The sequence below is a fragment of the Rossellomorea sp. NPDC077527 genome (assembly GCF_044542955.1).
GTDB lineage: Bacteria > Bacillota > Bacilli > Bacillales > Bacillaceae_B > Rossellomorea > Rossellomorea aquimaris_E.
The window spans coordinates 56,261-171,603 of sequence record NZ_JBITVL010000007.1; the positions used below are offsets into that span (position 1 = coordinate 56,261).

Annotated in this window: 109 protein-coding genes and 2 riboswitches (1 of these 111 cut by a window edge); of the genes, 34 read left to right on the top strand and 75 right to left on the bottom strand. The window is 43.1% G+C overall.

Features of this window, described 5'->3' with window-relative positions; translation table 11 throughout:
* Positions 1-40: 40 nt before the first annotated feature.
* Positions 41-147, bottom strand: a riboswitch (SAM riboswitch).
* Between the two features lie 105 nt (positions 148-252).
* From ACIGG7_RS20350 to ACIGG7_RS20400, 11 genes are all read right to left on the bottom strand, one after another.
* Complete coding sequence (locus ACIGG7_RS20350; RefSeq protein WP_224944628.1) at positions 253-603, bottom strand: SCP2 sterol-binding domain-containing protein; 351 nt, start codon at positions 601-603, stop codon at positions 253-255.
* Positions 604-879: 276 nt separating this feature from the next.
* The gene (locus ACIGG7_RS20355; protein ID WP_224945062.1) at positions 880-1,188 is read right to left on the bottom strand and encodes a thioredoxin family protein; all 309 of its coding nucleotides are present in this window, start codon (positions 1,186-1,188) and stop codon (positions 880-882) included.
* Between the two features lie 5 nt (positions 1,189-1,193).
* A complete protein-coding gene (locus ACIGG7_RS20360; protein ID WP_224945063.1) occupies positions 1,194-1,550 on the bottom strand; it encodes a toprim domain-containing protein in 357 nt (118 codons plus the stop codon).
* 182 nt (positions 1,551-1,732) lie between these two features.
* Positions 1,733-1,969 carry a YusG family protein gene (locus tag ACIGG7_RS20365; RefSeq protein ID WP_224944630.1) on the bottom strand — a complete coding sequence of 79 codons (237 nt, stop codon included), beginning with the start codon at positions 1,967-1,969 and terminating at the stop codon, positions 1,733-1,735.
* A gap of 93 nt (positions 1,970-2,062) precedes the next feature.
* A complete protein-coding gene (gene gcvH, locus ACIGG7_RS20370; RefSeq protein WP_201714209.1) occupies positions 2,063-2,446 on the bottom strand; it encodes a glycine cleavage system protein GcvH in 384 nt (127 codons plus the stop codon).
* Positions 2,447-2,575: 129 nt separating this feature from the next.
* Complete coding sequence (locus tag ACIGG7_RS20375; protein ID WP_397550927.1) at positions 2,576-2,932, bottom strand: arsenate reductase family protein; 357 nt, start codon at positions 2,930-2,932, stop codon at positions 2,576-2,578.
* A 111-nt stretch (positions 2,933-3,043) separates the two neighbouring features.
* The gene (locus ACIGG7_RS20380) at positions 3,044-3,346 is read right to left on the bottom strand and encodes an ArsR/SmtB family transcription factor (RefSeq protein ID WP_224944632.1); all 303 of its coding nucleotides are present in this window, start codon (positions 3,344-3,346) and stop codon (positions 3,044-3,046) included.
* A gap of 32 nt (positions 3,347-3,378) precedes the next feature.
* Entirely contained in the window at positions 3,379-4,158 is a 780-nt protein-coding gene (locus ACIGG7_RS20385; protein WP_397550852.1) for an SDR family NAD(P)-dependent oxidoreductase, read from the bottom strand.
* 120 nt (positions 4,159-4,278) lie between these two features.
* The gene (locus ACIGG7_RS20390; protein ID WP_224944636.1) at positions 4,279-6,063 is read right to left on the bottom strand and encodes an acyl-CoA dehydrogenase family protein; all 1,785 of its coding nucleotides are present in this window, start codon (positions 6,061-6,063) and stop codon (positions 4,279-4,281) included.
* A 74-nt stretch (positions 6,064-6,137) separates the two neighbouring features.
* Positions 6,138-7,316, bottom strand: a complete 1,179-nt coding sequence (locus ACIGG7_RS20395; protein WP_397550853.1) for an acetyl-CoA C-acetyltransferase — start codon at positions 7,314-7,316, stop codon at positions 6,138-6,140.
* 37 nt (positions 7,317-7,353) lie between these two features.
* Positions 7,354-9,738, bottom strand: a complete 2,385-nt coding sequence (locus ACIGG7_RS20400; protein WP_397550854.1) for a 3-hydroxyacyl-CoA dehydrogenase/enoyl-CoA hydratase family protein — start codon at positions 9,736-9,738, stop codon at positions 7,354-7,356.
* Between the two features lie 418 nt (positions 9,739-10,156).
* On the opposite strand from ACIGG7_RS20400, the gene ACIGG7_RS20405 reads away from it, so the two are divergent.
* From ACIGG7_RS20405 to ACIGG7_RS20415, 3 genes are all read left to right on the top strand, one after another.
* A complete protein-coding gene (locus ACIGG7_RS20405) occupies positions 10,157-10,294 on the top strand; it encodes a YuzL family protein (RefSeq protein ID WP_079532050.1) in 138 nt (45 codons plus the stop codon).
* Between the two features lie 464 nt (positions 10,295-10,758).
* Positions 10,759-11,385: a YczE/YyaS/YitT family protein gene (locus tag ACIGG7_RS20410; protein WP_224944648.1), complete on the top strand. Its 627-nt coding sequence runs from the start codon at positions 10,759-10,761 to the stop codon at positions 11,383-11,385.
* A 117-nt stretch (positions 11,386-11,502) separates the two neighbouring features.
* Positions 11,503-12,450 (top strand): bile acid:sodium symporter family protein, encoded by a 948-nt coding sequence (locus ACIGG7_RS20415; RefSeq protein WP_397550855.1) that lies wholly within the window; start codon positions 11,503-11,505, stop codon positions 12,448-12,450.
* A gap of 29 nt (positions 12,451-12,479) precedes the next feature.
* Here the strand turns inward: ACIGG7_RS20415 and ACIGG7_RS20420 are convergent, their stop codons facing one another.
* The 3 genes from ACIGG7_RS20420 to ACIGG7_RS20430 all read right to left on the bottom strand — a co-directional run bounded on the left by ACIGG7_RS20420 (position 12,480) and on the right by ACIGG7_RS20430 (position 15,520).
* Positions 12,480-13,943, bottom strand: a complete 1,464-nt coding sequence (locus ACIGG7_RS20420; protein WP_397550928.1) for a potassium/proton antiporter — start codon at positions 13,941-13,943, stop codon at positions 12,480-12,482.
* 83 nt (positions 13,944-14,026) lie between these two features.
* On the bottom strand, positions 14,027-14,536 hold the full coding sequence (locus ACIGG7_RS20425) for a GNAT family N-acetyltransferase (RefSeq protein ID WP_397550856.1): 510 nt from the start codon (positions 14,534-14,536) through the stop codon (positions 14,027-14,029).
* A 66-nt stretch (positions 14,537-14,602) separates the two neighbouring features.
* On the bottom strand, positions 14,603-15,520 hold the full coding sequence (locus tag ACIGG7_RS20430; protein WP_224944652.1) for a proline dehydrogenase family protein: 918 nt from the start codon (positions 15,518-15,520) through the stop codon (positions 14,603-14,605).
* A 315-nt stretch (positions 15,521-15,835) separates the two neighbouring features.
* Here ACIGG7_RS20430 and ACIGG7_RS20435 point away from each other — a divergent pair, with 315 nt between their 5' ends.
* Both ACIGG7_RS20435 and ACIGG7_RS20440 read left to right on the top strand, forming a co-directional pair.
* A complete protein-coding gene (locus ACIGG7_RS20435; protein WP_397550857.1) occupies positions 15,836-16,093 on the top strand; it encodes a hypothetical protein in 258 nt (85 codons plus the stop codon).
* A gap of 79 nt (positions 16,094-16,172) precedes the next feature.
* Positions 16,173-16,457 carry a spore coat protein gene (locus tag ACIGG7_RS20440; RefSeq protein ID WP_224945066.1) on the top strand — a complete coding sequence of 95 codons (285 nt, stop codon included), beginning with the start codon at positions 16,173-16,175 and terminating at the stop codon, positions 16,455-16,457.
* Between the two features lie 344 nt (positions 16,458-16,801).
* Here the strand turns inward: ACIGG7_RS20440 and ACIGG7_RS20445 are convergent, their stop codons facing one another.
* The 5 genes from ACIGG7_RS20445 to ACIGG7_RS20465 are packed head-to-tail and all read right to left on the bottom strand — an operon-like array spanning position 16,802 to position 20,717.
* Entirely contained in the window at positions 16,802-17,056 is a 255-nt protein-coding gene (locus tag ACIGG7_RS20445) for a DUF2573 family protein (protein ID WP_397550858.1), read from the bottom strand.
* Between the two features lie 29 nt (positions 17,057-17,085).
* Positions 17,086-17,808 (bottom strand): IucA/IucC family C-terminal-domain containing protein, encoded by a 723-nt coding sequence (locus ACIGG7_RS20450; protein WP_397550859.1) that lies wholly within the window; start codon positions 17,806-17,808, stop codon positions 17,086-17,088.
* A 29-nt stretch (positions 17,809-17,837) separates the two neighbouring features.
* Positions 17,838-18,656 carry an ABC transporter ATP-binding protein gene (locus tag ACIGG7_RS20455; RefSeq protein WP_224944656.1) on the bottom strand — a complete coding sequence of 273 codons (819 nt, stop codon included), beginning with the start codon at positions 18,654-18,656 and terminating at the stop codon, positions 17,838-17,840.
* A gap of 15 nt (positions 18,657-18,671) precedes the next feature.
* A complete protein-coding gene (locus ACIGG7_RS20460; protein WP_397550860.1) occupies positions 18,672-19,727 on the bottom strand; it encodes a FecCD family ABC transporter permease in 1,056 nt (351 codons plus the stop codon).
* A 3-nt stretch (positions 19,728-19,730) separates the two neighbouring features.
* On the bottom strand, positions 19,731-20,717 hold the full coding sequence (locus ACIGG7_RS20465) for a FecCD family ABC transporter permease (RefSeq protein ID WP_224944660.1): 987 nt from the start codon (positions 20,715-20,717) through the stop codon (positions 19,731-19,733).
* A 209-nt stretch (positions 20,718-20,926) separates the two neighbouring features.
* On the opposite strand from ACIGG7_RS20465, the gene ACIGG7_RS20470 reads away from it, so the two are divergent.
* The 4 genes from ACIGG7_RS20470 (at position 20,927) to ACIGG7_RS20485 (ending at position 25,777) form a co-directional block, all read left to right on the top strand.
* Positions 20,927-21,883 (top strand): ABC transporter substrate-binding protein, encoded by a 957-nt coding sequence (locus ACIGG7_RS20470; protein WP_224944663.1) that lies wholly within the window; start codon positions 20,927-20,929, stop codon positions 21,881-21,883.
* 178 nt (positions 21,884-22,061) lie between these two features.
* Positions 22,062-23,567 carry a spore germination protein gene (locus ACIGG7_RS20475; protein WP_224944666.1) on the top strand — a complete coding sequence of 502 codons (1,506 nt, stop codon included), beginning with the start codon at positions 22,062-22,064 and terminating at the stop codon, positions 23,565-23,567.
* An 18-nt stretch (positions 23,568-23,585) separates the two neighbouring features.
* Positions 23,586-24,674 (top strand): GerAB/ArcD/ProY family transporter, encoded by a 1,089-nt coding sequence (locus tag ACIGG7_RS20480; RefSeq protein WP_397550861.1) that lies wholly within the window; start codon positions 23,586-23,588, stop codon positions 24,672-24,674.
* The gene (locus ACIGG7_RS20485) at positions 24,671-25,777 is read left to right on the top strand and encodes a Ger(x)C family spore germination protein (protein ID WP_397550862.1); all 1,107 of its coding nucleotides are present in this window, start codon (positions 24,671-24,673) and stop codon (positions 25,775-25,777) included. Before ACIGG7_RS20480 ends, ACIGG7_RS20485 begins: the two co-directional genes overlap by 4 nt.
* Before the next feature lie 45 nt (positions 25,778-25,822).
* Here ACIGG7_RS20485 and ACIGG7_RS20490 read toward each other — a convergent pair whose 3' ends face one another.
* Positions 25,823-26,863 (bottom strand): oxidoreductase, encoded by a 1,041-nt coding sequence (locus ACIGG7_RS20490; protein WP_397550929.1) that lies wholly within the window; start codon positions 26,861-26,863, stop codon positions 25,823-25,825.
* A gap of 124 nt (positions 26,864-26,987) precedes the next feature.
* Between ACIGG7_RS20490 and ACIGG7_RS20495 the strand changes: the two genes are divergently transcribed.
* A complete protein-coding gene (locus ACIGG7_RS20495) occupies positions 26,988-27,302 on the top strand; it encodes a thioredoxin family protein (protein ID WP_224944672.1) in 315 nt (104 codons plus the stop codon).
* 50 nt (positions 27,303-27,352) lie between these two features.
* On the opposite strand, the gene ACIGG7_RS20500 is transcribed toward ACIGG7_RS20495, so the two are convergent.
* Positions 27,353-28,735 carry an esterase/lipase family protein gene (locus tag ACIGG7_RS20500; RefSeq protein WP_397550863.1) on the bottom strand — a complete coding sequence of 461 codons (1,383 nt, stop codon included), beginning with the start codon at positions 28,733-28,735 and terminating at the stop codon, positions 27,353-27,355.
* 178 nt (positions 28,736-28,913) lie between these two features.
* Between ACIGG7_RS20500 and ACIGG7_RS20505 the strand changes: the two genes are divergently transcribed.
* Positions 28,914-29,054 carry a hypothetical protein gene (locus ACIGG7_RS20505; RefSeq protein ID WP_224944680.1) on the top strand — a complete coding sequence of 47 codons (141 nt, stop codon included), beginning with the start codon at positions 28,914-28,916 and terminating at the stop codon, positions 29,052-29,054.
* A 54-nt stretch (positions 29,055-29,108) separates the two neighbouring features.
* On the opposite strand, the gene ACIGG7_RS20510 is transcribed toward ACIGG7_RS20505, so the two are convergent.
* Positions 29,109-29,255: a hypothetical protein gene (locus ACIGG7_RS20510; RefSeq protein ID WP_397550864.1), complete on the bottom strand. Its 147-nt coding sequence runs from the start codon at positions 29,253-29,255 to the stop codon at positions 29,109-29,111.
* Positions 29,256-29,365: 110 nt separating this feature from the next.
* Here ACIGG7_RS20510 and ACIGG7_RS20515 point away from each other — a divergent pair, with 110 nt between their 5' ends.
* Positions 29,366-29,545, top strand: coding sequence for an H-type small acid-soluble spore protein (locus tag ACIGG7_RS20515; RefSeq protein WP_224944683.1), 180 nt, complete (start codon positions 29,366-29,368; stop codon positions 29,543-29,545).
* 55 nt (positions 29,546-29,600) lie between these two features.
* Here ACIGG7_RS20515 and ACIGG7_RS20520 read toward each other — a convergent pair whose 3' ends face one another.
* The 4 genes from ACIGG7_RS20520 to ACIGG7_RS20535 form a co-directional block, all read right to left on the bottom strand.
* Positions 29,601-30,980 (bottom strand): alkaline phosphatase, encoded by a 1,380-nt coding sequence (locus tag ACIGG7_RS20520; protein ID WP_224944684.1) that lies wholly within the window; start codon positions 30,978-30,980, stop codon positions 29,601-29,603.
* Positions 30,981-31,121: 141 nt separating this feature from the next.
* The gene (locus tag ACIGG7_RS20525) at positions 31,122-31,979 is read right to left on the bottom strand and encodes a dimethylarginine dimethylaminohydrolase family protein (RefSeq protein ID WP_224944686.1); all 858 of its coding nucleotides are present in this window, start codon (positions 31,977-31,979) and stop codon (positions 31,122-31,124) included.
* A 186-nt stretch (positions 31,980-32,165) separates the two neighbouring features.
* A complete protein-coding gene (locus tag ACIGG7_RS20530; RefSeq protein ID WP_397550865.1) occupies positions 32,166-33,746 on the bottom strand; it encodes a long-chain-fatty-acid--CoA ligase in 1,581 nt (526 codons plus the stop codon).
* A 171-nt stretch (positions 33,747-33,917) separates the two neighbouring features.
* Positions 33,918-35,339 (bottom strand): DEAD/DEAH box helicase, encoded by a 1,422-nt coding sequence (locus tag ACIGG7_RS20535; RefSeq protein ID WP_397550930.1) that lies wholly within the window; start codon positions 35,337-35,339, stop codon positions 33,918-33,920.
* Positions 35,340-35,431: 92 nt separating this feature from the next.
* On the opposite strand from ACIGG7_RS20535, the gene ACIGG7_RS20540 reads away from it, so the two are divergent.
* Positions 35,432-35,887, top strand: a complete 456-nt coding sequence (locus ACIGG7_RS20540; RefSeq protein ID WP_397550866.1) for a hypothetical protein — start codon at positions 35,432-35,434, stop codon at positions 35,885-35,887.
* Positions 35,888-36,061: 174 nt separating this feature from the next.
* Here ACIGG7_RS20540 and ACIGG7_RS20545 read toward each other — a convergent pair whose 3' ends face one another.
* On the bottom strand, positions 36,062-37,225 hold the full coding sequence (locus ACIGG7_RS20545; RefSeq protein ID WP_397550867.1) for an iron-containing alcohol dehydrogenase: 1,164 nt from the start codon (positions 37,223-37,225) through the stop codon (positions 36,062-36,064).
* Positions 37,226-37,325: 100 nt separating this feature from the next.
* Complete coding sequence (locus ACIGG7_RS20550; protein WP_397550868.1) at positions 37,326-38,201, bottom strand: LysR family transcriptional regulator; 876 nt, start codon at positions 38,199-38,201, stop codon at positions 37,326-37,328.
* Between the two features lie 110 nt (positions 38,202-38,311).
* Between ACIGG7_RS20550 and ACIGG7_RS20555 the strand changes: the two genes are divergently transcribed.
* From ACIGG7_RS20555 to ACIGG7_RS20565, 3 genes are all read left to right on the top strand, one after another.
* The gene (locus tag ACIGG7_RS20555) at positions 38,312-39,580 is read left to right on the top strand and encodes an APC family permease (protein ID WP_397550869.1); all 1,269 of its coding nucleotides are present in this window, start codon (positions 38,312-38,314) and stop codon (positions 39,578-39,580) included.
* Positions 39,581-39,594: 14 nt separating this feature from the next.
* Positions 39,595-40,134: a flavodoxin family protein gene (locus ACIGG7_RS20560; protein WP_397550870.1), complete on the top strand. Its 540-nt coding sequence runs from the start codon at positions 39,595-39,597 to the stop codon at positions 40,132-40,134.
* An 84-nt stretch (positions 40,135-40,218) separates the two neighbouring features.
* On the top strand, positions 40,219-40,503 hold the full coding sequence (locus tag ACIGG7_RS20565; protein ID WP_397550871.1) for a hypothetical protein: 285 nt from the start codon (positions 40,219-40,221) through the stop codon (positions 40,501-40,503).
* Positions 40,504-40,650: 147 nt separating this feature from the next.
* Here the strand turns inward: ACIGG7_RS20565 and ACIGG7_RS20570 are convergent, their stop codons facing one another.
* Positions 40,651-41,079: a MarR family winged helix-turn-helix transcriptional regulator gene (locus ACIGG7_RS20570; protein ID WP_224944698.1), complete on the bottom strand. Its 429-nt coding sequence runs from the start codon at positions 41,077-41,079 to the stop codon at positions 40,651-40,653.
* 174 nt (positions 41,080-41,253) lie between these two features.
* Between ACIGG7_RS20570 and ACIGG7_RS20575 the strand changes: the two genes are divergently transcribed.
* Positions 41,254-41,676 (top strand): organic hydroperoxide resistance protein, encoded by a 423-nt coding sequence (locus ACIGG7_RS20575; RefSeq protein ID WP_224944699.1) that lies wholly within the window; start codon positions 41,254-41,256, stop codon positions 41,674-41,676.
* Between the two features lie 132 nt (positions 41,677-41,808).
* Positions 41,809-42,219: a VOC family protein gene (locus ACIGG7_RS20580; protein WP_224945068.1), complete on the top strand. Its 411-nt coding sequence runs from the start codon at positions 41,809-41,811 to the stop codon at positions 42,217-42,219.
* A 63-nt stretch (positions 42,220-42,282) separates the two neighbouring features.
* On the opposite strand, the gene ACIGG7_RS20585 is transcribed toward ACIGG7_RS20580, so the two are convergent.
* The 5 genes from ACIGG7_RS20585 to ACIGG7_RS20605 are packed head-to-tail and all read right to left on the bottom strand — an operon-like array spanning position 42,283 to position 46,339.
* The gene (locus tag ACIGG7_RS20585) at positions 42,283-42,927 is read right to left on the bottom strand and encodes a Crp/Fnr family transcriptional regulator (protein WP_397550872.1); all 645 of its coding nucleotides are present in this window, start codon (positions 42,925-42,927) and stop codon (positions 42,283-42,285) included.
* On the bottom strand, positions 42,924-44,066 hold the full coding sequence (msrB, locus tag ACIGG7_RS20590) for a peptide-methionine (R)-S-oxide reductase MsrB (RefSeq protein WP_397550873.1): 1,143 nt from the start codon (positions 44,064-44,066) through the stop codon (positions 42,924-42,926). The genes ACIGG7_RS20585 and msrB overlap by 4 nt, the downstream gene beginning before the upstream one ends.
* A 15-nt stretch (positions 44,067-44,081) precedes the next feature.
* Positions 44,082-45,116 (bottom strand): sensor histidine kinase, encoded by a 1,035-nt coding sequence (locus ACIGG7_RS20595; RefSeq protein WP_397550874.1) that lies wholly within the window; start codon positions 45,114-45,116, stop codon positions 44,082-44,084.
* Complete coding sequence (locus ACIGG7_RS20600) at positions 45,106-45,810, bottom strand: response regulator transcription factor (protein WP_397550875.1); 705 nt, start codon at positions 45,808-45,810, stop codon at positions 45,106-45,108. Before ACIGG7_RS20600 ends, ACIGG7_RS20595 begins: the two co-directional genes overlap by 11 nt.
* A gap of 13 nt (positions 45,811-45,823) precedes the next feature.
* The gene (locus ACIGG7_RS20605) at positions 45,824-46,339 is read right to left on the bottom strand and encodes a DM13 domain-containing protein (protein ID WP_224944706.1); all 516 of its coding nucleotides are present in this window, start codon (positions 46,337-46,339) and stop codon (positions 45,824-45,826) included.
* A gap of 165 nt (positions 46,340-46,504) precedes the next feature.
* Between ACIGG7_RS20605 and ACIGG7_RS20610 the strand changes: the two genes are divergently transcribed.
* The 3 genes from ACIGG7_RS20610 (at position 46,505) to ACIGG7_RS20620 (ending at position 48,669) form a co-directional block, all read left to right on the top strand.
* Entirely contained in the window at positions 46,505-47,587 is a 1,083-nt protein-coding gene (locus ACIGG7_RS20610; protein ID WP_397550876.1) for an MBL fold metallo-hydrolase, read from the top strand.
* 59 nt (positions 47,588-47,646) lie between these two features.
* A complete protein-coding gene (locus ACIGG7_RS20615) occupies positions 47,647-48,189 on the top strand; it encodes a DUF6944 family repetitive protein (protein ID WP_397550877.1) in 543 nt (180 codons plus the stop codon).
* Between the two features lie 201 nt (positions 48,190-48,390).
* Positions 48,391-48,669 (top strand): hypothetical protein, encoded by a 279-nt coding sequence (locus ACIGG7_RS20620; RefSeq protein WP_397550878.1) that lies wholly within the window; start codon positions 48,391-48,393, stop codon positions 48,667-48,669.
* Between the two features lie 78 nt (positions 48,670-48,747).
* Here the strand turns inward: ACIGG7_RS20620 and ACIGG7_RS20625 are convergent, their stop codons facing one another.
* A complete protein-coding gene (locus ACIGG7_RS20625; RefSeq protein WP_397550879.1) occupies positions 48,748-49,596 on the bottom strand; it encodes a VOC family protein in 849 nt (282 codons plus the stop codon).
* A 171-nt stretch (positions 49,597-49,767) separates the two neighbouring features.
* Between ACIGG7_RS20625 and ACIGG7_RS20630 the strand changes: the two genes are divergently transcribed.
* Positions 49,768-50,082 carry a winged helix-turn-helix transcriptional regulator gene (locus ACIGG7_RS20630; protein ID WP_397550880.1) on the top strand — a complete coding sequence of 105 codons (315 nt, stop codon included), beginning with the start codon at positions 49,768-49,770 and terminating at the stop codon, positions 50,080-50,082.
* A 14-nt stretch (positions 50,083-50,096) separates the two neighbouring features.
* Here the strand turns inward: ACIGG7_RS20630 and ACIGG7_RS20635 are convergent, their stop codons facing one another.
* Entirely contained in the window at positions 50,097-51,083 is a 987-nt protein-coding gene (locus ACIGG7_RS20635) for a nuclease-related domain-containing protein (RefSeq protein WP_397550881.1), read from the bottom strand.
* Positions 51,084-51,395: 312 nt separating this feature from the next.
* Here ACIGG7_RS20635 and ACIGG7_RS20640 point away from each other — a divergent pair, with 312 nt between their 5' ends.
* On the top strand, positions 51,396-52,610 hold the full coding sequence (locus ACIGG7_RS20640) for an MFS transporter (protein ID WP_397550882.1): 1,215 nt from the start codon (positions 51,396-51,398) through the stop codon (positions 52,608-52,610).
* A gap of 87 nt (positions 52,611-52,697) precedes the next feature.
* Here the strand turns inward: ACIGG7_RS20640 and ACIGG7_RS20645 are convergent, their stop codons facing one another.
* Together ACIGG7_RS20645 and ACIGG7_RS20650 are read right to left on the bottom strand one after the other, a co-directional pair.
* Positions 52,698-52,853 (bottom strand): DUF1540 domain-containing protein, encoded by a 156-nt coding sequence (locus ACIGG7_RS20645; RefSeq protein WP_224944718.1) that lies wholly within the window; start codon positions 52,851-52,853, stop codon positions 52,698-52,700.
* A gap of 107 nt (positions 52,854-52,960) precedes the next feature.
* A complete protein-coding gene (locus ACIGG7_RS20650) occupies positions 52,961-54,160 on the bottom strand; it encodes an MFS transporter (protein WP_397550883.1) in 1,200 nt (399 codons plus the stop codon).
* Between the two features lie 178 nt (positions 54,161-54,338).
* Here ACIGG7_RS20650 and ACIGG7_RS20655 point away from each other — a divergent pair, with 178 nt between their 5' ends.
* Both ACIGG7_RS20655 and ACIGG7_RS20660 read left to right on the top strand, forming a co-directional pair.
* Complete coding sequence (locus tag ACIGG7_RS20655; RefSeq protein ID WP_224945074.1) at positions 54,339-54,767, top strand: MarR family winged helix-turn-helix transcriptional regulator; 429 nt, start codon at positions 54,339-54,341, stop codon at positions 54,765-54,767.
* A 10-nt stretch (positions 54,768-54,777) separates the two neighbouring features.
* Positions 54,778-55,533: a sugar phosphate isomerase/epimerase family protein gene (locus ACIGG7_RS20660; protein ID WP_397550884.1), complete on the top strand. Its 756-nt coding sequence runs from the start codon at positions 54,778-54,780 to the stop codon at positions 55,531-55,533.
* 45 nt (positions 55,534-55,578) lie between these two features.
* Here the strand turns inward: ACIGG7_RS20660 and ACIGG7_RS20665 are convergent, their stop codons facing one another.
* Complete coding sequence (locus ACIGG7_RS20665; protein ID WP_397550885.1) at positions 55,579-56,559, bottom strand: zinc-binding dehydrogenase; 981 nt, start codon at positions 56,557-56,559, stop codon at positions 55,579-55,581.
* A 253-nt stretch (positions 56,560-56,812) separates the two neighbouring features.
* Here ACIGG7_RS20665 and ACIGG7_RS20670 point away from each other — a divergent pair, with 253 nt between their 5' ends.
* A complete protein-coding gene (locus ACIGG7_RS20670) occupies positions 56,813-57,190 on the top strand; it encodes a winged helix-turn-helix transcriptional regulator (protein ID WP_397550886.1) in 378 nt (125 codons plus the stop codon).
* Positions 57,191-57,232: 42 nt separating this feature from the next.
* Here the strand turns inward: ACIGG7_RS20670 and ACIGG7_RS20675 are convergent, their stop codons facing one another.
* Positions 57,233-58,123 carry a TIGR01777 family oxidoreductase gene (locus ACIGG7_RS20675; protein ID WP_397550887.1) on the bottom strand — a complete coding sequence of 297 codons (891 nt, stop codon included), beginning with the start codon at positions 58,121-58,123 and terminating at the stop codon, positions 57,233-57,235.
* Between the two features lie 349 nt (positions 58,124-58,472).
* Here ACIGG7_RS20675 and ACIGG7_RS20680 point away from each other — a divergent pair, with 349 nt between their 5' ends.
* Together ACIGG7_RS20680 and ACIGG7_RS20685 are read left to right on the top strand one after the other, a co-directional pair.
* On the top strand, positions 58,473-60,116 hold the full coding sequence (locus ACIGG7_RS20680; RefSeq protein WP_397550888.1) for a M4 family metallopeptidase: 1,644 nt from the start codon (positions 58,473-58,475) through the stop codon (positions 60,114-60,116).
* A 165-nt stretch (positions 60,117-60,281) separates the two neighbouring features.
* Positions 60,282-61,370, top strand: a complete 1,089-nt coding sequence (locus tag ACIGG7_RS20685; protein WP_397550889.1) for a GGDEF domain-containing protein — start codon at positions 60,282-60,284, stop codon at positions 61,368-61,370.
* Positions 61,371-61,496: 126 nt separating this feature from the next.
* On the opposite strand, the gene ACIGG7_RS20690 is transcribed toward ACIGG7_RS20685, so the two are convergent.
* The 8 genes from ACIGG7_RS20690 to ACIGG7_RS20725 form a co-directional block, all read right to left on the bottom strand.
* Positions 61,497-62,723, bottom strand: a complete 1,227-nt coding sequence (locus ACIGG7_RS20690) for an aspartate kinase (protein WP_397550890.1) — start codon at positions 62,721-62,723, stop codon at positions 61,497-61,499.
* 48 nt (positions 62,724-62,771) lie between these two features.
* Positions 62,772-64,592, bottom strand: coding sequence for an IucA/IucC family protein (locus ACIGG7_RS20695; protein ID WP_397550891.1), 1,821 nt, complete (start codon positions 64,590-64,592; stop codon positions 62,772-62,774).
* A 41-nt stretch (positions 64,593-64,633) separates the two neighbouring features.
* Entirely contained in the window at positions 64,634-65,983 is a 1,350-nt protein-coding gene (locus ACIGG7_RS20700) for a lysine N(6)-hydroxylase/L-ornithine N(5)-oxygenase family protein (RefSeq protein ID WP_397550892.1), read from the bottom strand.
* Positions 65,955-66,542, bottom strand: coding sequence for a GNAT family N-acetyltransferase (locus ACIGG7_RS20705; protein WP_397550893.1), 588 nt, complete (start codon positions 66,540-66,542; stop codon positions 65,955-65,957). The genes ACIGG7_RS20700 and ACIGG7_RS20705 overlap by 29 nt, the downstream gene beginning before the upstream one ends.
* Entirely contained in the window at positions 66,532-68,325 is a 1,794-nt protein-coding gene (locus tag ACIGG7_RS20710; RefSeq protein ID WP_397550894.1) for an IucA/IucC family protein, read from the bottom strand. Before ACIGG7_RS20710 ends, ACIGG7_RS20705 begins: the two co-directional genes overlap by 11 nt.
* On the bottom strand, positions 68,312-69,847 hold the full coding sequence (locus tag ACIGG7_RS20715; RefSeq protein WP_397550895.1) for a pyridoxal phosphate-dependent decarboxylase family protein: 1,536 nt from the start codon (positions 69,845-69,847) through the stop codon (positions 68,312-68,314). Before ACIGG7_RS20715 ends, ACIGG7_RS20710 begins: the two co-directional genes overlap by 14 nt.
* A gap of 4 nt (positions 69,848-69,851) precedes the next feature.
* Positions 69,852-71,201, bottom strand: coding sequence for an aspartate aminotransferase family protein (locus tag ACIGG7_RS20720; RefSeq protein WP_397550931.1), 1,350 nt, complete (start codon positions 71,199-71,201; stop codon positions 69,852-69,854).
* A 353-nt stretch (positions 71,202-71,554) separates the two neighbouring features.
* Positions 71,555-72,499 (bottom strand): arginine deiminase family protein, encoded by a 945-nt coding sequence (locus tag ACIGG7_RS20725; protein ID WP_397550896.1) that lies wholly within the window; start codon positions 72,497-72,499, stop codon positions 71,555-71,557.
* 127 nt (positions 72,500-72,626) lie between these two features.
* Here ACIGG7_RS20725 and ACIGG7_RS20730 point away from each other — a divergent pair, with 127 nt between their 5' ends.
* A complete protein-coding gene (locus tag ACIGG7_RS20730) occupies positions 72,627-73,931 on the top strand; it encodes an amino acid permease (RefSeq protein WP_397550897.1) in 1,305 nt (434 codons plus the stop codon).
* 9 nt (positions 73,932-73,940) lie between these two features.
* On the opposite strand, the gene ACIGG7_RS20735 is transcribed toward ACIGG7_RS20730, so the two are convergent.
* Complete coding sequence (locus ACIGG7_RS20735) at positions 73,941-74,687, bottom strand: YqcI/YcgG family protein (protein WP_397550898.1); 747 nt, start codon at positions 74,685-74,687, stop codon at positions 73,941-73,943.
* A gap of 62 nt (positions 74,688-74,749) precedes the next feature.
* On the bottom strand, positions 74,750-75,379 hold the full coding sequence (locus ACIGG7_RS20740) for a LysE family transporter (RefSeq protein WP_224944742.1): 630 nt from the start codon (positions 75,377-75,379) through the stop codon (positions 74,750-74,752).
* Between the two features lie 135 nt (positions 75,380-75,514).
* Here ACIGG7_RS20740 and ACIGG7_RS20745 point away from each other — a divergent pair, with 135 nt between their 5' ends.
* Both ACIGG7_RS20745 and ACIGG7_RS20750 read left to right on the top strand, forming a co-directional pair.
* Positions 75,515-76,150: a spore coat protein gene (locus ACIGG7_RS20745; protein WP_397550899.1), complete on the top strand. Its 636-nt coding sequence runs from the start codon at positions 75,515-75,517 to the stop codon at positions 76,148-76,150.
* A gap of 110 nt (positions 76,151-76,260) precedes the next feature.
* Positions 76,261-76,755, top strand: coding sequence for a L,D-transpeptidase family protein (locus ACIGG7_RS20750; RefSeq protein WP_224944744.1), 495 nt, complete (start codon positions 76,261-76,263; stop codon positions 76,753-76,755).
* Positions 76,756-76,794: 39 nt separating this feature from the next.
* Here the strand turns inward: ACIGG7_RS20750 and ACIGG7_RS20755 are convergent, their stop codons facing one another.
* Complete coding sequence (locus ACIGG7_RS20755) at positions 76,795-77,991, bottom strand: aspartate kinase (RefSeq protein WP_397550900.1); 1,197 nt, start codon at positions 77,989-77,991, stop codon at positions 76,795-76,797.
* A 44-nt stretch (positions 77,992-78,035) separates the two neighbouring features.
* Entirely contained in the window at positions 78,036-79,283 is a 1,248-nt protein-coding gene (locus tag ACIGG7_RS20760) for a homoserine dehydrogenase (protein ID WP_397550901.1), read from the bottom strand.
* Positions 79,284-79,421: 138 nt separating this feature from the next.
* A riboswitch (SAM riboswitch) is annotated at positions 79,422-79,532 on the bottom strand.
* Positions 79,533-79,789: 257 nt separating this feature from the next.
* On the opposite strand from ACIGG7_RS20760, the gene ACIGG7_RS20765 reads away from it, so the two are divergent.
* The gene (locus ACIGG7_RS20765) at positions 79,790-81,175 is read left to right on the top strand and encodes a DUF2254 domain-containing protein (protein WP_397550902.1); all 1,386 of its coding nucleotides are present in this window, start codon (positions 79,790-79,792) and stop codon (positions 81,173-81,175) included.
* Between the two features lie 45 nt (positions 81,176-81,220).
* Here ACIGG7_RS20765 and ACIGG7_RS20770 read toward each other — a convergent pair whose 3' ends face one another.
* The 10 genes from ACIGG7_RS20770 to ACIGG7_RS20815 form a co-directional block, all read right to left on the bottom strand.
* Positions 81,221-81,481, bottom strand: a complete 261-nt coding sequence (locus tag ACIGG7_RS20770) for a hypothetical protein (RefSeq protein ID WP_224944756.1) — start codon at positions 81,479-81,481, stop codon at positions 81,221-81,223.
* 32 nt (positions 81,482-81,513) lie between these two features.
* The gene (locus ACIGG7_RS20775; RefSeq protein ID WP_224944758.1) at positions 81,514-82,728 is read right to left on the bottom strand and encodes a helix-turn-helix domain-containing protein; all 1,215 of its coding nucleotides are present in this window, start codon (positions 82,726-82,728) and stop codon (positions 81,514-81,516) included.
* 394 nt (positions 82,729-83,122) lie between these two features.
* Positions 83,123-83,623, bottom strand: a complete 501-nt coding sequence (locus ACIGG7_RS20780; RefSeq protein ID WP_397550903.1) for a protease inhibitor I9 family protein — start codon at positions 83,621-83,623, stop codon at positions 83,123-83,125.
* 118 nt (positions 83,624-83,741) lie between these two features.
* Positions 83,742-84,449 (bottom strand): spore cortex-lytic enzyme, encoded by a 708-nt coding sequence (gene sleB, locus ACIGG7_RS20785; protein ID WP_397550904.1) that lies wholly within the window; start codon positions 84,447-84,449, stop codon positions 83,742-83,744.
* A 319-nt stretch (positions 84,450-84,768) separates the two neighbouring features.
* A complete protein-coding gene (locus ACIGG7_RS20790) occupies positions 84,769-88,866 on the bottom strand; it encodes a S8 family serine peptidase (RefSeq protein WP_397550905.1) in 4,098 nt (1,365 codons plus the stop codon).
* A gap of 285 nt (positions 88,867-89,151) precedes the next feature.
* On the bottom strand, positions 89,152-92,577 hold the full coding sequence (locus ACIGG7_RS20795) for a S8 family serine peptidase (RefSeq protein WP_397550906.1): 3,426 nt from the start codon (positions 92,575-92,577) through the stop codon (positions 89,152-89,154).
* A gap of 487 nt (positions 92,578-93,064) precedes the next feature.
* The gene (locus tag ACIGG7_RS20800) at positions 93,065-97,237 is read right to left on the bottom strand and encodes a S8 family serine peptidase (RefSeq protein WP_397550907.1); all 4,173 of its coding nucleotides are present in this window, start codon (positions 97,235-97,237) and stop codon (positions 93,065-93,067) included.
* A 341-nt stretch (positions 97,238-97,578) separates the two neighbouring features.
* Positions 97,579-98,838, bottom strand: coding sequence for a helix-turn-helix domain-containing protein (locus tag ACIGG7_RS20805; protein WP_397550908.1), 1,260 nt, complete (start codon positions 98,836-98,838; stop codon positions 97,579-97,581).
* Between the two features lie 426 nt (positions 98,839-99,264).
* A complete protein-coding gene (gene aspA, locus ACIGG7_RS20810) occupies positions 99,265-100,695 on the bottom strand; it encodes an aspartate ammonia-lyase (RefSeq protein WP_397550909.1) in 1,431 nt (476 codons plus the stop codon).
* Positions 100,696-100,849: 154 nt separating this feature from the next.
* Positions 100,850-101,635: a LysM peptidoglycan-binding domain-containing protein gene (locus ACIGG7_RS20815; RefSeq protein ID WP_397550910.1), complete on the bottom strand. Its 786-nt coding sequence runs from the start codon at positions 101,633-101,635 to the stop codon at positions 100,850-100,852.
* 249 nt (positions 101,636-101,884) lie between these two features.
* Between ACIGG7_RS20815 and ACIGG7_RS20820 the strand changes: the two genes are divergently transcribed.
* Positions 101,885-102,253 carry a cytochrome-c oxidase gene (locus ACIGG7_RS20820; protein WP_224944770.1) on the top strand — a complete coding sequence of 123 codons (369 nt, stop codon included), beginning with the start codon at positions 101,885-101,887 and terminating at the stop codon, positions 102,251-102,253.
* Positions 102,254-102,396: 143 nt separating this feature from the next.
* Positions 102,397-102,816: a VOC family protein gene (locus ACIGG7_RS20825; RefSeq protein ID WP_224944771.1), complete on the top strand. Its 420-nt coding sequence runs from the start codon at positions 102,397-102,399 to the stop codon at positions 102,814-102,816.
* A gap of 80 nt (positions 102,817-102,896) precedes the next feature.
* Here ACIGG7_RS20825 and ACIGG7_RS20830 read toward each other — a convergent pair whose 3' ends face one another.
* The 13 genes from ACIGG7_RS20830 to ACIGG7_RS20890 all read right to left on the bottom strand — a co-directional run.
* Entirely contained in the window at positions 102,897-103,910 is a 1,014-nt protein-coding gene (locus tag ACIGG7_RS20830; protein ID WP_397550911.1) for an alpha/beta hydrolase, read from the bottom strand.
* A complete protein-coding gene (locus tag ACIGG7_RS20835; protein ID WP_397550912.1) occupies positions 103,868-104,497 on the bottom strand; it encodes a GNAT family N-acetyltransferase in 630 nt (209 codons plus the stop codon). Before ACIGG7_RS20835 ends, ACIGG7_RS20830 begins: the two co-directional genes overlap by 43 nt.
* A gap of 222 nt (positions 104,498-104,719) precedes the next feature.
* A complete protein-coding gene (gene qoxD / locus ACIGG7_RS20840; protein ID WP_224944773.1) occupies positions 104,720-105,016 on the bottom strand; it encodes a cytochrome aa3 quinol oxidase subunit IV in 297 nt (98 codons plus the stop codon).
* Positions 105,016-105,627, bottom strand: a complete 612-nt coding sequence (gene qoxC / locus ACIGG7_RS20845; RefSeq protein ID WP_224944774.1) for a cytochrome aa3 quinol oxidase subunit III — start codon at positions 105,625-105,627, stop codon at positions 105,016-105,018. The genes qoxD and qoxC overlap by 1 nt, the downstream gene beginning before the upstream one ends.
* A gap of 2 nt (positions 105,628-105,629) precedes the next feature.
* Positions 105,630-107,591 carry a cytochrome aa3 quinol oxidase subunit I gene (gene qoxB, locus ACIGG7_RS20850; RefSeq protein ID WP_397550913.1) on the bottom strand — a complete coding sequence of 654 codons (1,962 nt, stop codon included), beginning with the start codon at positions 107,589-107,591 and terminating at the stop codon, positions 105,630-105,632.
* A gap of 16 nt (positions 107,592-107,607) precedes the next feature.
* Positions 107,608-108,624, bottom strand: coding sequence for a cytochrome aa3 quinol oxidase subunit II (gene qoxA / locus ACIGG7_RS20855; RefSeq protein WP_397550914.1), 1,017 nt, complete (start codon positions 108,622-108,624; stop codon positions 107,608-107,610).
* A gap of 367 nt (positions 108,625-108,991) precedes the next feature.
* Complete coding sequence (locus ACIGG7_RS20860) at positions 108,992-110,518, bottom strand: multicopper oxidase family protein (RefSeq protein ID WP_397550915.1); 1,527 nt, start codon at positions 110,516-110,518, stop codon at positions 108,992-108,994.
* A gap of 69 nt (positions 110,519-110,587) precedes the next feature.
* Positions 110,588-110,827, bottom strand: coding sequence for an SHOCT domain-containing protein (locus ACIGG7_RS20865; protein ID WP_397550916.1), 240 nt, complete (start codon positions 110,825-110,827; stop codon positions 110,588-110,590).
* 254 nt (positions 110,828-111,081) lie between these two features.
* On the bottom strand, positions 111,082-111,363 hold the full coding sequence (locus ACIGG7_RS20870) for a glutaredoxin family protein (protein WP_397550917.1): 282 nt from the start codon (positions 111,361-111,363) through the stop codon (positions 111,082-111,084).
* Between the two features lie 28 nt (positions 111,364-111,391).
* Positions 111,392-113,848, bottom strand: a complete 2,457-nt coding sequence (locus ACIGG7_RS20875) for a heavy metal translocating P-type ATPase (protein WP_397550918.1) — start codon at positions 113,846-113,848, stop codon at positions 111,392-111,394.
* Positions 113,849-113,862: 14 nt separating this feature from the next.
* On the bottom strand, positions 113,863-114,078 hold the full coding sequence (locus ACIGG7_RS20880; protein ID WP_397550919.1) for a heavy-metal-associated domain-containing protein: 216 nt from the start codon (positions 114,076-114,078) through the stop codon (positions 113,863-113,865).
* A 21-nt stretch (positions 114,079-114,099) separates the two neighbouring features.
* Positions 114,100-114,561, bottom strand: coding sequence for a CopY/TcrY family copper transport repressor (locus ACIGG7_RS20885; RefSeq protein ID WP_397550920.1), 462 nt, complete (start codon positions 114,559-114,561; stop codon positions 114,100-114,102).
* A 228-nt stretch (positions 114,562-114,789) separates the two neighbouring features.
* A protein-coding gene (locus tag ACIGG7_RS20890) for a YdhK family protein (RefSeq protein ID WP_397550921.1) crosses the window boundary here: on the bottom strand, positions 114,790-115,343 show its 3' portion. Its footprint extends 1 nt past the window's final position; the window shows 554 of its 555 coding nt (coding positions 2-555); its start codon straddles the right edge of the window (only 2 of its three bases are visible, at positions 115,342-115,343); it ends in the stop codon at positions 114,790-114,792.

Consider the following 115,343-nt stretch of genomic DNA (forward strand, 5'->3'; position numbering starts at 1 on the left):
GATAAGCAGAAAGGCATAATCATATATAGGACTATCCTTTCTCTCATCTTTCAAAGCATATGCTTTGAGTGAATTGGCACCATTTCAATTTTCATTGACGGTTGCCGGGCTTCATAGGGCACGTCCCTCCACCTCTCTTAATAAGAGTAAAGTATCGAATTATTTAATTTATCAAATGGTTAAAGACTCTGAAAATTTGCTACAAGAGAGATTCTATCATCGGATATAGAAAGGTGTCAATTCTTTTTTTTATTATACTCGAACCGGTTCTTTCCCTCTTGACCTTGTAAGCCATAGGACGGACTCTGTAAATAATAATGGCCGGTATCCACCTCTGACTTCCAAAACGCCTTTTTCAATCATTTGGGATAATCGTTCTTCGCCTGAAAGGAGAGAGACCATATCCGCCTCTTCACCTTTGATGATAAAATGTGAATCTGTCAATCCATGATCTAATACATCACAATCACTGTTTGAAATGGAAATTCCGTAGGTGCGCTCTCCACATTGAAACTGAAGAATAAATGGGCTGTCCGGGAACAAGAGACGTAAGTGATACCTGGAGTGACACTGATCTACTAATTTCTCTAAATATATTCGCATGAATACCCTCCCAGTAAAACTTCTATATACTTACAATTCCACTTCAGTAAGAGATTCCCTTTTAAGCATTCTCGACATGTTTTGGAAGGATTCATCTAATTTGTCGAACAGTAAGAATTTGGATGATGACAGGTCAAAAAATGAGGGGATTCGAACCATTTCCCGAGAAATATGTCTGCGATTGTAGAAAGAAAATCGCATTATACTTGTATTTTATTAAATAAAATGCCCTAAAAAACAAAAAGACCTCTTCAAATAAAAGGTCTCTAATCCCCTCTAAGCGTTCTTAACGAGGGTTTCATATAAAAACGGAACGGATTGAAAGGCATAGATCCTTTCCTGTTCCACACCATCCTTTAAGAGGAGCAGGCAGGGTACACTCTCAATGGATTGCTTCTCTGCAAATTCGGGTAAATAGTTTAAATTGGCTTTCACAAAATGATAGGATTGAGGAAGTTTCTCTACGACATCCATCATTCTTCCAGCCACTTGGCATGTACCACACATTGGTGTATAAAGGTAAACGGCTTCTAACGTATGTTCATCGATTGCTTGGTTTAATGCTTCGGTACTGCTTACCTCCATCAAAACTAGATCATCCTTTTTCCTAGATATTCTTTATGCACATCAATGTTTGCTCCGATCAAAACAGAGGCAAGATGATATTCAGGCGCTGCAGCCACTTCTTTATACATCCGGTCAATGTATAGGTGTTCGGCTTCTGGAAATTCACGCTTGAATTGTTTACGTAATTTTTCCCCAGCATCATCAGCATCAACCAGGATATATACATCCCTTTCAAACAACTCGTCGATCAGTTCGTCCATCTTTGTGATGCTGATCGTTCCATTTGTGCAGATAATTTCAATCGGTTCTTTAATAATGTCTTTTACTTTTCGTTTATCGGTTGTCCCTTCAACGATGATTACTTTTTCGTCAAGTTCCATCATGATCATCACCTTATCTTTCAGAAATAAGATTAGGATAGTATATTCAGATAACAAGATATGATGTCCACTTTCTACTTATATTTTCTCATGTTTATAAAAAATAGTGCAAGAGGTTTGCCTGCAGTATTCGATTATGGAAACAGTGCCAGATCCTTAAACGGATCTGGCACTTTATACATTTAACACCATCCACCTTCATCACAATCCGTGTACCTTGCTTCATGCCCTTCTGTGGATGTGTAGCTTTGATAAATTTTATTTTCCCTTGCTTCAAAGTTCGGTTCCATAGTGATCCCATCAAGAGGCAAGGCCATTTTGCCGATTCGCTGATTATCCAGGAATAATTCAACCTCACCATTATTCAGCCTGCCGGTGACTCTGTTTGTTACATCTAATTTCCTTGGTTCAAGCACCATGAGTATTCATCCTTTCTTTATACGCGTACTCCTATGGTGCCCAAAAAGAAAAACAAAACACCTTGAGAAATCCTCAAGGTGCCCTGGCAGTTATTATCCTTCATTGATCATTTCATCATACTGTTCAGCCGTCATTAGCTTGTCTACTTCTCCAGCATCTGAAGGTTCAACAACGACCATCCATGCCTTTTCATAAGGTGATTCGTTTACGAACTCAGGGCTGTCCGACAGCTCTTCATTCACTTCTACCACCTTACCTGATACAGGGGCATATAGCTCAGAAACGGTCTTAACCGATTCAACACTGCCGAATGGCTCGTTTGCTTTGATTTCATCGCCAACCTCAGGTAACTCGACGAATACGATATCGCCCAGTTCAGATTGTGCAAATGATGTGATTCCTACGCGTACATTTTCCCCTTCAACCTTGACCCACTCGTGTTCTTCTGAATAACGAAGTTCTTTCGGTGTACTCATTCTCTATCCCTCCAAATGCTAGTTATACAACCTAATATTGACACACTTTTCATTGAAAAAGCAAGAAAACCAAGTATGAATCATGAAACTTTTTCATTATCTATTATTTGGTAGGTACCGGACCCCGATTTACTTCCAGGTATCTTCGAAAGTTTCTTCTTTAAAGCCTACAGTCACCTTTTTTCCATCCGTTGTGATCGGACGCTTGATCAGCATACCGTCTGAGGAAAGAATTTCTAGCAATTCATCATCAGAGGCTGAATTCACTTTATCTTTCAAGCCCAATTCACGATACTTTTTTCCACTTGTGTTAAAGAATTTTTTGAGAGGGAATCCGCTCTTTTGGAAGAGGCTCTTAAGTTCTTCCTTAGACGGCGGGTTCTCTACAATATGTATTTCATTCATGGCGATTCCTTGATCTTCGAGCCATTTTTTCGCTTTGCGGCATGTACCGCATTTCGGATAAGAATAAAAAGTCAACGACATCATTCCACCACCTTTCCATTTAATCTGAGACGGGGAATATCCCCGTCCAAGTTACGCGAATCTATTTCTTACATTCGACAATATCCGTTCGTATCCTTCTTTTCGGAAACTTTACCCGCATTGTGTTTCTACGGTTTCGACCAATTCTTTGAGGAGCACGGTTGCATTGTCCAATTCAAGAGAATAGAATCGCTGCGTTCCTTTTTGTTCTAATGATACTAATTGCTGGTCCCGCAAGATTTTCAAATGATGAGACACTGCAGGACGGGATAAGGTCAGATTTTCAGTTATCTGATTGACCGTAAGAGGTTCTTGTTCGGCAAGAAGTAATATTATGTCCTGACGATAAGGATCACTCAGTGCTTGAAATAATGGTATACAAGCACGAAATGTATCAATTGCTTTTTGACCCATAGTCTTCTCCCTTCAAACTCATTCACTATCAATTATACCCGTTCTTGTACCTTTCGAACAATATTAGTGACCATTTTACGCGGTAAGAATCGGATGGACTTGGTAAGCATTCGATTTTTCACCCCTGTGACGATCACCGTTTTATTATTGGTCATCATTTGCTTATACCCTTCCTCCACCACATCTTCCACGTTCATTACGCCTGATTGAAAGAGCTTGGAAGACTGAAGTTCTGAAGCATCACTGAATCCCGTCTCAGTGGCACCAGGACATAAAGCCGCCACCCTCACCCCGTGTGGTGCCCACTCGTTGGCGAGTGCTTCTGATAGGGACAGGACATAGGCTTTCGTTGCATAATAAACTGCCATCAGCGGTCCCGGCTGGAACGCAGCAGTCGATGCAACATTTAGGATTCTTCCCTCTTTCCGGTTCACCATTTCTTTTCCAAAATACTTACATAGCTCTGTTAAAGCTGTTATATTCACTTGAATCATATCCAGTTCTTTCGATAGCTCCGTTTCTTCGAATTCTCCAAACAAACCGAATCCGGCATTATTGATGAGGATATCCACTTGAATCCCCTTCTCCTTAATGGACTCATACAATTCTTTTGAAGCTTCAGGCTTTGAAAGGTCCGCCGTAAACACATACGTCTTCACAGCATATTTCGTCTCGATTTCTTCTGATAATGTCCGGAGTTTCCCTTCACTTCGTGCTACCAAAATCACATCATGACCTGATTGTGCAAACTTATGACTGAAGTTCAGACCGATGCCGCTGGAAGCACCTGTTATTAAAACGGTTTTATTCATCTATGCTAACCACCTTATCTTGATATGTTTAAATGTTTAAACATATAATAATTTAATGCAGCGCCGTTGTCAAATAAAAAAAGGACGGACCTCCGTTTCGAAGGTCCGTCCCTGACTTACTTACAGTGCATATTTTTCTGCGTCGATCAGTTTGACTGATGCTTCACGCTTCACTGCGATCACGTTGATCGGTGTGTGGCGGGTGAATTTACGAAGTGCTGAAAGCATCATGCGTAATGTGTCACCTGTTTCCGTTGCGACAAGTGTTTCTTTGGCATGTTGTTCGATTTCATTGAATGCTTCTTGACAGAAGATTTGAGTGTAAAGAAGCTTTTGCTTCGCTTTCTCCACTCCACCTTTTTCAATGGCTTTTTCGGTTCTCAGGACTACGGATTCCATTGCGTATGCGTTAGAAACGATATCTGCAATGTTCACCAGGATTTCCTGCTCTTTATCAAGGGCTTTACCAAACTTCTGAGCTGCCAATCCAGCCAGCATCAAGCCGATTTTTTTCGCGTTTTTCACAAGGTATTTTTCTTGTGCAAGTGGCTCATCGCCTACTTCTTCAGGCATTAACATCATCAATTCTTCTTGAAGTGCCTGTGCTTTTTGAAGTAATGGAAGCTCACCCTTCATCGCTTTACGAAGGTATGTGCCCGGTACCAGAAGTCGGTTGATTTCATTCGTTCCTTCAAAGATACGGTTGATGCGTGAGTCACGGTACATTCTTTCAATTTCATACTCTTGCATGAAGCCGTATCCACCGTGAAGTTGAACGCCTTCGTCCACTACATAATCCAGTACTTCCGTAGCAAAGAATTTATTTAATGAACACTCGATTGCGTATTCCGCAATGGATTTTGCCACTTCAGTGCCGTTTTTCACTTCTTCATCCGTAAGCTTGCTCATACGATCCTCAAACAATCCAACTGTACGGTAAACGGAGCTTTCCGCTGCGTATAATTTAGACGCCATCGTTGCAAGCTTTTCTTTCGTTAAGTTGAAGCTTGAAATTGGTGTTTTGAACTGCTGACGCTGATTGGTGTATTGAGCCGTCACTTCTAAAGCACGCTTACTTGCTCCAACAGCCCCTACCCCTAATTTGTAGCGTCCGATGTTTAAGATGTTGAAGGCAATGATATGACCTTTACCGGCGTCACCAAGAAGGTTTTCAACCGGGATTTCCGCATCCTCAAGGATTAGTGTACGAGTCGATGAACTCTTGATTCCCATTTTCTTTTCTTCAGGGCCTGTTGACACACCAGGATACTCTTTTTCAACGATGAAGGCTGAGAAATGCTCTCCATCAATCTTCGCATAAACCACGAATACATCGGCAAATGCAGAGTTTGTGATCCACTGTTTTTCCCCATTTAAAATGTAGTGGGTACCTTCTGCGTTCAGTTTAGCTGTCGTCTTTGCACCAAGGGCATCAGACCCTGAGCCTGGCTCTGTCAATGCGTAAGCCGCTAATTTTTCACCGGTCGCCAATGCAGGAAGATACTTCTGCTTCTGTTCTTCGTTACCGAATAAAACGATTGGAAGAGAGCCGATACCAACATGTGCACCGTGAGAGATCGAGAATCCGCCCGCACGTGACATTTTTTCAGCAATCAAAGCCGAGCTTACTTTATCAAGTCCCAATCCGCCATACTCTTCAGGTACATCCGCTCCAAGAAGACCAAGATCTCCAGCTTCTTTTAAAAGGCGTACAGAATGATCGAACTCATGATTTTCCAAGTTGTCAATAACAGGCACAACTTCATTCAGAACATAATCTTCCGTCGTTTTCGCGATCATCTTCTGCTCATCGGAATAATCTTCCGGAGTGAACACTTGCTCAAAGCTTACATCTTCAATTAAAAAACTTCCGCCTTTGATTAGCTTTTCTGTTTGATTCGCCATTTCGAATCCCCCTAAAATTGTTTATTTTGAAGGAGTTGGGAAGGCCTCGTAATGAGAGGTCCGTCCCTCCTCTATTAACCTATTAATTCAAATACGCCGGCTGCTCCCATTCCGCCTCCGATGCACATGGTGACGATACCGAATTGCTGGTTTCTGCGTTTCATTTCATGTACAAGTGAAAGGGTAAGCTTCGCGCCGGTACAGCCCAGAGGATGACCGAGAGCGATGGCCCCACCGTTTACGTTTACTTTTTCTTCGTCTAATCCCAACTGACGGATGACCTGGATGGATTGAGAAGCAAAGGCTTCGTTCAGTTCAAACAACCCGATATCCGATAGTTCAAGTCCAGCCATCTTCAGTGCCCGTGGAATTGCTTCAACCGGGCCGATCCCCATGATTTCCGGTGGTACTCCTGCAACTGCGAAACTTCTAAATTTCGCCATTGGCTGAAGTCCTAATGAACCTGCCTTTTCGCGATCCATCACCATGACCGCTGCCGCACCGTCACTTGTTTGGGATGAGTTACCCGCTGTTACAGAACCCTTTACGTTAAACGCAGGACGTAACTTCGCCAGAACCTCTGAGCTGGTTTTTGCTCGGACACCTTCATCTTTTGAAAATTGGAAAGCTTTCTCTACCAGCTTATTATCTCCGTTCACTGAACGATGGAGGACATCGACCGGTACGATTTCATCATCGAATTTCCCTTCAGCGATGGCTTTGGCTGCTTTTTGATGACTTCTCACTGCAAAGGCATCCTGATCTTCACGGGAAACACCGAACTTCGTTGCCACCTGCTCAGCTGTGTGCCCCATGCTCATATAATATTGAGGAGCATTTTCAGCAAGCTTCGCGTTCGGACGGACCACATGTCCCATCATAGGAACAAGGCTCATGGATTCTGCTCCACCTGCGATGGCCGTATCTGAGTGACCGAGCATGATTTTCTCTGCGGCATAAGCAATGGATTGTAATCCAGATGAACAGTACCGATTGATGGTGATCGCCGGAACAGAATCAGGCAGACCTGCAAGGCCACCTATATTCCGAGCCATATTCAACCCCTGTTCTGCTTCCGGCATCGCACACCCGATGATCAAATCATCGATGTTGCCTTCATAATTCCCTGCCCGCTTGAGGGTTTCTTTTACTACAAGTGCTCCAAGATCATCTGGTCTTACCTGAGCCAGTGAACCTTTTCGAGATTTTCCGACTGGTGTTCTTGCACCAGCAACAATGACTGCTTCGCGCATGATATTCCCCCGCTTTCTCATATGATATAAACGCTAATTAGTTGCGTAATGGTTTTCCTTTTACAAGCATGTGCTGCATACGTTGCTGAGATTTCGGCTGAGCCACAAGGCTAAGGAACGCTTCTCTTTCAAGATCCAAGAGGTATTGTTCGTCTACTTCCGTGCCGTATGGTACTTTACCACCTGCGATTACGAATGCTAGCTTCTTCGCGATCATCAGATCATGTTCTGAAATGAAGCCTGATTGGAACATGGACTGAGCTCCCAATAGCAGAGTCGCATACCCTGTTTCACCTACAACTGGAACTTTTCTACGGATCGGTGCTGAGTAGCCGGCTTCGTACAGGCTTAAAGCAGCTTGCTTTGCATCAAATAACAGATGATCATTGTTTACGCTAACTCCATCTGCTTTATTTAGGAAGTTATTGTCCCTTGCTTCATCACCAGACGTTGATACCTTTGCCATGGCAATCGTTTCAAATACTTTATTGGCTACCTTCTGAAGATCGAATTCCACTCCATTCGGCAGATTGGCTAAGTGCTTCATATAAAGCTCTTTGTTTCCGCCTCCACCAGGGATCAATCCTACTCCGACTTCGACTAAGCCCATGTACGTTTCCATGGACGCCTGGATGTGGGCAGCCGGTAAGCAGACTTCGCTTCCTCCGCCTAATGTCATCCCGAATGGTGCCGCAACAACCGGTTTAGATGAATATTTAATCTTCATCATCGCCTGCTGGAAGTGGCGTACGACCATATCGATTTCAAAGACGTTATCATCTTGTGCTTCCATGAGGATCATTGCAAGATTCGCTCCAACACAGAAGTTCTTGCCTTGATTTCCGATGACGAGTCCTTTATAGTTCTTCTCCACTTCATCAACGGCAAAATTGATCATTTGCGTGATATCCATTCCAATCGCGTTATTAGGAGAATGGAATTCAAGAAGGGCGATTCCGTCCCCGATGTCGATCAGGCTTGCTCCTGAGTTCTTTTTAATCAGCTTTCCGGCGTTCTTCAGTGCCTTTAAGTCAAGTGCCTTCGGATTCCGTTCTACAAGCTGATAGTCTCCATTGTGATAGAAGTAACGCTCACCATTTTCTTCTTTATAGAAAGTGGCGTGACCTTCTGAAAGCATCGTTTCCACCCACTGCGGTACTGTGAGACCTTCTTCCTTCATGCGGGTAACCGATTTTTCAACACCTATCGCATCCCACGTTTCGAATGGTCCCATTTCCCAACCGAAGCCCCACTTCATGGCCTGATCGATACCTACGATGTCATCAGCGATCTCACCATGGAGCTGTGCTGAATAGAGTAAGACCGGAGACACGATATTCCAAAGGAGGCTACCCGCCTGGTCTTTTGCGTAGACAAGTGATTTCAATTTATTTTTTAAGCCTTTTTCGTTTTTCGCCATTTCAAGTGAAGCGGTTTTCAGCTTTTGACGTGGCTGATAATCCATCGTTTCAGGATTGAGTTCCAGGATTTCTTTTCCTTTTTTCAAGAAGAATCCCTGTCCGCTCTTACTTCCAAGCCAGCCATTTTCAAGCATTTTCTGCATGAAGGCCGGTACTTCGAATACCTTCTGCTCTTCGCCTTCCACTTGGTCGTACACATTTTTGGCAACATGAGCGAAAGTATCCAGTCCGACAACATCAAGCGTACGGAATGTGGCACTTTTCGGTCTTCCGATCACCGGTCCTGTAATGGAATCGACTTCCCCGACAGAGTATCCGCCTTTCAACATTTCCTGCACCGTGACCAATAATCCATATGTTCCGATTCGGTTGGCAATGAAGTTTGGCGTATCCTTCGCCATGACAACACCTTTACCGAGTACATCTTCACCGAATGTTTTCATAAAGCTTACGACTTCCGGATCCGTCTTCTTTGTCGGAATCACTTCAAGAAGTTTCAAGTATCTTGGCGGGTTGAAGAAATGTGTTCCTAAGAAATTCTTCTGGAAGTCATCGCTTCTTCCTTCTGACATGGCCTCGATTGAAATCCCTGATGTATTCGAACTGATGATGCTTCCCGGTTTACGGTAACGCTCCACTTGCTCGAACACTTTCTTCTTAATGTCCAGGTTCTCTACGACTACCTCGATCACCCAGTCACAATCACCGATATGCTGAAGATCATCTTCGAAGTTCCCTGCCGTAATAAGAGAAGCATTCTGTTTCGATGTAAGTGGCGCCGGTTTTTGTTTAAAGAGCTTTTTTAAAGCGTTTTCACTAAATTGATTACGAAACGCCTTGCTCTCTTCTGTCAGTCCTTTTGCTTTATGTTCGTCGGTCAATTCTCTAGGTACGATATCTAATAACATTGTCGGGATGCCTATATTTGCAAGATGAGCGGCTATTCCTGAACCCATGACTCCTGATCCTAACACTGCGGCTTTCTGAATTCTACGAACCAATGGTATTTCCCCCTTATACACACTTTGAATGAATACTCATTCATTTTTCACTTAAAAAAAAGACTCGAATGAGTTCCTGTTACATCTAATATATCGGATATTCTAAAATATCGCAATATTTAAACGTTAAATTTACAAAAAATTCACTATAGTTCACCACACCATTGTGGGCATTCGTCTAATCCAGCCTATTCAAACACCCACACCCCCGTGACGAAGACAAGAAAAAACCATTGTCTCCTATAATATATGAGGATATTAGAGGGACGGACCTTAGGTAGAAGACCATTTCCATTACTAAAAAGCCTATTATAGAGGGATTTTCAAACGATTTACCCATCAATTACGATAAGATTTGGAGGTCCGTCCCTCATATTTCATTGGAGATCCGGGAATGTTAGGGATGGAGGTGTTTGTGATGGCGAAGCAGAAGAAGAATCCTTCTAAGGCTGGGGTTAGTGCAGCGAGTGTGAAGGGGGACGCCGGTCCTACGGTTGAGATGGACGGCGGCGGCAAACGAAACAGTCAAAACAATCAATTTAAGAAGCAACCATAGGATAGTTTGGAAACGGCACCTGATGAGGTATGATCGGGTGCTGTTTGTTATTTGTTATAGGGGTATGGGGCTGGCGGAGTTTATGAACCGATATTTTGTTTTATCGACCTTTATCGGAATTTATCGACTCTCATTTGGATTTATCAACCGTTCTTTCATTTTATCAACCTTATTTTCAATATATCGACCGTTCCACAAATCCCGCAATCAACCATCATCCGCTTTCTCAATATCACCTCCCTACTTCTTTATACCTTTAGCTGCAGTCACACGAACTGCCCCGATTCATTACCTCCTCCCCATACAAAAATTAACTTTGCCTTCCCGATCGTTTTGAAGTAAACTATTATTATCAATTTGAAGACGTCAGACCTCCTACTTTAAAACACAACTAACAATTAAAGTGGCTCGTCTGTTTTTTTAGTATTTGAATGATAACGTTTACAGATAAGGAGATTATGTGGATGAAGCAAAGATTACTATACTTTACAATTGGGCTTTTCATTTTAACGATGGGGGTTGCCCTTATTATAAAGTCCGGCCTTGGTGCCTCAGCATGGGATGCCCTGGCGGTCGGTGAATCGAATATGTTTGGAATCACAGTGGGGACTGCCGTCTTTATTAACGGGATTGTTTTGATTGGCCTGAACGCCCTTATTATGAAGAAAAAGCCTGATGTATTAGCAGCTGGATCAATTCTTCTCATTGGAATGTTAATCGATTTTTGGTTACTGGTTGTCTTTAACAACTACGCCCCAGAAATGTTGATCAATCAAATGTTTGCACTTGTTTCGGGGATTTTAACTATGGGGCTTGGAATTGCTATTTATCTGCAGGCGAAGTTTCCTGCAAGTCCGATGGATACACTGATGGTGGCGATCCATACACGATTCGGGTTAAACCTTCGTAATTCCCGGATCATCAGTGAAGGGTTTGCCCTTTCTCTTGCATTCCTATTTAAAGGGGATATCGGGATCGGTACAATTATTGTGACGCTCACATTGGGATTCGTCGTTCAATACACATTCCCTATATTCGAACAACTCTTTCAAAAAAAATCAATCGGGAAAGCAGCCGTTTCTGCTGACTGATCTAAAAAAGCAATCTACCTTAAAGGAAGATTGCTTTTTTTAATTTATTTAAAAGAATGACTCACACATACGTGATATGATAAACGATATTGATTTCAAATGTAGGAGCGTTTTACAATGCTGCAATCACTTAATTCACAACTTGAAAAGCTGATGCCCTTTATCACTCCATCAGCGGTACTGATTGGTGTGCTGTTTGCCGGCCACTTGTCCCCCTTCACCTTCCTAGTGCCTTGGGTGTTTGCCTTTATGACGTTCTCGGGCAGTCTCAGTTCCAATTTCCGTTCCCTGCAAAAAGCATTTATATATCCTCTGCCGCTGTTATCGGCACTTTTCATCCTCCACCTCATCATGCCTCTTTGGGCATTTGGAGTGGGGCATCTTGTCTTCCACGGGGACGGCCTGACCATTACAGGACTGATTCTTGCGATGGTCATTCCAACCGGGATCACAAGCTTTGTGTGGGTAAGTATTTATAAAGGAAATATCGGTTTGGCATTATCGATCATACTAATCGATACGATCCTGTCGCCTTTCATTGTACCTGCCAGTCTCACTTTATTTGTTGGCCAGAAAGTCGAGATGAATATCGGGGACATTATGATCGGCCTATTGTTTATGGTGGTCATTCCTTCTCTTATCGGGATGCTATGTAATCAGATTACCAAAGGAAAGATCAAGGATACCCTTGGCGTAAAGCTTGCACCTTTTGCTAAAATCGCCATCGGTGTGGTTGTGGCCATCAATAGCTCCGCTGTCGCACCCTATTTAAGAAACATCGACAGCAAGCTGCTCCTGATTGCTTGCGCCGTCCTTTTCATCGCCCTATCCGGATTCGCTCTATCCTGGCTCCTTTCCTCCCTCCTCCATCAAGAGAGAGAAACGAAAGCGAGCCTTCTGTTTACCGGAGGAATGAGAAATATCAGCGCAGGAGCGGTCATTGCAGTACATTACTTTCCTGCCCCCGTTGCCGTGCCCGTGGTGATCGGGATGTTGTTTCAGCAAGTACTTGCTTCATTATTCGGTTTCTTATTTCACCATAAAGAAATGAAAGATCAAGGATAAAAAAATGGACCAAATCATTGGTCCATTTTTTATGTGATACTCACTTTCCGTCTTGCATTAAGCATCTCATTGATGCGTTTTCTCTGACTTTTATCAGCGAGTACATACAGGGTATCTCCTGCCTTGATCACGGTATCCCCCATGGGTGTGATCAGCTCATTGCTGCGAATCACTCCGGAGATCAACGTTTTTTCAGGAAGATTTATCTCCTTGATCGCCTTGTTCGTAATATAGGCGTCCTCGTTAATCAGCACTTCAAGCATCTCATTGTTTGTCTTTCCTATCGATACGAGTTCAATGCTGTGGGCGATCTGAGGCTTTTCTTCACCAGCTAGCTTTAGGTAATTTGCCAGTGGAGAAATCGTCGTCCCTTGGATGAGAGCGGATAAGAGAACGACGAAGAACACGACGTTAAAGAGTACTTCATTGTTTTCAATCCCCGCCACCATGGGGTACGTGGCCAATACGATCGGGACCGCCCCTTTTAATCCGGCCCACGAGATGAAGAATTTTTCCTTTATGGTGAAACTCTTTGCCAGTGCCAGGCTTAAATAGACTCCAAGTGGTCTGGCTACAACAATCAATAAAATGGCAAGTGCGATTCCCTGCCATGCAATCCCTGGAAGGTGTTGCGGAAAGACCAGTAACCCCAGAAGGATGAACATGACGATTTGCATCATCCATGCAAATCCCTCATTGAAACGGACAATTGAGTGACGGTAGGTCAATTCCTTATTCCCCACCACGATTGCCATGATATACACAGCCAACAGTCCGCTCGCCTCCAGTATGCTCGTGAATGCATACGTAAAGATGGCCAAGGAAATGGATAAAACCGGGTACAATCCTGATGAATCGAGATTGATTCGGTTGATGATCCAGACGGAAGCCACTCCAAGCACGAGACCAAGCACCAATCCCATTCCCATCTGCCAAAAGAAGCTTAGGATTAAGCTGGCAGGATTCAACATGGGAAATTGAATCAGCTGTAAAAATGCTACTGTCAAAAAAATCGCCATGGGGTCATTGCTTCCGGACTCCGCTTCCAGTGTGGATGAGATTTTCGGCTTGATGTTCTTATTTCCCAACACCGAGAACACCGCGGCAGCGTCGGTTGAGCCGACGATGGCCCCGAACAACATTCCTTCAAGCCAGCTCACACCGAGGATGTATTTGGCCGCCACTCCGATGGAAACGGTTGTCACGACTACTCCGATGGTTGCCAGTGAAAGGGCTGGTTTATATACGCTTTGCACATTGTCCCATTTTGTTTGAAGACCGCCTTCGAACAGGATGATGATGAGTGCAAGAGTTCCGATGAATTGAGTGATGGGGGCATTGTCGAAGAAAAAGTATGTATTCAGGACCATTCCCACAACGATAAACAAAATCAGCGAGGGAACGCCTAAGCGTGTGGAGAATTTAGCGGTGATGACACCGACCAATAGTAAAAGGCCAAGCAGCAGGGTCAAGTTATCGATTGTGATTTCCATCATATCTCCTCTTATTTTCATGAAGATTTTTCCCTATTATTATATAACATTGTGAATTACGTAACAATTATTATGCGTCCCTGCTATCGTCCCGTTTTTACTAAATGCTTCCCCATGATGATATATTCGTGGGGTACGTTTGGATAGAAGCCCTCCCGAATGATTTTAAAGCCACTTTTATGATAAAAGGCGATAGCTGTATGATTATCTTTTCGCGTCGTCAGAAGGACCTTTTCCTCTGTTCGATTTTGCAATAATCGTTCAACCAGATGCTTCGCGATTCCCCTGCTCCTATGTTTCGGATCGACACCAAGCTCAACCAGTTCCATGCAATGATTCATCCATTCTGGTTCAGTTCGTAAATGACGGGCGAGTAAATCGTGATAGTACTGACCTTTCAGGGAAGAGTACCCATAAATATATCCTGCCACTTGTTCATTGATAATAGCCAGATATCCTTCAAAAAGGGGGTACGTCGAATGACGTTTGAACTGAACTTCCATCCCTAAGCCATCTACCTCGAACAGATCGCAATACAACCGGATCATTTTCTTAAAGTATTTCCCTTCCACTCTAAAAGGAACAATTCTCATTTTCCAGCCTCCCGAAAAATAAATAAGACCCTATGAACATCCATAGAGTCTACTTTTTACTTACTATTATTTCTTCATGACCCCTTTTAGAACAAAAGCGACGTTGGCTGGTCTTTCCGCCAGTCTTCTCATGAAGTAACCATACCAGTCAGTACCGTAAGGAACATAGACGCGCATCTTGTAGCCTTCTTTGACCAACTCATGCTGACGCTCCACACGGATACCAAAAAGCATTTGGAACTCGAATTGATCACGTGGAATCTTATATTCTTCCACGAGTCTCTTCGTATATTCGATCATCTCATCATCATGAGTGGCGATGGCAGTATAGTTGCCATTCAACAAATGAGTCTTGATGATTTTTTTGAAATTATCGTCTACATCCTTCTTTTCGGGAAACGCAACTTCAGGTGACTCTTTATAAGCCCCTTTCACAAGACGCAGATTGGGGGAATACGCATTCAAATCATCGATATCCTTTTCTGTTCTATATAAATAGGCTTGAATGACCGTGCCGATATTATCATACTCTGACTTCAGACGCGTGAAAATATCAATGGTCTTTCCACAACGGGAGTAGTCTTCCATATCAATGGTAACGAATACGTTCTGTTTGGTTGCTTCTTCAAGGATCATTCTCATGTTCTTCATGACAACCTCTTCAGAAATATCCAGCCCCATCGATGTCATCTTAAGGGATAGTTGAGATTTAAGGTTCTCTCTTCCGATTGCACGAATAGCCTCTACGCATTCAAGGGCCATTTCGTTTGCTTCACGCTCATTGTCCACAAACTCTCCCAAATAGTCGATCGTTACAACAAGATTCTGACTATTCAGCTCGCGAATAACCTCAACTGCCTGCAGGATGGAAGACCCTGCAACGAACCGACCGGCACCAAAACGCAGGCCATATTTCTTAGCAAGTTTCGTCATAGGCTTATTTTTTGAAAGGAATAAAAAGAAATTACGCATTGCTTGCTCCATGTTGCTTACCCCCTGAAAAACATATATAGCATACTATGAAACCGTTTTCTTAATTGATAAAAAAGAAAAAGCTCATACTATTTATTTACCAACATTTTATCACCTTTTAAACGTTTTGAATATACTTTCAATACTTTCTTAGTAGAATATTATCGAAATTTGTCAATCCGTGAATAAGACTGGTGAATCGTAGGAAAAATAAACTTTGCTCTATGATAATACCGCTTTCTCAGCCTGCCGTATACAGGGTATTATTACCTATTCATCAGGCACAAAGAAGGAGGTATTGAAAACATGGAAAAGGAGGAAGAGAACATGCAACAACAACCTCAACAAGGGAGCCAGCAGCAAGCGTATACACAGCCCCCACACATGCTTACGACGAAGGATTCACTGTATTTAAATGACATGCTTGCCTGGAATCTGACCGCCATGAAGAAGTGTCATTTTGCAGCAGCCCATTGTCAGGATGCCAGCATCAAGGCTGAGCTGGATAAGTGCGGCCAGATGCATCAGCGTCACTATCAGCAACTGCTTGCCCATTTAAACACCACCAATCAAAACATGATGTAGAAAGGAGTCCTCTTACGTGAATCAACCAAATCAGCAAAAAATTCAGAATCCACAATCTCAAGTGCCGGAAACTCCACAAATGAATGACCGGGACTTTATTACGGATATTCTGTCACATGAAAAATATATGACAGCTTCCTATTGTACGGCTTTGAATGAAGCGAGTCATCAAGCCTTATATCAGGATCTCCTGACCATCTTTAATGAAACCCAAAATGCACAGCGTGAATTATACAATGAAATGTTCCGTAAGGGCTGGTACAAGCTTGAAGCTGCCGACAGTCAAAAAATCCAGCAATCCTATCAGCAGCACCAGCAGTATTCCAGTCAATTCCCTTATGGGTATGGTGGACAGGTTCAATAATTGTGGAGGCAGACTTTGGTCTGCCTTTTTTTGATGGGATTAGAGTGTGTGGTGAGTATGAGCTTGCAGCTTCCATGAGGTTTTTGGCGTTTTGAAAATAAAAGTTGAGATTTGAAAATAAATGGGTTACTTTTGAAAATAAAAACTGAGATTTGAAAATAAATACAGCTAAATTGAAAATAAAAGCCCTGATGCCGATGCTTTCCACTTTGAAATTCATCATATATTAGTAATACGTTCCTAAACTCACTGAAAAGCTCTCTCCTCCTCCCCATATGAATCAAAATCCAATAAAAAAAGCACCCTCTATTCATTAAAAGGGTACTTTTCAAACCAACAAACCATTACTCTTCATTCTTCCTCCTGCTCATTTCCGCTCGATGAGCCTCATTCAGCTCTTTGATCTCACCGACGATCCGTTTCATTTCATCTTTGCCTTCAGGATAGAGTGAATTCCAATGCTTCACGAGGGCAGGCATGTTTTTGGCGATGAATGAGTAAAGAGCGTATTGTGTCACCATGTCTTTCTTTTCGGGATCGGTCTCACCAACTAAGAGCTCTGTGTACTTTTCAATCAATGCATCGAATTGTTCCTTCATTAGGATAACCTCCTTGTGAATACAAAAAATCAAGACTTTTTCACTAGACAGGTTTGCGGACATGTTTTACAACGGTACTGTTCCCCGTTCTCCAATTTATAGGAGAAGCAACATGTTTTCCGGACACGAACCTTCTCCGTTACACCCTCTACATTTACTTTCCTACTATAATAAATAGCCAGTGGATTGGTTTGGTACCTGCCGAACCATCCGCTGTTTTCATCTAAAAGAAGACGCTGAAATTGGTCGTCTCGCCAATTCCTCATTCCTTCATTTAGGAGGAAGTCGTCATTCTCGTATATCCAGAATACATATACGACGATGTTCTCCCATAGAATCAAGTTTGAAAGCTTCGTCGCTTTTTTTAATGACTGTATCACTTGATCAAGGTGGTCCCCGAAGATGGATCGAATGAACTCATCCTTTTCCTCAAGAGATGTGAACTCGATCACCGACGCATCCTTCAAGTGAAATTGAGGCATCCATAGCCCATTTTTATCGCCATCGACCATGATCAGGTTTTCAGGTGTAAGATTCAATTTCTTATTCCAATACGTCATGGCCAGTAATGCCATGGCCGATACAAAAGCATAGCGTTTCATAAATAAGGACGCTGCCACTTTAAGATCTTCGGTGCCAATCAAGGAGCGACGCCGAGACAGATACTCCCCCATCTCATCACTGTCAAGAAAACAATTTGCTTCCACTCCCTCTGTGGCAGGGGGAGACATATGAACCCGGTATTTCCTCAAGACATCCCTTTGCTCCTCGGTCAGGGAGTTCATCCTGTTTCAACTGCGTCCTTCAGGATGCAACGCCCTTTCCCGAATGGGATACATAATGGCGTGCCGAATAATGGATCCCTTGATACCTGGCAGTCCATATCGAATACATTCTTCACGAGTTCACAGCTGATTACCTCTTCAGGCTTCCCTTGGGCATAAATCTGCTTATCCCGGATTGCCACGATATTATGGGCATATCGGCAGGCGAGATTCAGGTCATGAAGAACCATGACGATGGTACGCTGTTCCTTCTCATTCAACTCGAACAGGAGGTCTAGGATCTCGATCTGATGGGTCATATCAAGATATGTCGTAGGTTCATCCAATAGAATAATGTCTGTATCCTGGGCAAGCGTCAGGGCAATCCACGCACGCTGACGCTGACCGCCGGAAAGTTCATCCACTTTCCGATGCTGCAGTTCCTCCATCTTCGTCGCTTTCAGTGCATTCTGCACAATCTCTTCATCCTTCTGTGACCACTGCTTCAACCAGGTTTGGTGAGGATAGCGGCCCTGCTTGACAAGCTGAAGGACGGTCAGTCCTTCAGGAGCTGTCGGGGATTGAGGGAGAATGGCCATTTTACGAGCGACTTCTTTCGTTGATAAACGAGAAATTGCCTCCCCATCCAATAAAACCGATCCTTGTTTCGGTTTGAGCAATCGGGCGATGGAACGGAGAAGGGTCGATTTACCACAGCCGTTTCCACCGATAAAGACCGAAATCTCCCCTTGTGGAATGCTAATATTCAGTTCGTCAATAATCGTCCGTTCCCCGTAAGATAGAGTCAAATCCTTCGTTTGTAATGCGTCACTCATCTATGGCCAACTCCTTTAAGAATTTCTTGTTTTAAATAACAGATAGATAAAATACGGTGCCCCGATCGCTGCCGTAAAGACACCGGCCGGGACTTCCAGTGGCAGGAACAAAGTTCTCCCGATCAGGTCCGCAACCATGACGAGAATCCCGCCGATCAAGGCTGCGGTCGGAAGCAATGCCCCGAATGAAGACCCGACCATCCGTCGTGCCATATGAGGAGCCATCAGTCCTACAAACCCGATCCCCCCTGCAAAGGCAACCGCTCCACCAACGAGAGCCGTTGACATGAGGAGGAGGAAGAAGCGCTGAAGCTGGACATTCCCTCCGACACTTGTTGCAATTTCTTCGCCTAGTTCCTGTATATTCAACTGACGGGTGATAAAGAAGCTTAACAGGATAAAGACCAAGCTCCACGGAAGTAAGATCCATACATCCTGCCAATCTGAGCCGTTCACGGTACCGGTGATCCAGATATTTGCCTGACTCGCCCGGTAAATCGGTCCGAGGATCATAAGCAATGTAGTCAAGGCTTGGGTTAAAGCTGATATCCCGATCCCGATCAACACGAGCCTGACGGGAGATCCCCCCCTTCTCCAAGCTAAAAAGTATACGAGAAAGGCAATGACTGTCGCACCGATAAAGGCAGCGACAGGCAGCCATTTCACACTGACCATCAATGTATTGTCGTCGTTACTGAAGAGGGTCAGAAAGGCGACGACTGCAGCTCCTGCCCCCCCGGTGATCCCTATGATATCAGGTGAAGCAAGAGGGTTTCGGATCATTCCCTGAAGAATCCCCCCTGCAACCGCCAGTGCCATTCCTGCAAGGAGTGCAATGATGATCCGTGGAAGACGGAATGACGTCACCACGAGATGTTCCAAGCTTGTCCCGCCTCCAAAGAAGACACTTACCACCTTCCATGGAGCGATTTTCATATCCCCTATCCCTGTACTTATAATAAGAACAACCAATGTAATCAAGCCGAGGATGATCACTTTCTTAAGGGCAGATAGATCTACGAGCATGGATACCCGGTCTTTAAGCCAACGTTTACCTATAAATCGATTCATCTGCTAAAACCCCTTCCTTGCCACATACACGAAGAACGGTGCGCCGATGATGGCAGTCATGACACCAACGGGCACCTCCTGGGGCATGATGACGTAACGGGCTCCAACGTCAGCGGCCAATAGCAACACCGCACCAAGAAGTCCCGAGAAGGGGATGAGCCAACGATGATCCACCCCGATGATTTTCCTGGCTAGATGGGGAATGACAATCCCAATAAACCCGATGGGACCGGCAACGGCGACAGAACCGCCTGCCAGCAGGACGACGACCGCCAATGCAAGGAATTTAATCAAGGTCGTTTTCAGGCCGAGCCCTTTTGCCACATCTTCCCCCATGGCCAAGATGTTCATCTTGCCTGCAATCAGCAGAGCAAGAATCCAGCCTGCGACGATATAAGGAAAGACTCCATTCAATATTTCCAGACTTCTACCCTGAACAGACCCTGCCAGCCAGAATAATACCTGCTCAAGCGCTGCCTCATTCAGTACCAGCAATCCTTGTGTAAAGGAAGAAAACATCGCCGTTATGGCCGCTCCTGCCAGCGTCAACTTCATTGGTGTCAGGCCTTTATCTCCCGCGGAACTAACGATGAAAACCCCGACAGCTGCAATAGCTGCTCCAAGAAAGGCGAGCCACGTAAAGGACTGAAGATTGGTTACTCCAAAGAGTGTGACCGCCACGACCACCATAAAGGCCCCTCCGGCATTGATGCCGAATATCCCTGGAGAAGCGAGGGGATTCTTTGTTAGTGTTTGCATCAGGACTCCTGAAATCGCAAGGGATGCCCCCACTGTCGCGGCAATCAAGGCCCTTGGTAACCGAATTGTCTGGAGAACGATATGCTCAGTCGATCCCGTTGGATGGGTAAAAGCCTCTACAGCTGTTTTCCATGACGTATCGGTGTATCCGTATACAATACTGATGCCGATACACAGGATTAGGAAAAGGAATGTACCTATAAATAGTAAGAGTTGTTTTTGAATTTTCATTATGTGCTAACCTTTCTATTCCTAGTGACTACATAAGGAATATCACGCTCAGTTCTTCTCTTACCATTTTAAAGAAGATTGATAGTAGCGTCAATGATTTTGAAAATCATTATCAATTAGGTATTGACAATGAAAACCTTCTCAACTACTATAATGAGTGTAAATGATAATCATTATCATTGATAAAATCATATCAGGAGGATTTACATATGAAAATAAGAAGTTTACTATCTTTCCTGCTCATCTCTACCCTTCTATTTCTTGCGGCTTGCGGGAATAAAGAAGAAACAGAGCCAGCAGAAAATGATAAAAAAGAAGAATCATATACAGTTGAACATGCAATGGGTACGACAGAAATCAAAGGTACACCTAAGAAAGTCGTCATCCTTACAAATGAAGGTACAGAAGCCCTTCTCTCAATGGGCGTCACACCGGTCGGTGCCGTTCAATCTTGGACAGGTGATCCTTGGTACGATCATATCGCCGACGACATGAAAGATGTTGAGGTAGTCGGAACAGAGAGCGAACTAAACATGGAAGCTATCGCGAAGCTTCAGCCCGACCTGATCATCGGGAACAAAATGCGTCAGGAAGAACAATACAATCAGCTGAAGGAGATCGCTCCTACGGTAATGGCTGAAACTCTTCGTGGAGACTGGAAAGAAAACTTCGAATTGTATGCGAAAGCATTAAATAAAGAAGAAAAAGGGAAAGAAGTACTCGGTGAATATGATCAGCGTATCGAAGACATTAAAGGAAAGCTTGGAGATAAACTGAATCAACAAGTTTCCATGGTCCGTTTCCTGGCAGGCGATGTTCGTATTTACCATAAAGATTCGTTCTCAGGTGTCATTCTGGATCAATTAGGATTTGCCCGTCCTGAAGGTCAAGATGTAGACGACTTCGCTGAAAAGGGTGTAACGAAAGAGCGCATCCCTGCAATGGATGGAGATGTCTTATTCTACTTCACCTATGAAACAGGCGATGGTGAAGCGAATAAACTGGCGGACGAGTGGATCAACGACCCTCTATTCCAAAACCTTGAAGTAGCGAAACAAGACCGCGTCATTGAGGTGGACGATGCCATCTGGAATACAGCAGGCGGTGTCATCGCAGCGAATCAAATGCTGGATGATATTGAGAAGTATTTCTTAGATCAGGAATAAACATAGGAAAGCTGGAAAGGGATTACCCTTCCAGCTTTTTTTCTTTTACAGCCTCGGCACACGACTCCACATTCGCATCCATCTCCAATTATTTTCCTCATCCTCCTCCTTTTTTCATATTTCTCCTTTTTTCGGAAACACTACAGGATAGACCATACATCGGACATGAGGGATTAGTATGTTTCCATTCTTTAAAAACAAGAAGAACAACGATCAGAGTAAGAAGAAACAATCATATGAGAGTCTGAGAAAGGAAGCGAAAAAATCCGCTGACTACAAACAGGCCTTTTACCAAAACCCCCACACCGGGGTCAAGTTCAGCCTGCACTTTGTCACGACGCTGATAGATGGAAAAATCCTGCAGGAGGACGTTCTCCCCTCATTACTATCCAAGGAATTTCATTCCCTGGATGATTTAAAAACGTTGGTTCCAGTATTGGATATTCAACTTTCTACAGATGAAACACTAATCGAACAGAAGCTCTATAACGGTTATACTCTCTTAACAATGGATGCTTCAAATCGAAAATTCGCTTTCATCGCAACGAAAAATGAAATGGGGCGGAAAGTTTCCCAACCGGAAGTAGAGTTCAGCGTCGTCGGACCTAAAGAGGCTTTCGTCGAATCACTCAGCGATAACTTAAACTTGCTTAGAAAAAGGCTCCCCATCAAGGAAATGCTGGTGGAGGAGTTCAACCTAGGAAAGCTTACCCACACCCGTGTCGTACTGCTTTATATAGATGGATTGGCAGATGAAGCCAACGTCAATACAGTGCGGCAGCGGTTAAGGGATGTGGACTTCGATCAAATCATGGACAGTTCCTTTATTGAACAGTTGATTGCCGATAATAGCAAATCCCCCTTCCCTCAGCTATTGGACTCTGAACGACCTGACCGGGTCGCTTCTGTATTAGTGGAAGGGAAAATTGCCATCTTAGTGGACGGTTCTCCCCATGCGTTGATAGGGCCAACCACTCTCGTAGAATTTTTCAACGCATACGAGGATTATTTCTTGAATTTCTTCATTTCCTCATTCCTGCGTCTCGTTCGTGTATTTGCCGTGGCCTTTTCCATTTTGATTACACCGATCTATGTGGCGGCACTGACGTATCATTATGAACTTATTCCAAAGGACTTAATGGCTACCCTCATTACATCGAGGCAGGAAATTCCCCTTCCTCCGATCCTTGAGGCGTTGTTTCTTGAATTGACGATCGAACTGCTGCGGGAAGCAGGGGCGCGACTGCCGACCAAGGTCGGCCAGACGATCGGTATCGTTGGGGGTATCGTAATCGGGACGGCATCCGTTGAAGCGGGGATCACGAGTAATGTACTGCTCATATTGGTGGCACTTGCTGCCCTGGCTTCCTTCACTACACCCGTTTATCGCATGAGTAATACCATTCGTCTACTGCGTTTTCCCTTCCTCTTATTCGCACAACTTTGGGGATTGTTGGGGATCGTTTTCTGTTTCTGCCTTCTTATGGGACATCTCTTACAGTTATCGTCTTTAGGCAGACCTTTTTTAGAGCCTCTATACCCGCCCAGGGTAAAGGACCTTAAAGATGCACTCATTCGACTTCCTTTCAGTAAACAAAGAGGGCGTCCGGAATATTTACGGACAAAGAAGCCATTTAGATTCCGCCAGGCAGAAGGGAAGAAAAAGCTTGATATTGATGAATAATGGTAGGAGGTGATCAAAGTGAAGCCGGTTCCAGATCGAAGAAAAATATCGCCGTTCCTTGTCTTCTTTCTCGTTCATTCCATCCAAGTAGGGGTGGGAGTTCTCGGATTCCAGCGTATCATTTCAGTAAATGCAGGGTATGATGGATGGATTTCTGTCATTCTGGCAGGGATATCCACTCACATTATTATGATCATGATGTACCTTATTTTAAATAAGGTGGATGGAGATCTTGTGTCTGCTCATACTCTTGTCTTTGGAAAATGGATCGGGAATGTATTCAATTTCTTTTTTGTCGTATATTTCAGTTTGCTCGTGATCACCATTTTGAGGACGTATATCGAGGTGTTGCAGGTGTGGATGTACCCAAGATTAAGTACGTTTTTCTTCTCCTTATTCTTTCTCATGCTTGTCTATTATATTGTGAACGGCGGTGTCCGAACAATTACCGGAACGGCTTTTTTCGGCATCATCCTTCCGAGTTATCTTATTTTAACTTTCGCTTTCACCTTTAGATATTCAGACTTTAGAAATGTGTTACCAGTCTTTGATCATACTGTAAAAGATTTATTGATTTCTACAAAGAACATGTCCCTGACTTATTTAGGTTATGAATCGATCCTGGTCATTTACCCTTTTGTAAAAGACGCAAAAAAATCTCAAAAGTACGCCCATTGGGGCTTGTTTTTCACAACCTTTCTCTACACTTTATTAGCTGTCATTTCATTTGCATTCTTTAGCCAGAAACAATTGGAAAAGACCGTCTGGGCTACCCTATCCATGTGGAAAATCGTCGAAATGCCATTTGTGGAACGATTTGAGTATATCGGAATCGCCAATTGGTGCTTGATCATTCTTCCAAACGTGTGCATTGCCATCTGGTGTGCAAGCAGGATATTAAAACGAATGACACCGTTAAAACATAGGACTACGCTATTAATCATAAGCATCCTATGTCTATCTACTCTTACGTTTTTTGCAGATCGAAAACAAGTGAACTTCCTGAATAACATTTCAGGGCAAATTGGCTTTTATATAAACTATCTTTACATCCCTGTACTCCTTTTACTTGTGATCATCATGATGAAAGTGAGGCGTAAACAATGAAATTACGTTTCTTATTTATTTCTATCCTGACCTCTTCTATGCTCCTGACAGGATGTGTGGAAAGAGAAATCCTGGATGACTTATATATTGAAACAGCGAAAGCTTTCGATTACGAAGGAGAGGATAAGATAAGGGGCACTTCCCTTTTCCCAATCTATTTAGCCGATAAGTCTATTCAGAATGGGACCCTTTCTGCAGAGGCCTCCTCTACCCGTGAAGTATTGGAAAAACTGGAAAGAAGATCACAACAGCCCTTGGTACGCGGCGGCCTGGACATCGTGTTGATTGGGGAAGAGTTAGCAAGGAAAGGGATCATCGATATCGGGGATTCCCTTCAAAGAGACGCCAGTGTCGGAGCTCGTCTCTATTTAACCGTCACAGAGGGAGAAGCAGGGGAACTCATCAAAGGGAATTATGGATTAAGGGGGAACGGTACATACCTCTACAATCTGATTAACCATAACATTAACCGGAGAGAATTACCCGCGACCAACCTTCATATGTTCGTATTTGATTATTTTCAAGAAGGACAGACACCGTATCTCCCAGTTTTAAAGCAAATCTCCAAAGAAAGTGTCACTATTACAGGGGTTGCTTTATTTGATAAAGATAAAATGGTAAAGAAGATCCCTGCTAAAGATATGTTTTACTTTAAACTGCTGGTGGATAAGTACGCAGAAGGCAGTCACGTCATTAAAATGGGGAAAGAAAGAAACAGCGGCCATATTGAAAAGTCCGTTGAGGCTTCTGTCACGAGTCTTAAATCCAAGAGTAAAATTATCGTCAAACATAATACCGACCCTGTCGAAGTGTCTATCCAAATAAAATTAAAGGGAATTATCCGGGAATATACAGGTAAAAAATTGACTCCCGACAAAGTGAGTGAAGTAGAAAAACAAATGAAAAAAGATATTGAAAAAAACTGCCTGAAGATGCTGAAGCAATTCCAGGAGTTAGGGATTGATCCTGTAGGCATCGGACAAAACCAAAAGCATGGTATACGTGGTTTCGATTTTAAAGAATGGGAAGACAGTATCTATCCGCAAGTGAAATTCAACGTGAATGCAAAGGTTCAGATTTTAGAAGCAGGTACGGTGGAATAATGTAACTTAAAAAGGCTCCCTTCTCACGAAGGGAGCCTTCCGCTATTACGCCATGGTGATGACTCGTCCATTTTCTGCACTTTCTTTACATGCTTCAATTAATTTTATGACTTGTAAAGCGTCTTCAGGGCCTACGGGAAGAGGTTTATCTTCTCTTAGAGCTCCATATACACCCAGATAATATTGAGTGTAATCCCCTTTTTCAGATGGAATGACTTCAGATGTCACATCGTCACCCGAAATGGTTGTCAGGACGCCCCAGTTTTCTTCGTCTTCCATTCCCCACTCTTCAGATAGAGGATTTTTCCCGGCCTTCAAATCATCTTCCTGACGATCCATTCCATGCTTCACGTAGCTTCCCTTTAGTCCATGAACCTGATAACGCGGTCCTGGATCGAGGACGATCGAGCGTGAGTACAGCTGTACTCTCAATACGTCATATCCAAGAGTGATAAGGAAGTAATCTTCCGCTTTATCAGGATTTCGTTGAGGAAAGACATCCGCCTGTACCCAATGTGGTTTCCCAAACAACGTAAGGGCCTGATCCAGGAGATGGGATCCCAAATCATACAACACACCAGCCCCCTCGATCTTATTCTCTTTCCAACGGTCCTTAATGGCAGGTCGAAAACGGTCAAAATGAGCTTCGTATGTATAGATTTGCCCCAGTGCTTCCTGTTTGAGCAACTGCTGGATCGTTAAGAAATCAGCATCCCAGCGACGATTATGGAAGACGGAGAGATGCAGGCCTTTCTCCTTGGCCAAAGCCAAAAGCTCTTCCCCTTCCTTGCTGTTCGTTACAAACGGTTTCTCAACAATGACGTGCTTACCCGATAATAACGATTGTTTAATCATGCTATAGTGAAGGTGATTAGGAGTCGTAATGACCACTAATTCGATATCTTTCTGAAGCAACTCCTCAAGTGATGACACGACAGTCGTTCCTTCGATGTCATTCAACACTTTTTCTTCATTGGAAGACAGTACCGCTTCGATTTGGAATTCCTTTAAATGGGATAGTAAAGGACGATGAAAACTTTGTCCTGAAAAACCGTACCCGGCTAAACCAACTTTTATGGGCTGCATATTGTCACCTTTTTCTATCAAAATGTATTCTCATATTATCATGTACAAAGTCAGACGAAAAATGATTCGTTTTACAATCCGGCAATGTTTTGTATAAAATAAATGGGAAAGGGAGGTTATCAACATGCAATCAATCAAAAATAAAGAAACCTTTGACGACCTGATCTCATCAACAGAACCTGTCATCGTAAAATTCCATGCAGACTGGTGCCCTGACTGCCGCCGCATGGACATGTTCATTGATGAAATCATGGAAGAATTCAATCAATATAAATGGTATGACATCAACAAGGACGAATTTCCGGAAATCGCCGAAAAATATGATGTCATGGGCATCCCAAGTCTGCTCGTTTACAAAAACGGCGAAAAAATCGCCCACCTGCACAGCGCCCACGCCAAATCACCAGAACAAGTGACAGAGTTCCTGAACACACTTTAATCCAAAGGTCCGTCCCCGTTTATACAGAGGGACGGACCTTTGTTTCTGACTTAATAGATATTTCCCTTCCCGTCCACATACACCGTTTGAATCACCGTTCGTTGGTACTCGTTTCCATCCACCGTTTTCCCTTCCAGGTCAAGGGTGATGTTATGGATTCCTTCCCCAAAGTCTGCCAGCGGCAGTGATGACAGATCTTCAGACGTTATGAGTGTTGAAGGCTTTGTCACACTCTTCATAGGGATATGATGGATTGTATAAGTCTTTCTTGATATTTGATCATTCTTACTCAATGAAACCACTGCTGGTTTCTTATGAAAGAGAATGCTTAGCATATAATGTTCTTTCCGGCACGTGTGAGCCTTCACTTCCCACCTTCCAGGAATGGGATCTGAAAGAAAGTGGGTGTGGTGAAAAGCTCCGGGGAAAAATCCTGTAGCATCTTCTGCCATCCCCCACTGCTTGTACACCTGACCGTCCGGACCCACCAGCTCATACAGCGTATCCCGCTGATTACTGACCCAGTTAATGGTGAGTCTCTCTACTCCTTCTTCCACAGCGAAGGATTCCACCCCCATCCCGTCCACTGCCCCGCCCCTGTGAAGGAACGACGTTTCCTCTTCCGTCAGGTGATTGATTGCTTCAGCACTATTCACATCTTTCACTTCATCCAAAAACAGACCCTTCATATATGGAAAAATCTCGCTTCCCTCTTTGATCGTCTTATGTGTCCAGTCCCTCACTTCCACTTCTTTGCCATAAGGAAGCCGGGAGCTCTTTACCAGGACGGCACCATCACTTTGACCAAATCGGCTCAAATATAGACCGCCCCAAAAGAGTTCAGTTTGGGCCCCTCCCCAGCCTGTACCGCCAAATGTATAAAAGGGGATGCTTTTGGCAAGATCATGTTCGTCCATTTCCGATCTGAATCCCCTCATATAACCCGTTTGCAATGAAAAGACGGCAGGAGTCTTACTTTTAAGAGCATCCGTCAGCCATCCCGCCCATTTACTAAAAGCAAGATCTGCAAGCTCCGATCCATGGTGAGGGGTTGAGAGTGTGATGACACGTTCCACATAGGGTGAAGCACCATAATGGATCAACGCGGCTTGGGCATCGATTCCTCCCTTACTGTGACCAACAATGACGAGCTTCTCCTTTAAAGAATCGTACATTTCCCGTATCTTATCTGCTAAAATTTCCCCATTCGTCCACATATCCTCATCTTTGTGCAAGTCAATGAATAGAGATTGATAACCTGCTCCCCGAATAATCCGGAGCATATCGTTATCTGATAGCCACGTTTCTGATGATGTATTGATGCCATGGACAAACAGGATTGGAAACCCATCCGTATTCGCTGCTTCTTCATCTTTGAACCATCTGCCTGGTTTTCCTGTATCCCCTTGTATTCCCTTCACACTTTCTTTCATTCTTATTGCCCTCCCTTAAGAAAGACGTTCTTTCCTTCATTATCGTTGAGCATTGATAAAAATTCACCCTCATTGTTAAATTCAGGAATAAAGACATATATCCTCCCAAAATTGAATAGTACCCATGTCCTTATCGAAAACTAATATCGATCTTACTTACTAAAATGGAGGGATTCCTTTGACAAAGAAAAATAATCAAGGCAGCGAAAACCAAAATTCACCGAAACGAGGAACGACAGAGTTTGCTAGTGAAATCACCAGCGGGGACAATAGTAAGGGGAATAAGCATAATAAAGATCAGAAAAATAAAACAAAATAATAATCAAAAAACCTGCCTGAAGTTCAGGCAGGTTTCAGTATGATGAAAGAAGGACTATTCGTCTTCATCCTGGATATTCACAGGAATCATGTTTGATTCAACGTGAATGTGCCCGGGGTCAGCTTCCTTATCCCAGCCTCCATACAATCGTTCATTCAATTCAATATTGGCTTCAGTTGCTGACTGTTCCTGCTTTTTCATATTATCACCCTTTCACATTTAGAATATGGGATTTCATATAAAATATACGGTCATGGTTCTTCCTTAATGGGACACACTATCATTGAAAGTGACTTGAGGAGGTAATGGACATGGATCAAAATCGAGTAAAGCAGATACTGTCTTCTTCAGCCGACATTGAAGTGAAGTATAGAGATGTATCCGTTTGGATCGACTCTGTATCTGAAGATGGAAAAACAGCCGTTGTGCATCTTCGCGGACCATTGGAAGAGCGTTCTGAAGTAAGTATTAATGATTTAGAAGAGGCATAAGAAAAAAGACCACGTTGTAGGCTGTTACCCCAACGTGGTCTTTTTTATAAACATCTTACTCTTTGTCTTTGATTTTCCCTTTGTTCTTTAATAGTTCAAAGATTTGGTTCGCTTGATCTGTATTATCGATTAAGCCAGCAAATTTCTCTTTTTGAGGGCCGAACGCGTATACAGGAACGTCGTCACCAGTGTGTCCATCCGATGTCCAGCCTGTACCTGAACGTTTATCAAAAATCTTTTCGATCGCATTATCGATTTCCGTTTGATCGCCTTTTTCAGCAGCTGTTTTCACAGAAGCGATTTCTTCCTTCGTCAATTCAAGGTCGATATTGTTCGCTAAGGTTTCTTCAACCGATGCACCGTTCACAATTTGTTCTGCCATATAGTCAGGTGTATGCTTTGCTGCTTGGATTGGAGCCGGATCCCAGTTGTATTCACCGTCAGAACCAATTGTGATACCACCTGTTGAATGGTCAGCTGTAACAATGACTAATGTTTCACCATTCTCTTTAGCAAAGTCTCTTACTTTTTCAAATGCTTGTTCAAAGTCTCTCATTTCACTCATAGCACCGACAACATCATTATCATGACCTGCCCAGTCGACTTGACTACCTTCCACCATTAGGAAGAATCCATCTTTATTACCTTTTAAGCGGTCAAGGGCAGCAGTCGTCATATCTGCTAAGCTTGGTTGCTTCTCATCACGGTCGATCATCTTATCCATTCCTGATTCAGCGAAAAGTCCAAGGATTTGTTTATTATCATCTTTCTTTAGTTCATCAGCCGATTTAACATAGCTGTATCCGTCTTTCTTGAACTGTTCTGCCACATTACGGTCATCACGCTCAAAGAAATCCGTTCCTCCACCAAGCATAACGTCAATTTTATGCTTGCCGTTGATCATTTCATCATAATAATCATTTGCAATCGCATCTTCACTCTTACGAGATTCTTCATGTGCTCCGTAAGATGCCGGTGTCGCATGCGTGATTTCTGACGTAGCTACAATTCCTGTAGACATGCCATTTTCTTTCGCCTGCTCGAGAACTGTTTTCACATTTGATTTATCATTATCTACTGCAATCGCGTTATTGTATGTTTTTACACCAGCACTCATTGCTGTTGCGGCAGCTGCAGAGTCTGTTACATTTTCTTTTTCATCTTCCGGATACGTCGTTTGTAGTCCGACAAGGTAAGGATCAAATGCCGTCTTCTCCATTTCCATCGTATCAGGATTATCATTCATGTAACGAAGGGCGGTTGTATATGGTACACCCATTCCATCACCAATCATAAAGATGACGTTCTTGGCTTTGCCGTTCTTGGATTCCTTCGCACTTGCTTCTGTGTCGTCCTGATTCATTCCTATAACACTTCCAAGAGCTAATGTGGAAACTACCGCTAACGGAAGGATCTTCTTCATTGATTTCTTCATTTTCCCTACCTCCTATAATTCGTGGTACATGTAGAAGAATAAAGGGGAAATATGAAGAAGCATTTGCAATTCAAATACAGGAGTGTAAAGAATGTGTAAAATTGAAAAAAACAGGCGTAAAGTTACCTGTTTTTTCAAACGTCATTCTCTTATGAGGGGAAGCGTACAGCAGCGGAATGAGCCACCCGACTTAATAATTTCCGATAAATCCAGTTCGATCACCTGGAACCCCGTTGCTTCGATCCGCTCGTTTAAAGCTTTGTTCTGGATGAGACTGATGATTTTCCCGTCACCGATCGCTAACACATTCGGTCCCATTTGAAATTGTTCACTATCTGTCACCGTGATGGTATGATAATGCTCCTTGATGGTCTTTAGATCCTCTTTTGAAAATGCCGGTGGATAGATGAGTGCCCAGTCACTCGAAATAATGGTAAAGACACAATCCAAATGGAGGATATCTTCCCTTAACGGCACTTCATGAACGGTGTATTGCGGGAGTTGATTTCGCAGAGATTGGATAGCCAGTTGATTCGTCCGGCCGCTCACTCCGATCCAGATATTCTCTTCATCAACGAGTACGTCTCCTCCTTCAATGGAATGGAGGAGTTCGTGATAAGGTATGTCATTTGCGTTCAGCCATTTCTTTAGCGTATCCACTTCTCCGCGCCTTACATCGGTGTTCATCGATGAGACGAAAAATTGATCATGAATCGTGAAACCAATGTCTCTCGTGAAGACTTGTTCATTGAATTCTGGCGATGGCTGAAGATGAATGACCTCCGAACCATTTTTCTCTAGCGTGTCTACAAATGTCTCATGTTGTTGAACTGCTTTATCTATATTAATATTGTCTTTTAAAAAATGCTTCTGAGTCTCATTGATGATTTCATTGATTTGCATATTCTCAGGTGAGACCACCACCACTTTTTTCAATTTTCCATACTCATTGGCACAATACGTTTTGGAATTTGGAACCAACGGGGAATTTAAACTCATCTTTACGCCCTCCATTTGTCTACTCTTAAACACTGCTTTTCCCTGTTATTATGATGATAAAACAATCTTTTTATAAGTTATGCTCTAGAAGCCTAAACAGGGACGACGGGCATACAGGTTTGGTGAAATAAGGGCGTTTGTCTACCCCCCAATAGAAAAAGGCATGCTGCTGCACGCCTTTTTTCATTAATGCACCATCCGGTCATGATCCTTCCAGAATTCTTTTCTGATCACGACCTTTTGGATTTTCCCGGATGCGGTTTTAGGTAACTCTTTTACAAAAGTAATATCCTTCGGTGCCTTGAAGTGGGCCAATTTTTCTCTGGAAAACTCGATGAGCTCTTGTACCGTCACATTGTGCCCTTCCCGGAGGACGACCACCGCATGGGGAACTTCCCCCCACCGTTCATGAGGAACAGCCACGACGGCTGCTTCCAGAACACTGTCATGCTCGTAAAGGGCTCCTTCTACTTCAATCGACGAGATATTTTCACCTCCGCTGATGATCACATCTTTCATCCGGTCGACAATTTCAATATAACCATCTTCGTCAACCGTCGCCATATCCCGGGTATGAAGCCACCCTTCACGGATCGTTCGGTTTGTGGCTTCAGGATTTTTGTAGTACCCTTCCATCACCGTATTCGTCCTGGTCACGATTTCTCCAATCTCTTTGCCGTTATGAGCCACTTCTTCTCCCAGTTCGTTTACCACCTTCACCTTGCTTCCGATCATGCTGTATCCTGCTTTCGCCTTCAATCGGTATCTTTCTTCCTTAGGAAGGTCTTTTTCCGATGACCTTAGGATTGAAGTCGTGATAAGGGGTGAAATTTCTGTCATCCCGTATACCTGGATGAATTCCCACTGCAGATCTTCTTCCACTTTTCGTACAAATGCCGGCGGAGGTGCAGAACCGGCAATGACCACCCTCACATCCTGTCCGATGGAACGCTCCCTGTTAGGATACGTTTCCAGAAGCATATTGAGAACGGTCGGCGCCATGTGCATGACGGTAACGCCATGTTTCTCCACTTTGTCCAGAATCACTGCCGGATCCACTTTTCGAAGCATCACCTGGGTCGCTCCATTCGCCGTATAATAGAAAGGTGATCCCCACCCATTCACATGGAACATGGGCAGGACGTGAAGAAGCGTATCCTGATCCGATACCCGTAAATGGTGCATGGAGGAAAGAGCATGCACGTAATTGGACCTGTGGGTGAGAAGAACTCCCTTCGGATCTCCCGTCGTCCCGCTCGTATAGAGGAGGGACGCAATATCCGTTTCTTCCAATTCAACACGAGAAAAAGCATCACGGCTGAATGAGCCCCGCCATTCTTCATAGCCTGGATGTCCGTCCCTCGTTTTACCGTGAATCACGACATGCTTCAAATGAGGCACTTCTGATAGAATCGGCTGAACCAATGGATAGAGTTCTTCATCGACAAACAAAGCCTTACTCTCACTATGGGTCAGAATAAATAGATAATCGGAAGGCTTTAACCTGGTGTTCAATGGTGTCATGATTCCACCTACCGAATAAACCCCATAGAATCCTTCCAGCATCTCTGTCGTATTAGGAGCCAAGTACGCGACTTTGTCTCCTTTCTCTATGCCAAATTGTTTCAATCCCCTTGCAAGCTGATTGACCCGGTCATTCAGCTGCTGATAGGTCAAATGTTTTTCATCATCGATGATTGCAACCTTGTTCCCGTATAACTCCACTGCCCGATCGAGAAAATCCGTCAATACTAATGGTACATGCATATGTACATCCATCCCTTCTGATTGATAAAGACGGGGAGATAAACCTGTATAGGATTTATTCTAGCAGATTCTTGTTTATTTTTGGGAATATTCTGATTTTTAAGCGTACAAGCCATTTATCTCAAGGCAACAAAACAAGCATGATGACGAAATCGTCATCATGCTTATACATTAACGTCCTCTTCGACTGGAAGTGGATCTGCCTCCGCTATTTCTCTTATTCCCGGAGTTACTTCTTTCAGAGGAACCTCTGCGGCTTCCGCGGGAAGAGCTCGTTGATTCATCATTCCGACGTGAGCCGGATCTCCTGGAACGTGATGAACCGTTCGTCTCATCCGTCCGTGCTCTGCCACCCCTGGAGGTTCTTGCTTTACGGTCTTTATTCGCTTGAATCTTCTTTTCACGGCGATCTTTGGCACTCTCGTTGGACCCCTTTGGGGCATGAGAAGTCACGTTAGTCGAAGCAACCTCTACCACCCGACGAGGCAATGAACGGCCGATGCCCTTTTCAATAGTGTCCAGATCCTGTTTATCCTTTAATGCGACAAAGGTAATGGCAAGCCCGTCTTTCCCAGCTCGGCCCGTGCGTCCAATTCTGTGGATGTAGCTCTCCACATCCTGGGGGATATCATAGTTAAACACATGCGTGACCCCCTCGACGTCAAGTCCCCGGGCAGCCACGTCCGTTGCAATAAGAAGCTGCAGCTTCGCGTCCCTGAATTTCTTCATCACGTTTTCCCGTTTTGCCTGGGACAGGTCACCGTGGAGCTCATCGACAAGAAAACCTCTTGCTTTCAGATCTCCAAGGAGCTTACTGACCCTTCTCTTCGTACGGCAGAAAATGATACCAAGAAACGGCTGGACGTCGTGAATTGTCTGACTGAGGGCGTCCAGTTTCTGGCGATCCGTCGTTTCAACGACTTCCTGCTGAATTTCCTGTACGATCTTTTCTTTTTCGCGAATTTGTACATTATGAGGCTGATTCATGTATCGCTTACCGATCTTGCGGATATCCTTGGACATCGTCGCTGAAAACAGAGCGGTCTGACGGGTAAATGGCGTCTCGCGGATGATCGATTCAACTTCATCGAAGAATCCGATATGAAGCATCTGATCCGCTTCGTCTAGTACAAGAAACGATACATTTGAAAAGTCGACCGTTTCACGGCGAATATGATCAAGGAGTCGGCCTGGTGTACCGATCACGATATGAATCGCTTTATTCTTCAGCCGCTTAATCTGTTTCTCAACATCCTGGCCACCGTACACAGCTAATACGTTTATATCATCTTCCGTTGCAGCAAGAATTTGATTCAACTCGGCGGTTACTTGAATCGCAAGCTCCCGCGTAGGGGTCACGATAAGAGACTGAATCTGATCTTTTTCCTGATCTATTTTGGCCAGCATGGGAAGGAGAAACGCCATCGTTTTTCCCGTTCCCGTTTGTGCCTGTCCGATCACGTCTTCACCATTTAATAAGACAGGGATGGTTTCACTCTGGATCGGCGTTGGTTCTATAATGGATTGTTCTTTCAATGCATTGACATACTTAGGTTGAATTCCTAAGGAAGTAAAATCATTCAATGGGGTCACCTCTTTGATACCCATTATACATTTAAATCCCCTTTAGAAAACAGGGCACTATGTTATAATGGGAAAATCGTAAAATGAAATGAGGAATAACAGTGCTGACATTTGAAGATAAATTAGCTGTCATTGAAGAATTTCCTGAGCTTACACGGAAGGATGTTTCATTGAACAGGCTGAACTTCCACTATGAAGACAGTTTGTATGAAAAAACGACTGTCGTGTATCACCTGCATCCAAACGGAAATGGGTTTGTTTATACAGGTAGTCATCCCGGATTTGAAGCGAATCCGAAAGGACTTGTGAACATCAGGGAATTCACTCGTGATGAACTTCGGGAGATCGTTCGCGCTTCCATCGACCTTCTGGCAACAGAAGAAGATATTGTTCCACCGGTAGAAGAGTTATGGAAGGATGCTGAAGGGCACTCTCTTCAATTGATCGAAGAGGATGACCGATGGAATATATATGCCGGCGACAACTTGGAAGACAGCTTCGGCGGCTATGATGAAGCAGCCTTGTATTTGCGTGAAGAAGGGTTTCGGAGACGCTGATCATGTAAAAAGGACGAATCGTTTTGGCGATTCGTCCTTTTGTGTGTAGATGATCTCGTTTTTTGTTGGGCTGGTTTTGGAATAGTGCCGTTTTGGGTTTAATCCGGTCGATAGGATGAATAATCCAGCCATTTTCTTTCCAAATCGAGCCGAATACCTTTTATTTCGAATCACTTACAACGAGCGATTCAATATATCTCTCACACTATCATGATCCATTTCTTTATACGTCCCGACACCTGGTTTAATGAACGTCTTCTCTACAATGGCATCAAACTGACTATCGTCAATGTCATAATCAGCGAGTGTATTCGGCGCACCCAGTGAGTTCCAGAAGTCGCGAAGTGCTTTCGCTCCCTCTCTAGCCACTTCGATATCTTCCTTGCCTTCAGGCGAAATCCCGAACACATTGATCGCAAGCTGTTTCACTCTAGATGGATCCTCTTCAAGGACATGCTCCAGCCAGTTAGGGAAAAGAATGGCAAGTCCGCCACCGTGGGGAATGTCATAAACAGCCGAGATTGCATGCTCGATTCTGTGTGTGGCCCAATCTCCCCCGTCCGTTCCGTTTGAAAGCGTACCGTTGAAGGCGGTTGTACTGATATACATCATGGTTTCTCTATGCTTGAAGGAATTCAGGTCCTCAAGCAGACGGGGGCCGGTTGCGATTGCCGTCCTTAGAAGCGATTCAATGAACCCGTCAATCATCGGTGTGTTTTCAGTTCGATGGAAATAGTGCTCAAGGGCATGTGACATGCTGTCAACAATCCCATAAATCGTCTGATCACGTGGTACTGAAAAGGTGTACGCAGGATCTAAGATTGAGAACCTCGGGAACACATGAGGGGACCCCCAGCCTAATTTGTCTTTTGTCTCCCAATTGGTGATGACGGACACAGAGTTCATCTCAGAACCCGTTGCCGCAAGTGTCAGAACCGTTCCAAAAGGAAGTGCCTCATTGATTGGAGCTTTAGCCGTAATCAGTTCCCATGCATCTCCTTCATATTTGGCACCTGCTGAGATCGCTTTTGTACAATCGATCACGCTTCCACCACCTACTGCCAGAATGAAATCAATGCCTTCTTTTTTGCAAATATCTACACCTTTACGTACGGTCGTCAGGCGCGGATTGGGTTCCACTCCACTTAATTCAAATACCTTTGCACCGATTTTTTTTAACTCGGTCGTTACATCATCGTAAACTCCATTTCGCTTGATGCTGCCACCTCCATAGACAAGAAGTACGTTTAGACCTTTGTCCAGAATGGAAGACAATTTCTTCACTTCATCTTGTCCAAAATAGAGTTTTGTCGGATTGTATTGTAAAAATGTATTCATATTTAGCACCTCATAGTAAGATTGTGGTTTCATTTTAGCATTTCTTTCACCCATGTAGATATTGATAGTTTTTCATAGCATTTATCAATAATATTGATACTCATTGAGTTAGGGATGATATGAACTGTGTAATGGGAGGAGTCAGCCATTTCTTCTTTTGATAAACAATTTGTGTATAAACCGGAATTTTTTTATGATCAAAAGGGATTTGGACAACCTTTCCGGATTCAATGTCTTTCCTCACAGCAATTTCTGGCATGATCGCAATGCCCAAATCATCTGCTACACATTGCTTGATGGCCTCCAGGCTACTGAAAGAAATGACCGATTTCGCCTGTATATTCTCCTCTTTTAACAGCTGCTCAAGTAAGACCCGGTACGAACAGCCCTCCTCCGTCAGAATGAGGGTTTCGGATTCAAGCTCTTTCAAGTTCATTTCCTTCAGGGAATGCAGACGATGGCTTGGCGGAGCGATCATCACCAACTTTTCCTGACGGATGGGGATCGTCGTAAAATCCGGATGTTCTGTATACCGGTCAAGCAGGATGGCCATATCGAACTTCCCCTCAAGGATCCCTTCTTTTAAGTTCGGGCAAAGTCCCGACTCGAGCAAAATTTTTAATTCCGGATGCTTTTCTTTTAAATCCTTGATATATGGCGTGATGAAATAAGCAGCAAGTGATTCCACTGTACCGATGCGCAAGGTTCCCCTCAGATTACTTTCATTCGAAATCCGTTCTTCCGCCTCGTCTAATAAGGATAGGATTTTCTCTACATAATAGTAGAGCTCCTCCCCTGACTGTGTAAGTCTCATTTTTCTACCTATCCGTTCGAATAATTTGACATGATAATGCTCTTCCAATTTCTTGATTTGTGTTGTTACACTGGACTGGGCATAGCCGAGTTCCTCTCCGGTCTTGGTATAGCTCCCCCACTTGGCTACTTCTTTAAAGGTATAAAAATAGTTCAGATCCATTTGTCTCTCCCATCATTAATTACAATAGTTTGTATCGATAATTATAGATAACTCCAATACTTACAGCAATGGTATACTCCAATCTGAATGAAAATCGTTGGAGGGGTATCATGAGTCAGCTTCAAAAATCACTACGTTTGCCACAAATCATATCTTTATATATAGGAGCCGTTCTCGGTTCAGGGGTATTATTTTTACCTGGGGTGGCCGCAAGTATGAGCGGTCCTTTATCCATCGTCTCGTGGATCGTCATCTCCCTCGCCGCCGTCCCCCTGGCCCTTACGATGGGACTGCTTTCTGCTTTTTATCCAAGCTCGGGGGGAGTGTCCCATTTTGTATCAGAAGCATTCGGCAAGTCCTTCGGAACCGTCATCGGGTGGATGTTCCTGCTCTCCGTCCCAACCGGGGTACCCATCATCGCTTTGACAGGTAGCTCTTACTTAGGGCAGCTTTTCGGCTGGGGACACTCTGGGATGGTTCTAGGAGCTGCAGCCATATTGGCCACCGTTTTAATGATCAATTTCTTCGGAGTGAAAACAATGGGATTCATTCAGACACTGGTCATTTCCCTCATTTTATTTGTCTTATTGTTTGCAATCTTTTCAAGTATGCCCCATGTGAAGACCGAGCATTTCACACCCTTTGCACCAAACGGGATATGGGCAGCGGTCCCGACGATCGGAATCCTGTTCTGGTGCTTCATTGGATGGGAAAGCGTCACCCATATGTCTGGGGAATTCAATGATCCCGGTAAGGATGCTCTGAAAGGCGTGTTTTGGAGTGCTGGTATTGTGTCTGTCCTATACATCATGCTGGGTGTGATGGTAGTTGGTACTGGTAGCTACACAGGAGGAATGGCTGAGACTGCACTCAGTCACATGGTGCAGCTTTCTTTCGGAAAACCAGGGGCGATTGGAGTCAGCATTACGGCACTATTTATATCCATCGCAAGCGCCAACGCTTATGTCAGTGCCGGTTCACGGATCGCTTATACATTATCCCAGCAAAGGGTGGCACCCCGATGGTTCGGTACGGTACACTCTAACTATAAAACACCAATCGGGGGACTATTATTCATCGGAATCATCTTTGCCGTCTTGTTAACGGCGGTTCACTTACGATGGCTGTCCTTTGAAACGCTGCTGCCATTTCCGAATGCCACCTATTTCGCTACGTATATCGGTGGTGCTGCAGCAGGCGTGAAATTATTGAAGAATCATAAGATCGGACGAATCGCCTCCACGGCCTCCCTCGTTCTAACACTGGGATTCTTCCCGTTTCTCGGCTGGGTCGCGCTTTACCCTGTAAGTGTAGTATTGATTGTCTTCATATGGAATGCTAAGAAGAAAACGACGCAAACGGTACCATTGAATTCATAGAGGAGTGTTGAAAAATGAAAGTATTAGCCCTATTAGGAAGCACGCGAAAAAACGGAAACTCTGAATATCTTGCAAAAAAAATTGTGGAAGGCACCGATCACACCATTGTTTCTCTTGCCGATATGCATATCGAGCCGATTGAAGACCTTCGCCATTCTGAAGGAGGTTTTCTCCCCGTCGTGGATGACTACGAACAACTTGTCCAATTAATGGAGGAGCATGACATTCTATTATTTGCCACTCCCCTTTACTGGTATGGGATGAGCGGCCCGATGAAGAATTTCTTCGACCGCTGGAGCCAGTATTTACGAGATGAGCGCTTCAACTTAAAAGAAGAGCTTACAAGGAAAAAAGCATATGTCGTCATCACCGGTGGTAGCTCGGCCAAAATAAAAGGACTTCCTCTTGTACAGCAATTTGATTATATTTTCCAATTCGTGAACATGGAATTCGTGGACTATTTGATTGGGTCAGGAGTCAAACCAGGTGAAATTGTTAACGATCAAGCGGCATTAGAGAAGGCTGAACGGTGGAATGAACGATTTAAAGGATGATCCCTCATGAGGGGTCATCTTTTTTTTGTTAAATTACCGTGATAAGGAAATAGTATGAATAAAACCTTTTATTGGAGGCTGCTTATGGAATTCCCAACCATTCACACAAACTTTTGGGATGCCGTCATTGCTATTCCCGTAATCATTTTGCTGACGCAACTCATTAAAACCTTCTTTAAACCACCTGCTTTTTTAGTACCCAATATCGCTGTCATTCTCGGACTTTTCATTTCTGTCTTCATTAGCCATAGAGGGCATCTCATCTCAGGTATTTTCATGGGCTTCTTTTACGGATATGCGGCGATCGGGAATTATGCTTCCTTGAAGACTACGGTGCTGGCTTATCGTGGGGAGAAGGAAGAGACTTGATGAGGATGTTTTTCTGACATCATTAGAGCTTTTAGCAAGAAAAAAAACCGGAATTCAAATGAATCCGGCTGCCATGATGGAATCAGATACAACCAAAAGAACAAGCATGAATGAGCATTGTACAATCAGTTTGTCATTTTCATTAACCTATCCCTGTAATCTGTCCAATATCGTCGTCAACGTCTTGTCCAGCTGTATCACCTCATCGACGTCCATATCAAGACGCTCCAATAAACGTGATGGGACACATTCCGCTTTTTCCTTCAACGCTTCCCCTTTATCAGTAAGGGTAATGACAACGCTGCGTTCATCTTCTATTGAACGCTTCCGCTCCACAAGACCATGCGCTTCCATCCTCTTCAACATAGGAGTCAAGGTACCAGAATCCAGGAATAACTTCCTCCCCAGTTCCTTTACGGAAATCATTTTTTCTTCCCATAACACAAGCAGTGCCAAGTATTGAGGATAAGTGACTCCGATTTCCTCCAGTAGGCTCCGGTAGAGCTTCGTTATTTCCCTCTCTGCTGTATAAATTTTAAAGCAGATTTGATTTTCTAATAAAAGTGGATCTTTCATACATGTCGTTTCCTTTCTTGAACATACTAATTGTGATTATCATACAAAAAAGAATACCAATTATCAAATTTAATTTTGCACAACTTAATTGTTGACAATTCAAACCTGAACCTTTAACATTAGTTTTGTAATATTAAATTGTGCACAACCAAAAAAACAAGAGGAGTGAACGAAATGGAAGCATTATATACAGCAAAAGCAACAGCAACAGGTGGACGTGCCGGTAAAGTAACAAGCAGCGACGGAGTCTTGGATGTAGGACTTGCAATGCCAAAATCACTTGGTGGCAACGGGGCTGAAGGCTCCACGAATCCAGAGCAGCTTTTCGCAGCAGGGTATGCCGCATGTTTCGATAGCGCTCTTAATTTAGTCGCACGTCAGGAAAGGAAAAAAATCGAATCCAAAGTAACCGCAGAGGTGTCCATCGGTAAAGATACGGACGGCGGATTCAAGTTAGGCGTTGCTTTAGTCGTAGGTGTCAGCGGTGTTGAGCTTGACGAAGCGAAGCAATTAGTGGAAAAAGCCCATGGAGTTTGCCCATATTCAAAAGCAACAAATGGGAATATCGATGTTGAATTACAAACTGAATTAATTTGATCATCATGGATGGGTCTTTCAAGGCTCATCCTTTTTTTTTGAAATATATCGAACATTTGTTCTTGTCTTTAATCACTCTCTTGTTCTATAATAAAAGAGTACTAAAATTCATGGGTATTGGAGTGGAAAATGATGAAACATCAGGCTACACCTTATTTTAGTTTTGATGGGCAGGCAAGAGACGCATTGGAATACTACAAAGAAGTATTCGAAGGGGAAGTGCTGGGGATCCAGACATTCGGCGAGGCGGATTTTCCGAGTCCTCCTGAAATTTCAGATCACATCATGCACGCTCAATTTAAAAAAGGAGAGCTTTTCTTTATGATGTCTGACAGCTTTCCTGGCCAAGCCCCGACTGCGGGCAATCATATTTCACTTGTCCTCGAACTGGAGAGTGAAGAGGAAATCAATACTTATTACAAACGATTAACGGAAAAAGGAAACGCCGTAATGGAGCTTCAAGATACCTTCTGGGGTGCAATCTATGCCAAGGTAAAAGATCCTTTTGGCATCACCTGGGACCTTAACTACACAAAAAAATAAGATGAATAGGCTACTGCGTTACCATCTTCCGCAGTAGCCTTCTTAAAATCCCAGTACCTCTTATCATACACCGAAGGCAAGATCCGTCCCTTTCATAATATGATAATACTTATCGATTTTAAGGATGGTACCTTCTGTTATGAGTTCTTTCGTCAGGCTTGTAACGGTTTCCCTTGTTGAACCAATGAAACTTGCGATATCCTGATGGGTCAGATGCACATTGATTTTCATATAATTTCCTTTCATTTCTCCAAAACGAGGCATTAGGAAGGTCATGAGATGAAGGATTCTTTCTTTGACGGGGGCAAACATAATGCGTTCAAGGAATACACTCCTCTGTTTCATATGCTGATTGAGGGCAGAATACAATTCAGTCAAGGTCGGGTGATGAGTGACCCCTATGCGCTCCACCTGTTTTTGAGTGAGCACCCGGACCACTGTCGTATCGATTGATTCAGCATATACACCCTCATCGTCTAAACTGAAGCGGGGTATATTACTGAAGAATTCACCTTCTCCAAGAGCAATGAGAATGGTTTTTCGCCCATCCTCACTGTTCTTATAGAGTTTTACTTTTCCCGATTGAATCATATAAAGATTTTTACTCAATGAAAAAGGCTGATAGATTACTTCTTTTTTTGAGTAGTTTACGAGCCTCCCTGGCAAATCTTCCATAAAGGAAGTCGACCTCAATGGTGCTGAATTCATGACGCCCCCTCCTCATTACTTTCAAATTCGGACACAAACTCACCGTATCCCTGCTCTTCCAATTCATCTTTCGGGACGAACCTGAGGGCTGCTGAATTCATACAATACCTCAATCCTGTAGGCTTGGGTCCATCTTCGAATACATGACCCAAGTGGGAGTCGGCGTGTTTACTTCTGACCTCCGTACGGACCATGAACAATGTCCGGTCCTCTACTTCAATAATATTGTCTTCAACTAAGGGTTTTGTGAAACTTGGCCATCCTGTTCCACTCTTGAATTTATCCTTCGAACTGAAAAGAGGTTCACCTGAGACGACGTCAACATAGATCCCCTCTTCCTTGTTATCCCAATATTTATTCTTGAAGGCTTCTTCAGTCCCCTCTTCCTGAGTGACTTTGTATTGAAGTTCCGTAAGCATTTCTTTTAATTCATCATCTGTATAGGAAGGATAAAGAGAGCTGGTTTCGAGTTTGATATGCCGATCTTTTCCCCAAGCCTCATCCAGAAAATCATCCCTTCCTGAATTAGCTCTGTAGAATTTATAGCTTAATTTATTTTTCTTATAGTAATCCTGATGGTACTCTTCCGCTTTGTAAAAAGTTTTAGCAGGTTTGATTTCTGTTACGATCTCTTCTTTAAATCGACCTGAGTCTGCCAATTCCTTCTTAGACTGCTGTGCCGCTTTCATTTGGTCTTCGTTATGATAATAAATCCCGCTCACATATTGAGGTCCCCGGTCGACGAATTGCCCGCCGGCATCCGTTGGATCGACCTGTCTCCAGAAGATCATTAATAATTGCTCATACGTAATCACATCGGGATCATATTCAACTTGAACAGCTTCCACGTGGCCCGTCTGTTTAGAGGACACTTCATCATATGTCGGATTTTCTTCTTCGCCTCCCGTGTATCCTGAAATGACTGAGTAAACGCCATCCAGTTTTTCAAAGGGCGGCTCCATACACCAGAAGCATCCCCCTGCGAAAGTGGCGAGTTCATGGTCTTCATCGATCATGTTGGTTTTCACCGGCTCACTTCCAAGGGATTTCTGTGTCATGCTGGCATACAGTTTCGGTCCGAAGAATGCCCCTAGACCGACTAGGATTACTAATCCAATTCCGATCACTATTTTTTTCATCGTCTCTCCTCCTTGCTATTTTACTAAAGGTAGTCGAAACCAGAAGGTGCTGCCCGATCGTCCATCACTTTCCACACCTATTTCTCCATCGTGAAGCTCGATGATTTCCTTGCTGATGGAAAGCCCAAGACCTGATCCTCCTCCCGCTTTGTTACGGGATTTCTCTACCCTGTAGAACCGTTCAAAGATAGAAGCTTGCTCTTCAATGGCCACTCCCCTTCCTTCGTCCTTCACAGAAAACTCTACCTGTTCCCCTTTTTTCACAGCATGAATTTCAAGGGTTGTATGGTCAGGTGAGAAGGAAAGAGCATTTTGGATAAGGTTCGTCATGACTCTTTTAATTTGAACAGGCATTAATGGAACGAGGGGCAAGCCCTCATCGTATTCAACTTTCACTTCTATATTCTTTTCCTCAATTTTGCGTTCAAACTGCTGAATGGTATCAATCAATAGCTGATCGATAGGAGTAGGGGACGGTTTCCAAGACAGCTTTCTGTTTTCCAGCTGTGAAAACTCCAATACCTCTTCAATCAACAGACTTAATTTTTCCGTTTCCGAAAGAATCGTTTCATAATAGCGTCGCCTTGTCTCCGGATCTTCAATGATGTCATCATTCAAAGCTGCAACGAAGGAGTGGATCGAAGACAGGGGTGTCCTGAGATCATGGGATACATTCGCAATGAGCTCACTCTTGAACTTCTCTGATTCCTTTAATTCACCAAACATCCCTTCGATCCTTGAAGACATATGATTAAAGTTAGAAGCGAGTTCCTTGATTTCCTGCGGTCCCGCTTCCGTCACCTTCACATCAAAGTCGCCGTTCGCCATCTTCCCCGCTTCCCTGCTCATCTGCTTTACAGACTTTAACAAAGGGGATGTAATCATCAAATTCACGGCAAATGATAGCAGCCCTGCGCCCAATGTAATGAGCGAAAGAAGAATGATGATATCTGTTGAGATAAACATTTGGACATATGAAATGGTGAGAAAAACCAGAATCACTACGAGAGAAATCGTGTTGGCCAAAATAAGGAGCGTTCTAATCTTCATGATGATGCTCCCCCTCGAATTTATATCCGATTCCCCACACGGTTTTGATCCATTTCGGCTCGGATGGATCATCCTCGATCTTTTCCCTCAGTCTCCGAATATGCACATTGATCGTATTGGCATCCCCTAGATATTCATATCCCCATAATGTCTCGATCAGCTGTGATTTTGAGAATACCTGCGCAGGATGCTGCGCCAGTAAAGATAATAGTTCAAACTCTTTCACTGTCATTTCGACTTCATATCCTCTAGAAATCACCTTACGTTTATTACGGTCAATATGCAGTCCTTTCCACCGAAGAACATTCTGTTGTTCTTCGGTTGGCGCAGAATAAGTCCTTCTCAATACATTTTTAACCCGAAGTAAAAGCTCACGGGGACTGAACGGTTTCGTGACATAGTCGTCCGCCCCTATCGTGAGTCCATATATACGATCTTTTTCTTGACCAAGTGCTGTCAGCATGATGATCGGTGTATCATGGTCCTCCCTTATTTTTTCTGCTGCCTGCCAGCCATCCATTTCGGGCATCATGATGTCGAGGACGACAATGTCCGGATGGAACGATCGATACTTTTCGAGCGCCTCTCTCCCGTTAAAGGCGGTACTCACCTCAAAGCCCTCCCGGACAAGATAACGTGAACATACATCCACAATATTTTCTTCATCGTCTACCAACAGCACTTTTTTGACCACTTTGAACGCTCCTTTACATCCCTGTACCTAATTCGGCACTTCCAAAATCAACATTGAATTGCTTACACCAAATCACGATTTTCATTCCTTCAGCCGCCGTTACACCACTTGGGATTTCATAGTTTTGATTGCCCATGTTTCCTTTTAACTCTCCAAGAGAAACTCCCTCTTTTGTTTCTTGATCTGCTTCTACTAAGTAAACGTAAAGATCCGGTCCGTTGGTCACATCAATATTTTCCAATCTGACATTTTCTCCCGAAACCATCACGCTCCCTTTTGCATGGTGATTGGAGTCTGCCCCTTTAAACATTCCCGTGAGTTCACTTTCTTTCATTGTATCGCTTGTCATAGCGTCTTGCGAAGATGAATCGGCTTCTTTCATAGTATCCTCTTCGTTTTCTTTCATATGAGAAGCTGTTGAAGTTTCGGGTGCTTCATTTACGACCTTGTCAAAGAACAAGGGGGAAACAAGCCACCAGCCGACTCCCAACATTCCTGCTACAACAATTCCTATTAACCATTTTTTCAATACGATCATCCTTTCTTTTTCAGATTAACTGTAGTATAAAAAACAAACCTTATGGAATCTTAACGGAATCCTTAATTATTTCTTAAATGTACGTCGGACTTCATTTTGGACAGGTTCCAATGAATCTGAGATAGTAAAAGATATTGAACTAAAGGAGACTAATTCATGCTAAATACTCTGATATTCATCTTCATCATCTTTTTGACCGGTTTCCTGGTTGTACGTTACTATCCCGCTTTTGGAAAGAAACCGGCCCAGGAGAGAGTTAACTCATCTCCTCAATATTCGGAAGGTTCATTCCAAAATTCGATGCCCACTTCCATGGATTCAAGCTTCTCTTCATCCGTTTCAATGGTTCGGGACCTGGTAAAAAGGAATGCCAATCGTAAACCAGCTGACGATATGCCAAGAGTCGCGTTCCCAACTCTTGATCACCCCCATCCTGTTACCAATGTAACGTGGTTTGGACACTCTGCTTCGATGATTGAAATCGATGGAAAGAGGTTGTTACTTGATCCCATGTTTGGAAAAGCCCCCTCTCCATTTCCGTGGATCGGTGGAAAAAGGTATAGCAAGGAGCTGCCATTTCAAATCGATGAACTTCCTTCCATTGATGCCGTGATATTCTCCCATGACCATTACGATCATCTTGATTACGGGACGATTCGAAAGCTTCAAAATAAAGTGAAGCAATTCTTTGTGCCGATCGGGGTAGGAAGTCATTTGGAGCGCTGGGGAATCAATCCTGAGTGCATTAGAGAACTTGATTGGTGGGACAAAGTAGAGTGGAATGGTCTTACACTGGCCTGTACCCCTGCAAGGCATTTTTCAGGACGGAGCCTGAATGATCGTAACGCTTCTTTATGGTGTTCGTGGTGTATCATCGGGATCTCTTCTAAAATCTTTTTTAGCGGGGATAGTGGTTACGGGCCACACTTCAAGGAGATTGGGGAGCAATATGGTCCATTCGATTTGACCTTAATGGAATGCGGTCAATACGACCCTAGATGGGCACCGATTCATATGCTTCCTGAAGAAACGGTCCAAGCCCATATTGATGTGAAAGGAAAATCGCTCATGCCTGTTCATTGGGGGGCGTTTACCTTATCCTTTCATGAATGGACAGATCCGATAAACCGTGTGACCAAGAGAGGGAACGAATTGAATGTTACTGTTGCTACCCCTAAGATCGGGGAAACATTTATTGTGGAAGGAGATTCCCTGCCGTCTTCACGATGGTGGGAATGAACAAACAATCGCCTAGTTGTATACACTATCTAAGGAACTTTAAAGTAGGCGATTATACTATGAGCAATGAGCAAAAAGCCACGTTCGGAGCCTGGGTTGCAGCCATCGGAACTGTTCTAGCCGCAATAGGCAGTACCCCGATTAAGAGCATCCCAGAGAATACCTTGAGGTCGTTCAATCTCGTAGGAAATGAAATGCAGGCAACCGGGAATGCCCTTGAAGCAGATGCCATAGAGGAATTCTCGCTGACAAAAGCCGGGAATGAAATTCAAGCCATTGGGAACGTCACCGTCATTGCCGGTATAGTGATTGATTTTAATGACAACATCAAGCAGGAGCTTAATATCAAAGGGAACCTTCTTCAGGCATTAGGGGGGTCTGCTGCTCTCTACGATTCATTTAATGAAGAACATTCAATGGAAGTACTTTATTCCATTTACGGGAATCTTCTTCAGATCATCGGTAACTCCCTTCAAGCCATCTCCGGCATCCTCGAAATAAATGATAGAGACAGCGGAAATATTAATGTGGTGGGGAGTTGGATTCAGGCGATCGGCTCCATTATTTCAGCCCTCGTCCAAACAAAAGAATCTTCCGACTGATGTTGCTTTACATAGTTTTTCAAATGTAGAGCAACAGAATCAGGTGCTCTGCATGAAAGGCTGTTTTTTAAAAACAGTCTTTTTTTTGTTTACCTTCTCATATAGGCCCTTTTACATAATATCTCTTGATCTGGGTTATCGCCCATACCATTTCACCCAAGGACGAATATTCATAACCTAGATAGAGAGGAGGCTTTTGCTATGAATGATTTTCAACCTGTAAATAATGAAATGTTTGTGGATTATCATGATATACGTCGTCCAATCGGACGGCCGGGCTTCGGAAGACCTGGGTTCGGGTATGGTGGATTCGGAAGACGTCCGTTTGGGTTTGGATTCGGCTTCAGTCCGTTTGTTGGCGGGCTTGCAGGAGGATTACTGGGTGCGGCATTATTGAGTCCTGGCTATGGTTATGGATACGGATATGGTTATCCGCCACCTTATTATGGTTACCCATATCCTTACCCTTATTATTATTAATATCATACAGAACGAAGAGGAACCCGATTTGCCATGCAGGGAAATTGGGTTCCTCTTCGTTCTTCTAAATTGACTCCTTTACAGACTTAGATTGATATTGTTTCCTGAAGGGTCTTGAGTGAAATATCTTCCCTCTCGTTCCTGGATGGAAGCTCCCATGGACCGTAGACGTTGAATGGTTGTCATGAGCTTTTCTTCACTTAAAAAGTGCAGCGTGAACCAGTTTAGACCCGCACTGTTTTCTGTCGGCCTCGGTGCTCCCACACCATTCCAGGTATTCAATCCGATGTGATGATGATATCCACCTGTTGAAATGAAAAGTGCATGATTTCCAAACCGGCTGACTACGTCGAATCCAAGTCCTTTTCCATAGAATTCTTCCGTTGACTTCAAATCTGACACGTGCAGATGGATGTGCCCCATCACCGTGCCGGCAGGAAGTCCATGCCACGATTCTCCTTCTGCCTCGGCTAAAAGTCCTTGGGCATCGATGGGATCCACCGCCATCTCTACCTGATCTCCATTCCATTTCCAATACGTCGATGGACGGTCCCTGTATATCTCAATTCCATTTCCATCGGGATCTTGTAAATAAAGCGCCTCACTGACAAGATGATCAGATGAGCCAAGCCTAATATTCAACCGGACCATGTGAGCCAATATTTTGGCAAGCTCTTTTCGATTAGGCAGCAACAAGGCGAAATGATAAAGCCCCGTCGTCCTCTGCTCTTTAGGCATGATATGTTCAGGCTGCTCCAAGGTTAACAAAGGTTGAATGCCGTCCGCGGTTAAAGTTGCCCTCTTCTCTGTTTGATTCAATATTTTAAACCCGATTACTTCCTGATAAAAGGATAGAGATCGACTTACATCCTGTACCTTTAGGTTTACTTCACCAACAAAAGTATGGGGTCCTTTATGAAAGTTCATCTTTATTTTCCTCCAATTTAAAGTGGATTGTTTATACTATTTGTTATTAGGTTACTTTATGTAACTTATATTATTTTAATAACTAATTTCCGTCAAGTAATTTAATTACTATCTTAAAAAAATATGGTATACTTCTAATTAGATTTTTTTCGATTAAAGGAGGCATTGAAAGTGAATCAATCTGAAATATGCCCACGATTTGAAAAAGCAATCGGCATTTTAAGTCAGCGTTGGACAGCCCTTATCGTATACCAACTGCTTTCCGGTCCACAGCGGAACTGCACCATTAAAGAGGCTATCGGCATCAGCGGCAGACTCCTTTCAGAGCGGCTAAAGGACCTTGAAAAAGAAGGGATCCTTAAGCGTGATGTCTACCCTGAAACGCCCGTACGCATTGAATATTCGTTAACGGAGAAAGGTTACTCTTTAGAACCTTTAATGAAAGATATAGAAAAGTGGTCCCAGGAGTGGATTGAGAAGGATTGACTTAACCCGTCAGGTTATTGGCGGGGTTTTTTTGTTTGATTGAATGAGAGGGTGTATGTGGTTCCTTTTTTTGATCCTGTTGTGGGGAGGTTGAGGGATTGGAGGAGGCGTTTGGCTGCGTAAGGTGATTCAATTTCCAAAAACCATCTTAGATCAGCATTTTTTATTGTTGGACCAATAAGCAATTCATAATCTTTGAGAGCCTGTATATGAGCGGAACGATCTGTTTTTTTACACCCTGAACAAATCCAGGCACCATGTTTTCTTCTTAATGGGTGACTGTCGCAATCACTACACCTAACCCCTTTTATTATATCTTCTGCTGCAATATAATATCTTTCCATTACATTTGGATGAAACTCACGATGCTGCTTTTTCAATGTTCGAATGCATTTTTTCTTTTGTTTTTGGGATATCGATTCGTCCTGAATATATTTCTCTATAAGCGAAACTTTCTCCAATAAAGAATGGCGATGAATGACAAATTTGTTAATTGATTTGTTTTCGGGGGATGTTTTTATAATCGTGCGGTCATTACTCATGACCACGCAAGCGAAAATCGGGATTGTCGGGAATTCATTTTTACTTAACCATTCCTCAAGCTGTAATTTCTGTCGCTTAACCTGAAGCGTCGGATCTGGCAACGCTGCTTCCACACCGTCTTTCGTTTGTATTAATTGATTAAATATGGGGTCAAAAAATGCAGTGCCAGCGAGATACTTCACTTCAATAATGAGAATGAATGCTGTTGTGAGGAGGAGTGTGTCAATCTGGAAGTAGTTGTTCTTATGTGGAAGCCTTAGATCGTTGAGTATAGAGTATTTCTTTAAGTCTAACGAGGTTAAGGTGTAATCTAAAGCCTCTTCTCCTTTATAGCCTGCCATTCTTTTACCAAGCTCTTCAATAATGACAGTTCGTTTTGGGTGCTGAGGAGGTAGTCTGCGGAGTAAAGCTTGCAATGAGAGGATAATTCGGGGAATACTTCTTTCTTTTTCAATCATTTGATCACTCCAATCTGCTTTGTACTACTTTCTATTCTCTATAATCAGGTAAAAGTCCTGCCTGAACCTATCTGGTTATGATTTATCGGCGAAATATTAATTTTAACGGCGAAATTGAGAATATAACGGCGAAATTCTCATTTTATCGGCGAAAACTCAATTATAACGGCGAAATCCCCATTTTATCAGCGAAACACCCAAACCACCGACCTCGCCAACCACCACCCCTCCACAAAAAACCATTCCCTTCCCACCCCACCCATAGTATATTTAGAGTAACGAAATAAATAGACTGCGAGGGACGGACCTACTATGTGGAACAATAAAAATGTGTGGATATTATTAATCGGAGAATTCATTGCCGGGCTTGGATTATGGCTTGGGATCATCGGCAATCTGGAATTTATGCAGGAGAAGGTGCCATCGGATTTTCTGAAGTCGGTCTTACTAGCTTCCGGGCTATTAGCCGGGCTTGCTGTCGGTCCGTTGGCAGGAAGGATCACGGATCAGGCGAAAAAGAAAACCGTGATGCTCGTATCAGGGTTCACACGGGCGCTGAGTGTCGTTTTTATGCTCATCGCCATTTATACGGGCTCGGTATTATGGATGGTCGTCTTCTTAGTGAGTATTCAAATCTCTGCCGCTTTTTATTTTCCTGCTCTTCAGGCTGCTATTCCGATGGTGGTCAAAGAAAAGGAACTGTTGCAGATGAACGGGGTCCATATGAACGTGGCCACTCTCTCAAGGATCCTCGGTACGGCTTTAGCGGGGGTTCTACTGGTCATCATTTCTTTATCGATGCTTTATGTTCTTTCACTGGTCGCTTATCTTGCCTTGTTCATCATGACGTGGTTGCTGACAATTGACGAAACATCTCAGGCAAAGTCAGAAGGAACAAAACCGAAAACAGCAGGCTTCAAAGAAGTATTCCCGGTCATAAAAGCCCTTCCCATTGTCTTTATGACACTTGTGATGACACTGATCCCGCTTTTGTTTATCGGCGGTTTCAATTTAATGGTCATCAACATCAGTGAGCTTCAGGATAGTTCCGCCATTAAGGGCTGGATCTATACAGCTGAAGGGATTGCGTTTATGACGGGTGCGTTTGCCGTAAAGAAAATCGGGGAGAAAGTGTCGCCATATAAAATTTTGTTCACCTTTAGTTTTGTGATCGGGATTGCGCAAATGCTCCTTTACTTTGCTACAAGTCCCGTGATGTCAGTATTAGCGTTCACTGTGTTTGGCTTTTCTGTAGGGTGTTTCTTTCCGACAGCGGCCACCATTTTTCAAACTCGCATCCCGAAGGAATTTCACGGCCGTTTCTTTTCGTTCAGAAATATGCTCGACCGGCTCATCTTCCAAGTTGTCCTGCTTTTAACCGGCCTCCTATTGGATCTTGTCGGTCTGCAGATCATGACGGTTCTATTCGGATGCCTTTCGGTTGTGATGACTGGGCTCTTCTTTTCGAAATTCAGGCAGCTCCGGACGACGACCCTCTCAGAACAAACAGGCCAGGCTAACATCTGATTGTGAGCTTTTTTTGTATAATAATGAGAATTATTATCAATACTATGTCAAAAGAAGACAACCACGGCTATGGTTGCCTTCTTTGTCTTACATACCTGGTTCGAATGTTTTGCAATCCGTTTCTTCGCTGTTATGTGCCTTGTTCCCTTTATGACTGACAACGAAAATCTGGTCTGCAGAGCATTTCTTTCCTTCACTGTTGTATCTGCAGTTGCTTACTTCACACATTACGTCTTGTGCCATGATTATACACCTCCCCTATACCAATAGAGTGTACGTTTCGTTTCAGGTTCATACCTTCACATCATTAAAAAGGGGCTCCCCCCCATAAAGGTAAGCCCCTGTTTCTCCTATAATTCCAATACGTCTTCCTGATTCACTGCTACCCCTCTTCGTTTCGTCACGATTTTATATGCTGCCACGGTCACCAATACGACTCCACTGCACAACATATATAAAACCGGGAAGCCGAGCTCTGAGGAAACGAGCCCCAGCACAAACGAACCAACGGCAATCCCCAAGTCATAAAAAATAAAGAAAGTAGCGGTCGCATGTCCCGTTCTCCTCTTTGGTGCCGCCTGTATGGAGATGGTCTGGAAACTCGGAAGCAGTGCACCATACCCAAGACCGATCAGGGTTCCCGCCATTAGCAACAGTGCAACGGAATGAGTCATGCTTAAAAGAACCAACCCTATGGCAAAAATAAAAAGGGATGGATAAATCACCGCATTCGGTCCAGATTGGTCGAATAATCGTCCAGTAAATGGCCGCGACAATAACATGGCCGCTGCAAAGACGACAAAGAATAAGCTGACCGATTCAAACAGACCGATTGATTTGGCATAAACGGATATGAACGACATGATTCCTGAATAGGCAAAAGACGTCAAGAAGCCCACTAATGCAATCGGGATCGCCTTTACTTCCATCAAATCCTTGAGGGTCAATCGTTTCGATACCTCCGCTTTTATTGCATCCTCTGTCACCTCAATACCGAACGTGCAGAGGAACCCAATGACGATGATCCATGAGAGTCCCATGAACAATGATGCATATGGAATCCATCGAATGAGGGCCAAAGAAAGAAACGGTCCTACCACTACCGCTACATTCATCGACATCGCAAAATAACCAAGCCCCTCCCCTTTCCTGCTTGCAGGTATCATATCAGCGGCAATTGCCACTAAGACCGTTGAGCCGATACTGAACCAGATTCCATGAAAGAAGCGCACCCCCATCAATAGATAGAAATCATGTACCCAAAAGTAAATAAATGAGGAGACGCCAAACAGCATCACACTGATGATGAGCGTCTTTTTCTTGCCAAGTATTTCAATGATTTTCCCCGAGAACGGCCGTATAAGAATGGCTGATAGTAAGAAAACCGTCGTAGCAAGTCCCGCCTGTCCTTCTGTTCCATGCAGCTGATCGATCACATAAAGTGGCAGGATCGTTAACAATGAGTAAAAAACTAAAAATAGAAAAAAATTATTCAGTAGCGCCATGAAAAAGGGACGCGTCCAGATGTTTTGTTCTGCTGATTGATTCACTACCATTCTCCTTTTTAAAAATAGTTGTTATGCTAATTATATCTACAACATGTATATTTGTAAATATAGTTGCTATGACAATTAATTTGCAGTATTTTTATGAAAACCTCTAAACATATCCTCATTTCATGTATGATATAGATAAGAAAATGAATGTAGAAGGTGAAAAACAGTGACCATGACCCGAGATGAAACCATCGGCTTGTATACGAGCCACACAGTAAAAAATATCATTCGATTCCTCACCCTCCACCTGAAAGATTTCGATGTGACGCCTGAGCAGTGGACGGTGATGAAAAGACTTGCTGAACAGGATGGAATCAGTCAAAAACAGTTGGCCATCAGATCGGAAAAAGATCAGCCCACCGTGACCAGAATATTAGACATCCTGGAAAGGAAAGAACTGATCTACAAACAGAAAAACGCTGAAGATAGAAGATCTTTTTTAATTTTTATAACGGAAAAAGGAAGGACCGCGAAGGACGAGCTGTCCCCTTTTATTGAAAAATTATATGAGGATACGATTCTGAAAGGAATTTCAGAGGAGGATTTAGAAGTATATAAAAGCGTTCTTTCTCAAATCAACGCAAACATGACCAAAGGATAGGAGTGTCTGAATGAAGCAAATTCCTGTTGCCCTCCAGATGTATACATTGCGGAACGAGGCGGAAAAGGATTTCAGAGGTACACTGCAAAAGGTGGCTGAATTGGGCTATGACGGCGTAGAACTTGCAGGCTATGGAGGATTGACTCCCAAGGAGCTGAAGAACACACTCGATGGTTTCGGGCTTCGGGCAGTATCCAGCCACATTCCACTGTCTGAACTAAGGAGTTCTGTGGATGATGTGATCAACGATCAGCTTGAGCTTGGCAGTCGCTACATCGTATGTCCCTATTTGTCCCCTGAAGAACGATCAGAGGAAGAGTATTTTCGATTGATTGATGATTTGAACTCCATTGGTGCGAAATGCTTTCAAGAGGGGATCACCCTCTGCTATCACCATCATGAATTCGAATTGGCGACTCTATCCAACGGAAAAACGGCTCTTGAAACGATTCTTTCGGAAACGAACCCCCATTGGGTCAAAGCCGAGTTTGATATTTATTGGCTGACGTATGCCGGAGAACAACCGGTGGAGTGGTTGAAGCGTTACCAAGGTCGGACTCCTCTTGTCCATTTAAAGGATATGACAACCGACGGAGAACGATTTTTCGCGGAATTGGGATCCGGTGGTGTGGACCTCGGTTCTGTCCTTGACTTTGGTGCCCACAGCGATGTGGACTGGTGGATCGTCGAGCAGGACGATTCAAAGATCCCTCCCATCGACAGTGTTCGGAAAAGTCTAGAGTATCTACGGCAAATCAAAGTGTAATGAAAAAGGAGAGCCACCATTTCGCAGGCTCTCCTTTTTCCATCATTATTTTAATTTCGCTACAATCTTCCCTTTCACATGGCGTTCTGATAAACGAATCAGAGCATCCGGCACTTCTTCAAGTGTGACTGTCTCTTTCAGCATGGCATCCAATTTCCCTTGTTCCAATAGGGAAAGCATCTCATTCCCTATTACCGCAAAATCCTTCTGGGCTTTCATATCATCCGTTTGATGCGCTGCAGCAAGAGCGATTTCATGGTACGAAACGACTTTCGTGAATGATTTGATTTTGTTGAAATCCGGCGCACCGGCGATATATACCATATGCCCCATATAGGCCAAAGCATCAAGGGAATCCGTCGCACTTTGTCTGCTGACCGCATCCACGACGGCGTCTACTCCACGGCCATCCGTGATTTCCATCACCCTCCGAATGACGTCTTCTTCCCGGTAGTCGATGACATGATCGGCCCCAAGAGATTTCACATAATCGTGATTGTGACGGGAAGCAGTGGAAATGACGGTCTTTCCTGCGAGCTTCGCAAGCTGAACGCCAAACCCGCCTACTCCTCCGGCCCCTCCATGGATCAGTAGCGTATCGACCTGGTCCAATGGCAATTTGCGGTGAATGGCCTGGTGCGCCGTATAGCCTGCAGTCGGCAGGGCTGCCGCATCTTCAAAGGAAACGCTGTCCGGAATGTGAGACGCAGTATGGGCTGTGATGATCGCATATTCTGCATAGCCGCCTTTTTTCGTAAAATCGCCGTGGTAGACGACACGATCTCCTACTTGAAAGTCTGTTACTCCCTCACTTACTTGTGCGACCACTCCAGCTACATCCAAGCCAAGGATATGCGGATAGGACCAGACCGGCATCCCGTTGGTTGCTGTCTTATAATCAACCGGATTCAACCCTACAGCATAGACCTCCACGAGAAGTTCTCCGCTTTCTGCTATTGGGGTTTCAATTTCCTCCACCTGCATGTCTTTCCATAGCCCTTTATCCTTTAATAATAATGCCTTCATTCTATTCATCTCCTAATAGAGTTTTATGATTCATTTCCTTATATGGTATATAATATATACTGTACATTCATTACACAAGTAGGCACTATTTAGTATCCTGGTTACCGTTTGGAAACCTTGGAAGTGCCTTCGTTAGTTAGATACTGGGAGTTCAACTGTTGATTATTCCTTAATATTCAGCAGCTGAATCTCCGTTCTTTTTCAACTGCTGATTCAACAAATAATCACCGAACATAAACCTGGAGGTACTCATATGAAACAACTGAACACAGAATATCAATGTGCCATCGACCTAGTGATCGATGTCATCGGAGGGAAATGGAAGGTTCTTATTCTATGGAATTTAAACGAAGGGGTCAAAAGATTTAATGAGTTGAAGCGCTCTATGCCGAATATCACCCAGAAAATGCTTACCCAGCAGCTCCGGGAATTGGAGGAGCATGGACTGGTCTCGCGGACCGTCTACCAGGAAGTTCCCCCTAAAGTGGAGTATTCAACGACCGAGATGGGGAAGAAACTCCAAACCACACTCTTTGAAATGTGCAAATGGGGAGATGAATATGCCGAGCAGAAGGGGATCGAAATGAACCGGTGCTGGACGTCTTATGATTTTATGGAGGATGATCATTAGTATGATAAAAGGACTCGCCGCAGTGGCAAGTCCTTTTATCATTTATTTAACCAGTATCTGTCCAAATGCCTTTTCCAACGTATCGTATTGAAAGACGAATCCCGCTTTTTCCAACCTTTCCGGTATGACCCATCTGCTCTTCAGGACCAGCTCGGTTTCCGTTTTAATGATCACGGCACCTGCTTCAAGCATCCATTTCGGAGTCGGTAGACCTATTTTTCTGTTCATGACATCCCTTAACTGCGCCATGAATTCCCGATTGGTGACAGGATTAGGAGCTGAACAGTTGAACACGCCGCGTAACTCCTTTTCTTCATTTAGAAAAAGAATGACACGAAATAGGTCTTCGACATGAATCCAGCTGAATCTTTGATTACCCGGCCCCTGGACACCTCCAAGGCCAAATCTGACCAGATTTTTGTATGGCGTCATCACTCCGCCATCCGGTCCCAAGACGATGGCTATTCTTAACGCAGCCTGCCTGGTTGCCGGTAATGAGAAAGAGAAGAATGCTTTCTCCCACTCTTTTGCCACTTCTGCTGAAAATCCTGTACCGATATCGCCTTCTGACTCGGTCATGGGGCGGTCCTCTGCATGGCGATAGATCGTTGCCGTGCTGGAATTGATCCATAGTGGAGGGGGATCCTGACACTGTAATAGGGCATTTCCCAGGATTTCCGTTGTTTCGGTCCTGGAACGGAAGATTTCCGCTTTATTTTTTTCATTGTAACAGCAGTCAACTGACTTCCCTGCAAGATTAATGAGCATATCTGCACCTTCTAATGATTGGACAATGTCATTGTCGCGATCCCACGAAACATGTGGGGATTGCCTGGAAATAATGGTTACTTTATAGCCTCTCTCCAGAAATTTTTTCTGAAAGTAACGACCGATAAAACCCGTTCCCCCAGCTATGACAACATTCTTTCTCACAGTATCAACTCATTTCTATATAAAAAAAGTTTGTGAATAATTTCACATTTTATTATACCAAATTCTGTAACCAATTAAAACCGAATTTCCCATGTTTCTCTCATGCACAAAAAATAGTGGAATATTCCTAGAAAAATATTTTTCCACGATTTGAATAGATAACGGCAGAAATTCCCCTCTATTTTGTTTTATATCGACATTTTAGAACACTAAATATTTCAAATTTACTGAAAATTACCATTTTTTTCATTGTCAACCTTGCCATTTTTTACTAGACTACTAATTAGCCGCCGGGGCCAAAAGGAATAGCTATTTCCAAATTCTATGATCAAAAGGGGAAATTGTAATTATGTCGAAAAAGAAATTAGTCAGTTTAGCACTAGGTACTTCTCTTGTATTCAGCGCATCCTTTACAGGTGCGTCCGCATTCGCCCAGTCTCCAGATTCTATTACTTCGAAAATGGAAATTCATCAAAAGGTCATGAACATAGATAAAAAAGGACCTAGCTTCTTATCTGGGAAACTATCAAAAGGTATTGTAAAGAACGATCAAGACGTGAAAAAGTTCATGAAAGATAATAAAGAGCTTTTCGCCGTCGATCCACATTCTGAACTGACATTGCTTGAAAAAACAACAGATGATCTTGGAATGTCTCACTATAAATTCACTCAATCAGTGAATGGTGTACCAGTTGACGGAGCCATCTTCATTGTCCATACAAATAAAAAGAATGAAGTGACGGCTACAACGGGTCAACTTTATAAAGAAGCTTCTAAAAAAGTAACCAAGACTAAAACTAAAATCAACCAAAAATCAGCTACGGATCTTGCTTGGAAGCATATCGGGCTATCTAAAGCAGACACAATGACAGGAACTCAAAACGAGTTCGCCATTGATGCGAAGAAAGACAGTCATGTTGATAGTACAACCGAAAAGAATGATCTCGTCATTCATGAGAAAGACGGAAAGTTTACTCTTGCGTATAAAGTGCAGCTTCAATTCATCGAGCCTTACGGGGCAAACTGGCAGATCTTTGTTGATGCGAAAGACGGATCCATTGTCGAAGCGTATAATGCTGTAGCAGATGGAGCTACGACAGGAAGCGGCTACGGAGTTTTAGATGATTATAAAACTCTTAATACTTATTCTTCAAATGGAACGTATTACTTATACGATGTGACGAAACCAATGAACGGTGTCATTGAGACGTTTACGGCTCAAAATGGGTCAAGCCTTCCAGGGTACTATTCAACTGACAGCAATAACTCTTGGACTGCTTATTCCCAAGCGGCTGATGTAGATGCTCACGCTTATGCCGGTAAAGTCTATGACTATTATAAAAACACACATAACCGCAATAGTTTCGACAATAATGGAGCGACCATCCGCTCTACAGTCCATTACGGATCCAACTACAATAATGCGTTCTGGAATGGTTCACAAATGGTGTATGGTGACGGGGACGGATCTACTTTCACATCCCTATCAGGCGCACTGGATGTTGTTGCACATGAGCTGACTCATGCCGTGACGGAACGTACTGCAGGATTGCAATATCAATATCAATCAGGTGCTTTGAACGAATCGTTCTCTGATGTATTCGGCTATTTCTTAGATCCAAGTGATTACTTAATGGGTGAAGATGTCTACACTCCAGGTATTTCAGGAGATGCCCTGCGCAGTCTTTCAAACCCTTCTAAATACGGTCAACCGGAACATATGAATAACTATGTGAACACATCTTCCGATAACGGTGGTGTTCATACTAACTCAGGTATCCCGAATAAAGCGGCTTACAACACGATCTCAAGCATCGGTAAAACAAAAGCAGAGAAGATCTACTACCGTGCGCTGACTGTTTACTTAACACCAACAAGTAATTTCAGTTATGCTCGTGCGGCCCTTCTTCAATCAGCTGCTGACCTTTACGGCAGCGGAAGCTCAACTTATAATTCCGTTAAAGCAGCATGGGATGCTGTAGGAGTTTATTAATTCATACGAAAGATATGACAAAAGCCGTCCATCTGGGCGGCTTTTTGTCATGCTTACTCATTTTGCTAATATCTTAAAAATACTAAAGGTTCAACTTCAGAGAACCGATATAATGAATATAGGTATATTTTCTCATTTCCATTTGTTGATCAAGGAGGGATGTTCATGTTTGAACACTTATTTATTAACCTGTGTGTCTTTATCTCATTTCTATATTTTGCCGGGATTGTGATGAGAAACCCGCGTAAATCCCCCATTCCCTCTCCTTTATTGATGGGCATATTCTTTGGGATCCTAGGGCTCGCTCTCATGAACTTTACTATCCCCCTGAATCATAATAGCATAATGGATTTGAGACATTTGGCAATCGTCACCGCTGCCGTTTATATCGGTTGGATTCCTGCGCTTTTATCAGCATTCATCATTACGACAGGCAGGATTCTGATGTTCGGGATAAGTACTCAGGCGGTCGTTGCCGCAATCGGGATGCTCTCTATCGGCGCCATCTGCGGCTTCTTGTCCCGCCTACGGATCGGTAACCTGAATAAGCTTCAATCGATGAACACCGTAAGCTTGATCATCATATTTTTAGCTTTAGTCAAAAACATCGGGATTTCAGAAACCTTAAAGGTCTTTCCGTATCATTTTTTCACTTCCCTTGTGGTCGGTTTTATTGCATACTTTATCGCCGAGCAGATTAAGCGTTCAAATGAGCAATATCATCTGCTGGAACAGAGCGCGACGAAAGATTTTCTCACAAGCCTTAATAACGTAAGACAGTTTGATGTTAGTTATAATGAAGCCCTTAAACATGCAGTGGAAAGAAATGAAAAGCTTTCGTTACTGCTCATTGATATCGATCATTTCAAGAACGTAAACGATACATTTGGTCATCATGCAGGTGATGAGGTTCTGAAAGAACTTGGTAAAGTGTTGAAGCACCAATCTAGGAGCTTTGATATTGTCTCAAGGAATGGTGGAGAAGAATTTAGCATCCTCCTTCTGGATTGCCCCCATAGTCATGGGATGGTGATTGCGGAAAGGATCAGAGGAGCTGTTGAAAAACATCCATTTTTCATTTCGGAAGAAAAAATGATCCGCATTACGATTTCAATTGGAGTGTCCACGTTTCCGGATACCCTTTCCCAGGATGGTGAGGAAATCTTTGAACAGGCTGATAAGGCTCTTTATCTCGCGAAGCGTACAGGCCGAAATAAAGTATGCGATTTTCAAATGGTTCAAGCCATACATTGATAAACCGCAACAGCATTCAACATCTTTTCCCAGGAAATGATGTTGAACACTGTCCTAAATAAACGAAAAGGAGAAAAGAATCGACTCTTTTCTCCTTTTCTTATGATTACTTTTACCGCCTGATTTTCACATAGACGCCATTATCTTGTTTTTATAATCTAATCCAAGTCCCGTATGTAAGCACTCTACAGCCGACTGTACATCTCTTTTCTCCATCACTGCGGTCACACTAATGGAAGATTCGCCGATCAATTTCACTTTCACAGCGTTTTCCAATAACATCCTGCATACCCTTATCTTAATCTCAGGCCTTCCTTTCAAATTCCGGCCGATCACCGAAACTTTTGAAAGGTTGCTTCGTTCTTCGATACGCGAGTACTTCCATCTGTCTTTCCCTTTCTCTAAGATGAATAATACCTCTTGAAGGTCTTCCTCCTTAATTAATACGGACAAAGTGTTTCGGCAACTCTGTGTATAGACATCCCCCTGAATATGACGGGATGCAAGCTCACACATGAATGATTCCCGGAACTCTTCAACGTCATCACAATCGAATATATCAACTCTATGAATCGCTTTTTCAAATGTGATGCCGGTCACAGGGCTTGCTTCATTCTGCTTTACCTTCCCATGGATGAGAGTTCCGGTGACATTTTCAAAACTTGATTTTATATACAGTGGAATTCCGAATCTCTTTGCATGTTTCACTGCTCTTGGATGAAGCACGTCCGCTCCCATGACAGCTAAATTCTTCATGTCTTCATACGAAAGGGAAGTGATTTTCGATGCTTTTGGAACAAACCTGGGATCAGAGGTATAAACTCCGTCGACGTCTGTAAAAATATCACACCGATCTGCCTTTAGAGCAGCTGCAAGAGCAGCTGCCGTTATATCGGATCCTCCTCTTCCCAAAGTGGAGATGTCCCCATCCACCGTTACGCCTTGGAAACCTGCCACCACAACCACTTTCCCATGATCTAATTCACTCCTGATACGCCTTGTATCAATGGATTCTATATGAGCATTCCCAAGAACGGAATCCGTTTGAATACCAGCCTGCCATCCGGTGAAAGAAATCGCCTCCACCCCTCGTTGTTGAAGAGCCATGGCAAAAAGGGATATGGTGAGTTGTTCTCCTGTTGAAAGGAGCATATCCCTTTCTCTCTTACTTGGTTTCGTGGTGATATCACTCACGAACTTTACAAGAGTATCAGTGGTTTTGCCCATCGCAGAAACGACAACCACCACATCATGACCTTTTTTCTTTTCCTGTATGACTTTCTCTGCCATTCGTTTTATTCTCTCGGTAGAACCGACAGAGGTACCACCGAATTTCTGAACAATTGTACTCAATTGACGATCCTTCTTTCTATAAGGGAATGAATGAGGGTGATTGGATCATCAATTTGACCCAACAGTCCGATTTAATTGAAATGCAGCCAGGGCGTTTGTGACTTTCCCGAATTCGGAAGCGTGGGGACGGTCATCGTCATCAGAATAACCGTAATCCACCATGCGATTTCGGTTCAGGCATAGTTTGGTAAGTTCCGGTTTAAAGAAGTCAAAGAGCTTAAATCGTTCTTCCAATTGCGGGAATCGAGACTGATAGTTGAGTATCGCATCGGCAAGAAGACTCCAGAATGTTTCTTCTTCCATCAGCCCATTATTCTTTAGCAGATTGCTCAAATATCTCAGGTGACAAATAAAGAGACCCGTGAAGATGAACTGAGTCAACCCTTCTGGCGCCTCTGTTCGAAGGACCGCCTTAAATTCAGACGACAATCCTTGCAACTCTGGAAAATCCTGATCTGAAATATTGACGTCATCGACAAAATCTTTAATCGCTAAACGGTGAGGTTTCGCATCCTTTAACACGACAATAGTATTTTGTCCATGTGGAGAGAATACCGTTCCGTATTGATAAAGATAATGAAGGAGAGGCTCCATTACGACTTTGAAAAATTGCTCCATCCATTCTTCCGTGCTGAGCCCTGACTGGTCTATCAAACTCTCAACATATGGTTTATGGTGATGATCTTCATACAATAAGGCAGCCAGGGTAATCGCTTGTTCCCCTTCTTCTAAGTACGTATAAATGCTTTCTCTCCAAATGGTTCCGAGCATCTCCAAGTACTGGTACGGCGCCTCCTTTAATTGGGTATAGTATGGGTGGTTTACGTTCATACTGGCATTTTCCCCCGGTAGGATGACCCGACATTCTTCTTTTAAGAAGTGATCCTTTTCTGCCATTCCTTTAATGAATTCGGTCACCTTAGGTGCGATTACGGTTCGTTCCGATGGCAGTCCCCGATACACTAGTGTGTTCAAGATACTCATTGGAAGCTTTACATGATGCTTATCTTTGTTTGTTATGTTCACAAATGTTCGGATCGATTGTTGAGGAAGATAGCGGTCTTCTCCCTTCCCTAGCGGAATGATTCGACCAATGGCCAGTTCCTCAGGAAAATTCTGAACCAATGTGTTTTTCCACTGCCATTCGTGTACCGGCATGTAATAGTATTGCGATGGTTCGCTTCCATGTTGTTTGACCTTCACATCAAAACGTATTCGTTCTTCTTCACTCAGTTCACTCGCAATCAACGCTTCATAATCCAACCCTTCCACAGATTGAAACGATGCCAGATCTTTATGGACGGCAATCCAGGATAGCTGGATCTCCTTTTGCTGTTCAGGAGCGAAGGCAAGGTAATCATCATATCCGAACCCGATTCTTCCTTTGTTGTATGTAATCCACGGGTGGCCGGTCATATAGCCTTCAAGGCTTGCGTAATCTTCATGAATTAATTCGTCCGATCTTTTTGCTTCTTTTTCTAGAAGATGGGCATCTGCTATCAACGTGCTGTTCATTTCCTTGATTAAATGGCCCGCCGTTTCAGATGACATTCCAATCACATCCTGAAGATCGACCAATAATTCTATTGCACTGTCTGCTTCCTTTCTCCCATCATTCTCAACGATATAGATCGTCGTCCATTTTACATCGAAACTATCAAACAATCGTTTTTGTGCGATATAGTGATAGTGCTTTGACTCCGAGACTTGAAGGGAATATTCGATATTCTCTCCTTCTTCTGAAAGGATGTTAGGCTGAATCATCTTTTCATACATATACTCTGACAGCATTTTGCCTATCAGTTTTTTGTTTACTTTCTTCCAGCTATCACTCTTAAATACACGTTGTATTTCTTCATTAAATAACATACTTATCCCTTCTTTCTTTTAGTCTATGTTCTATTGTGGTATCAGAAAGGAACGGGAACGGAAGCCGTTTTCGTTCCAAAGGTTTGAAACACATTTTTCGTCTGAACCGGATATACGTCTCTTCCTGCAATCGTATTGATAATGATGGCGTTTCGGTGGGCACCGAGCCCCAAATCAGGTGCTCCGACACCATGAGTATGCATCTCACCATTTTGAATAAAGATGTCACCCTCACCCTCTACATAAGTCTCCAGTCGATAGTCTTCTTTCACTTTGTATCTGCCATTTTCATCCCAGGCAATCGACTTTTTCATTTCCGATAGGAATCCTGGAAATGCAGGCTTGTAACCAGTGCCCAGGATGATCACCTCTGCTTGATCTACGAAATGTTCTTCCTTGATCCGATGATAACCATGCAGTTCAAACCCTTTTCCGTTTCTTTCGATTCCGACGATTTCTGTCATGGCTTGCAGTTCAATATCCGGCTCATCGCAGCCTACAGTTCGTTCATATAAAAGATCGTAAATTTCGGCGATCGTATCTGAACTGATGCCTTTATAAAGAAGATCCTGTTCCTTTAGGAGCCGATCCTTTTTCTCCTGGGGAAGCTGGTAAAAGAAGCGGGTATAATCGGGTGAGAAATATTCAAGGCCCAGTTTTGAGTATTCCATCGGGAAAAAACCTTTTGAGCGGGTATACCATTGAAGCGAGAATTCATGTTTCTCCTGCTCTTTTGCCACATCCAGGAATACTTCGGCGGCGCTTTGACCTGATCCGATCACGGCAACGGATTCCGCTTCTGCACATACTCCTCTCTTGGATACATAATCTGCACTGTGAAAGACGTTTTTCCCGAGCATACTTTGAAATGCTTCAGGTACGGATGGAACCGAACCGATACCAAGGATGAGATGCTTCGTAAATAAGGTCTCCGTTTGTTGAAGCTCATCATTCCATACGGTGACTTCATACACATTGTCCCCACTCCCCAAGGAGACCGGGACAACCTTTTGGACTTCCATCCCGAATCGGCACGTGTTTAACTGTTCGCTCACCCATTGGCAGTAATGGTTATATTCTTTTCGCGGGATGTGAAATTTTTCTAGAAAATAAAAATGATATAAGCGATTATGTGCCTCCAGATAACGTAGAAAGCTGTAATCACTTCGCACGTCGGCCATGCTGACTAAATCCGCAAAGAACGGCACTTGTAAGGTCGTTCCTTCAATCAGCATGCCAGGATGCCAATTGAAGGCTTTCTTCTTTTCTAAAAACACGCTTTTCACTTCGGCTACTGGATCCAATAAGGCCGCTAATCCAAGGTTAAACGGTCCCAATCCGATACCGATGACGTCATACAACTCATTTGTTGTCATTGTAGAATCCTTCATTCTGCCACCTCTTTTCAAATTCGCTTCTCTCACAAAACATGAGCAGTCCGGTTTTGTCCGGAAGATCAATGTGCTTCACAGCTTGAAACCCGCACTTCTGAAACACATGGATCATTTTGTCATTACGAATATCCGGTTCAGCCACAACTTTTTTCGTCTCCCTTTCGTGAAACTGAAACGAAACCATGGCCCTTAGCAATGGAAGGGAAAGTCCTTTACCGAGATACTCCTTTTCCCCAATTAACAGGTGGACACCTTGATCATAAGGGGCAGACGAATACGTTTCCTCGATCACATCGCCTTTTACCAAGTAGGCTTCCCAGTAACTCATCGGCACTCCATCGAGATACCCTGTATAGAGGGTTTGATGGGAATCTGATAAAGCTTTTTTCAAATGGGATTGAAATTGGTCTAATGGAATATTCAGGTTCCAGAATGGATGGACGTGATCCTCCATCATCCATTTGTGAATAAGCACCGCATCCCGGTCAAAATCAACTTTCTTAAATGCAATCGTCTTTTGAATTTCTTGATCATACACTTTGAAGTCATAGGACATGATGGATTTCCACCTCTTTGGCAAGGGGGTTTTTCACCATCGTATAGACTGATTGAGCCTCCATCGGACCGACTAGTTCGTCCATATCATAGAATCGGGTCAATAAGTTCGCCTTACACGGAAGGACCGGTTGATATAATAAGCTGCTGAGAAGATTGGAATCCTCCCCCCACTGCTGTTCATGAATCTCGAGTCTTTCTTTGACGAGATTCATCAGCCTTTCTTCTTCAATAAGGTCATTTGCCCCGAAACCATTGATCAGCCCGAATAAATGGTTAAAGAAAAAGTAATAGCGTAATCGTTCTTCTGCGACTTCATCAGCGCAAACCGTGTCACTCTCTTGATTCAAGTCAGGGAGCAGTTTTTTAAGCTTTTCCACTTTCGATTCACTGAAGTAATATCCCTGATTATCTCGATAATAGAAGGTTTCAGGGTAGCCATTCTTTAGTTGAATCACCGAGTTCTGCTGATGAGCTTCAAGGGCGATCCCGTATGTGTGGAACAACCAGATCATCGGATCCAGAGTCAGGGATAAGTATCGATCGAACCAATCCAGACTTACTTCCTCAAGACTCCTACTTTCTCTTTGCGCTATCCCTTCCATGATGGACTGTATCCTCGGTTTCCCTCCATAGGCATGGTCTTGGCATAGGGCTGCAATCAAGCTGGTCCCTCTACTCTTTTCATAGAAAGGGTTTTCCCTGATGACCAGTTCAAAACCTGAAATGTCCTCTTTTAGGTCCACGTTTATGTATGCAGGATCCTTGATGACGATAAAGTCTGGGAACTCGCTGTTAAGGCTCTTTCCTACTTCCGTTTCTAGTAATCTTGAAACCTCAACTCCCCTGGCTAGCTCTTTCTTTTGATTGACACGGAGAGAGTTTGTGATTTTGACAGGTACTGAGAATTTATACATATAGCGCGAATCGCTGCTATAGACGGTTCTGAACGACGACGTCGCCGTGAAGTGCTTCCCTAGGGGACCGATATATTCCATACGTCTTTCTTCCATCAGGCCTTGTACTTTTTCTTTTTTAAGTAGTGTATTTACTTGAAGGGGATGGACAGGAAGCAATACGCGTCCATTCTCTTCAATCATCTCCTGCAGCCAATTCGGATCAACCCCTGGGGCATCCTTTAGTTCCTCAAAAATAATGGAAGATGCAGATTGGGTCGTACTTGAATCCTGCTCTACCAATGAAAGATCTACACTAAAATAATGAAGCTGAAATTCCCCTTTATTTTCAGGTGAATACGCAAGATCTTCTTGGTCGGTCAAGCCCTGCTTACTCTTCGGTGTTGGATGTAGCATATGTCCGAAAAGAAGGGATTGCTCTGCATCAATATAATCAAACTCTTCATCCGAGAGTGCCTCACCATCACCAACGCGACTTTCAACATAGTTTTTTATACTCCGACAGCTCAGAATCACTCTTAAGAGAAGTTCATCTTCTGACCCTTGATTGCCCTTATCCAGTAAGAATTCTTTTACAACAAGGGCTGTAAGGGTCACATAGTCAAGTGGTTTCATTTCGCTTTCCCCTACTCGATAATAAAGGGGAAATCCGAAGAGATGGCGATCGGTAAGTGACCAGTATGCTACCGGGATAATCAGTTCAATCTGTTGCAGGGCTAATCGAGAGACGATGACTTTCTCGAATTGCCCAAGTGATGGATGATGTTCATAGCTGCTCTCTTCAGAATAGTTCCCTGTTTCCCTCAAGTAACAATTAAGAAAGCTTTGCATCGTTGCGTGTTCCGCAATTTCATTAGAATGTATCAAAGTATGACCCTCCGTTTACTAATTCATCGCCGATTTCTTCAATCTCTAGTAGAAGGGAATGAATATCTCCCGGCTTCGTTCGTGGATTTAATAGGGTTAATTTCAAGAAGGTATGACCCTCAATCACCGTTTTCGCAATTACACCTTTTCCTCTATAGAGGAGTCTCTGCTGAATCAGTCGGTTTAGTTGATTGATATCCATCCCCATTTCCAGCCTTTTAGGCTGATAGCGAAAGATGACTGTGTTGATTTCCGGTATCGGGTTCTGAATAACGATGTTCTCCTGTTCTTCCATATAAGCAGCTGTGTACCTGGCAAGCTTGATCGTTTCATCAATCATCTCTCCAAAAAGCTGGGTTCCCACTGTCTTAAGTGATAGAAACAGTTTTAACGCATCAAATCTCCTCGTCGTTTGAACCGACTTATTCACCAGATTTAAGATGCCCTCTCTATCGTCTTTCACAGGATTCAAGTAGTCAGCATGATACGAAAGATGACGGAAATGCTTCTGATCCTTGACGAGGAATGCTCCGCAGCTGATTGGCTGATAGAACAACTTATGGAAGTCCACTGTAATGGAATCGGCCTCTTCCAGTTCTTTTAACTTGCCGGCATGGGCGTGGCTCATCATCAGACCGCCGCCATATGCTGCATCGATATGAAGCCACAAACCGTGGTGACGGGCAATCTCTGCCAGGTCCACCATCGGATCGATGCTTCCAAAATCGGTCGTTCCACAAGTAGCAACAAGGGCAAAGGGTAATAGTTGATTCTGTTCAAGATTCCTGAGTGCTTCTTTCACTTCCTCAACGCTCATCCGATGATGTTCATCGGTCTTGACCGTCACGATCGCGTTTTCCCCTAAACCCAGTTGGGAAGCCGCTTTCTTGACTGTAAAATGAGCATCTTCTGAACAAAGGATCCTTAATCGGTTAAAGCGTTGGGGTAAACCATCCCTTTGGACGTTATGATTCCATTTCGCATGACAGAAGGCATCGCGTGCCAACAGGAGCCCCATATAATTAGATTGTGTACCGCCACTTGTAAACACACCGCCGGATGTTGCCGGAAGATTTAGTTTTTCTGTCAACCACTTCACCATTTCCTCTTCCACATAAGTGGCTGCTGTACTCTGGTCCCAAGAATCCATTGATTGATTGAGTGCAGCGATCATCAATTCCGCTGCCACTCCCGGAAGAAGCGGAGGACAATGTAAATGAGCCATGCTCTTCTGATGGGAAATATGAAGACTATTCTTCAGAATCGGATCACCGATTTCATGAAGGACGTCCTCAAATGATTTTCCTTCCCGTGTAAATGTCATGATCGGTTTGATCTCATCTTTTATCACATCGGGCATTTTCCCGATAAAAGGCTGCCCGGTAGAAGCATATAAGTGTTGGAGCTGCCGGCTGACTCCATCGACCATCTCATGAAAAGCCCGGAGTCCTTTTTCTCCTTGATGCAGGAAAAAGGAGTCCATGTTCTGATTGATTTCTTTATCCATTGTTTTCATTTTCATGATTTCACTCCGTAAGAGAAGCTGTTATGGCTTCTTTGAAAATAGTCACCACTTCATCTACTTGCTCTCTTGTGATGATCAATGGCGGAAGAAAACGGACCACGGCACCATGTCTTCCTCCCACTTCAAGGATCAATCCCCGTTTGAAGCATTCACGTTGGATGGCACTCGCTATTTCTGGATTAGCCGGTTGACTTCCGCTCGCTGATCGGGGTTTAGAAGGATCAATGATCTCCACTCCTATCATCAGTCCTCTACCTCTTACATCCCCTATCTCAGGGAACTCCTGTTGAAGATCTTTCAAGGAAGAAAGAAGTCTTTCTCCCATTTCCCCGGCATGAGCAGCCAAATTCTGCTCTTTAATGAACTTTAAAGTGGCTGTCCCTGCTGCCATAGCCATTTGATTTCCCCTGAAGGTGCCGATATGGGCCCCCGGTTCCCACGCATCAAGATCACGATCATATATCACGACGGAAAGCGGCAGGCTCCCCCCAATTGCTTTTGAAAGGACAAATACATCCGGTACGATTCCAGCATGTTCAAACGAAAAGAGTTCCCCGGTACGTCCGATTCCAGTCTGCACCTCATCGATGATAAGTGGAATCCCCCGCTCTTTCGTGATTCGTCTCATTTCCTGGATCCATTCGATCGGCGCAGGAACGGAGCCTCCTTCACCCTGTACTGTTTCAAAAATCATAGCGGCAGGTGGCAAAATCCCACTCTCGGGATCGTCAAGGAGATTCTCGATGTATTGGCTGCTAATACGATGACTGTCCTCGCCACCTATTCCGAAAGGGCAGCGGTATGTATAGGGATAAGGCATGAAATGTGTGTCCGGCATCAATCCTTGAACCTTCTTCTTCGGACTGAGATTTCCACTGATGGACATCGTCCCATGTGTGGCGCCGTGGTACCCGCCTTGGAAGGTAAGGATGCTTTGCCTTCCGGTTGCCGTCTTCACTAATTTCAACGCAGCCTCGATGGCATCGCCGCCTGTCGGCCCGCAAAATTGGATTTTCGCGCGATTACGAAATCCTTCCGGTAACGATGAGAATAGTTCATTCACAAACTCTTCTTTCACAGGAGTGGTAATATCTAACGTATGTAATGGCCGTTTATCACGAATCACTTGCTCCATCGCCTCAATAACCGTCGGATGATTGTGTCCAAGGGCCAATGTTCCCGCTCCCGCTAAGCAATCCAAGTATTTGTTCCCTTCCATATCCGTTACATAAATGCCCTCCGCTTCACTGATGGCAAGAGGTATTCTTCTTGGATAAGATCTTGCATTCGACTCCCGTCTCTCTTGTTGTTCCAGTAATTCTTTATTTGAAATGGCATGTTGTATCGTCATCATTACATCTTCCTTTCCTGGTAGAATGGCTTTTGCTTTCAACGACATCTTAATTGATAATGATTATCATTGTCAATAGTAGTTGATAACTATTCTCAATTATTTTCAATCTTACCAGGTCATTTGTATGGATATCCGTTTTTTTCTAAGAATTTCCTGATGGTTGTGGTGAAAGGGAGGTTTTTTCCAAAACCGCGTTCCATTTACACTATTACGTAAACGATTGGAATCAGGTATATTTACACAGTGTCAAAAATAGGATAATAGTCGGTATGAACAGCTTTTCTGTGATCATAATTGAATGCTCAAAAATACACCGGAACTAAAAATCTCCGGTGTATTTCGTACGTTATTTACTTTCGCTCCAACGGCAATGTCATGCACCTGATTCCGCCTCCACCCTTCTCCAATTCATTCACATCAACTTGTATAATCTTCTTCCCTCTTACTTTCGGATGCTCTTTAAATATGCTCTTATTCGCTTTCGTACTCACTAATAGGGTTTCCGGATCCAGATTCAGAAAATTGATATCCGCCACTGTGTGTTTCACATTATCCGTCCACAGAACTTCGAATCCTTGCCGCTTTATAAAGTCTTCCATCATCACGTACTTTGCGCCGTTTTCGCTGACGACTTGTACAGGGAAAAGGCTCATATAACTTTTGGCAATCAGAAGGTCTTCCCCTGCAACATTACAATTCATATCCAAGTGCATCGTTTCACCGGTCCGTGGTAAGTCGATGATCCCTATTTCCGAAAACCCAGCCAGAAAGATTTTACTCTTCAGTGCTTCAATGCTCTCAATACTGGATCTCATTCCGGTATTTATAAAGACGGCGTCCCTGTTCAACACAAATACATCCCCATTTTCCAATGCTTTCAATGAGTTATTGTCCTTGATCGAAAATGTCTTCTCATCAAACCATGATTGAAACAACTCATGACTATGGAAATACTCGGGTGCTCTCATCGTAATGCCGGCATCACCAGGAATGACTGTGTTCCCATAAACGCAAGCCAGATCTCTTACAAATACACGATTGATAAGCTTATGATTCAACTCCCCAACCTCATCTGGAAGGTGTTTGGAGTAATCGATGACTCGCACACCCGTATCCTCCATCGCACGAATCATCTCTTCATGGTTTGCCTTCGCTTTCACCTGGTTAACCGGTTTCTCCCATCCGACGTAATCTGCCGTTCGTTGGTCGGGGACATCCACGGACGAAGGCGAGCAGACCATCACCGTTTTTAATTCTCCATGTTCATTCCAGCAATTCGCATTGATCTTTATCATCAGCCAGCCTCCTTGAAAATCAGTCTTCCTTACTTTCTCCTTTCCCATGGAAATCATTCCGGCCCCATTCACATAATTCATGGGGGGGAATGTCACACTATGGAGGATAAAGGGCAGGTGATGAGAGTTGAGTAAATGTACGGATCAACGTAATCTTTCGTGGTGGCAGCTTTCGTTCATAGGGGTAGGCTGCATCATTGGAACAGGATATTTCCTTGGCTCGGCTATTCCGATTCAACGTGCGGGATTTTCTGTGCTTATTGCCTATTTAATCGCAGGTATCGGTACATGGATGGTATTCCAGGCACTTGCAAAACTGACGGCTGAGCACCCAGAAAAAGGCTCATTCCGTACCTATGCCAAAAAAGCATTCGGTCCATGGGCAGGATTCAGTAATGGCTGGGTGTATTGGTCAGCTGAAATGTTAATTATGGGAAGTCAATTAACGGCCCTTGCCCTTTTTGCCCAGTTTTGGTTTCCGGGGATACCCCTTTGGATTTTCACTGCGGGATTTGCGGGACTTGGTCTAGTGATCATCTTATTGGGAGTAAAGAAAGTGGAGCAAATGGAGAATCTATTCGGTTTGATGAAGGCGGCTGCCATCGTCATGTTCATCCTTGTTGGGGTGGCCGCCTTGTTTGGATGGCTTGGTGGCGGAGAATCGAGTCGTGAGCAGTACTCTCCCATTCAAGGTATGCTTCCCCTTGAAGGAAAGGGATTATGGCTTGCCCTTCTGTTTGCTTTTTATGGCTTCGGCGGGATTGAAGTGATGGGTCTGATGGCGAAGGAGCTGAAGGACCCAAAGGATGCCCCGAAGTCAGGAAACATCATGCTCGTGACATTGACCTTTCTTTACGTTGTTTCTTTCTATCTTGTTTTAAAGCTGGTTCCGATAGAAGCCCTCAACCCAAATGAAAGTCCGTTTCTGACCGCCCTTAAACAATATGACCTCCCATGGGTGCCACATGTATTCAACTCCATCTTGATCATTGCCGGGTTCTCAACCATGGTCGCATCTCTATATGCCGTCACGACGATGCTTGTCACTCTGGCCGAGGAAGGGGACGCTCCACATATTTTCGCCAAAAAAGGGAGATGGAGCATCCCACTGCCTGCGTTCGGATTAACCATTTTTGTCGTTTTCGTCTCCATCATAGTGGCAATGATCCTCCCGGAAAGGCTATTCGAGTATGTGACAACGGCTGCAGGTCTGATGCTGCTTTATACGTGGATTTTCATCCTGGCGTCCTTTCTCAAACTCATGAGCAAGACCGCCTGGAATCTGATTCAATCGATCATCGCCCTCTTCCTTATCGTATTCGCCATCAGTGGTACTCTTTTTGATCATGTAAGCCGAATAGGGTTCTATGTAAGTATCGGATTCATCATACTGATTGCCGCTGCTGCGTTTTTCAAAAGAAAAAAGAGTTAAAGGCTGTCCTTAACTCTTAATTTTCTTATGCATATGTGAAAATGGGCATTTTCTCATGGCAGAATCATCATCACGAAGATAGTATTGTTCCCACTCATAATTGTCTTGCTGCCCATACCATTTCAAACTTGGATGTGGAGGTGCTTCGTCATATTCCACTAGCCGCTTTCGGATAACCTTCTTTAATTTCTGGCCGAAAGTGGTGGAGGAGTTGATTTCATCAAAAACCCATCTCGGCTGGAACGCTATTAAGAAGTAAGGGAAATGACGGCTTTTTCGAACAGTGTGAGCAGGAGTTGCACAGAAGGCAAAATACGGTTCACCATTGAAGCAAAACTCCCATGTGTGGTCGTGGGGATCCTTTCCAATATGATCCGGCCAAGGCTTGTCGTCCAATTGATGGACCCGGTTCAACAGGTCCCAAAAAATCTGCTCATACGTTTCAACCGGCTGCCGACCTCCCCCCATATCATCTGAATGGCAGAACACTACGAGAGATGCGTAATTTCCCGTTTCCCTTGAAATCTCCCCGTATTGTTTTAAGTAAGATGCCAACTTTTCTGAGGCTTCTCCTTTTCTAGGGTCTTCCGTAAAGCCGAATCGCAGTGTATCTGTCTGAAATCCTTGTTTTCCTGGTACGCAAGGATAAGGATGCTCTTCATCACACAACATCGCAGCGAATTGGCGGTATGCGGATTGCTGCCATGGGCTAAGTTCTTCCAAATGTTGATCAATCCAACTCTTTGAACATAACATAGTCGATTCCTCCTAAGGATTACTCATGTATCCTATTAGGAGGGTTCAAAGTGGGTGTCTGTCTAGCCGAATAATAACCTGCAGGCCTCCACTCCGAAATATATGCCGAAACCCATTAATATGAGCCCGGAAACAATCGAGATGACTCGTAGGAATCGGGGGCTAATCAACTTCCTCGCGCCCGTTGCAACACCGGCCATCGTCACATCCCAAATGGTGATCCCAAGGAAAATACCCAAGCTGTATAACAGCATCTGTCCCGATTCATAGGAGCTTGATGTCTTTGCAAGGATCGAACCATAGATTCCAAGCCAGAATAAAATACTCAGTGGATTGGAGATGGCCATAAAAAACCCTGTACGAAACGATTTTCCTTTCGTTTCACTTTGACTTTTTCCAGAGTCATTCGTAAGGTCTCCTGAATTCTGAAGGCTTTCTATCCCCGTGTAGGTCAAAATAAAGAACCCAAAAATCCATAAGAACAGTTTGATGATCGGAATATCTATGAATTGAGCGATTCCGAAATAAATCAGGAGCATAAAAATCCCGTCCGCCACCATTCCTCCAACCCCGACAAGCCAGGCATGGAAGAAGCCGAAGCGGATCCCCTTGTCCAATTGTGCTGCATTGATCGGACCCATTGGAGCTGAAAGGGATAAACCCAAAACAATATAGCTAATAAAGATACTCATGTTCGACCACCTTCACATTGACTTCCCTCCATTGTATTCGGACAAGTCGGTAAGTATTAAACCCTTTTCAGAATAAATGTCCAAAATGCGGATAATCTAAACAGCGATACCATTTCCAAAAGGAGGAGAACAACTATGCAGAATCAACAGCAACCAAATGGGATGACCCAAGGATCGGGTATGCCGCCGAATATGATGAACGCCCAAAGTAAAAACCACGGTGGACATGAATTATTCGATGCCCATGAAATCATCGCCGGCATCATCAGCATGCTCGATCAGTATCAAATGTATGATCAACACATACAGGATCCTGAATTAAAAGATATCGTAAAGCGGCAGAGCGCTTTTGTGACGACGATGTATAATACGATTGTAGGAAGCTTTTCAACGGGACACGATCCACAAGTCCCAACCCAGCAATACAAAATGTCCCAATCTCATACCACAACATACGGCATAAAGCCGGGAGCTCCAAAAAAACCGAATCAGTCCGTTCAAGACCTTTCAGACAAGGGCTTGTCTGCGTATATGCTGGGACAGACCAAATCATTGGCCTCACTCCTTGCCATGACAGCTCTCGAAATGACCAATCCCGTGCTGAGACGTGTTGTTGCCGACAGTGTACCGAATTTTATTGAAATGAGTTATGAAATTTTCCTTTATCAGAATAAGAATGGGTACTATCAGGTTCCACAGCTGAACGATCAGGATATGACCCTGATGCTTAAAAGCTATACGGAGGTTCCACAGCAGAATCTCCCTCAATAACCTCTCATTACGCCTGCGCCAGGACGCAGGTGTTTTTTATTTTACCCGCCTCACTGAATGCTTCTCATACACATAGAATGAAGTGAAAATGAAACAGGAGGTGACCCAGGTTGATTCATACGGTAAAAACAGGAGAAACACTCGGACAGATTTCGAGGGACTACAGGACTCCACTTTCTGCCATCCTTACGTCTAATCCAGGGATCAATCCAGATCAAATTTATCCTGGACAATTGATCACCATTCCCGGGATTCCCGATGCTACCGGCAATCCTTATAGAATTCAAGTGTCAGTTAACAACCGCACTCTTCGTCTATTCAAGGATGGGGTTCAAGTGAAACAGTATCCTATCGCTGTGGGAAGGGTCCTATTCGAAACTCCTATTGGGGATTTCATCATCATCAATAAAGCACCGAACCCCGGGGGGCCATTTGGAACGATGTGGATGAGCTTATCCAAAGAGAGTTATGGGATTCATGGAACAAATAACCCCGCTTCCATTGGAAATGCCGTATCAAAGGGATGTATACGGATGTACAACAAAGACGTGGAAGAGCTTGCAGGAATTGTACCGATCGGGACACCTGTATCCATCATTCCATAAAGAAAAAAGTGTATAGAGAAGACACTATACACTTTCCCTTTATAATACAGCCCTTTTGGGTTCCATATAATCCAAACCAAAGTGCATGTGAAGAATTCTTGCGGCCTTTTCAACATCAAAGCGATCGACAAGGGCACTTAGACCAACCGATGATTCCCATACCGACACCTTTCCAATATGATAATCATGAAAAACATTCGTCACCTTTTCTTTTACTTCTCCCGAAGAAGGGATGCTTCCTATCACACATACTTTCGATAAGCCTTCCTTTATTTCAAAATGGGAGTAAGCTCCTTTATACCCACTGACGATTTTTTTCACTGAGTGAACATCCTGGTCTTTTATGATCAGAGCCAGGTCTTGATGATGCTTGATTCTTTCTGTTTCGATATGGTGAGAATCCAGATCGTATAGAATCAACGATTCCCCTCCTTCGCATCCATGGATGGTGAGGACCGAAATATCCTTCTGAAGCGCTACGCCGACTATATTTCCGTTCTTTTGGACTTTGTCACTGATGAGGGATCCCCGCCCCTCCTTTAAACTTGAACGAACAATCAAAGGTACATGGTGTTCCTTTGCGTGTTTAATCGCTCTTGGGTGCAGGACGTTTGCTCCCATCGTGGCAAACCGGAGCATGTCAGCATACGATAATCCCTCGATTTTTGCAGCTCGGGGTACCACTCTCGGATCTGAGGTGTACACTCCATCCACATCCGTGTATATGTCACATCGATCTGCTTTCAAGGCGGAAGCGAGTGCTGCTGCCGTCGTATCTGAACCACCCCTCCCCAAGGTTGTGAGTTCACCATCTTCTGTAACTCCTTGAAAACCGGCAACCACTACGATTCGTCCTTCGGATAATTCTTTCTTAATCCTTCCGGTATCAATGGATGTAATTTTGGCATTTCCAAACACCGAGTCTGTTCGGATTCCCGCCTGCCTGCCGGTCAGGGACACTGCCTCCATCCCCTTATGTTGAAGGGCCATTGTCAGTAGAGAAATCGTGACCTGCTCTCCTGTTGCAAGCAGCATATCCATTTCCCTTTTTTGAGGAACTTCCGATAGTTCACCCGCAAGCTTGACAAGGGTATCCGTCGTTCTAGCCATGGCCGATACGACAACCACGACGTCATTTCCCTTTTCCTTTTCTTTTATGACATAACCTGCCACCCGCTTAATCCGATCCGCAGAACCTACAGAGGTTCCACCAAATTTTTGAACGATGATACTCAAGTGATCCCCTACTTTCTTTCAGATCTATTTGCTCCCAAAAGGTGTCAGTAAACGGCCACGCCTTCCTTCACTTCATTCTCAAGAGGAATTTCGTCCAGGATGGAAACCGCCTGAATCTGTTCCTGTGATTGAAGGAGCGCTTCTATGTCCTCTTTCTTTCCTTCTACAAAGACGTACAGGTGACTGCCCAGCTGAATTCGGTCCTTTAATGTGAAGAGCGTAATCCAGCTTTGATATTCTTCATTTGCTCGTACACGCAAGACCCATTGCCCGCTGCTACCTTCTCGAATCTCCTCATTGTGCACCGTGCTTTCAGGAGAATCCGTGTATTTCCCCTGTATTAACGAAAGAAAATCCTCCACCATGGCACTTCCCGTCGGACGTTTTCCCGCACCGGGCCCAAGCAGTGTGACTCTCCCCACCAGGCTACCCTTCAGTGAAACCGCATTTTCCACATCCTCCACCCCGTAAAAAGGATGGGTGTCGTGGACCAGGATCGGCTTTACTTCACCCTTGATTCGATTGAATCCGTCGCGTTCCAAAGAACCTACATGTTTAAAGCGCAACCTGAAGGACTCGGCTGCCTGCAGCCATTCTGCCGTCAAGTGCGTGATCCCTTTACGCCTGACATCCTTCCACTCCGGCTGCCTGCCAAAAGCCGTCTGACTCAGAATGAGGAGTTTATAAAATGCATCGTACCCTTCAATATCGCTCGTTGGATCCGCCTCTGCATACCCCTTTTCTTGAGACTGCTTCAGGGCGGCTTCAAAGGAAAGTCCCTGCTTCCTCATTTGGGATAGAATAAAGTTGGATGTCCCGTTCAAGATTCCCTGGATACTTCTGATTTCATTTACCTTTATAAGTTGACGGATGGTGCCGATGACCGGGATTCCTCCCGCTGTGGTCGCTTCGAAACCAACTGAAACCCCATGATTCAAAGCCTTTTCCAATAGATCAGGTCCATATTTGGCAAACATGGCTTTATTGGCCGTGACGATGTGGATCCCTTTCTCAATCGCTTCGGATAAATACGTATAACACGGCTCTTCTCCTACAATCGCTTCGAAAATCACATGAAGATCCGGGATCTCTAGTATGTCTTTAAACTCTGTGGTGACTTTAATTGAAGGGTTGATTTCCCTTTTCTTAGTGGGGTCCTTGATGAGGATCGCCCTCACTTTCACCTCTTTGCCGAGTGCTTCCTTCAATCTGTCCTGATGAGTTTCAATAGCCTCACAGACCCCTTGACCAACGGTCCCAAACCCCAGAATCGCCACATTTATCACTGACATCTTTCAGCCTCCTTATCCTTCTAAGATCATACATACAATTGATTCATTCCTGCCTGAAGATCCACTGGGCGTGGTGGAAAGAGGATATAAAGAAAAGCCCTCTTCTTGTAAGAAGAGGGCTTCATATACATGCTCCTCCCCTTATCTTCCAGATCCACATGGAATCTGTAGGAATTGGCACCTTTACAGACTAATCCTGCAGGTTGCCGGGCTTCATCGGGCCTATCCCTCCGCCGCTCTTGATAAGAGATATAACGTTATGTTTTCACTTGATATTTGAGTATGAATTGGATTATATAGGGGATTCATTCCATCGTCAATACCATTTTCATTATTTTTTAAAAATTCTTTCTACTGTCCCGAATGACATTATTTCCAATAGGTTTACTACGTTTTTTAAAAAAACTACAGCCTCTATCAATCTATTTTTCATTAAGGAGGTTTTAACCGGTACAGGCAGGGAAAACTAACCCATATCCATTTACTAGAAAGGATTCGTTTTCATTATGTTAGAAAAAATACTCCCTTCATCCATCCGGAAATACTTGCTCATGTCAAAACGTCAGCGTATGCATGAGATTCGCCTGACCATTTGGTATATGCCTTTCTTGTACATATGTCTTTCCATACTGCTGGTCGTCATTACTCTTTATTTAGACCTTCAACTGGAAATCTCTCAGTATTTGTCCGATTTTTTAAGTATGGATGCTTCTGTCACCAGAATTCTGGTGAGCACACTGATCGGCGGCGTTCTGACACTCAGTGCCTTCACACTTAACTCTCTGCTTGTCGTGTTGACGACGTTCAGCGGACAGTTTTCACCAAGAATGCTATTGAATTTTATATCGGACAAACAGACACAGCACGCCCTCGGTATTTTCAATGGCAGTTTTGTTTACGTGCTTCTTCTGTTTCTGTTTATCGGAAGTTCAAAGAAGGAAATGTTTGTCGCTGCACCCATGATCACGATTGGACTGGCCTTTCTATCAGCTATTACCTTCATCTTTTTTATTAACCATGTGTCTACATGGATGCAGGTCCATAATATTACGTACAATATGAAGCAGGTGTCTGAAGGGATGATCCACCAGACTCTGAAGAAAGATCTAGAAGCACATCGCACCACTGAAACTGGGGACATCATGGAAGAAGAAAAGAAAAACATCGTTCACGTGAAGGCTAAAAGTTCAGGATACATTCAATTAGTCGATTTTCAGGGAATGATCCAACTTGCACAGAGAGAGGATCTTGTCCTTCAACTTCATTATAAAGTGGGCGATTATGTTCTCGCCGGCAATAAGTTATTAAGTATATGGGGGCCTGAAACAGCCAACATCTCCATTGATTCTTATCTGCACTTTATTGAGATGGGGCATAAAGAAACAGAGATTCAAGACCTGCAGATGGGAATTCATAAACTCGCAGAGGTGGCGATTAAATCATTGGGAAATGATGATCCCAAAACGGCCTCCAACACCATTGACCAGATGGCCGATTTGATGCTAACGGTTGAGGATCAATTATCCTTCACTCCATATTTAATCGATCAACATGACAGGATCCGCGTCATTCTTCAATCAGAACCATTTAATTATTATTTATATCGTGGATTTGGATATATCCGTCACTATGCCAAAGACAACCACCTAATCATAACGGAAATTGTAAGGGCACTGGCCCTCTTGGCTGAATCCACTCAACCTTCAAAACATCATGACCTTTGGGAATTCGCCTGCAACACCATTGATCATATCGAAAGAGAAGTCATCTACGAATTAGACAAGACCTTTCTTCTCCAAGAAGTTCATAAGCTGGCACGGCTCACGGGCAATCTGAAGGAGTATAAAAAAATCGAAAGTAAATTCTATCCGAACGCGAATGAAAACACGTAAAAAGCTTCATTTCTCTTGTTGAGAAATGAAGCTTTTTATTAGGGATTATATCCACGTTTCGACAATGCTGGAATCTTCTCCTTGGGCTTTCGGTACACGTGAGAATCGATCTGGGATTTCACTTCTGACCGCTTCTAACGTAGGTCTCATCAAAATGGTGTGGGTCGGTTGATTCACTTCGAACAGTCTTGCGACATACATACCTTGATAATCTTTAGGACTACAGTAGATACAGATGATTGGCAGTTTGTAATTATTTAATTCCACCTCATCAAATGATGATATTAGACGATCTGGATTTTCCATCGACTCTCTCCTTTACTCGTTCTTTTGAATAATCAGCTTATGCACTCTTTTTTTCCATCCAGTTGATGATGGTTGTATAGCTTCTGGATATAGTAATTACACTGAGAATATTGTCTTTCTTCCTTCGACAGAGGAATAATAACATTCTCCATATATTGATAATACGCTTCCTCTCCCTCATGGACCCTGATACTAAGCATCGTAAATAGGTGCTCTTTGTAGGAAGCCTTCATGGTTCTCGAATAAAGAAGTCCTTCTTCTATTAAACTTTCAAATCTTTCATTATTTACAGGGCCGTCAACATTCAGGGAACTATCAATATAGCCAAAAAGAATACTGACATAGTCTTCGGTAGGAGACTCATGTTTCACTAAGCCAAAAGCTGATTGAAATGCTTCCTTTGCCTTTCCATCCTGCATGACCTCTCGATAGAGTCCTCCCAAATTCAAGTAAAGAATAGCTTTCCTTCTATGGTCATGTAGATTATCACAATGCTGTATCAGCTCATCATACTTCTCTACTAGTGTTTGGAGACTTCCCTCTACATTTTTGCCTTCCGCTGCCAACTGAATGGTAGCTGCGTCAATACATCTTGTAAAATTAAACGTTTCTTTGAAGTAATTCAGGGCAAGCTGACTATATCCCAGTGACTTGTCATACTGCCCTAACTTATGATAGCCCATCGACATATGGTAATAGGATTCAGGATTGGAGTAAATGTCCCGATCGATTTTCTCCAAATACGTAATGGCTTCTTGTGGATTACCTTTTTCAAGCTCGTACATCCCTTTAAAGTGATAGTATAATTGAAAGTCATAATCGTACATATGAAAAGAAAGACGCTTATTAGAAAATTGACCTAAATAGAATGCGGCTTCTTTCAGTTCACCTTTCATCATTAAGTACCTTGCTTTCAATAGCTTATAAGTACCATTCAACGTTTCGATTTTGATAAGGGGATTTTGTTCAATGGTTCCCTTCAATAACTCGATCTTTCCATTTACCTGCTTGATCATGACATCATGCCACAGTTCCAAATCCAGTCGTAATTTTTTAAAAACTTTTAACTCTTTCTCGATGTTGATATGTAATCGTTGATTGAACAAATCAACTTTATCTTTCGTAACCTGTAAGTGCCCACTTTCAATTTTACTAATATGTCCTGGAGTACAAACCCCTGCCCCCATTTGTTTCTGAGTCATCCCTTTATAGATGCGAAAGTATTTAATAAATGCCCCAATATCCATTATCCAACCCCCATGATGACTTAGTAGAAATCTCGTTCCTCTCAAAAACAGGTTTACCGCTTTATCTTTTTTTATAGCGGAATACATTCTACTAATATTATACTAAGAAATTATCACGAAGAAATTGGGGTTTTCCACAGGCATAAGATTTCGCAAAGAGAGACTTTATACCTATTTATTTTCTTTAGCATACTACCTCAATAAAAAGTTTTCATATCTTCTCCCTACTATTTCAACTATTTTTACAATCATTTGAAATCAAAAGAAAAACCAACTAGTTCTTTGTGCTTACTCCATTTTCCCAACTTAGGACACTCATGCTTACTATTTTGAGAAAATGTTTTTTTATGGACTCCGTTTATACATATAGAAAGCCACACTTATGGTGGCTATTTTATTCCATTCGATTGGAAGGCTGGATTGGCGGTTCAAGCTGTAGTTCCTTATTTCGATAAATCTTGGAAATAACAGCAGATCCCATCAATCGCTTAATTTCATTCGCAGGCAATTCCATAGATACCCCGTTAAAAGCTGTTTTATAACGATGGAGGATGTGATACTCCACTTCATTTTTTTCTAAAAAGAGATAAAGTTCCTTCTCGAACTCCCTGTGACTTTTTTCAACTTCCTCTTTAGCTGATTCCAGTGTCAGCTCCACTCCTTGAGCTTTTGCTTCCAAGACGGCCACTTTTGCTGGTTTGGTCTTAAATTCTATGATGGTAGATATAGTCTCCCCACTCGACAGATCAAGTTCCGGATCCACTTTAATCGATGAATTCATTGTTTCTTCCACCACCTGTGTTTCTATTTTTTCACCCATGTCCCCTTCATTCATACAACCACTTACGAATATCAATGACAGTACGAATAAGGCCCTACAATACCACTTCTTCATGGTTAATCAATCTCCTTTATCAAATAGTAAAAAAGACAATCCTTCGGAATGGGGATTGTCTTTTTAATCGTATGCGTATGTCCTGTCATCGTTCGTTTTGGAATCTGAACTCCCGCTTCTACTTGCAAAAAATATGTTTTCCGATTTGCTTGATCTGTGGACGACTCCAAATCCAACTGCTTGTTGCTGTATCAGGATTGAAGTAATAAATCGCTCCATCACTTGGATCCCACCCATTGACTGCGTCAAGTACAGCTTTTTTCGCTGTTTCATTCGGAGTCAGGTTGATTTGTCCATCTGCCACAGCGGTAAATGCCCCCGGCTCATAGATCACTCCAGCAACGGTGTTAGGAAATGAGGAACTCCTCACTCGGTTAAGGATTACTGCAGCGACTGCTACTTGACCGGTGTATGATTCACCTCGTGATTCACCGTAAACGGCATTGGCCATTAATTGAATATCGTTTTGAGAGAATCCATTCGGAACATTTGAACTCCCCCCTGTTGATCCTCCCTTATCATAAACAGTGGCTTTGACTAATTTTTCTTTTGTTTTTGGGCCGACGACTCCATCAACCGGTAATCCGAATTCATCCTGGAAAATCCGCACAGCCCAATATGTATTGTATCCAAACACACCATCCACTTTACTTGTGTAAAATCCGATGTACTTTAACCGTGATTGTAATTCTATGACATCTTCTCCCGTTGCTCCCCTTTGAAGAACTTGAGAGGAGAAAGCATTTACTTCTGCTTGTTGTCCGCTTCCGACAAAAAATAAGCCAGATATAAAGAGAATGGTTATGAAAAATTTGAGTTTTGACATAAGAACCTCCAAAGAAAGCTAGATGGGTTATATTGTCTTCTTTGAAGGACTAAATTATGTACGTAACTCGTTCAATCGGAAGAAAAGGTAGCCCGTATTGGACTACCCACTCTTCTGATTGATTATCATTTTATACAAGCCAATAGGAACATGGACGGAGAGTGATTTTAGTAAACTTGTGCCACTTTCGGAGAAACTCGTGCCACTCTTACGAAAACTTGTGCCGGATTCCACTAAACTTGTGCCAAACTCTGAATATCAATCACGATTATCGTTACCACACTGACAAAAAGAAGGCAGCTACATCTCATCAGAACGGTTAAGGATTGATTCCCAATTCTTCTTTGATCGTATCAATCGTTTCACCATTCACTTCAGATTGAGGATCTGGAGTATTTACTACAAAATCATTTTCTGACAAGTAATACTTCACAAGGAGTGTAAAGTCTTTCTCGTCTGTCGTACCGTCGAAGTTAATATCTGTATTTCGATAGTCCGTTCCCCAATGATCTCGAAGCAATAATGCATCGTGAATATCAATCACATTGTCTTTATTGATATCCCCAGGCTTGGAAACGGCCATATAATACGTGACATATTCACCTATATCCACACCATTTTCCGTACGTCCCGCTTCAAGTGGTGTATACGTCGTGTAGTGTCCTGGTACATCCGTCACGACTGTGTACTTATGAACCGACGCCGGTAGTTGTTCGAAATTAATGACACCGTTTTTCGGTATGGTAACTGGATAGATGTTACCATCCTTATCCTCCAAGTGTATCGTGGCACCTATTTGTGTGTAATCACGGCTATAGTCAAAGCGGTTTGCATCTGTCAGGAGCCCTTCAGCGCCGATAAAGCCTGCATTGACCTTTGATACACTCGGATAAATTGGATGAGCTCCCAGTTTTGTTGGGATCCGTGGTCCGTTGTTGATCTTCATCGTACTGACACTGCTGAACAATGGAGAATACGCATTGAAAAACTCCTTCTCATTCGTGTCCGCAACAATCTTTAATAATGCTACGTCCCCTGATACCCCTTCACCAGGAATTTTGATTTCAATATCATTCCTGACACTTGTAGTACCGGTTTTTGTCACATTTAATTCTGTTCCTTCCGGTAATCCATCAGCCAATTGGAATTCAACGGAATCCAAATACTTACTTGAGTTATAGGTATACATTGAAAAGTCATGAGCGTTCTCTAAATTTCTAGCGTAGAAAGTATACGTTACCTTGTCACCCATTTGGTAAGAATCTTTATCCGCTTTCGCAAAAATAAATTGAAATCCTTTTGGCACATAGTAGACCATTTTAGGAATGGCTGTGTTTCCAGCATAATCCGCTCCTAAGTACTGGATTTCTTTAATGTAAGATGTCTTCACGTTGATTTCTTGTGAAAACGTTCCATCTTCCTCTACTTGAAGTCGATAGTTTGGACCATTTGGACCGTACCATATATTATTACTGGCTTGAGTGAGTGGAATATCGGTCTTAGACGTCTCCTCTATTTCAGCATCCAATAAAGTTCCTGATAAAGTAACCGTTTCTTGACCTTCTTCCAGTTCTACAATCGGAAAATCACCGGTTGGGATTGCGTTCGTCTGATCGTACACAACGGTTGGCGCACCATTGTCTAAACTGATGGTTGACATTTTGGCGAACTGCTTTCCGTCTTTCGTCGTTCCGATCATCTTCACATCATAAATGCCATCTTCCACTCTCACTTTTGTATAGCTGAGTGGCTTTTTATCATTTCCTGTTAATGGATAATAATAACCATAGAACCCTTCTTCAATGTAATAGTCGACATCGATGGCTGCTCCTGCTGAATTCACCCCTGTAATCCACCCCAGGTCTGCCTTCGTATCATGATCAACCAATACCCAATCCAATCTTTCCATTGGAGAGTTCAATCTGAAATCAAGGTCCGTTTCTTTTCTGCTATAAGGATTATTGACACGATTCGTGGAAATGCTCTTCGTATACACATCAAAGTAGCCAATTCCTTCTTCCACGACTTTCGCTCCGAATGGGATGCGATAATGGTCTGCCGGGTCCTTTTCATTTTGAATCACGATATACCCTTCATAGGTTCCTTTTTGGGCCGTTTTCGGGATGGTGAGAACTGCGTTGAATGATTCCACTTCCCCTTTTTTCACTTTCAGGGAGCTTGGCACATCGAGCTTAACACCATTTTTCTCTGCATCCAGTGAATCAGAAGCTGCTGCACCCACATTGTATTCTATTGATATATCATATTTGTTATTTTTATGGCTATTATTTGTAATGGATAGATTCGTCGATCTTGTCAGTTGTTCTTCTCCCATTGGGATAAAACCGTAGCTTAAGCCACCGGTTTGTTCCGGGATGATGACTTCTTCCTGATTTTCAATAAATGGCGTTTCATCCAGAACCGAAATCATGGTCTCCGAATGGATGGCCTGCATCGGATCGACTCTTCCTGCTCCCACTTCAAATACGCTATATTGGTTTTTCAAAGGATCTGCCGTATTCATTAACACTGATTTAATGTCACTTGGCGTATAATCAGGATGTGCTTGAAGCAATAATGCAGCAATCCCGGCTACTTGAGGTGACGCCATTGATGTACCTGATAATCGTTGATAGGCATGTGAATAATCCGATGAATCTTCTTTATTTTGCATATAGGATGGAACAGTTGAGAGAATGTTGACACCAGGTGCTGTTACCTCCGGCTTGATATCATACAAGGTTCCTGAAGGTCCTTTTGAACTAAAGGATGCCAGCTCATCACCGCTAATAACAGATTCTCCTGCCTCTCCAAGGGTAATGGTAGGAGTTCCAGCTTTAAATAGTTCTTTCACGGATAGTCCATCTTGGTTGGTTAAAGAGAAGGTTGGAATATTGTTATCGCTTTCACCCAAATAGTGAGGAATATGCCCTTCATCTGGATTGATATTATAAATGATGACAGCTTTTGCTCCATGTTGTTTGGCGATTTCCATCTTTTCGATGAGTGCATAAGTGCCTCGTGCCACGAATGCCACTTTCCCGGTGACCTCTTTCCCGTTGTAATCGGCTTGTCCACCTTCACCTACATCGACCATTTCATAGTTTTGCCCTTCAAGCTTACTAAACTCATTTGTCCAGTTGTTGGTCATTAACTGTAGTTCTCCAGCAAGGTCCTTGTCTTCAACCGAGAATGCACCATCATACGTTGTAACATTGGATGGAGCCGAGCTTGCGCCTACTGTCAAAGCAAGTGCAGCGGCACCTGGAGATCCCAACGTATAATTTCCTTGATCACCAGAGTTTCCAGCTGCCACGACGGCTGTTACACCACTTAATACGGCATGATCAACGGCAATGCTCGTTGCATACAAAGGGTTATTCGTTGCTGCGCCAAGGGATAGATTGATAATATCCATTCCATCTGCAACGGCACGGTCAATCCCGGCAAGAATGTTACTAGTTGATCCCGTTCCGTATGGACCTAAAACACGGTATACATTCAATTCCGCATCTGGAGCGACACCAATCACTTTGTAATCAGAATCATTAGCTGCTTGACCTACGATGGTTCCTGAAACATGTGTGCCATGCTCTGTATAATAGTAGCCTCCTTGATTCGTTTCACGGTATCCAGAAGCTTTCCAGTCATCATAAGTCGTTTCCATTGGATCGTCATCATTATCTACAAAATCGTATCCACCCTTATAGGCATCCTTTAGATCAGGGTGGTTGTAATCGACTCCTGTATCGATCACCCCAACTTTAATCCCTTTACCTGTGAATCCTTCTTTATGTAACTGGTCAATATTCATGAAAGGGATACTGTCCACTTTTGTCGTTGATCCTTCTTCTTCATCCGTCGCTTTAGGTGGAGGAGAGAGTTGGACTTCTTCTTCACTGTAAACAGCCTTTACTACTTCAGATTTTAATAGGCTTTCAACTTCATTGGCTGGTAGAGTCATTGCTACGCCATTAAACGCATCTTTATACGTGTGCTTAATTTCGTAGTTTTCTTTCCCCGATTTCGTCTTTTTCACCTTTTCATTTAAGTCTTTCTTAAATGTTGCGTGGGACTCTTCTACCTGTTTCTTTGCCTTCTCAAGAGAAACTTCCTTTCCCTTTAAAGATTGTTGAATTTGTTCTGACTTTGCAGGAAGCTGTTCAAATTCTACAATGACGGTCACTTCTTCTTCACTTTTCAAATCAATATCTCTCGATAATTGCAGGCCCCTCATTGAGCGATTGGCTTCTAGTTTGTCCAACGCCTCACGCTGCTCTGTCGACAAGCCTGCTAAGATTTTCATTGCATCCGACTGTGTTTCTGCATGTATCGCAGATCCATGAGTTAATGGTGCAACTCCACCCATTAGAAGCCCTACACTTAATGCGATCTTTGGATATTTGCTGGCATTCATGACTTCAACCCCCTTCTTCTTTCTAATTAAATTATATTGTCGAAGGACCCATACGTCATTGGGGGGAATTTTATCAAATGAGGGGGAAGAAATATGGTGATTTTTGTGTAAACGAAAGGATAAAAGTCAGAAAAATCAACTATTTTAAGGCGAAAGTGAAATTCTCACGCTTAAATTAGACTATTAGAACCATTTCTTTTGAACCACTAAAATTGGGGGATAAAATAAATTTCACATAGAAAAGCCAAGAAAATCCTATTCAAAGGAAATTCTTGGCTTCGAATGTTAATGTTTCACTGTAATTTTCTTCTTTTCAGACGTCAACGATAATCCTGTTTCATCTGTTCCTGTAACAGTCACATAATAGTCACCGTCCGGATATTCAGTACCAGCATACCATTTCAATCCATAAATCGAATGTTCATTTTCAATATCTGCATACTCGATCATTTCTCCTTCTGCATTTGAAATCTCAATATGCCAATCCAATCGTTTATATCCAAAAATTAAGATGGAAGCAGGCTTTGTTTCATTGACATTGGTTCCAGAAACGTTCAAATAATTGATAAATGGACCTGCATGAAGCAATTCTTCATTTCCAGTGTATCCAACACCGACATTCCGAAGACCATCTATTGCTGATATCATGACAATCTCAGGTTTCTCATCGCTAATATACTCATTTACATCCGCGCTTACTGACTTCTGATATCCATCATTGACCCAGATGAAATTTCCGATATGTTTCGTTCCTTCTTCCTGTACATCCCACGTGATCTTGTACTTCCCATCTGAAAGTTCAGCGATGTTGATATTTTTAACAACGGGAGCACCAGAATCAAGTTTTATCGGAATCTTCGTTTGTTGAGGCTTAGCTCCCTCATAATTCAGGGTACTTTCGTATACATACGTATAGTTGCCGTCAGGAAGTTTGTTCCCGTCATCATCTGTACCACTCCAGTACATCCCATCGAACTTATAGGAGTAATTTCCATAGCTCATGATGTTCTTCCTGAATGGATACGGACTACCATCTTCCGTGAACTCGCCAAAATTCGTAATATGGGCAACCGTTTTTCCTTTCTCATCTTCCACCTTCAGAGACATTTCCTTCAGGTTACGAAATGCTGTGAAGGAAGGATACATACCTGTAGGGACTGCATTCTTGGAATAGCCGATCTCGTTCGGATCAAATGTTCCAGTAGAAGTGCTATATCCCATAGGTAAGGTCAGCATGTCATTCCAAAGAACAGTGTACCCTAAGAAAGGATCTCCATTAACCGGGCTCTCATCAATGTTATCTAACGAATCCCAGTCACCATAAAAGCCCATAAATGGCATTGTTAAAGTCGTTAAGTCTTTTACTGAACTGCCTTTTGGTACGAAGCGTACAAACCCTTCAACAAAACGACCTTCGCTTAATTCTTCCGGTAGTGTGACAGAAATCTTCACTTCGCCATCACGACGTGGTTTGTATTGGATTTTCTCGTCATCCGTCAGCTGTTTTCCGTTGATTTTCACAACTGCCCCATCGATCGGAACCGAATGTAAGGTTAGATAGTCTCTTTCTACTCCGTTATAGGCCTTCTTCTCTGTTTCATCCATTAGCACATCTACGACGATTTCATACTGATCATTCGCTTTTTCCAGCTTTTTTGAAAGCGGCTCTACATCCAACGTGAAATCGAATGTACTATCCACTTCTTTTAAGGCAACAGATGCAGACTTTTCTAAAGGAGCCCCTACATGTTCTACAAGATAAGGAGATTTAATCGCTTGCTCAATCTTCATCAAGCCTGATCCTTGACGTCTTGGTGAGTAAAAGGAATTCTCATCATCCGGATTCGTTAACACCTCAGACGTGTTCATTAAAGCATTTTTCGCTTTTAAGACGGTATCTTCATTTTTTGGTAAGCCCAACTCTTCATAATACTTCTCAAGAAGTAAAGCTGCCCCGGCTGCAACATGTGGAGTGGCCATGGACGTTCCACTCATGACTTCATATTTGTTGTCCAATACCGTCGAACTGATCTTTCCGCCAGGTGCTGTGATTTCCGGTTTAAAGCTTAAATCTGTTGGTGCACCATATGAAGAGAAATAAGACATTGGTTCTGTTGTCGGGTTTTGCACCCAAAGACCCTCGTCTAACAATTCTACGGAGATTTTTTCTCCGCTTTGTAATCGTTCTACCAGTTGATCTCCCTCAGTATGTCCAGTCGTAACGGCAGGAATCGTGTACTTAGAGAAATTTAAAGTTGCATATGACGGGTATTTATCTGGTGGAATGACAATAACTCCCACTGCCCCTTTTCTTGCTGCATCGTATTGTAGGGATGAATAAATAGAATAGGATTTTTCAAGCTTTGCAACTACGATCTTCCCTACTAAATCCAAGCCATCCAGATGATTGCCAAACCCTTCACCGCCGAAAACCAATTCGTATTCTTTACCGGATTCAAGTTCATCACTAAACTTTTTGGAGCTGTACTGTGTTTGGTACCCAAACTGGCTTCCATCATTTAAACGAAGTGCATCTACTCTCATCTGATCATTTTCTGATGAAGCAACCTGCAGTGCTGAAGGAGTTACACCAGGATCGCCAACGAGGCCGATATCCGGATTTTTAGCCAAAGGTAATTGAGATCTTTCCAGCAAGTTTTGTTTTGTACTATAGGAAGCATTACCTGCCGCAGCTACGACCAACACCCCATGCTCTGTTGCATATTGAATGGCACGTTGTATCGGATCATTGGAATCCACGCTTCCTGCGTCAGATCCCAGGCTTAAATTGATGACATCAGCCCCGAACTCCACCGCATGATAGATTCCCGCCGCAATATCATCATCATAGGCACCGCTTCTTTTATCAGAGAATACCTTTTCAGCTAATAGCTGTACATCCGGTGCGACTCCCATCGCTTTTTTCTGGGATTCTTCGTATGCCCCGACAATTCCAGCTACATGGGTTCCATGGGCATTACTTGCCGGGATGACATTGGTATCATGGTCTGCCCAATCATAGCCTGTTGGCACTTTGTCTGTGTACCACACATCATCTACTTCCGATTCGTCAAGCTTCTCTTGAATGTTATCTTCATTATACTTTGCTTTTTTCTTTCCTTTATCAGAAAGCGTCATGGCCTCATGGCGATAATCGATTCCCGAGTCCACAATCGCTACGACCATTCCATCACCGCTATAATTATATTTTGTCCATACATTCATCGCTTCCACAAGTTCATTGCTCTTTACATCCATATGTTCATATGTCTTTGCGATACGAATATCCTTTACGCCTTCCATCTCTTTGATCTTCTCAGCGTCTTTCATCGTCGTTTCCATACTGAATCCATAGAAGCCTGTTGAATACGTATGTATGACTTTAGAAGAAGCATCCCTCTTTTTCATAAACGTATTTTTCACTTCTTCCACCTGCTTTTCAGGTGCCGTTCTCAGTTTCTCATTTACGTCCACTTCTATGATTAAACGAACATTTTCATTTGGATTGAATGCTTTTAGGTCTTGTCCGTATAAAGGATCATCGATAGCTTTCTTTTCCAAATCCAACATTGGAAGATTTGCCTTTTGTGAAGCAGGTATCTGCCCCTCATTCGTCTGATAGAATGTTGCACTGGCTGGCGTAATCATACTGCTGCTTAGGAGAACCGACATCAATCCAATGGATAACGTACTTTTCTTCGAAACCATCATGTATTCACCCTTTTTGATAGAATAGTAACTTTCTTTTTACGTATCTCATAGAAGAAACAGTACTCCCGTGTAAATATCATAATATCCCCTTACACTTCCCTTCCTCCTTCCATCATTTTGAATACGGAGTACCATTATCTAACCATTTCTATTAAGTGATCAGGTATCCTGTTGGGGGAGTCCAAGTATTACAAGAAGGAAAGAATGGGTCGTTTCACCCTGAGATTGCCAACATTTTTTTGTATTCCTTTTGAAATAGCCAAATCTGTTAGTATAAAAGAATGAATATTCAATAAATTTATTGGGGGAAATCAGGTGAATAGTAAGATTATAAACATCGGAGGACTGCAAAAGAATTCATTTTATGAAAATAGACTCACCTCACTGATTGTCTCTTTTCTTGAAAATTAACTACCCTTGGGGAATAAAAAAAGGGAAAGAAATGTCATGAACATTTCTTTCCCTTTTGTCGGTTATTGCCTACTTGTTATTCAGTTGGCTCCAATCCCATCATATTCAAATAATAGGCTAGATCTTTTTTACCGTTTGTTTCTTTAGGTGATTTCCCTTTAGGCGCATCCTGTCCTTTCGTCAAGAAGTTGTTTTCAATGAATCGAACGTCCGTCTCGTTTACTACTCCATCCTGATTCAGGTCATATGTTTGAATCTCAGGGTTTTCTTTACCGTAGTACTCAACGATATCCCGAACATCTTTGATATCGATCAAGCTGTCACTGTTCACATCTCCGGCAAGACTCATTTTGGTTCCTCCGGAAACGAACCTTCCATACTCTTCACCCTTCAATTCAAATCCAGGTACCAATGGAGTATAGGTCTTTAAATGTCCAGGGGTTTCCACTACGACATTGTAAGTCTCAAGTGAAGCCGGAACACCATAGATTGTGTATTTCCCATTTGCAGAAATGCTACCTTCATATTTTTTACCATCCGGTGATAGGGCATATACCTTCGCTCCGATATTTTGAGCTACATTATTTGGTAATAGTAGATTGCCGCTGGAACTTTTCTTCAAAAATGCTTCTGGTTTAATATTCCCTTCGATCCTTGAATGTTTGGACACGAAGTTATAGGATGACGTGCTGTAATATGGAAGAGTTACGGCAGAATCTTCACCGGCCTTTGTATAGCTTGACTTTGTGACATCCATTTTGTCAGCTCCATAAAACCAATCATCTTGAGTGACCTTGAATGAAACGTCCACGACAGGCATGTCTCCACTCAAACCGGAATACCCTTCTCCATTCAATGCAGCTCCCATCGTAACGGTCTGGTAATATCCGGTACCGCTTACTACAGGATCTTGAAGGGATGCCTGTAGTCCATTTTCTTCTGCATAGGCTTTAAATTGATCATTCAGCTTTGCCGATTCGAATGAGTACATTTCCCCTTTATACTGAATTGTGTACTCTCCGGAAATAAAATCTTTCACGTTATTCAAGCTAAGCGTCATGGTTACAGTATCGTCTAATACGACTTCTTCCTTGTTGTACTTCGAAGTCAGATACTCAGTGCCTTCTTGAAGGAAGATATATCTTTGGTAATTGACATTTGCTGCGATATCAGTAGCAGCCAAACTTAATCGTAATGGTTCGTCTGCAATATCAGATGGTTCTATGCCAAACTCTGTGTCCCCTTCAGAATCCGCTGGTGGGAAACAACAATTAAAGTACTCCCGGAAGCCGGTTGCTATCATGAATTTATTCGAAGATTGATCATATTCCAATCCTTTTGATTGTAAAACCCCCACTGTTTCATCCTGCACATTCCCGTGGATCCAAAAAGCTTTGTGCCCAAACTCTTCTGTGTACATATCTTCACTGATTTCATACACACCAGGAGCCTTATCAAATGTCACTTGAGGTTTGGAATTGTCTACGATGACAGGAGTGTCGATCGTATACGTTTTTCCTTCTTCATCATACCCAATGAACTCCATTTCATAGTAACCTTCAGGCAAATCCATGAATTGATCTGAAATCGGGTTTTGTACGTCATTTGTAAACGGATAAACCCTTCCAGCAAAAACAGCAGGAATATAATACCTGAAGTCAGCCATTGCATTCGCTTGTCTGAGGGAAGCAATGAACCCAATAGCATCACCTGACTGTCCATCTTTTATCACTACATCTATCCTCGTCAGTGGATTTTTCATTTGAAATGCTGCTGAGATAAACGGATTGTAGTACTGCCACTTTGGTGTATTATTCGCAAGAGCAGGTCGGTCTGTTTCTAGATAGTCAAACCCTTTTCCTGTGACTCGAATCGCAAATGGAACCTGGTACGTTTCACCCGCATCACTTGCATTCGTCAGGTGAATATATCCTTCATATCGTCCTTCTTCTGCATCTTTCGGAACCGTGATCGTTGGTGAAATTCCTTTCGAACCGCTTGCGGAAACCGCTACACTCGTCGGAACATCTAACTGAATGCCATTTGCAGCTGAATCTTTAATGCCTGTACGTTCATCATGGTATTCGACTTCAACCTTGAATGACTTTTCTTCTCCACTATTGTTCTCGATGATCATCTTGCTTTCTGCTTTAATTCCATTGTCGTCTTTGTAGTGACTTCCGAAAGAGATGGATGCCGTCTCATCTTCAATCTCTTCTTCTTGACCATTTTCGTCTAGATTTTTTGTTTTATCCATCACTTTGATGGATACATCGGCATGTACCGCATCATAGGCATCCACACGTCCCGCTCCCTGCTCATATACGGATACGTCACCGTTCAAGTCTTCTGCTGTATTCATTAATGCTGCTTTTACATCAAATGGAGTATAATCAGGGTTTTCTGAAAGAATCAAGGCTGCTACACCTGCTACATGAGGTGTTGCCATGGATGTCCCCTGAAGGCGGGCATAGGCTGCAGAATAGTCTTCTCCTTCTTCCGGGCTATTGATGTATTCAGGAATGGTTGAGAAAATCGCTACTCCCGGTGCCACAACATCCGGTTTAATATCATAGCTTCCACCCACAGGTCCTCTTGAACTGAAGCCAGCCAGGTTGTCCCCTTCTGTTTTAACGCTTGCTAAATCCCCAAATGTGATGGAGACGTTATCTCCTAAACCTTTCAAACGCTCTCCGTCCGCTTTTGTCATACGTAAGGTCGGGATAAATTCTGATCCCTCTCCTAAATAAGCTGGAATATTACCGTCAACATTATTGTAGATGATGACAGCTTCTGCCCCTGCTTGTTTCGCGTGTTTCATTTTATCCACAAAGGTAATTTCACCACGTTGAATCAGGGCGATTTTGCCTGTTAAATCTTTTCCTTCAAAATCGGCTTCATAACCAAGTCCGGCAAAAACCACTGGTTTGGACTGGCTTTCAAGAGAGGTTAAATCATCGGAAAAGTTCTTCCCCATTAATAAGACATTTTCAAATGTTTCTCCATTGACACTCATGGATTGAAAGGTAGGGATATCCATGGCGAAATCACTTGCCCCAACCGTAATACCCAGGGCCGCTGCACCAGGGGATCCTAGTGTTCCTTCATTCGGACCGCTGTTTCCTGCAGCCACTACTGTCACCACTCCCGATAGCATGGCGTTGTTAACCGCTACAGAGGTTGGATATAACGGATTGTTCGTTGAAGCTCCTAGTGAAAGGTTGATGACATCCATTTTGTCATCTATGGCTTTGTCAATTCCTGCAAGGATCCCTGCTGTTGCTCCGGATCCATAAGGTCCAAGTACACGATAGCCATAAAGATCTACATTCGGTGCTACCCCTTTTACGGCGTAATCCACTGAATTTTGTTGGTCCCCGGCGATCGTTCCTGACACGTGTGTTCCGTGTTCTGTATAATAAGCAGATCCCGAACTTGGATTAATTTCAGGTAAACCGGACTTTTTCCAATCTTCATATGTGGTTTCCATCGGGTCATTATCGTTATCAACGAAATCATATCCACCTTGATATACATCTTTTAAATCAGGGTGGTTATAATCAATTCCTGTGTCCAGTACTCCAACTTTAATTCCTTCACCCGTAATATGTTCATCATGAAGCTTGTCCACATTGATTTGAGGAATACTATCCATCATTTTAGATTCAGAAGCTTCTCCTTCCGGAAGATCAAGCTGAACGACTTCATCTTTCCATACCCGTTTCACGACACCAGAGTCCAGCAAACTCTCAATCTCATTTCCAGGAATGGACATTGCGACACCATTGATGGCTGAACGATATTCTTTTGTAATTTTCGCTTCTAGTAATCCAGGGCTTACACTCTTTTTATTTTTCATAGAGTTGAATGTTTGTTTAAAATCACTGTGAGATTTCTCCACTTTCAAAGCAGCTGCTTTCGTAGTCGTACGGACTCCTTTAGCCGCCTGCTTCATCACTTCCACTTTTGCAGGTGCCTGTTTGAACTCAACGATGACATCAACGAGCCCTTCACTTTCGGTATTGATATTCGGAGCGATTTCAAAGTCTGGCTTCGCTTCGATCTGTTTAAGAGCATTTCTTTGCTCATCCGATAAATTCATTAATGTCTTCTCTACATCTTTTACCTGTGTGAACTTAGACGTACTAGGTGCACTTTCTGCCATAACATTAAATGGAATTCCTGATGTTCCTAATAGACTTGTAGCCAGTGCAACCGTCAAGATCTTAGCTGAACGCTTCTTATTCATACTCTTCCCCCTCTAATATTCATCCGTGGCGCAGAAATGTTTACAATTTGTATTCTATCTCTCTCCAATTAGACTGTTAATTGGGAAAATTCTTTATTCATTTCGACATTTCTCTCATGCTCCTCGCCACTTAAGGGCTGAATTCTGTTAACTTAAGACACCAAGACAGCTTGGATGTTGGGAAAGTTTTTCTTGAAGAAGTCATTGTACCTATAAAATAATATTCTCACCTCACCAAACAGGCATATCCTACTATATGAAGAGGCCAAATCTTCCCGAAAAAATTTCATGAGAACGTAAAAACAAGCAACCTGGATTGGCTGCTTGTTTACATGTTTCATTTATATAGGTTCATTATGGTTAAAAATCAGCTTTTTTAATAGTTCATTGGATAAATGCAGATAGTGATTGGAAGAATCCAAGTCTCCCTTTTCTTTAAAGTATCCCGCCAATCGTTCCGAGAAAGATGCGGACTTATATAGATCATATTGTTTCATTATTGGTAGACCACGGTCGATCAAGTAATCACTAAGACGTTTGTCATCCTTGATCGCATCTAAGTACAGCACCATCAATTCTATATATTTAACAGACTCTTGATCTTTAAAGTCTCTTAGATTCTCTTGTAAAAGAGTGATTGCGACCTCACTCTCTTCCAGGTCCAGCAATACTTGTACCATTTCTACCAATGTGCCGTAATAGCTCATTGTGTGTTTCTTTTTTAATTTTAGCGACTGGGAGAAATAGTCCAGCGATTCTTGTAGCCTTCCTTTCTTTCTGTTTAACAGACCGAAATTATGAAGAGCAGTAATTTTCGATTCGTTATCCTTTAACATCTCTGCATCGTTTAAGGCTGTATGTAGCAAATCTTCTGCGCGTTCAAGATCGTTAATATAAATCAAGTTAGCCGATAACCCTATCTTTACATGAAGAATCCTTAATATGTTCCCTGTGTTCTGAAAGATTCTCAAAGCCTTATGCGAGTAATGAAGGGACAACGTGAAATGTTTCAATAACCCGTGATTGGCTGCTTTATAATAATGATAATCTGTCACTTTATCACTATATAGGTCGGCTTTATCCTCAATTTTATCAAAAATGGCAATCGCTTTGGAGTATTGTTGTTTTTGGCCATAATAGATTCCTTGAAAGAACTCCCATAAGTACTTTTCAAACGAAGAAAATTTGCTCATATTCTTTTTCAATCCAAGAGAGGCCTGTTCATATTCGGTTGGATTATGTGTGAATAATAAGTATCGAAGCATGTAAAGTTCATATAAGTACACCATTTCCGTACATTGTATATAGTCTCTATGCCTTTCTAACTCCTGATACAGTCTTTCGGCATGATCTCGATGAAGTCTTTCAATCGCTTCAAAGAATTGAGCTAACTGACGTTTTAAATACAGTGTTTTAGCCGTTTCCTCTTCGATTGATACACCAAGTCGTTTACAAAGTAATTCTAACGTTTCCAGATTTCCTTCTTTCGAACTGTTCTCAATCTTACTTAAATGAGTGGTTGAACATATCCCTTTACAAAGTTGCTCTTGTGTTTTACTTTGTTTCTTTCGATGGTAGTAGATAATTCTGCCGATAGACATGGTTTCACTTCCCCCCTGTATATATCTATCATTATACATAGGAAATAGGTATCTTATAAGCTATTAACGATAAGTATTTTTGCTTAAATAGGTGGATAAAAAGATATAATTTATTAATAAATATACATTTTTTCCTTATAAAGGAAAGTACCCTTAAGCATTGTTACTCGTGGATATAGCGAGTGGTGGTTGATTTCCACTCCAATCAACTTTATAAGCGTAAGTGTTTCATTATAACACTGTAAGTTTCAAGAATACTTACACCAAATCTTTGCGAAAAGATACAACTAATAAGATAAATCCCTTCCAAAAATCGAAAGCTGACCAAGTTTAGGTACACGATTAGATTTCTCAAGTAAGGCTGATAAATAGAAAAAAAGAAACCCTCTTTTAATAGAAAAGAAGGTTTCTCTACTTATCATCGATTTATTGTCGATCAAACAGCACACGACCAGCAATTCCCGGATTCGTCATTTCATAAGGATTCAGAATCAAATCAAGCTCCTCTTCGGTCAATACATCATACTCAAGGCAAAGCTCTCTTACCGATTTCCCTTTTAAAATGGCTTCCCTTGCAATGCGGGATACGACTTCATATCCTAAGTGAGGGTTCACCGCGGTGATAATTCCTACACTGTTTTCCACGTATTCTTTCATACGCGTTTCATTCGCTTCAATTCCGACAAGGCAATTGTCTGTAAAGCTTCTGAACGCATTGTTCATGATGCTGATTGATTGAAGGAGATTGAATACAAGCACAGGCTCCATCACGTTCAATTCAAGCTGACCAGCTTCAGATGCCAAGGAGATGGTCTGATCATTCCCCATGACCTGGAAGGCTACCTGGTTAATGAGTTCCGGCATAACTGGATTCACTTTCCCAGGCATGATGGAAGAACCCGGCTGTCTGGATGGAAGTGAAATTTCACCTAGTCCGGCACGAGGCCCAGAAGCCATCATACGAAGATCATTGGCAATCTTGGACATATTGACCATGCATACCTTCAGTGCAGACGAAACTTCTGTGTAGGCATCCGTATTCTGAGTGGCATCGACGAGATGCTCAGCTCCCGTCAGTGGTAAGCCGCTGATTTCAGCCAGATGCTTCACGACACTCTGGATATATACAGGATCTGCGTTTAATCCGGTTCCTACCGCAGTGGCCCCCATATTCACTTCATAAAGGTGATCCCGCGTTCGCGCGATGCGTTTGATATCACGTTCCACTACTCTGCTGTACGCTTCAAACTCCTGTCCAAGGCGAATCGGAACAGCATCCTGCAGATGGGTACGGCCCATTTTAATGACGTGATCGAACTCCTGGGCCTTCTGCTTAAAGGCATTTAACATATGTTCCATGGTATCCAGAAGCTTCTCTAGTAATTTCAGTGTGGAGATATGGATGACTGTCGGGAATACGTCATTGGTTGACTGTGACATATTGACATGACTGTTCGGGCTTACTTTCCCGTACTCTCCTTTGCGATGGGACATGAGCTCCAGTGCACGATTGGCAATGACCTCATTGGCATTCATGTTGATAGATGTTCCAGCCCCACCTTGAATCGGGTCGACAATGAAGAAGTCATGAAGCTTGCCTTCAAGAATCTCATCGGACGCCTGCACGATAGCTCTCCCGATTCCTTCGTATAAGCGTGTTGTTTCCATATTTGCAAGTGCAGCCGCTTTTTTTACAACCGCCAAGGCATCGATCATTTCTTTATGAATTTTATAACCAGTGATCGGGAAGTTCTCCACTGCCCTCAATGTTTGTATTCCATAGTATACATCTTCAGGTACTTCTTTTTCCCCGAGAAAATCTTTTTCTATTCTAAATCCACTCGTGACGTTTATCATTTCTCTACTCCCTGTATTCGGATTAGCTGTCTCTAATTGATGATTCTATCAATTAGAGACAGAGTAGGCAATGATTTAAGGGTAAAACCCATTAATTTCAAAGATTATGAAAAAAGCGCTTTCACATGATAGAAAGCACTCTGTGTATTCAAAGTCAGTATGTTGATATGACCGCCCCATTTTTATGGATGAGAGTGACCAGTTGTCCGGATTTATTTTGATAATCCCCAGATGTTCCATAGGGTACCTTTAAGACAAATTCTCCATTTTGATCTTTGAATTCAACAAAAAAGCTGTCGGCAGCACCTATGATTACAGCTTCTGTAACTTCGGCTTTCCCTGGGATGAAGAGATTCTGCCCTATCAGAACCATGTCCATCTTGAGCCCGTTTTCCCTTGTTAATTCTTCAGCCTTTACACCATAGCGATGAGCTATTCCCCAAAGAGTGTCTCCGGGAACAACGGTGTAATACTCACCGATTGGGGATGAGCCTGCCGGTAAGGATAGCGTCTCACCCGTCTTGATCTCATATGAAGTCCTCTCATTGGTATGCATGATTTCTTCGACGGTTGTTTCATACTTCTTAGCCAAAGAGTATAGAGTATCTCCATTTTTAATCGTATATGGGTTATATTCTTTATGCTGTTTTCTATCAGGCACTAGAAGTTTTTGTCCTATGTAGATCTTATCCGATGATAGAATATTCGCTTCCATTAACTGCTCAACTGTCACCTCGTACTTCTTTGCAAGGCTATATAAAGTATCATTCTTCTTCACTGTATACTCAGTGCTGCATGCTCCTGCCTTCCCACCAGCCAATAGTAGTGCTGTTATCGTCCCTGCAGCAGTGGCAGCAGCAATCTTTTTATTTCTGGCTTTTGCCTTCTTTTTTCGTGCTTCAGCAATTCTTTGCTTTCTCTTGGTTGAAATCGTAGTCAATTTTACATCCCCCAATGTTCACTTTGTATGTAACCAACTCTATACCGTTCGAACAAATGGGGTATTTTTAAGGGTATAAAATAAAAATATTCCTATGTATCCATATATAACCAAACCTTTACTTAGTAAAGTCCCATCCCCATATTCCTACAAGATGATCCCTTTATTTTATAGTTATTAGGATCTGACAGAACGTTCTACACAGGCCTAAATGCTCATATATTACCAGTGAAAAGGAGGAGGAATAAAATGGGTATCAAACTGATTAAAATTTCAGTCGTCTACTTTATGATCGGCGTCTGTATCGGACTATATATGTCCATGGTACATGACTACACCTTGGCCCCGGTTCATGTTCACATCAACTTATTAGGCTGGACCGCCCTGACGCTTGCAGGTCTTATTTATCACTTATTTCCGGCCGTATCTTCCACTAAATTGGCCAAAACTCATTTCTGGTTTCATAACGTTGGATTGCCCTTGATGATGATTGGATTATTCCTATTTGTACTTGGGAATGATGCTGTCGTCCCGGTCATTGCAACAGGCGGTGTATTGACAACAGTCGGTGTATTATTGTTTGGATATAATGTGTTAAAAGAATTAAAAGCCGCATAATCGATTGGAGCAGACCTGAAGCCCCTACTTGAGGATTGGGGCTGCTCCATTATTTTTTAATTATTCTAAAATCACTCCTGCAATATGTGTTGAAAGTGATACAATATAAGCGTATGACCATTTCAAATTTAGGAGTGATGTACATGTCGGTCAATGTTTATCTGAATTTTAATGGCAATTGCCGGGAAGCGGCTGAGTATTATGCAGAAGTGTTTGAAACGGAACCACCTCAAATCATGACGTTCGCTGAAGCACCACCACATCCTGACTATCCTCTCCCTGAAGAAGCCAAAAATCTGGTCCTACACACAAGACTCTCCATCGATGGCAGTAATGTGATGTTTTCAGATGTTTTTCCGAATATGCCTTTTGTGGAAGGTAACAACATCACGCTTGCCCTGGTAAGCGATGATACTGAAAAGCTGACATCCCGCTTCCACAAGTTGAAAGAAGGCGGGAAGGTTGATATGGAGCTTCAAGAGACATTTTGGAGCAAGCTATACGGTCAAGTTACCGATAAGTTTGGAATTCAGTGGCAATTTAATTATGAAGATAAAGAATAAACTGTAAGATTTATATGAAGGGTTATAGAATTTTCCACGGAAAATGTCTATAACCTTTTAAATTTACCAAATGTTTCGTTTCAGTCGTTTTTCTCTTCCGTATACATCATATTATGCAGCTTCCCAGTCATCTCTTCTAACGCACGCCTTGCTGACTCTACGGTACCGGTCATATTTATGAAGCTATGGACCATATCTTCATAGTGTAGATATTCGACATCTACCCCGGCAGTTCTTAATCTGTCACCAAATTCTATCGCTTCCTCCCTGAGGGGATCAAATTCAGCAGTAATTAGCAGTGTATCCGGCATTTTTTTCACGGACGGCGCTTTTAATGGAGAAACATATACTTCCGACCCTTCACGAGAATCAGTCAAATAATGGCCCCAAAACCATCTCATCTTTTCATTTGTTAGATTATATTGGTGATTTTCCCTATAGGAGCGTGTGTTAAAATTATTGTCCAGTACTGGCGTAATAAGAAATTGCAGGGACAGATGATAGTTTTCACTATCCCTAAAATAAAGGGAAGCCGCTGCCGCCAGGTTCCCTCCAGAACTTTCACCGCCAATCGCAATCCGCTTCAAATCTCCATTTAATCGTTCATGGTTCCGAAAGGTCCATTTTACGGATTCAATCACATCTTGAAAAGCTGAAGGGTATTTATGTTCCGGTGCCAAGCGATAGCCGATTGATACGACGATGATAGAGGCATGCCGTGAGAAATACCTGCATAGATTGTCTGAACTGTCCAAATCGCCAAAGACCCAACCACCTCCATGGCAATAAATAAGGACAGGAAAAGGTCCTTGACCACTTGGTGTATATACTCGTATCGGGATATCATGTCCTTCCCCTGAGAGAATGAATTCTTCTTTCACTTCAACTCCATCGACAGGAATCGAAATGAAAAATTCTCTTGCTATTTTATAATATTCCCTAGATTGTATCGGGGTCAGTATATCCAACGGAGGGTGGCTAAGTTCCCTCATTTTCTCGTTGATCGTGTGTAGTAATTCTATTATTTGAGGATTGGGAGCTGCTGTCACTTTCATTTTAATAGTGCCCTCTTTACGTTCATGGACTTCAACCATTCAACCTGTACATCCTCGTCCATTTTCTCTAAAACTGCTTTTCTTTCGCCCATTATTAATGAAGCTTTTTTATTATGTATATCAATCTCACCTATTACCTCTCCTCCCAATCTTTTCAGGATCGGAATAACGATTCGATTGCGTATATCAGGTTCTCCAATGATTCTGTTCATATCCTTATACTGATCAAATAAAAAAAGGATCATCGACCTGATAATCGAGAGGCCATCCTCTCTATTTAAATAATTTCTCGGCCCAATGAGTAAATGCATTCCAAGGTCCCCGACTTGATATTCATAAAGTTCTTTGACCGGATCCTCTTCAACGGAATATGCAATCAAATAACACACAGGTTCTCCATTCATCTCTCCAATAAATACTTCTTTATGCTCGGCATCAATAGACTTCCGGAGCCACTGTTCAAACTCGTGAAGTGGAAGATTTAGCTTCCAGAATGGAGCAATATGGGGTTGTTGCATCCACTTATACAATGTGGATAAATCTCGATCAAAATCAACGTGACGGTATAAAAAATTATCCGTTTTACTTTCCTTTATGATAAAAAATTCTGTTTCATCAACTTTCATTATTATCTACAACCTTTCTTCTACTAACTAAAAAACAATGGCGGAATTAACGATAATGATTATCATTATCATATACAAGGATATTATATGGAAACTGCCATATACTTGTCAATCGATTCAACACCCTTCCCGATTCTTAATTTCATCATTAATTGGGCATTCCAACGCAAAAAAGAGGCTGCTGAACGATGTTCAACAGCCTCACATTATTAGATATATATTTTAGTGCATATTGCTCAATACCCAGACAGATCCGGCGACGATGACGATCGCAATGAATGCCGCTGACATCATCTTCCCAACCTGCCATTTACCTTCACCTTCCGTTACGTGCATGAACATGAAGAGCTGGATAGCTGCCTGGATGAAGGCCAGAACGAATACAATCGATACAATGAGGCCATATGAAAGATTCGTATAAAGGCCAAACCATACGGCTAAGAACGTCAACGCAATCGATAAGATAAATCCAATGATCTGAGTCCAAGGAAGTCCACTATGATTCGTATTATGTGACATTATCCCACCATCCCTAATAAGTACACGCTTGTGAACACGAAGATCCAGACAAAGTCAAGAAAGTGCCAATACAAGCTTGATACAAATAGTTTTTTAGCGGTATCAGGATTCAATCCCCGTTTCTTCACTTGGAGCATCACAAGGATGATCCATAAGATCCCTACTGATACGTGTAGACCGTGCGTTCCTGTCAGTAAATAGAAGGATGACCAGAATGAGTTTGTCGTCATCGCTGCTCCTTCATGGATCAAATGGACGAATTCCGTGATTTCCATGTAGAGAAATCCTAATCCGAATAATAAAGTGATAATCAGCCAAACCATCATGGATTTGACGTTTCTTTTTCTTAATTCATTTATTGATAAACCAGACGTGAAACTACTGATCAACAGTAGTAATGTCATGATGATCGTATTCTTCATGTCAAACACTTCACTTGGAAGCGGGCCACCCATCGTACCGGTCTTCAGAGCAAAGAACGTTGCGAAAATAGTGGCGAATAATGCAATTTCCGCTCCAAGGAAAACCCAGAATCCGAAAATATTCAGTTTACCGATATCAGATTGATATTCAAGCGGCGCGTTTGGATCTATATTCGTACTATGTGCCATGCTCACGCCTCCCTCTTATACGGATTTTCCGTTTTTTCGATTTCTTCTACGCTGACATAATATCCTTCATCCTGTTTATGGGACATAAATGAACGGAATGCCATGCATCCGAAAATACCGATTAATGCCAGGATGGCCATCCAGAACAATTCGAACACTAAACCAAATCCTGCGACGAAGAAAAGCGCGGACATGATGAAAGGTGTCCCGGCATTGCTTGGCATATGGATCGGTTGGTATTCAAAGTTATCAGGAACCATCTTTCTTCCTTCTTGCTTCATATCATAAAATGCATCATGACTCTTCACTTCAGGTACATGTGCAAAGTTGTAATGAGGTGGAATCGCTGAGCTAGTTGCCCATTCAAGGGTACGTCCATCCCACGCGTCACCTGTTGTTTCTCTCTTAGCAAAACGGTAGCTGTAATAGATACCGTACACGAGAATCATGAATCCGACTCCCATTCCAAACGCTCCGACAGAAGAAATCACATTCAGTGATGTCCAGCCGTCTTCAGGACCGTATGTGTATACACGTCTTGGCATACCCGCGAATCCAAGTACGAATTGCGGTAAGAAACAAAGGTTGAAACCGATGGAGAAGAACCAGAAAGCCCATCTTCCGATCCGTTCATTCATCTTATGACCAAACATCTTAGGATACCAGTAGGCAAGTCCTGCGAAGCAGGCAAATACAACCCCGGCAATCAATGTGTAATGGAAGTGAGCAACCAGGAAGTAGTTATTGTGATATTGGAAATCAGCCGCAGCCATTCCAAGCATAACCCCTGTCACCCCACCGATCAGGAATGTCGGGATGAACGCAACAGACCATAACATCGGTACAGTAAATTCGATCTTACCTTTAAATAAAGTACCTAACCAGTTGAATATCTTGATTCCCGTCGGAATGGCAATCGCCATCGTTGAAATCGAGAATACACTGTTCACTGCTGCGCTTCCACCCATTGTAAAGAAGTGATGGACCCAAACAACAAAGCTTAGTCCAGAAATCGCAACAAGTGAGATAATCATAGATTTATAGCCAAATAGTGTTTTTCTTGCAAATGTAGCAATGATCTCTGAGAAAATACCGAAGGCCGGCAATATAACAATATATACTTCCGGATGCCCCCATAGCCAGAAAAGGTTTGACCAAAGCATCGGGTTACCACCATCCGTCAGTGTGAAGAAGTGGGAACCGAAGATACGGTCAAATGTCATCAGAGCTAATGTGACAGTCAAGATCGGGAATGCGAATACGATGATGAATGCCGTGATCAACGTTGTCCATGTGAACATAGGCATGCGAAGAAGCGTCATGCCAGGTGCACGCATCTTAATAATGGTAACGACAAAGTTAATACCGGTCAGTAACGTACCGATACCCGATATCTGTAATCCCAGAAGGTAATAGTTGATACCCGGTCCCGGGCTTCCTTCAATCGCAAGTGGTGCGTAGTTCGTCCAACCTGCATTCGGAGATCCACCAAATACGAAAGAAATATTGAAAAGGATTGCCCCGAACATGAATGACCAGAAACTCAAGTTATTCAAGTAAGGGAATGCTACGTCCCTTGCACCAATTTGCAAAGGAACGACAACGTTCATCAATCCAAGTAAGAACGGCATCGCCATGAATAAGATCATGATCGTACCGTGAGTCGTAAAGATTTCATTGTAGTGCTCAGATGTCAAAAATGAGTTATTCGGCACCGTCAATTGTGCCCTCATCAAGAGTGCATCGACTCCTCCACGGAAGAGCATGACAAGTGCTGCCAGGATATACATAATCCCGATTTTTTTATGATCAACGCTAGTAATCCAGTCGTTCCATAACCATTTCCACTTTTTAAAGTAAGTGAGGACTGCAACGATTCCGATTACGGTGAATACGATCGAAATGTTGGCTCCTATGATCAACGGATCGTTGAGGATAAGATTATCCTTTATAAAATCAAACATTTAAAGTCCTCCTTTCTTAGTGCTCGTGACTGCCATGATCTTCATGGTCGTCTTCTTTTTTCTTGCTATCATCATGGTCCATGTCTTCATGACCTTCCATATCCATATGTTCGTGACTCGACATGGCATCTTTATCTGCTCCACCAACCGTGGTATCAAGTCCGAATTTCTGACGGATGGCCATGGCATACTCAGAATTCTTCCCATGATCGACAAATGCCAAGTGAGTGGAAGAGAACGTCATCTTATCCACTGTTTCAGGAAGCATGAGTTTTTCATACGTTTCTTCCGTCAATTTCGGTTCATTCGATTGAGCATCTTTAACCCAATCTTCATATTTATCTTCTTTTAACGCAACGAAATCAAACGTTTGGTGCGTCATGCCTTCACCCGTGAAGTTTGAGTTCCTTCCATCGTACGTGCCAGGCTCATCTGCCTGTAAATATAAGTCATTGACCATACCAGGCATTCCATATATCTGTCCGCCTATTTGCGGTACCCAGAATGATGCCATTGAATCTGCTGCTGTTACTTTGAAGAGAATTGGATGATCCTCAGGAACGTTGACATAGTTCACCGTTTCGATTCCTTCTTCAGGGTAGCTGAAGATCCATTTCCAATCGACTGCCGTCGCATGAATCACAATCGGATCCTTATGAGCGGTCGCTTTCGGTGCCTCTCTTAATTCATAAAGGGCTTTTGTATTCGGAATGGATAATGCGATGACAATCAGGACGGGAATGAGTGTCCAAATGATCTCCAGGAATGTACTTCCGTGCATATCCGGCTTATAATCACTATTCTTTTTACTGCTTCGATACTTGAACAAGATGATTGTAAAGAAACCAAGAACAACAACCATAATCGCAATCATATAGTATATTGATAACATAATCAGATCTTTTTGGACGGCTCCAACCGGTCCTTTAGGATCTAGAAGGATTAATTCGCTATCCGTACTGAATATAATGATGAAAAATAACGAAATTAGACTTATTAAAACAATTAAATACGGTTTAAATTTATTAAACAAAAGAAATCACCTTCCTTTATGTAGAATTTACTCTCGTAGACCTATACTATCAAATTCTCTAAACAGGTACCCTTAATAACTGTACTTTTAAACAGATTTTCGAAATTTCGACGCATTTTATTCACAGAACGGTAACAATGTTGGAAAGAATTTCACAAGGGACAAAAAAATAACTCTCAAAGTTATCTGAGAATAACGTTGAGAGCGTTTTATAGGTTGATTATTTAGAATATTACTATCTACCTTTTCATAAAATGCGAGCAGATTCCGAAATGATATCATTATGTTAGGAGAATATTACTGTCTAACGATCTTTCCCCCTCATGAAATGAAAAACACTCTCTTAACGTATATTTCCATTCACTATTCAGTTCGGTTGGTTCTCTTTTTCACCACCTAAATCAAAAGGTGAGTATACGCCCTCATAGTCAACGATCGTCACCATTCCCCTGGCAGCATGATTGTTATCGTGGCAATGAAATAACCATTCTCCTACGTTATCCGCTTTGAAATAGATTACATATTCCTCTCCGGGTTTTACATGAATTAAATCTTTGACGATCGGCTTTTCAAATTTCTTTCCATTCTTTGAATTCACTTGAAAGCGATGGCCATGCAAATGCATAGGATGATTCATCCTGCCATTATTTCGAAGAGTGACTTTAACAATGTCCCCCTCACTCACATGAATAGGTGGTGTATCAGGAAAGATTTCATCGTTAATCTGGAAAGACATCCCTTCCCCCATTGACATCCCCATACTTAGGTCCATATCATAGGAAACATCCGGTTCAGGTGTGTCTACGAAAATGGGTTTCTCGCTCCCATATGAAATTCCTTTCGCCACACCTGCTTCTTGAGCAAGTGATGCATCCTGGTGACGATTTTGATTTTCATCAGAAACGACCGGAATGACCATGTCTTCTGCGTTTTCTACACTCTGTTCCTGACCGATGAACACCGTTTCCTTGTCAGTCTTCGTAAATTCCACATCCACTCGTTCTCCAGGTGCTATTTCAAGAACATTGGAGTTGTGATCTTCAGACACCACATTCTCTGCATCATTTGCAATCACCTTCATAGACCCTTCCGGGAAAACCAAGCGATGCTCCTGGTATCCGGCATTCACGAATCTCAATCTTGCTCTTTCACCCGCTTCCATCGTAAGGGGCTCAATCGCATTTCCCGCTTTTCCGTTCACGGTAAAGGTATCGTACATTTGTTTCGTATCCGCTTCACCGTCCCCGGACATCGCTCCCATCATCATACCTCCCATATTGGAGATATCCTCTCTTTCTTGATTTACTGCCCACTCATCCAGGATGAACACTTCATCTTTCTTATACTCGTTGTCCTTCTCTTCGACAACGAGTGATCCATATAAACCTTTGTCTACCTGAATGGAGCTTTGTTGATGGGAATGGTACCAATACGTGCCTGCATCATTTGCGACAAATTCATACGTAAAGCTTTCCCCAGGTTGAACGGCATCCTGTGTCAACCCTGGGATACCATCCATCCTGTTCGGCAAAAGGACTCCGTGCCAGTGAATGGTCACCGGTACGTCAAGCTCGTTCTTAAGCTTTACTTGTACAACATCACCTTCTGTGACACGAAGAGATTCCCCTGGGACTGTACCATTATACGTCCAGGCAGCTACCTTTTTGTCCTCACTGATTTCCCACTGTTTTTCCTCTGCAGTCAGAACGAATTTTTTCACAGGATGACCTTTTTTTTCTTGCGCACTTACTTCCAGAATACTCGTTTCTCCATCTTTCACTCCCTTGGGTAAACCCATATCTCCGCTCTTATACCAAGGCGATCGAAAGAACACGATCATTCCGATTCCCACTAATCCGATAATGAGAATAGAGCCAATGACCTTTCTATTCATAGCTGTCTCCCCTTTTTTCTCACTAATTTTTCAAACAACTAATTCCCAGAGAATTCTCAAACCATTCTTTTATTCATCTATTTTCCGTTTGAGCCTCTCATATTCTTCTTCCGTGATTTCTCCTTTTGCCAGGCGCTCCTTCAACAATCCCAATGAATGAAAATGATTTTGTTGAGTTGAATGTGTCGACTGCCCCGGGTTCTTCCCCCTCATCATCCAAATAATGATGCCCACAATCGCTACAATTAATATGATAAAAAGAAAGCTGGTTCCAAAGAACCCACCGCCCATTCCTCCACCATTCATCATAGAATCCTCTCCTTTATGTTTATACTCCCTATATACCCAATGAGGTATTTACGAAAACAATCTATTCTCTCTAATTGATCAGATTCCTCCTCTTTTATAACCAGAATCACCTTTCTATTTCCCCGTAAATATGCAAATAAAATGGAGAAAGCCAAAAAAAAATCAGATACCCCCTGTCAATCAACAGAACATATCTGATTTGTTTATGGTAGGATTCTCTCTCATCTTCGTTTTAGATGATGGAACTGTTGAAGTCATTTCAACCCTAATAATTGTTGAATTTCCTCTTTATTATTCTCAAAGCCAATTACATTCTTAACAAGCTTCTTCTTCCCGAATAGACCTTTCTCATAAAAGGCAAAGGAAGGGACGATCCTTGAACCCGAAATCTCTTTGAGTTCTTTTTCATACCTATCCTCTTCCCCTACGTTCTTATGAACATAGTCGATCTCCTGTTTATTTAGATACTCTTTTGCCGCTTGACAATCGGAACAGGTGGGACGGGTATAAAGCTCTAATGTCAGATCATTACTCATCTGGTCGGTCAGCTCCTTTCGTAAAGAACTACACCCCGGAAGGTTTAAAACCTTTTAGGCGCAGGGCGTTCAAGAGCACGGATACCGAACTGAAGCTCATGGCGGCTCCGGCGATCATCGGGTTAAGCAACGGCCAGCCGAACAGATGCAAGATTCCCATGGCAACGGGAATGCCAAGGATATTATACCCAAACGCCCAGAAAAGGTTCTGCTTGATGTTCCGTATGGTTGCTTTGCTTAATTCGACGGCTGTCGGTACGTCCATAAGGTCACTTCTCATCAGGACGATGTCCGCCGACTCCATGGCCACATCCGTGCCGGAACCGATGGCAATCCCAATATCCGCTTGCGCAAGGGCCGGAGCGTCGTTGATTCCGTCTCCGACCATCGCCACTTTCCTGCCGTCTTCCTGAAGCTTCTTGACTTCATTTGCTTTATCTTCCGGCAGTACTTCACTGAGGACAGTGTCAATACCGACTTTTTTCGCGATGGCCTCCGCCGTCCGCTTATTGTCTCCCGTGATCATGGCCACTTGGAGTCCCATTTTATGAAGCTTTTCAATCGCTTGAAAACTTGTTTCTTTCACCGTATCGGCGACTGCAATGATGCCGGCGATTTCATCTTCAATGGCGATGTACATCGGTGTTTTGCCCTCGGCAGCCAGCCGGTCCGATACTTCTGCCAATTCACCGACTTCGACGTCATTTTCATCCATCAACTTGCGGTTTCCAAGCAATAGATCATCTCCATCTACCGTCACTTCAATTCCCTGGCCCGTAATGGCATCAAAGAAGTCCGTCTTACGGAGGGGGAGTCCCCTCTCCTCTGCTTCCCTGACAATCGCTTCTCCAAGAGGATGCTCTGACCCCTTTTCAGCTGAAGCGGCAAGTATCAGGAGTTCTTCTTCTGAAGTGGATTCTGATGTTACGATATCCGTCACCACAGGCTTTCCTTCAGTGATGGTGCCGGTTTTATCAAACACGATCGTTTCGATTTTATGTGTTGTTTCAAGGGCACCACCGCTTTTAATTAATACGCCATTTTCCGCGCCTTTCCCTGTACCGACCATAATGGCGGTAGGTGTCGCGAGTCCCAACGCACAAGGACAGGCGATGACAAGAATCGAAATCGTGATGGTAAAGGCGAAGAGACCTGACTCCCCTGCTATATACCAGGCGAGACCGGAGAGTATGGCAAGAACGATGACGATAGGAACAAAATAACCTGAAATGATATCCGCCATTTTGGCGATCGGGGCTTTTGAGCCCTGAGCCTCTTCCACCAGCTTGATGATTTGCGATAATGCCGTATCCTTCCCAACTTTGGTTGCCTCGTATCGGATGGTACCATTCTTATTGATGCTTGCACCGATGACGTTCGACCCACTGGTTTTCTCGACCGGGATACTTTCCCCTGTCAGCATCGCCTCATCGACGGATGTCTTCCCTTCAGTCACCACACCGTCCACAGGAATTTTTTCACCAGGCTTTACGATGATGATGTCTCCGACTTCCACTTTTTCGACTGAAATCTCGACTTCTTCTCCATCTCTTACGACAGTAGCGGTTTTTGGGGCGAGCCCCATCAGCTTCTTGATGGCTTCAGACGTTTTCCCTTTCGAAAGTGCCTCAAAATATTTCCCCAAGGTAATAAGAGTGAGGATGACGGCTGCCGATTCGAAATAGAGGTTCTGCGCATACCCTTCACTGCCTGCTATGATCATGATGGTAGCAAATAAGCTGTAAAAAAAGGCAGCCCCGGTCCCCAATGCAACAAGTGAATCCATGTTGGGGTGGCGTTTGACAAGTGTCTTAAACCCTACGCTGAAGAAAGGTTTTCCCATCATCATGACAGGAATCGTAAGAACCAATTGAAGTAAGGCAAATCCAGACGGGTTTACCATCGGATCGATGGCCTCTGGTAGAGGCATCCCGAACATATGCCCCATGGAAACCAGCAGCAGGGGCACTGTGAAGACGGCTGAAACCCAAAATCGCTTCCACATCGTCTTGATGTGCTGCTCTTTCTTATCCCTGTCTTCATCCACTGTATCTTCTGCATCAGCGTCCTCGTGCGCTTCGTACCCTTCATCTGAGACCGCACCCTTGATATCGGACACGGTGACGACGGCAGGATCGTATTCAATCATCAGTTTCTCTGTCGCCATATTGACACTAGCTTCCTTGACACCATCGAGATTTCTTGTTGCCTTTTCCACCGTTTGCACACAGGATGCACAGGTCATGCCCGTCACGCTGAATGTCTTCTTCTCCATTTCCGTGACTGCTTTATAGCCTGCGTCATCCACGGCTTTCTTGATCTCTTCAAGTGAGAGTTCATTTTCATCATAGGTAATATTCAGTTTTTCCGTTGCAAGGTTTACGCTTGCCTGCTGCACTCCATCCAACTTCTTTGTTGCTTTCTCTACAGCCTGGGAACAGGATGCACAAGTCATCCCTTCGATACTTACTGTTTTTTCCGTCATTATGCTAACCACCTTTATTTCGCTGGTTCTGTTTCGTACCCCGCATTAGACACGGCTTTACTTAAGCTGTCTGGTGTTTGCTTCGTTTCGTCATACTTCACCTTTGCCGCTCCATTTTCCAGATCCACTTTCGCTTTTTCCACACCGTCCAGTTCATTCAATACGCCTTCTACCTTTTTCACACAGTTTCCACATGTCATTCCTGATACGTTCAATAATGTTTTTTCCATTTTTCAACACTCCTTGGTTTTTTAATGTTGGCAGTTCATGCCGTGATCTTTTTTACACGTACACTGCCCAGGTACGCAATTGCATGCGATGTAGTCGACCGCATCCTGTTTCTTCTTCTTTAAAGCTGCTTCCAGCAATGTAATGTCATCATGACTCAGTGTTGCTTCTTCGATCAGATCGGCAATCGTTTTTCCGACTGCCCTGCTGCATATATGGGTGAATAATCCTGACTTCAGTGTTTTTAGGCTTTCTTCCTCACTGACACCTGCCCTGTAGATGAACCGGTTTCCGATTTTCTCGGTTGTCAGCATCCCTTTTTTGACAAGCCGCCCAATAAAGGTTTTTGTCGTTGCCGGCTTCCACTCTCTCTTTTCCTGCAGGACCGAGCTTATTTCCTTACTGGTCACTTCTTTAAGCGTCCAGACCACTCTCATGACTTCCCATTCAGAATCCGTGATTTCCGGTTTTTCTTCCTCAGGCAATGATATCCCTCCTTCTGTTTACAAATGTAATCGATTTGTATTTATAGTTTACAACTGTAATCGATTTTGGTCAACTGATTTGATTTGTTTTTTTGAAATTGGGCTATTTTTGGATGATTAGGTAACATTTTTATTCTGTACCACTTGCTAAATTCTATAAACGTATTTACCTGTTGACCGTTCAAAAAAAAGAGATGAACCCAAGCCCATCTCTTTTTTCTTGTTTTATTATTCAACTGGTGATAATTCGCTTTCCGTAACCCATTTATGATTCTTGACTGCTTCTCCGCCTGTAGTTGGTGTGTAGTCCACCATATAGACAGCCATTTCTTCTGCTGAGTCGATCGTTCCCGTCGCTCCCTTCATTCCCTTCATGTGATCGGTATTCAAGACCACTTCATCCCCGGGTTTAAACGGTTGATCGCCAAAATCTTTCAACTCTTCATGAATGACCCATTTATGGTTTTTCACCTTTTCTCCGCCCGTGGTCGGTGTGTAGGTGACCGTATAGACGACGGTATCGTAAGTACCTGAAATGGTTGCTTCCGCATCCTTCATCCCTTCCATGTGATCATCTTTGATCATGACTTTGCTTCCTACCCCGTACCTTGGGTTTGGTGCTTCTTTCAAGCCCTTTGGCAGCTCTCCTGAACCAGTGTGATTCATGTCACTATGCTCCATGCTGTCCATTTCTTCCGTCATCCCGTCATCATCGTTTGAACAAGCTCCCAGAAAAAGAAGGGTCATTAGAATGAAAAGGAACGATTTTTTTCTATGTTTCA

Bases quoted from the DNA above. Each gene is read 5' to 3' on its own strand.
- ACIGG7_RS20350 (WP_224944628.1), bottom strand. From the start codon at position 603: ATGCGAATATATTTAGAGAAATTAGTAGATCAGTGTCACTCCAGGTAT.
- ACIGG7_RS20355 (WP_224945062.1), bottom strand. From the start codon at position 1,188: ATGGAGGTAAGCAGTACCGAAGCATTAAACCAAGCAATCGATGAACAT.
- ACIGG7_RS20360 (WP_224945063.1), bottom strand. From the start codon at position 1,550: ATGGAACTTGACGAAAAAGTAATCATCGTTGAAGGGACAACCGATAAA.
- ACIGG7_RS20365 (WP_224944630.1), bottom strand. From the start codon at position 1,969: ATGGTGCTTGAACCAAGGAAATTAGATGTAACAAACAGAGTCACCGGC.
- gcvH (WP_201714209.1), bottom strand. From the start codon at position 2,446: ATGAGTACACCGAAAGAACTTCGTTATTCAGAAGAACACGAGTGGGTC.
- ACIGG7_RS20375 (WP_397550927.1), bottom strand. From the start codon at position 2,932: ATGTCGTTGACTTTTTATTCTTATCCGAAATGCGGTACATGCCGCAAA.
- ACIGG7_RS20380 (WP_224944632.1), bottom strand. From the start codon at position 3,346: ATGGGTCAAAAAGCAATTGATACATTTCGTGCTTGTATACCATTATTT.
- ACIGG7_RS20385 (WP_397550852.1), bottom strand. From the start codon at position 4,158: ATGAATAAAACCGTTTTAATAACAGGTGCTTCCAGCGGCATCGGTCTG.
- ACIGG7_RS20390 (WP_224944636.1), bottom strand. From the start codon at position 6,063: ATGGCGAATCAAACAGAAAAGCTAATCAAAGGCGGAAGTTTTTTAATT.
- ACIGG7_RS20395 (WP_397550853.1), bottom strand. From the start codon at position 7,316: ATGCGCGAAGCAGTCATTGTTGCTGGTGCAAGAACACCAGTCGGAAAA.
- ACIGG7_RS20405 (WP_079532050.1), top strand. From the start codon at position 10,157: ATGGCGAAGCAGAAGAAGAATCCTTCTAAGGCTGGGGTTAGTGCAGCG.
- ACIGG7_RS20410 (WP_224944648.1), top strand. From the start codon at position 10,759: ATGAAGCAAAGATTACTATACTTTACAATTGGGCTTTTCATTTTAACG.
- ACIGG7_RS20415 (WP_397550855.1), top strand. From the start codon at position 11,503: ATGCTGCAATCACTTAATTCACAACTTGAAAAGCTGATGCCCTTTATC.
- ACIGG7_RS20420 (WP_397550928.1), bottom strand. From the start codon at position 13,943: ATGGAAATCACAATCGATAACTTGACCCTGCTGCTTGGCCTTTTACTA.
- ACIGG7_RS20425 (WP_397550856.1), bottom strand. From the start codon at position 14,536: ATGAGAATTGTTCCTTTTAGAGTGGAAGGGAAATACTTTAAGAAAATG.
- ACIGG7_RS20430 (WP_224944652.1), bottom strand. From the start codon at position 15,520: ATGGAGCAAGCAATGCGTAATTTCTTTTTATTCCTTTCAAAAAATAAG.
- ACIGG7_RS20435 (WP_397550857.1), top strand. From the start codon at position 15,836: ATGCAACAACAACCTCAACAAGGGAGCCAGCAGCAAGCGTATACACAG.
- ACIGG7_RS20440 (WP_224945066.1), top strand. From the start codon at position 16,173: ATGAATGACCGGGACTTTATTACGGATATTCTGTCACATGAAAAATAT.
- ACIGG7_RS20445 (WP_397550858.1), bottom strand. From the start codon at position 17,056: ATGAAGGAACAATTCGATGCATTGATTGAAAAGTACACAGAGCTCTTA.
- ACIGG7_RS20455 (WP_224944656.1), bottom strand. From the start codon at position 18,656: ATGAGTGACGCATTACAAACGAAGGATTTGACTCTATCTTACGGGGAA.
- ACIGG7_RS20460 (WP_397550860.1), bottom strand. From the start codon at position 19,727: ATGAATCGATTTATAGGTAAACGTTGGCTTAAAGACCGGGTATCCATG.
- ACIGG7_RS20465 (WP_224944660.1), bottom strand. From the start codon at position 20,717: ATGAAAATTCAAAAACAACTCTTACTATTTATAGGTACATTCCTTTTC.
- ACIGG7_RS20470 (WP_224944663.1), top strand. From the start codon at position 20,927: ATGAAAATAAGAAGTTTACTATCTTTCCTGCTCATCTCTACCCTTCTA.
- ACIGG7_RS20475 (WP_224944666.1), top strand. From the start codon at position 22,062: ATGTTTCCATTCTTTAAAAACAAGAAGAACAACGATCAGAGTAAGAAG.
- ACIGG7_RS20485 (WP_397550862.1), top strand. From the start codon at position 24,671: ATGAAATTACGTTTCTTATTTATTTCTATCCTGACCTCTTCTATGCTC.
- ACIGG7_RS20490 (WP_397550929.1), bottom strand. From the start codon at position 26,863: ATGCAGCCCATAAAAGTTGGTTTAGCCGGGTACGGTTTTTCAGGACAA.
- ACIGG7_RS20495 (WP_224944672.1), top strand. From the start codon at position 26,988: ATGCAATCAATCAAAAATAAAGAAACCTTTGACGACCTGATCTCATCA.
- ACIGG7_RS20500 (WP_397550863.1), bottom strand. From the start codon at position 28,735: ATGAAAGAAAGTGTGAAGGGAATACAAGGGGATACAGGAAAACCAGGC.
- ACIGG7_RS20510 (WP_397550864.1), bottom strand. From the start codon at position 29,255: ATGAAAAAGCAGGAACAGTCAGCAACTGAAGCCAATATTGAATTGAAT.
- ACIGG7_RS20515 (WP_224944683.1), top strand. From the start codon at position 29,366: ATGGATCAAAATCGAGTAAAGCAGATACTGTCTTCTTCAGCCGACATT.
- ACIGG7_RS20520 (WP_224944684.1), bottom strand. From the start codon at position 30,980: ATGAAGAAATCAATGAAGAAGATCCTTCCGTTAGCGGTAGTTTCCACA.
- ACIGG7_RS20525 (WP_224944686.1), bottom strand. From the start codon at position 31,979: ATGAGTTTAAATTCCCCGTTGGTTCCAAATTCCAAAACGTATTGTGCC.
- ACIGG7_RS20530 (WP_397550865.1), bottom strand. From the start codon at position 33,746: ATGCATGTACCATTAGTATTGACGGATTTTCTCGATCGGGCAGTGGAG.
- ACIGG7_RS20545 (WP_397550867.1), bottom strand. From the start codon at position 37,225: ATGAATACATTTTTACAATACAATCCGACAAAACTCTATTTTGGACAA.
- ACIGG7_RS20550 (WP_397550868.1), bottom strand. From the start codon at position 38,201: ATGGATCTGAACTATTTTTATACCTTTAAAGAAGTAGCCAAGTGGGGG.
- ACIGG7_RS20555 (WP_397550869.1), top strand. From the start codon at position 38,312: ATGAGTCAGCTTCAAAAATCACTACGTTTGCCACAAATCATATCTTTA.
- ACIGG7_RS20560 (WP_397550870.1), top strand. From the start codon at position 39,595: ATGAAAGTATTAGCCCTATTAGGAAGCACGCGAAAAAACGGAAACTCT.
- ACIGG7_RS20565 (WP_397550871.1), top strand. From the start codon at position 40,219: ATGGAATTCCCAACCATTCACACAAACTTTTGGGATGCCGTCATTGCT.
- ACIGG7_RS20570 (WP_224944698.1), bottom strand. From the start codon at position 41,079: ATGAAAGATCCACTTTTATTAGAAAATCAAATCTGCTTTAAAATTTAT.
- ACIGG7_RS20575 (WP_224944699.1), top strand. From the start codon at position 41,254: ATGGAAGCATTATATACAGCAAAAGCAACAGCAACAGGTGGACGTGCC.
- ACIGG7_RS20580 (WP_224945068.1), top strand. From the start codon at position 41,809: ATGAAACATCAGGCTACACCTTATTTTAGTTTTGATGGGCAGGCAAGA.
- ACIGG7_RS20585 (WP_397550872.1), bottom strand. From the start codon at position 42,927: ATGAATTCAGCACCATTGAGGTCGACTTCCTTTATGGAAGATTTGCCA.
- msrB (WP_397550873.1), bottom strand. From the start codon at position 44,066: ATGAAAAAAATAGTGATCGGAATTGGATTAGTAATCCTAGTCGGTCTA.
- ACIGG7_RS20595 (WP_397550874.1), bottom strand. From the start codon at position 45,116: ATGAAGATTAGAACGCTCCTTATTTTGGCCAACACGATTTCTCTCGTA.
- ACIGG7_RS20610 (WP_397550876.1), top strand. From the start codon at position 46,505: ATGCTAAATACTCTGATATTCATCTTCATCATCTTTTTGACCGGTTTC.
- ACIGG7_RS20615 (WP_397550877.1), top strand. From the start codon at position 47,647: ATGAGCAATGAGCAAAAAGCCACGTTCGGAGCCTGGGTTGCAGCCATC.
- ACIGG7_RS20620 (WP_397550878.1), top strand. From the start codon at position 48,391: ATGAATGATTTTCAACCTGTAAATAATGAAATGTTTGTGGATTATCAT.
- ACIGG7_RS20625 (WP_397550879.1), bottom strand. From the start codon at position 49,596: ATGAACTTTCATAAAGGACCCCATACTTTTGTTGGTGAAGTAAACCTA.
- ACIGG7_RS20635 (WP_397550881.1), bottom strand. From the start codon at position 51,083: ATGATTGAAAAAGAAAGAAGTATTCCCCGAATTATCCTCTCATTGCAA.
- ACIGG7_RS20640 (WP_397550882.1), top strand. From the start codon at position 51,396: ATGTGGAACAATAAAAATGTGTGGATATTATTAATCGGAGAATTCATT.
- ACIGG7_RS20645 (WP_224944718.1), bottom strand. From the start codon at position 52,853: ATGGCACAAGACGTAATGTGTGAAGTAAGCAACTGCAGATACAACAGT.
- ACIGG7_RS20655 (WP_224945074.1), top strand. From the start codon at position 54,339: ATGACCCGAGATGAAACCATCGGCTTGTATACGAGCCACACAGTAAAA.
- ACIGG7_RS20660 (WP_397550884.1), top strand. From the start codon at position 54,778: ATGAAGCAAATTCCTGTTGCCCTCCAGATGTATACATTGCGGAACGAG.
- ACIGG7_RS20665 (WP_397550885.1), bottom strand. From the start codon at position 56,559: ATGAAGGCATTATTATTAAAGGATAAAGGGCTATGGAAAGACATGCAG.
- ACIGG7_RS20670 (WP_397550886.1), top strand. From the start codon at position 56,813: ATGAAACAACTGAACACAGAATATCAATGTGCCATCGACCTAGTGATC.
- ACIGG7_RS20680 (WP_397550888.1), top strand. From the start codon at position 58,473: ATGTCGAAAAAGAAATTAGTCAGTTTAGCACTAGGTACTTCTCTTGTA.
- ACIGG7_RS20685 (WP_397550889.1), top strand. From the start codon at position 60,282: ATGTTTGAACACTTATTTATTAACCTGTGTGTCTTTATCTCATTTCTA.
- ACIGG7_RS20695 (WP_397550891.1), bottom strand. From the start codon at position 64,592: ATGTTATTTAATGAAGAAATACAACGTGTATTTAAGAGTGATAGCTGG.
- ACIGG7_RS20700 (WP_397550892.1), bottom strand. From the start codon at position 65,983: ATGAAGGATTCTACAATGACAACAAATGAGTTGTATGACGTCATCGGT.
- ACIGG7_RS20705 (WP_397550893.1), bottom strand. From the start codon at position 66,542: ATGTCCTATGACTTCAAAGTGTATGATCAAGAAATTCAAAAGACGATT.
- ACIGG7_RS20715 (WP_397550895.1), bottom strand. From the start codon at position 69,847: ATGAAAATGAAAACAATGGATAAAGAAATCAATCAGAACATGGACTCC.
- ACIGG7_RS20720 (WP_397550931.1), bottom strand. From the start codon at position 71,201: ATGACGATACAACATGCCATTTCAAATAAAGAATTACTGGAACAACAA.
- ACIGG7_RS20725 (WP_397550896.1), bottom strand. From the start codon at position 72,499: ATGATAAAGATCAATGCGAATTGCTGGAATGAACATGGAGAATTAAAA.
- ACIGG7_RS20735 (WP_397550898.1), bottom strand. From the start codon at position 74,687: ATGTTATGTTCAAAGAGTTGGATTGATCAACATTTGGAAGAACTTAGC.
- ACIGG7_RS20740 (WP_224944742.1), bottom strand. From the start codon at position 75,379: ATGAGTATCTTTATTAGCTATATTGTTTTGGGTTTATCCCTTTCAGCT.
- ACIGG7_RS20745 (WP_397550899.1), top strand. From the start codon at position 75,515: ATGCAGAATCAACAGCAACCAAATGGGATGACCCAAGGATCGGGTATG.
- ACIGG7_RS20760 (WP_397550901.1), bottom strand. From the start codon at position 79,283: ATGTCAGTGATAAATGTGGCGATTCTGGGGTTTGGGACCGTTGGTCAA.
- ACIGG7_RS20765 (WP_397550902.1), top strand. From the start codon at position 79,790: ATGTTAGAAAAAATACTCCCTTCATCCATCCGGAAATACTTGCTCATG.
- ACIGG7_RS20770 (WP_224944756.1), bottom strand. From the start codon at position 81,481: ATGGAAAATCCAGATCGTCTAATATCATCATTTGATGAGGTGGAATTA.
- ACIGG7_RS20775 (WP_224944758.1), bottom strand. From the start codon at position 82,728: ATGGATATTGGGGCATTTATTAAATACTTTCGCATCTATAAAGGGATG.
- ACIGG7_RS20780 (WP_397550903.1), bottom strand. From the start codon at position 83,623: ATGAAGAAGTGGTATTGTAGGGCCTTATTCGTACTGTCATTGATATTC.
- sleB (WP_397550904.1), bottom strand. From the start codon at position 84,449: ATGTCAAAACTCAAATTTTTCATAACCATTCTCTTTATATCTGGCTTA.
- ACIGG7_RS20790 (WP_397550905.1), bottom strand. From the start codon at position 88,866: ATGAATGCCAGCAAATATCCAAAGATCGCATTAAGTGTAGGGCTTCTA.
- ACIGG7_RS20795 (WP_397550906.1), bottom strand. From the start codon at position 92,577: ATGATGGTTTCGAAGAAAAGTACGTTATCCATTGGATTGATGTCGGTT.
- ACIGG7_RS20800 (WP_397550907.1), bottom strand. From the start codon at position 97,237: ATGAATAAGAAGCGTTCAGCTAAGATCTTGACGGTTGCACTGGCTACA.
- ACIGG7_RS20805 (WP_397550908.1), bottom strand. From the start codon at position 98,838: ATGTCTATCGGCAGAATTATCTACTACCATCGAAAGAAACAAAGTAAA.
- aspA (WP_397550909.1), bottom strand. From the start codon at position 100,695: ATGATAAACGTCACGAGTGGATTTAGAATAGAAAAAGATTTTCTCGGG.
- ACIGG7_RS20820 (WP_224944770.1), top strand. From the start codon at position 101,885: ATGGGTATCAAACTGATTAAAATTTCAGTCGTCTACTTTATGATCGGC.
- ACIGG7_RS20825 (WP_224944771.1), top strand. From the start codon at position 102,397: ATGTCGGTCAATGTTTATCTGAATTTTAATGGCAATTGCCGGGAAGCG.
- ACIGG7_RS20830 (WP_397550911.1), bottom strand. From the start codon at position 103,910: ATGGTTGAAGTCCATGAACGTAAAGAGGGCACTATTAAAATGAAAGTG.
- ACIGG7_RS20835 (WP_397550912.1), bottom strand. From the start codon at position 104,497: ATGAAAGTTGATGAAACAGAATTTTTTATCATAAAGGAAAGTAAAACG.
- qoxD (WP_224944773.1), bottom strand. From the start codon at position 105,016: ATGTCACATAATACGAATCATAGTGGACTTCCTTGGACTCAGATCATT.
- qoxC (WP_224944774.1), bottom strand. From the start codon at position 105,627: ATGGCACATAGTACGAATATAGATCCAAACGCGCCGCTTGAATATCAA.
- qoxB (WP_397550913.1), bottom strand. From the start codon at position 107,591: ATGTTTGATTTTATAAAGGATAATCTTATCCTCAACGATCCGTTGATC.
- ACIGG7_RS20860 (WP_397550915.1), bottom strand. From the start codon at position 110,518: ATGAATAGAAAGGTCATTGGCTCTATTCTCATTATCGGATTAGTGGGA.
- ACIGG7_RS20865 (WP_397550916.1), bottom strand. From the start codon at position 110,827: ATGATGAATGGTGGAGGAATGGGCGGTGGGTTCTTTGGAACCAGCTTT.
- ACIGG7_RS20870 (WP_397550917.1), bottom strand. From the start codon at position 111,363: ATGAGTAATGATCTGACATTAGAGCTTTATACCCGTCCCACCTGTTCC.
- ACIGG7_RS20875 (WP_397550918.1), bottom strand. From the start codon at position 113,848: ATGACGGAAAAAACAGTAAGTATCGAAGGGATGACTTGTGCATCCTGT.
- ACIGG7_RS20880 (WP_397550919.1), bottom strand. From the start codon at position 114,078: ATGGAAAAAACATTATTGAACGTATCAGGAATGACATGTGGAAACTGT.